This window comes from Streptomyces sp. NPDC126497, from assembly GCF_040302425.1.
Lineage (GTDB): Bacteria > Actinomycetota > Actinomycetes > Streptomycetales > Streptomycetaceae > Streptomyces.
In genome coordinates this window covers 1-94,467 of the sequence record NZ_JBEORT010000015.1, presented here as the reverse complement: position 1 = coordinate 94,467, position 94,467 = coordinate 1, and the positions used below count along the sequence as shown (strand labels likewise).

Sequence of the window (94,467 nt, the reverse complement as noted above, 5' to 3'; positions counted from 1 at the left end):
CCGGCACCGGCGCCGCCCCGGTGGGCGCGGCCCTCGTGGAGGTACCCGGGCGGCCGGCCGTCCGGCGCGTGGTCCGCCACCGGTACGCGCGCCGGCACCGGGCGTGGGAGAAGACGGGCCCGGACCGGGACCGGCGGCCGACCGGGGTCACGGCTCCGGTCAACCCGGCGCCCGCGCGCACGCTACGGTGGTCCGGCCGAACCGATCGGCGACGACACGCGCGAACGAGTCACGTACGACAAGGTGGGGGCACAGCTACGCCATGGCACAGGGCACGGTCCAGGTGACGCACACCGGCACGTCGAGGTGGCGGCGCCGCACGGGTGAGTACGCATCGCTCGCCGCCGCCCTGGAGGCCGCGGCCGAGGGCGACGTCCTCACCGTCGCCCCCGGGACCTACCGGGAGAACCTCGTCGTCCAGCGGGCGGTGACCCTGCGCGGCCCCGAGGGCTCGCCCGGCTCGGTGCGCATCGCGCCCCCGGACGGCGTTCCGCTGACCGTGCGCGCCTCGGCGGTGGTGCAGGACCTGCACGTGGAGGGGCAGGACGCCACCGCCCCGGCCGTGCTGGTCGAGGAGGGCACCCCGGAACTGCGCGACATACGCGTGGTCGCCCGGTCCGCGGCCGGCATCGAGGTGCGCGGCGGCGCCCGGCCCACGGTGCGCCGCTGCACGGTCGACAACCCGGCGGGCGCCGGCATCGCCGTGGTGGACGGCGGGGGCGGGGTGTTCGAGGAGTGCGAGGTGGTGGCCGCGGGACAGGCGGGGGTCATGGTGCAGGGCGGCGCCCACCCCCGTCTGGAGCGCTGCCGGGTGCACCACGCCTCGGGCTCGGGACTGACCGCGACCGGGGAGAACTCGGCGCTCGAGGCGGTGGGCTGCGTGGTCCACGAGGTGCGGGGCAGCGGCGTCCAGGTGACCGCCCGCGCCACCGCGCACCTCACCGACTGCGAGGTGCGCCGTACGACCGGGGACGGGGTCACGCTGGACACCGACGCGGTGCTGACGCTCGCCGACTGCCGGATCCACGACATCCCGGAGAACGCGGTCGACCTGCGGTCCCGCTCGGTGCTCACCCTCACCCGCACCAGCGTGCGGCAGTTCGGCCGCAACGGCCTGTCGGTGTGGGACCCGGGCACGCGCGTGGACGCCAACCAGTGCGAGATCTCCGACAGCACCGGCGACTACCCGGCGGTGTGGGTGAGCGACGGCGCCACCGCCGTACTGGACTCCTGCCGGGTGCACGACGTGCCGGACGCCCTGTTCGTGCTCGACCGCGGATCCCGCGCGGACGTCGTCGACAGCGATCTGACGCAGGTGCGCAACACGGCCGTGTCGGTGAGCGACGGCGCCACCGCCCAGCTCGACGACTGCCGGATCCGGGAGGCGGCGACGGGCGCCTGGTTCCGCGACCACGGCAGCGGCGGCACCCTCGGCAACTGCTCCCTGGAGGACGTGCAGACCGGTGTGATCGTCACCAAGGGCGCCGACCCCACCGTCGAGCGCTGCACCGTCGACTCCCCCGCCGAGGCCGGCGTCTACGTCTCCGCCGGCGGCCGCGGCACCTTCGCGCACTGCCGGGTCACGGGCAGCGGCGGCTACGGCTTCCATGTGATAGACGGCAGCCGCACGACCCTGCGCAAGTGCCGCACGGAGCGCTGCGCGCGCGGGGGTTACGAGTTCGCCGAGGGTGACGCGGCGTCCGGCTCGGGCGGTCCCGTCGTGGAGGACTGCACCAGCGACGAGAGCGGGAGCCCCGGGCCGCCGGCGTCGCCGGAGCCGGCGGTGCGGACGGTGGGCCGCACCGCCGGACTGCTGGGCACGGTCCCCGCCGCCCGGACGCCCGAGCCGGCACCGCCCGCGCCCGCTCCCGCCCCCGGTCCGGAGCGGGGGGCCCGCACGCCCCAGGCGGTGCTGGGGGAACTCGACGCGCTGGTGGGCCTGGAGAGCGTCAAGCGCGAGGTGCGCGCCCTCACCGACATGATCGAGGTGGGCCGGCGCCGGCAGCGGGCGGGCCTGAAGGCGGCGTCGGTCAAGCGGCACCTGGTGTTCACGGGCTCCCCCGGCACCGGCAAGACCACCGTGGCCCGTCTGTACGGCGAGATCCTCGCCTCGCTCGGGGTGCTGGAGCAGGGACACCTGGTCGAGGTGTCCCGGGTCGACCTGGTCGGCGAGCACATCGGCTCGACGGCGATCCGCACCCAGGAGGCGTTCGAGAGGGCGCGCGGCGGCGTGCTGTTCATCGACGAGGCGTACGCGCTCTCCCCGGAGGACGCCGGACGCGACTTCGGCAAGGAGGCCATCGACACGCTGGTGAAGCTGATGGAGGACCAGCGGGACGCCGTGGTGGTGATCGTGGCCGGCTACACGGCCGAGATGGAGCGGTTCCTGTCGGTCAACCCGGGCGTGGCGTCCCGTTTCTCACGGACGATCACCTTCGGCGACTACGGACCCGGGGAACTGCTGCGGATCGTGCGGCAGCAGGCCGAGGAGCACGAGTACCGGCTGGCGCCGGGCACCGACGAGGCGGTGCTTGCGTACTTCACCGACATCCCCAAGGGGCCCGCGTTCGGCAACGGGCGCACCGCGCGGCGGACCTTCGAGGCGATGGTGGAGCGGCACGCGGGCCGGGTGGCCCAGCTCGACGAGCCGACCACCGACGACCTGACCCTCCTCTACCCCGAGGACCTGCCCGCACTGCCCTGAGCACCGCCGGGCTCCCCGGTGTGCCGGGGTGCCGGCACACCGGGGAGCAGGCGGGTGAGCAGCCGGCGGCGTTCCTCGGCGAACGCCGGGTCGGCCCGGTAGTCGGAGTGGCCGAGGATCGGCGCGGGCAGCGGATGGGTCCCGGTGCGGCCGTAGGCGAGGGGGTCCTGGAGCGCGGGACGGTCCACGTCGGGGCCGCGGTCGCCGGGCAGCCGCATCGGGCCGCCGATGGGGTCGGTGCGCCGGTGGAGGTTGCGCCAGCAGTCGACCTCCCGGTGCAGGGAGCCGAGCGCCTCCGGTCCGAAGTGGGCCGGGAACCAGCGGCCGTACAGCCGCTCCAGCGGGGAGCCGTAGGTCAGCAGCGCGACGCGTCTGCGGGTGGACGGCGGGAGCTGCCAGGCCGCGGCGGCGGCGAGGACGCTGCCCTGGGAGTGGCCGGAGATCACCAGCCGGCCTCCGGTGGCCCTGGTCCAGGTGGCGATGCGCCAGGTGAGGTCGGGCACCGCGCGCTCGGCGTAGCAGGGCGGCGCGAAGGGGTGGGCGGCGCGCGGCCAGAAGGTGCCGACGTCCCACAGGATGCCGATGGTGCGCCGCGCGGAGGCGTCCTTGTAGGCGCGGCGGCCCCAGGTGACGAAGAGGACGAAGCCGAGCCCGATCAGCCAGGAGCCCAGTGCCTGCGCGGTCTCGGCGGCGCCGTGGACGACGGCGTAGGAGCCTCGCGCCGCCTCGCCGGGGGTCCTGTCGGTGGTCAGGGCGCCGACGAGGGCTCCGGCGCCCAGCAGCAGGGTCGCGGCGGAGGTGACGGCGAGGACGCGCGGTCCGCGGTCGGTGAGCGCGGCCATGGCGCGCGCGGAGGCGACGCGGCGGGTGCGGCCGGGGTCGCCCGCCTCGCCGGGGTACTCGCGTTCCACGGCGGCGCGCTCCGCCCGGGCGATGTGCCAGGCGCGCCGGGCGAGCCAGCAGCCCAGCACCAGCAGCAGCAGGAGCAGCGGCGGGATCACGGACGCCTGCCAGGTGAGCAGCACCGGCGGGCCGGGGATCGAGGTCCCGGTGCCGTCCAGCCAGTCGGAGACCCGCTGGGAGACACCGCCGGACATCACGCCGCCCAGCGCGCAGGCGAGCATGGCGACCGCCGGTCCGGCCAGGCCCCGCATCGCGGCGCGCCGGTCGGGGGCGGTGCGGTGCAGGACGTGCGCGACCCCGGCGAGGGCGATCACCAGCAGCCCCTGGGCGAGGGTCAGGGCCCCGAAGGTGGCGTCGCCCGGCAGCCGGCCGGCCGACCGCCAGCCGGGGCGCTCCCACCCGGCGTACACCACGGTGAGCGCGAGCAGGGCGAGGGCGGCGAGCGGCAGCCCCCGCACCAGGCGCCGGTCGAGCGCGCCGTCCAGTCGGCGTTCGGTGCGGCCCCGGCGGCACGTCACCCCCACCACGACGCACGCCCCGGCGATCAGTGCCGCCTCCAGCAGCACGCCGAGGACGTGCAGCGCGGCCGGACCGCCCGGCTCGCGGTCGTGGCGGGCGGCGGCGGAGCCGATCGCGGCGGCGACCGTCAGCAGCCCGGCGGCGGTGTGCGCGGCGCGCAGCCGGGCGACCAGGCGCCGGCCGTACCAGAAGCCGGGCCGGCCCAGGGCGGTGCGCCCGCCGTCCTCCTCGGGCTCGGGGTCGTGGGTCATCGGCTGCTGGGACTCGTACGCGCTCCAGGTGCGCAGGGACAGGAACCACAGCAGGCCGGTGAGGGCGGCGGGCACCAGGGCGGCGAGCGCGAGCCTGCGGCCCGGCGCGCTCCACCAGCCTCCGTCGGACGCCCCGGGCGAGAGGAAGCCGAGCCAGGAGTGCCGTGCGGCGCACGCGCGCGTGCCCGCGCACTGCCATGCGGTCAGGTCGAGGGCCACCTCGCAGGCGGCCGCGACGAACAGCACCGTCAGGCTCAGCCCGGCCAGGCGCACCAGCAGCCCGTACAGCCGGACCGTGCGCCGGCGGCCGCGGGTGGTGGGGCGCATCCAGTGGGCGAGGTTGACGACCATGAAGGGGAGCAGCAGCAGCCACAGGGCGCGGGTGCCGTTCCCGGAGGTGAGGTTGCACCAGACGTAGGCCTCGGGGACGGGTCCCTCGCGCCGTCCGGCGGGCCGCCGTTCCGCGTCGACGTCGTCGGCGCGGCGGAACACGGCGGCGACGTGGTCGCCGGTGATCCGGACCGTGCGCGGGTCGTCGAGCATCTCCTGGGGCGTGGTGCCGCCCACTCCGTGGACCAGGAGTTCCAGTGCGGTCCCGGACTCCCCGGCCGGAACGGCGGGACCGTCGGTTCCCTCGGCCGGTCCGTGCTGCTGCTGCGTGTTCTCCACTGATGCGCACTTCCCCCGTGACGCCTCGTCGGCTCCGTCCGTGCGGGCAACAGGATCCACCGTGCCGGGACGGCGCACACCTCTCGTCGGGTAATCTCCCCGATCCGTGTGACGGGCAAGCGGCGTCCGGCACATTTATGACATGCGCGCGACGATTCACCGGTGGCGCCGCCCGGGACCCGGCGTGCGAGGATGGGACGCCGCGCACCGGTGACGGGCGGGAACCCGCCCGTCGCGGAGGGTGCGGGCGTGACGGGCGGTTTGCGGCGAAAGGACCGGAGCGTACGTGAGCGAGAATCAGAACCTGCTCGCGGAGCAGCGGCGCACCCTGATCCTCGACGAGGTCCGGCGCCGGGGCGGGGTCCGGGTCAACGAACTGACCCGCAAGCTCGGCGTGTCGGACATGACGGTCCGCCGCGACCTCGACGCGCTGGCCCGGCAGGGCGTGCTGGAGAAGGTGCACGGGGGCGCGGTCCCGGTGGTGGAGGCGAGCACGCACGAGCCCGGGTTCGAGGCCAAGTCGGGCCTGGAGCCGACCGCCAAGGAGGACATCGCGCGGGCGGCGGCCGAACTGGTCTCCCCCGGCGCGGCGATCGCGCTCTCGGGCGGTACGACGACCTTCGTACTGGCGCACCGGCTGCTCGACGTCCCCGACCTCACGGTGGTCACCAACTCGGTGCGGGTGGCCGACGTGTTCCACGCGGCGCAGCGCACCTCGCCGGCCCGGCAGGGCGCGGCCACGGTCGTCCTGACCGGCGGGGTGCGCACGCCGTCCGACTCGCTGGTGGGACCGGTCGCCGACCAGGCGATCGCGGCGCTCCACTTCGACCTGCTGTTCCTCGGGGTGCACGGCATATCGGTGGAGGCGGGGCTGTCGACGCCGAACCTCGCGGAGGCGGAGACCAACCGGCGTCTGGTGCAGTCGGCCCGGCGGGTGGTCGTGGTCGCCGACCACACCAAGTGGGGCACGGTGGGCCTGAGTTCGTTCGCTTCCCTGGAGCAGGTCGACACACTGGTGACGGACTCAGGACTGCCCCGGGAGGCACGTGCGGAGGTGTCCGAGCACCTGCGGCGGCTGGTGGTGGCGGGCGAACCCGGGGCGTCCTCGGAGGCCGCGGACGCCTGACGGGCCTTCGGCCCACCCGTTCGACGCCGGCGCGGGGCGTGGGATCCGGCTCCGGGGCGGCGCCCGCCTCGGCGAGACGGTCCTCCCTCGTGGGCGAGGGGGCCCGGGGCGCACGCGTACCGCGTCGGCGTGACGGACGCGCCGGGCGTCCGTGCCCCGGCCGAGGAGCGGCGGCTCGACCCGGCCGGGGCGGGCCCGCGGGCGCGGTGGACGTTCGCAGCCGACGGCACGGCGCCCTTCCGTCTCCCGCCGGGGCCGTCCGGCCGGGGCCGGGGCGGACGTCACGCTCCGCGGCGGCCCGACTGCACCGCCGGCTCGCGGGGCAGCTCCCGCTCGGGCCAGACACCGGTCCGCAGCAGCGACTCGATCGCCTCCGTGTACGGCGCGACGTCCAGGCCCTGGCCGGCCAGCCAGGCGTCCGAGTAGTACTTGTCCGGGTACCGGTCGCCCGGGTCGCACAGCAGCGTCACCAGGCTTCCCCGCCGGCCCTCCGCGACCATCTCCGCGACGAGTTTCAGCGCGCTCCACAGCCCGGTGCCGGTGGAGCCGCCCGCCTTGCGGCCGATGACCCGCTCCAGGGCCCGTACCGCGGCGACACTGGCCGCGTCGGGCACCTTCATCATCCGGTCGATCGCGCCGGGCACGAAGCTCGGCTCCATGCGGGGCCGGCCGATGCCCTCGATGCGGGAGCCCCGGTCGCAGGTGACGTCCGGATCGCCGCTGGTCCAGCCCTCGAAGAAGCACGAGTTCTCCGGATCGGCGACGCAGATGCGGGTGTCGTACTGCATGTAGTGGACGTAGCGCGCGAGGGTCGCCGAGGTGCCTCCGGTGCCGGCCGTGGCGACGATCCAGGCGGGTTCCGGGAACCGCTCCAACTCCAGCTGGCGGAAGATCGATTCGGCGATGTTGTTGTTGCCCCGCCAGTCCGTGGCCCGCTCGGCGTAGGTGAACTGGTCCATGTAGTGGCCTCCGGTCTCCACCGCGAGGGCGGCGGACGCCTCGTACATCGTGCGGGGGTCGTCCACGAAGTGGCACCGTCCGCCGTGGAACTCGATCAGTCGGCACTTCTCGGCGCTCGTCGTGCGCGGCATGACGGCGATGAAGGGCACGCCGATCAGCTTCGCGAAGTACGCCTCCGACACGGCCGTGGAACCGCTGGACGCCTCGATCACCGGGCGGCCCGGACGGATCCAGCCATTGCACAGTCCGTAGAGGAAGAGCGAACGCGCCAGCCGGTGCTTGAGGCTGCCGGTCGGATGGGTCGACTCGTCCTTCAGGTACAGGTCGATGCCCCACCGCTCGGGCAGCGGAAAGCGCAGCAGATGGGTGTCGGCCGAGCGGTTGGCGTCGGCCTGCACCCTGCGCACGGCCTCTTTCAGCCAGGCGCGGTAGGCGGCGTCACTGTGGTCGACGTCGAGGGTGGCACCGGTCGGGGTCTGTCGGGGAGTGCTCACGGCGGGGCTCCTTACGCTGAGCGCCGACGGCGTCTCACGCGGCCGGTACTCCGATCATAAGCATCATGCGCACCACCTCTCACCTGCATAAACACTCCTTTGAGCCACTCAAAGGCGCCCCTGGGGCGCGCGGTGTCGCGACAGGGGGGCGCACGGGCGCGCGTGCACCTCACACCCCGGGCGACGGCGGTGTGCGCACTGGTGCTCGGCGGCGGGTACGGGCAGACTGCACCGGCGTGAGCGGGGCCTCGTACCCGGGCACACTGGAGCTGGGCAGGAGCCGGCCCGTGGACGCGGTCCGGCACACCGACGCGCACGAGGGGGCGGGCGGAATGGCGGAGCCGGAGTTCACGGCCAGGGGCGTGCGGATCGGCAAGCGGCTGCGTTCGCTCACCCGGGCCGGGCAGGTCCGGATCAGCGACGGCCGGCTGGAGCTGCTCACCAGCTACGGCAGCGAGATCGACAGCGCGCCGGTGCAGGCGGTGCGGGCGTCCAGGCCCTGGTTCGCGCCCGAGGACCGGGCGCTCGCGGACCTCAACGGCAAGCGGTACCTGCTGACGCTGGGCGATCACGACCCCGCGCCGGGGGAACCGGGTCCGCCCGCCGCCCGCCGCTTCATCGAGGCCGTGCGCCGGGCGTCGGAACGCGGAACCTGAGATGTCCGTGACTTGCGTCACTTCACCTCGTACGCCACGCTGGTCTCACGTCACTCTGGGTTTACCGGCGATAACGCTGCGAACCAGCCCGCCGGCCACGACAGCAGGCGGCAGCGTCACGCAGACGCCCTGCTGGATCCGTCCTCCGTGTTCTTCCGGACCTCACGTCGGGGAGTCGCAGCCGTGATCACTCACCCAAGCAGGCACTGCGCGGTGGAGCTCCAAGCCCTGCCGTCGCGGATCGGCCAGGTCCGCAGAATCGTATCTGCGCAGTTGCGCTACTGGCACATGGACCCGTTGATAGACCGGGCCTCGCTCGGCGTCACGGAACTGCTGTCCAACGTCCACCGGCACGCCCGGCCCGACAAGACGTGCACCGTCGAGATCGAGCTGCTGCTCGACCGGCTCAAGGTGTCGGTGCGCGACCACGACCCGCGCCTGCCGGTCGTGGCGGACGCGGGCCCGCTCGCCACGTGCGGGCGCGGGCTGGCGATGGTCGCCGCGATGAGCGAGAGCTGGGGCGCGGTGCCGGACGGCGAGTCCGGCAAGGTCGTGTGGTTCACCCTGCCGACGCCGTCCGCGACCCCCGCGCCCGTCTGGGACCGGCAACCGCGGATCACCGCCGGCGAGTCCGCCGACCGGCGCTTCGCGGAGGTCGCCCTCGTGGAACGCACCGCCGGGGACCACCGCTCCGAACGGGCCCCGGCCCGCTCCACCGTCCCCGGCTGACCCGGGCGGCCGAGGGGGGACCGGACCCTGCCCGACGGGCCGGGCGCGGCCGGGGCGTGAGCCGGGGGCGGGGCGCCCCGGAACGTCGTCGCACGACTCCCCCGCCGGGCCGGCCGAACCACTCGTCCAGGACGGACGGCCGCCGGTACTCGTCCTCGTCGATCCGGCCGGAGGCGAAGCGGTGGCCGGGCACCGCGAGGGGCGAGGTGTCCTCCACCGTGGACCGCCCGGGTCCGGGCCCGCGGCGTCCGCGCCCCGCCGTGCGGCGCAGCAGGGCGCGGCCGCCACCGACGGCCAGGCCCCGGATCACGGGGGGAACGGGATCCACGGGCCGGGCCCGCCGTCGCCGGAGGCGCCGGGGTCCGCGTGATCGCCCCTCTCCTCGAACGCGTCGTCCCGCGAGGGGGCCGGGGCGTGGTACGGCCGGCGGCACCGTGCGCAGCCCGCGGGGAGTACGCGGACGGCCGCACCCCGCCGAGGAGCACTCGATTTCTGTACCTACTGGTATGTACAGTATGGCCATGAGCACCTCGGAGCGGTTGATCGAGTCCACCCGCGAGCTGCTGTGGGAGCGCGGCTACGTGGGCACCAGCCCGAAGGCGATCCTGGAGCGGTCGGGCGCGGGCCAGGGCAGCATGTACCACCACTTCACGGGCAAGCCCGACCTCGCGCTGGCCGCGATCCGGCGGACCGCCGAGGAGACGCGGGCCGGCGCCGAAGCGGTCCTCGCCGGGCCGGGGACACCGTACGAGCGCATCGAGGCGTATCTGCTGCGCGAGCGCGACGTCCTGCGCGGCTGTCCGGTCGGGCGGCTCACCATGGACCCGGACGTCATCGCCGACGACGCGCTGCGCGCCCCGGTGGACGAGACCCTGGACTGGCTGCGCACCCGGCTCGCCGGGATCGTCGACGAGGGCAGGGAGCGGGGCGAGTTCGCGCCCGCGCTCGACAGCGCGGAGATCGCCGCGGCCGTCGTCGCGACCGTCCAGGGCGGCTATGTGCTGGCCCGCGCCTCCGGCTCCCCCGCCGCCTTCGACGCGGGGGTGCGCGGTCTGCTCGCACTGCTCGCGCCGCGGGAGCGGTGACCCCGTCGACTTCCCCCGAGGAGACCTCCGTTGCACGCCCTGCAGTACGAACTCACCCTGCCCGCCGACTACGACATGGGGATCGTCCGGGACCGGGTGGCCCGGCGCGGGCACCTGCTCGACGCGTGGCCGGGCCTCGGCGTCAAGGCGTACCTGGTGCGCGAACGCGGGGTGCACGGCTCGCCGGTCAACCAGTACGCGCCGTTCTACCTGTGGAACACCGTGGAGGGCATGAACGCCTTCCTCTGGGGCGGCGGCTTCCAGGGCATCGCCGACGACTTCGGTCGTCCCCCGGTACGGCAGTGGACCGGCCTGGCGTACGAGGAGGGGGCGGCCGCGGACGCTCCTGCCGCCGTCGCCGTACGGCACCGGCGTCCCGTGCCGGACGGGGTACGGGTGGGCGGGACGGCCGAGGAGGCGGTGGAGGAGTGCGGGCGGCTGGCCGGCCGGGACGGCGCTGTCCTCGCGGCGGTCGCCGTGGACACCGCCCGCTGGGAACTGGTGCACTTCTCGCTCTGGGCGCGGGAGGCGCCCGGGGCGGACGGCGAGGTCTTCCAGGTGCTGCACCTGTCGACGCCGGGACGGGACGCGCTGCCCCGGGGACGACGGTGGTGAACGCGGTCTGCACCGCCCTCACCGGTCGTCCGGGCCGGTCCTGCGCCGTCGGCCGGCGCCGGTGTCCGGCCGGGCACCGGTGGGTCAGCCGCCCGCCTGGTCGCTGTCCTTCATCGCGCCCCAGCCGTGCCAGCGCTCGACCTCGATCCGGCCGCTGACCCTCGCCCGCTCCCGGTCCGGGTAGGGGTTGCCGGTGTAGTGCCGGGAGAGGCGGTCGATGTCGGCCAGGTCCTCGTCGTCGTGGATCTCGGCCACCCGGCCGATCAGGGTGACGTGGGTGTACCAGTCGTCGCCGGCCAGGACGGTGAGAGTGACGCGGGGGTCGCGGCGGACGTGCTTCAGGCGCACCCGGCCCTCGTCGAAGTTGACCAGCGCGTGACCGTCCTCCCACAGGTACCAGGTGGGGGTGGACACGGGCGCGCCGTCGGAGCGCAGCGTGGCCATGACGCAGGGGTTGGGCCTGCGCAGCAGTTCCTGTGCCTCGGGGGGAAGCGGGGGCTTGGACACTACGGGCTCCTTCGTGCTCGCGGCTGGGCCGGTCAGGTGGTGGGATCGTCGTCGAAACTGGCGTAGTAGGCGGCGGCCATGTCCTCGTCGCCATGGCCCCGGGCGTCGGCCCGCTCGAACCGTTCGGCGCTCGCGGCGGCCACGTCCAGGCGGACCCCGTGCTGTTCACCGGCCCGCACGATCAGTCTGGCGTCCTTCGCCGCGGTCGTCACGGCGAACTGGGCCGGGGACAGCCGCCCGTCGAGGATCATCCCGGCCTTGGCGCGCAGATAGCCCATGTCGAGGGGGCCGCCGGCGATGAGGTCGAAGAAGCCGTCCGGCGCCACGTCGAGGGCCTCGGCCAGGGCCAGGGCCTCACCGGCGGCGGTGGTCGCGGCGAGCACCCAGCTGTTGGCGACCAGCTTCAGGCGGGTCGCCCCGGCCGCGGCGCCGTCCTCCCCGGCCCACACGGTGCGGGCGCCCACCGCGTCGAACACCGGGGTCACCCTGTCCCGGCCCTCGGCGGGTCCGGCCGCGAGCACGGTCAGCTCTCCGGCCTCGGCGGGCCCGCGGGTGCCCAGGACCGGGGCGTCGTAGAAGAGCAGGCCGTGCTCGCGGGCGAAACCGGCCAGTTCGGCGACGCCCTCGAGGCCCGCGGTGGTGGACTGCGCCCACACGGTCCCGCCGCGCAGGGCGGGGGCGGCCTGCCGCATCGTCTCCAGGGTGGCCGGGCCGTCGTACAGCATGGTCAGCACGGCGTCGGCGGACTCGACCGCCTCGGCGGGGGTGCCGGCGATGTGCGCGCCGTCGGCGGCGAGCGGTTCGGCCTTGGCGCGGGTGCGGTTCCAGGCCCGTACGGTGTGCCCCGCGCGCAGGAGGTTGCGGGCCATCGCCGCGCCCATGATGCCGGTGCCCAGGACGCTGACGGTGAGCTTGTCGGTCATGAAGTCGGCTTTCTGTGCGTCTGCCGGTCGGAATGTCTCGTGCTCTACACCAGTGCCCCGAGAGGATCGTCCAGTACCGGCTGCCACGCCAGTTCCGCCGCGCCGACCAGGCTGTTGTGGTCCAGGGTGCAGGGGAGGATGGGGACGCCGCCGCTGCGGCCCCACAGGCTGCGGTCGGCGACGACGGCGCGGAGCCGGTCCGGGTCGGCCTCCAGCAGGGTGCGGTGCAGTCCGCCGAGGATGATCCGGTCCGGGTTGAGGATGTTCACCAGTCCGGCCAGGCCCAGTCCGAGGCGGTCGATGAGGGACTCGGCGGCGGTGCGCACGTCCGGGTCGTCGTACTGGCCGCGGACCAGGTCGTCGGCCTGCTTCAGCAGGGACATCTCGGGGCCCGGCGCGCGGCCCGCCGCGGTGAGCAGGGCCAGCGGGTCCGCCTCGACGTCGAGACAGCCGCGACCGCCGCAGTGACAGGGACGGCCCCCGGGGTTGACGGCGAGGTGGCCGACCTCCAGGGCGAGACCCGAACTGCCCGAGTGCAGGCGGCCGTCGAGCACCAGCGCGCCGCCCACACCGCGGTGGCCGGTGGCCACGCACAACAGGTCGCGGGAGCCGCGCCCGGCGCCGTGCCGGTGTTCGGCGAGGGCCGCGAGGTTGACGTCGTTGGCCGCGAAGGCGGGCCCGTCCAGGCCGGCCGCGCGCACCTGCTCGGCGAAGATCTCCCGCACCGGCGCTCCCGCGGGCCAGGCCAGGTGCAGGGGGTTGAGGGCCAGGCCTTCCGGCTCGGCCACCGCGGACGGCACGGCGAGCCCGGCGCCCACGCACCGGCGTCCGGTCTCCCGCAGCAGCTCGGCGCCGGCCGCGACGACGGAGCCGAGCACCTTCGCCGGGTCGGCGTCGACGACCTCGCAGCCGGGCGCCGTGGCGACGATGCGGCCGCCGAGTCCCACCAGGGCGGCCCGGAAACCGTCGGAGTGCACCTGCGCGGCGAGCGCCACGGGCCCGTCCTCGGCGACCGAGAGCCGGTGCGAGGGGCGGCCCTGGGAACCGGCCGCCGCGCCGGGCCGGGCGTCCACCCGGATCAGCCCGAGGGCCTCCAGTTCGGCGGCGACCGCACCGGCCGTCGCGCGGGTCACGCCCAGCTCGGCGGTGAGCACCGCGCGGGTCGGCGCGCGCCCGGTGTGCACCAGCTCCAGCGCGGGTCCGAGCGCGCCGCGCCCCCGGTCCAGCCGCGTCCTCGAGGTGGTCCCTTCCCCCGCCGGCCGGGGGTCCGCCTTCCCGCTCATGCACGCGAGTCTGTCATGATCCGCAATCGGGGACGGGCCGCAGGCCGCCGACCCGCAGCGTGATGTTCAGCCGGCCGGTCAGCCCCAGCTCGGGCGGCGCCGTGCCCGCGCGCACCCGGGGAACGCCGTGGTACGCGAGCCGGGAGGGCCCGCCGAAGACGAACAGGTCGCCGCTGCGCAGCTCCACGTCCCTCCACGGACGGGTCCGCGTCGCGGTGTTGCCGAAGCGGAAGACGCAGGTGTCGCCGATGCTCAGCGACACCACGGGCGCGTCCGCCTCCTCGTCGCCGTCACGGTGCATGCCCATGCGGGCGTCGGCGTCGTAGAAGTTGACGAGCGCGATGTCGTACGCGGCACCGCGCGCGGCCTGCGCGCCCAGCGCGTCGGTCACCGCTCGGCGGCCCAGCTCGCCGAGCCAGGAGGGGAACGGCTTCACCGGCGCGCCGTCACCGTCGACCACGGTGCGGGCGTAGCCGTACGGATACCAGTGCCAGCCGAGGCACACCTGCCGGGCGGTCATGGTGCCGCCGCCGGGCGTGCGGACGGTGCGCAGTCCGGCGGGGGGCCTGGCCCACTGCCTGCAGGCGTCGAGCAGCTCGCGCTGTGCCCGCGCGTCCAGCCAGTCCGGCACGTGCACCGCGCCGGGCGCGATCTCGCCGCGGGTCCTGGGAAACAGCCCGGATTCCATGCCTCCCATCCTGCCGGACGCGCCCTGAGCTGCGGCTGGGCTAGCCTGGTCGGACGATGAACGACCGTATGACGACTGCGTGGGGCGAGCCGGCGCTGGCCCGCTTCCCCGAGGACCCGCGGGACAGGCTGCGCGCCTGGGACGCGTCCGACGAGTACCTCCTGCGGCATCTCGCCGAACGGCGGGTCCCGCTGACCGGCGCGGTCGTGGTCGTCGGCGACCGCTGGGGCGCGCTGGTCACGGCGCTCGCCGCGCACCGGCCGACGCAGATCACCGACTCCTGGCTCGGGCAGGAGGCGACCCGCGCGAACCTGGCCCGCAACGGCGTCGAGCCGGGTACGGTCCGGCTGCTCACCACGCAGGACCCTCCGCCGGGCCGGATCGATGTCCTGCTCGTCCGGGTGCCGAAGAGCCTGGCGCTGCTGGAGGACCAGTTGCTGCGGCTGGCTCCGGCGGTGCACGAGGGCACGGTCGTCGTCGGCGCCGGCATGGTGAAGGAGATCCACACCTCGACGCTGGACCTCTTCGAGCGGATCCTCGGCCCGACCAGGACCTCGCTCGCCGAGAGGAAGGCGCGGCTGGTCCTCTGTACGCCCGACCCCGCGCGGGAGCGTCCCGCGAACCCCTGGCCGTACCGCTACACGCTGCCCGACGACGTCGGCCCGGCGTCGGGCGCGACGGTCGTCAACCACGCCGGCGTCTTCTGCGCCGACCGCCTCGACATCGGCACCCGGTTCTTCCTGAAGCACCTGCCCGCCGGCAGGGACGGCGGACGGGTGGTGGACCTGGGCTGCGGCAACGGCGTCGTCGGCACGGCGGTGGCGCTGGCGGATCCGCGCGCCGAGGTGCTGTTCGTGGACGAGTCGTTCCAGGCGGTGGCGTCCGCGCAGGCCACGTACCGGGAGAACGAGGTGTCCGGGCAGGCCGAGTTCCGGGTCGGCGACGGACTGTCGGGCGTACCGGCCGGCAGCGTCGACCTGGTGCTGAACAACCCGCCCTTCCACTCCCACCAGGCGACCACCGACGCCACGGCCTGGCGCATGTTCACCGGCGCCCGGCGCACCCTGCGCCGGGGCGGCGAGCTGTGGGTGGTCGGCAACCGTCACCTGGGGTACCACGTGAAGCTGCGACGGCTGTTCGGCAACAGCGAGGTGGTGGCGTCGGACCCGAAGTTCGTGGTTCTCAGGGCCGTGAAGCGGTGACCCGGGACGGCGCCGGGGCCGGGGCCAGCGCCCGGATGGTCCCCGCGACGGTTCGCGCCATCGCCTCCCGGCCCACCGTGAGGTAGCCGCGGGAGTCGACCGCCTCGGGGTGGGCGGTGAGGAACTCCCTGATCGCGCCGGTCATGGCGATGTTCAGCGCCGTTCCCACGTTGACCTTGGCGATGCCGCCCGCGACCGCCGCGGCGAGTTCGTGGTCGGGGAGGCCGGAGGAACCGTGCAGGACGAGGGGGACGTCCAGGACGGCGGCCAGCCGTCCGAGGAGGGCGTGGTCGAGGGCGGCGGTGCGGGTGGTCATGGCGTGGGTGGTGCCGACGGCGACGGCCAGCGCGTCCGCTCCGGAGCCGGCGACGAAGGCGCGGGCCCGGCCGGGGTCGGTGCGGGCGCCGGGCGCGTGGGCGTCCGGCGCGGGCCGGCCGGCCTTGCCCCCGATCTCCCCCAGCTCCGCTTCGATCCAGAGCCCTCGGTCGTGCGCCCAGTCGACGGCGGCCCGGGTCGCGGCGAGGTTGTCGGCGTAGGACAGCCGGGCCGCGTCGTACATCACGGAGCTGAATCCGGCGTCCGGGGCCTGGCGCAGCAGGGCGTCGCTGCGGACGTGGTCGAGGTGCAGGGCGACGGGGACGGCGGCGCGTTCGGCGGCGGCGACGGCGGCGCGGGCGAGCGGGAGCAGCCGGCCGTGGCGGAACTTCACGGCGTTCTCGCTGACCTGGAGGACGACGGGGGCGTTCACCGACTCGGCGCCGGTGACGACGGCCTCGACGTGTTCGAGGGTGATGACGTTGAAGGAGGCGACCGCCGAGTGGTTCGCGGCGGCGCGGGTGACGAGTTCGCCGGTGGTGGTGAGGGGCACGGTCCGTCCTTTCCGACGGGGTCAGGGCGTGAGCACGACCGAGCGGGTGAGGTGGCGGGGCCGGTCGGGGTCCAGGCCGCGGGCCGCGGCGACGGCGACCGCGAGCCGCTGGACGCGGACGAGTTCGGCGAGCGGGTCGAGGACGCCCTCGATCCACCGGCCGCCGGTGTCCCGCACCTGCCGGGCCAGCCCTTCCGGGGCGTCGCCGAGCATCCAGCTGGCGGTGCCGGAGGTGGTGACGCTGATGGGTCCGTGCCGGTACTCCGTCGCCGGGTAGGACTCCGTCCAGGCGAGGGCCGCCTCGCGCATCTTCAGCGCGGCCTCGTTGGCCAGGCCGACGGTCCAGCCGCGGCCGAGGAAGGTGAACTGGGCGCTGTCCGCCAGTCCCTCGGGCAGCGGACCGCGCAGGGCCGTGCGCCCGTCCTCGACGACCGTTCCGGTGTGCAGGCCCAGGTGGGCACGGAGCAGGGTGAGGGCCGTGGTGGCGAACCGGGTCTGGACGACGGAGCGTTCGTCCGCGTAGTCGAGGACGACCGTCTCGTCGGCGAGTGACGTCACCGGGGTGGCCGGGTCGGCGGTGACCGCGGTGGTGCGCGGGCCGCCCTTCAGCCGGCCGAGCAGGTCGAGGACCTCGGTGGTGGTGCCGGAGCGGGTGAGGGCGACGACGTGGTCGTAGCGGCGGTGCCGCGGGAACTCCGAGGCGGCGAAGGCGTCGGTCTCGCCCTGTCCCGCGCCCTCGCGCAGGGCCGCGGCCGCCTGCGCCATGAAGTACGACGTCCCGCAGCCGACCAGCGCGACCCGCTCCCCCGGTGCCGGGAGGGCGGGGGCGTGGGACGGGGCCTGCGCGGCGGCGCGGCTCCAGCACCCGGGTTGGCTGTCCAGTTCGCGCCCGACATGGGTCATGCCGCACCCCCGAGGACTCGGTGATTGTTCTTGCAAGATTGAGCGCCCTTTCGAGCAAAATCAAGCATTCGACCGAAGGCGGGGTGGGTTAGGGTCGCCGCAGACCGAGGGAAACGGGAGGGCGGATGTCGCGGGACGCCCGCTGGAAGACGCTGCTGGAGCTGCTCGTCGAGCGCGGCCGGCTGGACGTCGAGGAGGCGGCCGGTGAGCTGGGGGTGTCGGCCGCGACGATCCGGCGCGACTTCGACCGGCTCGCCGACCAGCAGATGCTGGTGCGCACCCGGGGCGGCGCGGTGGTGCACGGGGTGTCGTACGAGCTGCCGCTGCGCTACAAGACCGCGCGGCGCGCCTCCGAGAAGCAGCGCGTCGCGAAGGCGGTGGCGGACCTCGTCGCGCCGGGCGAGGCGGTCGGGCTGACCGGCGGCACGACCACCACGGAGGTGGCGCGGGCGCTGGCCGCACGCGGGGACCTCGCCCCGGGGTCGCCCGCGCTGACCGTGGTGACGAACGCGCTCAACATCGCCAACGAGCTGGCCGTGCGCCCCCAGTTCAAGATCGTGCTGACCGGCGGGGTGGCCCGGGCCCAGTCGTACGAGCTGGTCGGTCCGCTCGTGGACGGGGTTCTGGGGCAGATCACCCTCGATGTGGCGGTGCTCGGTGTGGTCGCCTTCGACGCCGTGCACGGGGCGGCGGCCCACGACGAGGCGGAGGCGGCGGTCAACCGGCTGCTGTGCGAGCGGGCCGAGCGGGTGGTCGTGGCCGCCGACTCCGGCAAACTGGGCCGGCGGGCGTTCGCCCGGATCTGCGCGGCCGAGCAGGTGGACGTCCTGGTCACGGACACGGGCGCGGCCCCGGAGACGGTGCGCCGCTTCGAGGAGGCGGGGCTGCGGGTCGTGGTGGCCTGAGCCGGTCCGGCCGGAGCTGCCTAAGCTGGCAGAGGAGCATGGCGTGCCGGCCCGGGGAGGCTGCGATGGACGCGACGACCGAGGAACGGGGCGGTTCCGGGGCGCGCCGGTACGTACCGATCGCCGACCACGGGCTGATCGGCGACCTGCGCAGCGTGGCGCTGGTGGGCACCGACGGCACCATCGACTGGTACTGCTGCCCGTCCTTCGACGCGCCGAGCGTGTTCGGCGCGATCCTGGACGCCGAGCGGGGCGGGTGCTTCGAGCTGGCGGCGGCCGTGCCGGCCCGCACCAAGCAGTTCTACTTCCCCGACACCAACGTCCTGATCACCCGGTTCTTCACCGAGGACGGGGTCGGTGAGGTGCAGGACTTCATGCCGGTCGGCGGTACGCCGGCCGAGGAGGCCCGGCACCGGCTGATCCGGCGGGTGCTGTGCGTACGCGGCTCCGTGCCGTTCCGGACGCTGGTGGCGCCGCGGTTCGCGTACGGTTCCCGCCCGCACACCGTACGGCTGACCGGCGGCATCGCGGTCTTCGACTCGCAGGAGCTGTCCCTGGCGCTCACCGCGACCGTCCCGGTGGAGGCCGAAGGGGGCGACGTACGGGCCGACTTCAAGCTGGCCGAGGGCGGGACGGCGGTCTTCGCCCTGGACCGGGTCGGCCCTGAGGCGACGCCGAGCCGCTGCGAGTGCGGGGAGGCGGAGCGGCAGTTCGCTGCGACGGTGGCGTACTGGAGGCGGTGGCTGTCCTCCTCGCGGTACCGGGGCCGCTGGCGGGAGATGGTGCACCGCAGCGCCCTCACCCTGAAGCTGCTCACCTACGCGCCGACCGGGGCGATCGTGGCGGCGCCGACGACCAGCCTGCCCGAGGAGATCGGCGGGGAACGCAACTGGGACTACCGGTACGTGTGGGTGCGCGACGCGGCGTTCTGCGTGTACGCGCTGCTGCGCCTGGGCTTCACCGAGGAGGCCGAGGCGTTCATGGGGTTCGTCTCCCGGCACATCAGCCCCGGCGACCGCAAGGCCTCCGGCCCGCTGCAGATCATGTACGGCATCGACGGCCGCACCGACCTCCCCGAGCGTGAGCTGACCCATCTGGAGGGCCACCGCGGCTCCGCCCCGGTCCGGGTCGGCAACGCGGCGGCCGACCAGCTGCAACTGGACGTCTACGGGGCGCTGATCGACTCCATCTACCTCTACGACAAGTGGGCCGAGCCCGTCTCCAGCGAGCAGTGGGACCATGTGACGGCGCTGGTGGACTGGGTGTGCGCGCACTGGGACCAGCCCGACGAGGGGATCTGGGAGACCCGTGGCGGGCGGAAGGACTTCCTGTACTCGCGCCTGATGTGCTGGGTGGCGATCGAGCGGGCCATCCGGATGGCCAACCGGCGCGGCCTGCCCGCCGACCTCCCCCACTGGCGGTCGAGCCGCGACACCATCTACCGACGGATCATGGACCGCGGCTGGTGCGCGGCGCGCCGGGCCTTCGTGCAGCACGAGGGCGGGGAGGTGCTGGACGCGGCGCTCCTGATGATGCCGCTGTCGAAGTTCATCGCGCCGACCGACCCGAAGTGGCTGTCGACGCTCGACTCCCTCACCGAGGACCTGGTCTCCGACTCGCTGGTCTACCGCTACGACCCGCTGACGAGCCCCGACGGACTGCACGGCGCCGAGGGCACGTTCTCCATCTGCTCGTTCTGGTACGTCGAGGCGCTGACCCGCGCCGGTCGGCTCGACGAGGCGGCCCTCGCCTTCGAGAAGATGCTGACCTACGGCAACCACCTCGGCCTGTACGCCGAGGAGATCGGCCACACCGGTGAGCAACAGGGCAACTTCCCGCAGGCGTTCACCCACTTCGCCCTGATCAGCGCCGCGTTCAACCTGGACCGCGCCCTGGGCTGAGTGCGTTCAGTGCCCGTGGCCCTCGGAGTGCTCCGGCGCCGGCGGGTCCGTCTCCTCCGCCACCCCGGCGTGGACGGTGAACGCGGCGGTGCGCACGACGCCGTCGTGCTTGAAGTCCAGGAACAGCCGGTAGCCGCCGCTGCTGGGTGCCGTGGCCGTGAAGGAGACCGCCGGGCCCGACGCGGTCTTCCCGTCGCCGGGCCCGCCGTGGGGGTGCACGTGCAGGTGGGCGAGGTCCCCCGCGCGCAGGGCGACCAGGTGGCCGTAGGCGCCGAGATGGGGCTGGAGGTCGGTGACCGGCTTTCCGTCGCGTGAGACGGACAGGCGCAGTTCGCTCGCCCTGCCCGGGCGCAGGGTCCCGGTCAGCTCGACCTCGTAGCCGTCGACACGGACCACGCCGCCGGTGCGCGGCAGCTCCTGCGGCCGGTAGGAGCCGGAAGCGGCGAGGTCCGCTCCGAGCGTCAGGTTCCCCGCGCCCCTGCGCGCCGGGGTGAAGTCGGCGAAGACCCGGTAGCCGCCGGCGCGGGGCAGGTCGACGGGGGTGGCCCAGGTGCCGTCGGCGGTGCGGGTGGGATGCAGGTGCCGGTAGGTGAGCAGGTCACGCGAGGCGACGACGAGGTGGAGTTCCTTGCCGTGCTCGCGGCGGTACTCGGTGACCGCCCTGCCGTGGTCGTCCAGGACGGCGAAGCGCAGCTCGGCGCGGTGCCCTGCGGTGACCCGCGGGGTCCGCAGATCGAGCCGGTAGCCGTTCTCGGAGATCTGGAGCCCGCCGGCCGGAGGCGTGTCGTGCGCCGTGCGGCCGTCCGCCTCCGTCGGGGGCGGGGCGTGCCGCTCGCCGTGCGCCGGCGCCCGGTCCGCGACGACCGGATCGAGGCTCTCCCCGACGCCGTAGGCCGTGCCGAAGGTGGCGGCCAGGGCGGCGGCGAACGCGGTGATCCTCAGTCCGGTGTTCATGACCGTCTCTCCTCGGAAAAAGGGGGCCGACGGCTCGCCGTGAGCCGTTCGATGCAGCTCACAATACCCCCATGGGGTATGAAGTCAACTCATGACGTCCTTGCCATGCATACCCACCCGGGGTATACATGGATCACTCGTCCGGATACCCCTGCCCCGTATCCGTCACTCATCTGTCCCAGGAGTACCCATGACCGTCCGTACAGCGGGTGCCGACGCCGCCGAGGTGGAGCTCGTCATCGGCGGGATGACCTGCGCCTCGTGCGCCGCGCGGATCGAGAAGAAGCTCAACCGGATGGAGGGGGTCACCGCCACCGTCAACTACGCCACCGAGAAGGCCAGGGTCGGCTACGGCGGCGGGACCACCGTCGACGACCTGATCGCCACCGTCGAGGCCACCGGATACACGGCCCGGCGGCCCGCACCGCCCGACGAGCCGCCCCGGGAGGAGGACGGCCCCGACGAACTCCGGCCGCTCGGACAGCGGCTGGTCACGGCGACCGCACTGGCGGTGCCCGTCGTGGCGATGGCCATGGTCCCCGCCCTGCAGTTCACGCACTGGCAGTGGCTGTCGCTGACCCTGACCGCTCCGGTCGTGACGTACGCGGCGTGGCCCTTCCACAAGGCCGCCCTCACCAACGCCCGGCACGGTGCGGCCACCATGGACACCCTGGTCTCGGTCGGCACGTCGGCGGCGTTCCTGTGGTCGCTGTGGGCGCTGTTCCTCGGCACCGCGGGCACGCCGGGCATGACGCACCCGTTCGAGCTGACCATCGCCCGCGGCGACGGCGCCGGGAACGTCTACCTGGAGGCCGCCGCCGGCGTGACCGCCTTCATCCTGGCCGGACGGTACTTCGAGGCGCGCGCCAAGCGGAAGGCCGGCGCGGCGCTGCGGGCACTCCTCGAACTGGGCGCGAAGGACGTCACCGTACTGACCCCCGGCGGAGGGGAGAAGACGGTCCCCGTGGCCGAGCTGCGCACGGGCGACCGCTTCCTGGTGCGCCCGGGCGAGAAGATCGCGACCGACGGGACCGTCGTCGAGGGCTCCTCCGCGGTGGACGCGTCGATGCTCACCGGTGAGTCGGTGCCGGTGGAGGCGGCCGTCGGCGACCCGGTCACCGGAGCCACGGTCAACGTGGGCGGACGACTGGTGGTGGAGGCCACACGGGTCGGGGCCGACACCCAACTGGCCCGCATGGCACAGCTGGTGGAGGACGCGCAGAACGGCAAGGCCGCCGCGCAGCGGCTCGCCGACCGCGTCTCCGCCGTCTTCGTCCCCGTCGTCATCGCCCTCGCCCTGGGCACCCTGGGCTTCTGGCTCGGCAACGGCGCCGGACCGGCGGCCGCGTTCACCGCCGCCGTGGCGGTCCTGATCATCGCCTGCCCCTGCGCCCTCGGACTCGCCACCCCCACCGCCCTGATGGTCGGCACCGGACGCGGCGCCCAGCTCGGCATCCTCATCAGGGGACCGGAAGTCCTGGAGTCCACCCGCCGCGTCGACACGGTGGTCCTGGACAAGACCGGCACGGTGACCACGGGCCGGATGACCCTGCTGGCCGTGCACCCGGCCGACGGCGTCGACGAGGCCGAGGTGCTGCGCCTCGCGGGCGCGCTGGAGCACTCCTCGGAGCACCCGATCGCACGGGCCGTCGCCGACGCCGCACGGGAGAAGCTGGGTGAGCTGCCCGTGCCGGAGGACTTCGCGGGCGTCCCCGGCCTCGGCGTCCAGGGCGTCGTCGACGGACACGCGGTCCTCGTCGGCCGGGACCGGCTGCTGCGGGAGTGGTCCCTGGAACCGCCCGAGGAGCTGATCCGGGCCGGGGAGCGGGCGGAGGCGGCCGGACGCACCGCGGTCCTGGTCGCGTGGGACGGTGCGGCGCGCGCCGTGCTGGAGATCGCCGACGCGGTGAAGGAGACGAGCCCCGAGGCGATCCGCCGGCTCCGCGCGCTCGGTCTGCGCCCCATCCTCCTGACCGGGGACAACGAGGCGGTCGCCCGGACCGTCGCCCGCGAGGTCGGCATCGAGGACGTCATCGCCGGGGTGCTGCCGCAGGGCAAGGTGGAGGTCGTCAAGCGGCTCCAGGCGGAGGGCCGTTCGGTCGCCATGGTCGGCGACGGGGTCAACGACGCGGCGGCGCTCGCCCAGGCCGATCTGGGCCTGGCCCTGGGCACCGGCACGGACGCCGCGATCGAGGCCGGCGACCTCACCCTCGTCCGCGGGGACCTGCGCGCCGCGGCGGACGCCGTCCGGCTCGCCCGCCGCACCCTCGGCACCATCCGGTCCAACCTGTTCTGGGCCTTCGCCTACAACGTCGCCGCCCTGCCGCTCGCCGCGGCCGGACTGCTCAACCCGATGCTCGCCGGAGCGGCCATGGCCTTCTCCTCGGTCTTCGTGGTCGGCAACTCACTGCGGCTGCGCACCTTCCGGGCCGGCTGACCGGGGTGGGCGGGTCCGAGCGGATGGATCGTGCGTACCGTGGGCACCTGGTGATCCGACCACGATGCCGTCGCGGGAGAGACAGATGAGCGAGCCGCCCACCACCGACCAGGACGTCACCCGTCCGCTCACCGAGCCCGTACCGCCCGCCGACGGACTGCGCAGGGTCGCCGCCGCGGTCCTCGGCGACCTCAGAGCGGTGGACGGCGCCCTGTACGCGGCGGTCGCCGCCACGCCGACGCCGACGCTCGACCGGGCGCTGCGCAGGCTGTCCCACACGGCCGACCACTCCAAGATCTCGTTCGCCGTCGCCGGGGTCCTCGCGCTGTGCGGGGCACGACCGCGGCGGGCGGCGCTGGCCGGGGTGGGGGCGGTCGCCGTGGCGTCGGCGTCGGCGAACCTGCTGGGGAAGCGGCTGGTGCGCAGGGCGCGGCCGGACCGGGAGGCCGCGCGGGTGACCGTGGACCGGCACGTGCCCATGCCGACGTCGGCCTCGTTCCCTTCGGGGCACACGGCGTCGGCGGTCGCGTTCGCCACGGCGGTCGGGACGGTGCTGCCCGCGGCGTCCGTGCCGCTGGGGGCGCTCGCGTGTGCGGTGGGGTACTCGCGGGTGCACACGGGTGTGCACTATCCGGGTGACGTGGCTGCCGGGGCCGTTCTCGGCATCGCCAGTGCGGCCACCGCGCTGGCCGTGGGCGCGGCCCGGCTTCCGGCGTCGTACGCCCCGCGCCGGATGCGGCCCCTGCGCCGGCCGTGACCCGTGGACGCCGGTGACGGGGGCGGTGCGCCGTCCGGCCGGCCGCGCTCCCGCGCCCGCGGGCTCGGTCCGAACGAGCGACGACCCGTCCGACGACGGAGCAGCGCCTCCCGCACCGGGGACGGGTCGCCTCGCCGAAGGCACGGACCGGGGCACGCGCCACGCCCTCGTGGCCGCCCGCCGGGGCCGGCCCGTGGGGGCGGCGGCCGAGAGCGCCTCACGCAGCACGAGGTCCCCCTCGACCGCGGGGTCCCGCCGCCGCCTCCACCCGCGCGCCCGTGCCGGCCGGGAGCGTCGCGGCGTCCGCGTACCGTCCGGGGTCGGCCAGCACCTCCGCCGGGAAGGTGAACACGGCGTCCCCGGCCTCCGGCAGCCCGCTGTTCTGCCTCAGCCCGTGGCCCGCAGGTCCCCGCCCTGCACCGTCCGGTGCACGGTCCCCGGCGTGAACCAGGCCACCGTCCCCGGCCGCAGCGGGATGTCCCGGTACCCGTCAGGGCTCAGCGTCTGCACGGCGCCCCGGCCGCCGGTCACGACGTACGCCTCGGTGCACACCAGACGCAGATGCGGACTGCCGCCGCAGACCCCGTCGGCGGCCTCCCGGTCGTAGGCGCTCGGACGCGACGGACCGACCGCGCCGGGGAGCGGATCGGGCCCGCTCACCACGGCAGGCCGTCCAGGTGCGCCTCCACCCGCTCCCGGTCCCACACCCCGTCCGCGACCACGATCCGGTAGCGGTACGAGAAGGACTCCCCCGGCGGCAGCGCGAACTCCTCGAAGAACGCCCAGGAGAACGCGACCGACGGTATGGGCTGCGAGCGCACGAACCAGTGCGACGGGTGGACGGCGCTCCCGTCGAGGTTCTCCGGCGCGTGCGCGAAGACGAGTGTGGAGTGACCGTCGTGCTCGTCGTGTTCGGCACTGAACGAGAGCCACGGCCCCTGTACGCCCATGAGTTCGCCCGCCTCGGCGCCGGCGCCCGCGCCGACGTCCGGCACGAGGACCGTACCGCCCGTGAAGTCGCGCGGGCCGCGCCACTGCAGCCCGGTGTAACCGGCCATCTCACGGCCGGCGGTGGTGGGTGAGCCGAACTCCAGTGGCACCTCGCGCAGACCGGTGAGCCGGATCGACCAGTCCAGCACCCAGGCCCCGGCCTCCTCGTCGACCGAGTGGACACGCAGTCCGCGCTCCTCCCGGGCCCACTCGGCACCGCCGTTCTCCACCCACGTCAGGTCCTCGGTGCAGTCGAACCGGTCGGCCCCAACCTCGAAGGCGGAGAACCCGTCGTGCCGCATCGACCCGATGCGCTCGGGCAGCGGCAGATAACCCCGCCCGTGCACGTACGAGTTGCCGCCCCAGAAGTTCTGTCCCGACAGGTGGCTGGCCGTCATCTGCAGCCCCTTGTGCCAGCGGTGGTCGTTCGGCCGGTATCCGGTGACCGTGCGTCCGCCCAGCGTCCGCACCGGATGGGCGTACGGCTTCCGGGACTCGAACGGATCGGGGTCGGGCCGGTAGACGTACCGCAGGATCTCCGTACCCCCCGCGGCCGTCACCACCACGGCCTCGCCCACCTCATGAGTGACGCGGATGCCCATCAGTGCTCCTCGGGTGCCCAGTCGGGGTGGCCGCCGTGCATGGCCGCGTGGAACGGGTCGCCGGGGCCGATCTCCCCGGCCCGCACCGGCAGCCCGGTGAACGCGGCCTTGTACAGGGCGGCGGCGAACTCGAGCGTGCTCCGCGCCTCCGGTCCGCTCCCCGGCGGCCGGGTGCCGGCGTCGTAGGCGTCGAGCAGGGTCCCCAGCTGCGCCGTGTGCGAACTGGGCACGTCCCGCGGGGGCGTGCGCCAGGCGGCGGCGCGCTCGGCGGGGACGTGCCGGGCCGGGGTGTAGCTCCAGTCGTCGTTGACGTGGCCGTACAGATGGGTGAGTTCGACCGTGGCGTCCGCGCAGTCGACGCGGACGCGGCTCACCTCGTCGGGCGAGAGCACGCTGTTGACGACGGTCGCGAGGGCACCGCCGCGGAAGCGGACCAGGGCGGTGGAGACGTCCTCGCTCTCGGTGTCGTGGACGAGGCGCGCCGCCATGGCCCGTATCTCCTCCCACTCCCCCAGCAGGTGCAGCAGCAGGTCGAACTGGTGGATGCCGTGCCCCATCGTCGGCCCGCCGCCCTCGGTGGCCCAGCGTCCGCGCCAGGGCACGGAGTAGTACGCGGCGTCCCGGTGCCAGGTGGTCTGGCAGTGCGCGACCAGCGGGGCGCCCAGCTCACCGCCGCGGATCAGTTCTCGGGCGTGGGCGGCGCCGGAACCGTAGCGGTGCTGGAAGACCACGGACGCGTACGCCCCCGAGGCCTCCTCGGCGGCCGCGATGTCGTCGTACTCGGCGAGCGACAGGCACAGCGGCTTCTCGCACAGCACCCAGGCGCCGGCCTTGAGCGCGGCCACCGTCTGCTCCCGGTGGAGCGACGGCGGGGTCCCGATCAGCACCAGGTCCGGCCGTACGGCGTCCAGCATCGCGCTCATCGAGGTGAACCCGGCGACCCGCTCACCCGCGGACGCGCGGAAGGCGTCGAGCCGGTCCCGGTCCACGTCGACGGCGGCGACCAGTTCGGTGCGGTCGGCGTGGGCGCGCAGCGCGGGCAGGTGGCCTCCGCTGACGATGGCGCCGGTGCCCACGACGGCGACACGGCGGCGGACGGGGGGCAAGGACATGCGGCGCTCCTCGGAACGACGACGAAGACGGGCAGGAAAACTCTAGAAAGCGCTTTCCCCAGCCGCCGACCCTAGGCCCGCCCGCCGGTGGGGACAACCCCGGACCCCGTCATCGGGGACCGGCCGGAACCGGGACCCGGCGCCGGACCGCCCCTACGCCCGCGCTCCGTCTCCCGGCCGCGCTCCCCCGCCCCGCCCCAGGAACCGGTACCGCCGCTCGGGCCGTCCCGCCGCCCCGTACCGCAGCGACACCTCCACGGCGCCCACGGCGTGGAAGTGCTCCAGGTACCGGCGGGCACTGACCCTCGACACCCCGGTCAGGGCGGCGCACTCGGTGGCCGACAGGGTGCCGTCGGTCTCGCGCAGGGTGCGCTCGACCAGCCCGGCGGTCTCCGCGCTCATCCCCTTGGGCAGCCCCGGGGGCACCGGCCCGGCCGCCCCCGCCAGCACCCGGTCGACGTCCGCCTGACCGCGGACCACCGTGTCGAGCAGCCGGCCGCGCCGGCCGGCGTAACGCTCCAGCCGTCCCCGCAGGTCCTCGAAGTCGAACGGCTTGAGCAGGTAGTCGACGACCCCGTGCCGGACCGCGCCGCGCACCGCGTCCGCCTCCCGGGCGGCGCTGATGACCATCACGTCGCAGTCGTGCCCGGCGGTCCGCAGCCGGGGGATGACGTCGAGACCGAACAGATCGGGCAGGTACAGGTCGAGCAGCACCAGATCGGGGCGGAGTTCGTCCACGGCGGCGATCGCCTGCTCACCGGTCCCCGCGACACCCACGACCCGGAACACGTCGAGGCGCTCGACGTAGGCGCGGTGCACCCGGGCCACCCGGAAGTCGTCGTCGACCACGAGCACGCCGATCGCGTCGACGGCCGCGGACCGCCCGTCCCACGTGCTGCTCATCGCTTCCGCTCCTTCCGCCACCGCGCCGGTGAGGTGACCGCGACCGCCCGGGCGGCGGCCGTCCCCTCCGGCGGCCGCGACGCAGCGCCGCGCGGGCGCCGGAACCGCCCATCATGGTCCCCACCTGCGGCCGGGGAAAGAGACGTGCGCCACTGACGCACCCGCGCTGACGCAATGACCACAACCTCCATTGGTTCCGCAAGCGCGACAGCCCGGCGCCGCGCGGGCACCATGTGGCCCGCGTCACCCTCCCCCACGGGACCCGGCGCGACCCCAGACGACCGACCGACAGGTGGTGGCACTCGTGCGCCTGCGCACACCCCTCGCCCTGCTCGGGGCCGCCGTGCTCGTACTCGTGGGCCCGCCGCTGCTCACGACCGGCGGCGGCACCGAGACCGGCACGCAGATCCCGGGCCTGCGCCTCATGGTTCCCAACTCGCCCGGCGGCGGTTACGACATCACGGCCCGCACGGCCGCGAGGAACGCCGAGGACGCCGGGCTCACCCACGGCATCGAGGTGTTCAACCTGCCCGGCGCCGGCGGCACCGTGGGCCTGAGCCGACTGGTGAGCGAGCACGGCAACGGCAGGCTCGCCATGTCGATGGGCCTGGGCGTGGTCGGCGCCGTCCGCTCCAACGACGCGCCGAAGACCCTCGCGGACACCACCCCGATCGCCCGGCTCACCGAGGAGCAGGACGTCGTCGTGGTCGGGAAGGACTCCCCGTACGAGACGATCGACGATCTGATCGGCGCCTGGCAGGAGGACCCCGGCAAGCTCCCGGTGGGCGGCGGCTCCTCCCCCGGCGGGCCCGACCACCTCGCGCCGATGCTGATGGCGCGGGCCGCCGGGATCCCCCCGAAGCAGGTCAACTACATCCCCTTCGACGGCGGCGGCGAACTGCTCGCCTCGATCCTCGGCGGCAAGGTCGCCTTCGGCGTCTCCGGTGTCGGCGAGTACCTCGACCAGATCAACTCCGGTGAGCTGCGCCTGCTCGCGGTCACCGGCCCGGAGCGGGTCGCCGGCCTCGACGCGCCCACGCTCGAGGAGGCGGGCTACGACGTGAGCTTCACCAACTGGCGCGGCATCGTCGCCCCGCCCGGCCTCACCGGCGCCGAGCGCGACAAGCTCCTGCGCCTGGTGCGGGAGCTGCACGACTCAAACGAGTGGCGGGAGTCGATGAAGCGCAACGGCTGGGACGACGCCTTCCTGGCCGGCGAGGAGTTCGGCGCGTTCCTGGACGCGGAGGACAAGCGCGTGGTCTCGGTGCTGAAGGAGCTCGGACTGTGACGACACCGGCCACCGACGACGCCCCCACCCCCGCCGAAGGACGGCGCTCCTGGCTCCGCGACCACTCCGAACTCGGCGTCTGCGTCCTGCTGCTGGCGCTCGGCGTGCTCGTCCTGACCGACGCCCTCACCATGGACGTCGACATCGCCCAGCGCGGACCCGTCGGCCCGAGGACCGTGCCGGTCGTGGTCGGCGGCGGCCTGCTCGTCGTCGCCGCCCTGCTCGCGGTGGACGTCCTGCGCGGCGGCCGGGGCCAGGCCGAGACCGGCGAGGACGTCGACCTGTCCGAACCCGCCGACTGGCGCACGGTGCTGCTGACCGGGGTGTTCCTCGGCGCCGCCGTCCTCGTCGAGCCGCTCGGCTTCCCGGTCGCGGGCGCGCTGCTCTTCTGGGGCGCGGCCTTCGCGCTCGGCAGCCGCAGGCCCGACCGCGATCCGCTGATCGCGGCGGTGCTCTCCTTCGTCACCTACGCCGTGTTCGACCACCTGCTCGGAGTGCCGCTGCCCGGCGGTCCGCTGATGGGAGTGCTGTGACATGAACGCCCTCAACTCCCTCATGGACGGCTTCGGTACGGCCCTCACCCCGCTCAACCTGCTCTGGGCCGCCGTGGGCGTGCTGCTCGGCACGGCGATCGGGGTGCTGCCCGGCATCGGCCCGGCGATGGCGGTGGCGCTGCTGCTGCCGGTGACGTACGGGCTCGAGCCGACCGGCGCGTTCATCATGTTCGCCGGGATCTACTACGGCGCGATGTTCGGCGGTTCGACGACCTCGATCCTGCTGAACACGCCCGGGGAGAGCGCGGCGGTGGTCGCGGCCATGGAGGGCAACCCCATGGCCAAGGCGGGGCGCGGCGCCCAGGCCCTCGCGGCCGCCGCCATCGGGCACTTCGCGGGCGGCATGGTCGGCACGGTCCTGCTGGTCGCGCTGGCCCCGACCGTCGCCGACCTGGCGGTGGACATCGGCGCCCCGGACTACTTCGCCATCATGGTGCTGGCGTTCATCGCCGTGACGTCGGTGCTGGGCTCGTCCCGGATCCGGGGCATGGCCTCGCTGCTGATCGGTCTGACGATCGGTCTGGTGGGCCTGGACCAGATGACCGGCCAGCAGCGGCTGACCTTCGGTTCGCTGCAACTCGCCGACGGCGTCGACGTGGTGATCGTCGCGGTGGGCCTGTTCGCCATCGGCGAGGCGCTCTGGGTCGCCGCGCACCTGCGGCGCCGGCCGCCGGACCCGATCCCGGTGGGCCGGCCGTGGCTGGGCCGTGCCGATGTGAGGCGCACCTGGAAGTCCTGGGTGCGCGGTCCGTTCATCGGCTTCCCGTTCGGCGCGATCCCGGCGGGCGGCGCGGAGATCCCGACCTTCCTGTCGTACGTCACGGAGAAGCGGCTGTCGAAGCACAAGGACGAGTGGGGCAGGGGCGCCATCGAGGGCGTCGCGGGCCCGGAGTCGGCGGCGTCGGCCTCGGCGGCGGGCACGCTGGTGTCGATGCTGACCCTGGGCCTGCCGACCACGGCGGTCGCGGCGGTGATGCTGGCCGCGTTCCAGCAGTACGGCATCCAGCCGGGCCCGCTGCTCTTCGAGCGCGAACCGGACCTGGTGTGGGGCCTGATCGCCTCGCTGTTCGTCGGCATGGTGCTGCTGCTCGCCCTCAACCTGCCGCTGGCCCCGGTGTGGGCGAAGCTGCTGCGCATCCCGCGGCCGTACCTCTACGCCGGGATCATGTTCTTCGCCGCGGTGGGCGCGTACGCGGTCGGCGGCGAGGTGATCGACCTGGTGATCCTGCTGGTGATCGGCCTGATCGGGTTCGGGATGCGGCGGTACGGACTGCCGGTGCTGCCCGCCGTCATCGGCGTCATCCTCGGCCCGGCCGCCGAGCAGCAGCTGCGCCGCGCCCTGCAGATCAGCGACGGCAGCGTCTCGGGCCTGGTGGACACGCCGTTCTCGGTGACCGTCTACGCGGTCGTCGTCCTGCTGCTGGCCTGGCCGCTGGTGCGCAGGGCGCTGCCCCGGAAGAGCTCCGGGAACTGACCGCGCGGGTTCCGTCCGCCGGGGCGCCCGCGGTCCGCCGGCTTCGCCCTCGGCACGGGGTGCGCGGCCGGGACCCCGGGGGGCGTCCGGACCGCGGGGAGGGTGCCGGGGGCCCGGTGGCTCCCGGACGGCGGCGCGGGAGCGGGCGGATGCACCGGGGGCAGGCGGCCGGTGCCGTGGAGGTTCTCCTGCCGGAGCCCGGCCCTCGGTCCGGGGGGGCGTCGGCGGGCCGGGCGGGACGGGCGGCCGGTCCCGGCCGGTGCGCCGGCCGGTGCGCCGGCCGCCGTACCCGGCGCCGACGGTGACGGTCCGCCAGGGAAGGGACGCACGGCATCCGGCCGTGGAAGGCTCTCCGGCGCGCCGGCGCCCGGGCGTCGCGGTGTGCTCCCCGCTCCACCGTCCCTTCCGCCGTCCTCGGGGCAGTTGGCGCGGGAGGCCCCGGTGGCGGACATCGTGCCGGCGGCCGGGGCGGCGGGACCGGCTCGCGGTCGGAACCGGGACGCGGGCCGAACGGGACCGGGAGGGGGAGCCCCCGAAGTGCCCCGCGGTCCATGCTAGGAGCGTCCTCGCCCCCCTGCATGTCGAGGACAGCGGCGGCGTGACCGGCCGACGCGCGCCACTCACCCGGTCGGCCTAGTGTGAACGGAAGGGGGCCTCGCCTTGGAGCCGACATGAGGAGAAGCGCGATGGGCAGCGTCGCCACTCACACCTTCCAGACGTACCGAGCGGTCGCCAGTTTCGAGCGGGCCAAGGAAGTCGCCCGCACGACATCGCCGTTCACCATCGAGGTCCGTTTCCTCGGCGGACTGACGAAGAACCAGCAGGAGGCCTTCACCGTGGCGGCCGACCGTTGGGCCAGGGTCGTCGTCGGGGACCTGGACACCGCGCTCGTCGGCGGTGACGTCATCGACGACCTGCTGATCGAGGCGGAAGGGGTGGACATCGACGGCCCCGGGAAGGTCCTGGGGATGGCCGGGCCCACCGACTTCCGCGACGAGTCCGCCCGGTTCGGCCGGTTCCTGCCGGCGAAGGGCGTGATGAGGTTCGACTCCGCCGACCTCGACGTGATGGAGGCGAACGGCACCCTGGTCGACGTCATCACGCACGAGATGGGACACGTCCTGGGTGTCGGCACCCTGTGGAGCACCTTCGGTCTCCTCAAGGGCGTCGGCGGCCAGAACCCCACCTTCGTGGGTACGGGCGCGATGGCGGAGTTCGCCGCACTCCTCGGCGAGCAGGACCCGGTCCCGGTGCCGGTCGCCAACTTCGGCGGGCCCGGGACCCGGGACAGCCACTGGCGTGAGGCCGTCTTCGTCAACGAGCTGATGTCGCCGTTCATCTCCGGCAGGGACAACCCGCTGAGCCGGATGACCGCGGCGAGCCTGGGCGACATGGGCTACCAGATCGACCTCGAGGGCGCGGAGCCCTACGGGCTCCCGGACCTGCTCCAGATCGCCAGGGAGGGCGCCCTCGTCCCGCACACGGCGCCCGTGGGCGACGGCATGATGCTCCCGGCGGTACCCACCCGGCTCCCCGCGGCGACCCCGTAGGACCGCCTCCCGGGCCGCGGCGGTCCCCGCCGTGGGGCCCGTCGTGCCCCCTCCCGCCCCCCTCGTCGCGGTGTCCGGCCACGGGGCGGGCGGTGAGGCGGGGTCCGGCCCCCCGTACGCACCGGTCTTGGTCCGACCTCTTGACGCGTCAATGACAACAGTGGCTTGATGTCCCGCATGGGAGCGCTCCCACCTCATCCAGGGAAGGGGAAACCATGCGCGACACCCGCCTCCAGCGCTTACGCACGCTTCCGCTCCTCGGCCTGCTGGCCGCCCTGCTCCTCCCTCTCGGACTGACCCTCGCGCCGGGCGCGGCCGCCGCACCGGCGGCCGCCGACCCGGTGCGCGTCATGCCGCTGGGCGACTCCATCACGGGGTCGCCGGGCTGCTGGCGGGCCCTGCTGTGGAACCGGCTGCTGGACGCCGGGCACACGGACATCGACTTCGTCGGCACCCTGCCCGCACAGGGCTGCGGCGTGGAGCACGACGGGGACAACGAGGGGCACGGCGGCGAACTGGTCACCCGCGTGGCGGACCAGAACCTGCTTCCCGCACGGCTGGCGGCGACGCGGCCCGACATCGTTGTCATGCACTTCGGCACGAACGACGTCTGGAGCAACGTCTCCCCCGACCGCATCCTCACCGCCTACACCAGGCTCGTGGGGCAGATGCGGGAGTCCGACCCGGACATCCGCGTCCTCGTCGCCCAGATCATCCCGATGAACCCCGGCACGTGCGCCGCGTGCGGCCGGCGCGTGATGGACCTCAACGCCCGGATCCCCGCGTGGGCGGCGGCGACGAGCACCGACCGCTCCCCGGTGACCGTGGTCGACCAGTGGACGGGATTCGACACGGCCACCGACACCTACGACGGCGTGCACCCGAACGGCGCCGGCAACGAGAAGATCGCCGCGCGCTGGTTCCCGGCCCTGGCCGCGCTCCTGGAGGCGGGCGTCCCCGACGACCCGGAGGAGCCCGGCGACGCCGGCTGCACCGCGTCCTTCCGCGCCGTCTCCACCTGGCAGGGCGGTTACCAGGCCGAGGTGACGGTGCGCAACACCTCCGCCGCCCCCGTCACGGGCTGGAGGGTGACGGTCGTGCCCGCCGACGGCGCCCGGGTGAGCCAGGTCTGGAACGGCGTCCTCGGCACGGCCGCCGACGGCACGGCCACCGTCACCCACGCGCAGTGGAACGGGACCCTGGCACCCGGAGCCAGTGCCGCCTTCGGCCTCATCGCCACCACCCCGGCGACCTCCCCCGCCCCGGCGGCGACCGTCGGCTGCACGGCCACCTCCTGACGCACGGCACGGACCGTCGCACAGCGCAATCGCACGGCACGGACAGCCAACCGCACCCCCACTGGAGCCGCCATGAGACCCCGTACGCCCGCCTCCCCACGAACCGTCGGCGTTCTCGCCGCCCTCCTGGGACTCCTCCTCCCGCTCCTCGCCCTCACCACACCGGCGCACGCGGCGCCCACCGGGTTCCGGGTGGAGAACGGCCGGCTCCTGGAGGCGTCCGGGAACGACTTCGTGATGCGCGGTGTCAACCACGCGCACACCTGGTACGCCGACCGGCTCGGCTCACTGGCGCACATCAAGGCGAAGGGCGCCAACACCGTGCGCGTCGTCCTCTCCAGCGGCGACCGCTGGACCCGCAACGACACCGCCGACGTGGCGAACGTCGTCGCGCAGTGCAAGCAGAACCGGCTGATCTGCGTCCTGGAGGTGCACGACACCACCGGCTACGGCGAGCAGAGCGGAGCGGCCACCCTCTCCCGGGCCGCCGACTACTGGATCAGCGTCCGGAGCGCCCTGGCCGGCCAGGAGGACCACGTCATCGTCAACATCGGCAACGAGCCGTACGGCAACACCGGCTACACGGCCTGGACGGCCGACACCAAGGCCGCCGTCCAGAAGCTGCGCGGCGCCGGGTTCGACCACACGCTGATGGTCGACGCCCCCAACTGGGGCCAGGACTGGGCGTTCACCATGCGGGACAACGCCGCCTCCGTCTTCGCCGCCGACCCGGACGCCAACACCGTGTTCTCCATCCACATGTACGGCGTCTTCGACACCGCCGCCGAGGTCAGCGACTACCTGGGGCGCTTCGTCTCGGCGAAACTCCCGATCGTGGTCGGCGAGTTCGGGCACAACCACTCCGACGGCGACCCCGACGAGGACACCATCCTGGCCGTCACCCGGCAGCTCGGCCTCGGCTACCTCGGCTGGTCCTGGAGCGGCAACGGCGGCGGCGTCGAGTACCTCGACATGGTCACGAACTTCGACCCGGACCAGCTGACCGGCTGGGGCGAGCGGATCTTCAACGGCGCCGACGGCATCGCCGCCACGTCCGAGGAGGCCGCGGTCTACGGGTCCGGGTCCGGCGGCGACACCACGGCCCCGACCGCTCCCGGCACCCCGAGCGCCTCGGCGGTGACCTCCTCGTCCGCGACCCTCGCCTGGGGCGCCGCCACCGACGCGAACGGGGTCACGGGCTACGACGTGGTGCGGATCAGCGGCGGTGCGGAGAGCGTCGTCACCACGACGGCCGGCACCTCCGCCACCGTCACCGGACTCACCCCGGCCACGTCCTACACCTTCGCCGTCTACGCCCGGGACGCCGCCGGCAACCGCTCGCAGCGCTCCGCCACGGTGACCGTCACCACGTCCTCCGGCGGTACGACGGGCGCCTGTGAGATCCGCTACCGGGTGACGAGCGAGTGGCCCGGCGGGTTCCAGGGTGAGGTCACCGTCCGCAACACGGGCGGCTCGGCGGTGAACGGCTGGACGCTGACCTGGACCTTCCCCGCCGACCAGCGCATCACCCACATGTGGGGCGGTACGCCCACGCAGAAGGGCGCCGAGGTCAGCGTGACCGCCGCCCCGTACACCGCGTCGATCCCCGCGTCCGGCTCGGTCGGCCTCGGCTTCACGGCCTCGCGGACCGGCGCGAACCCCGGCCCCACGGCGTTCGGCCTCAACGGCGCGAACTGCTCGGTGGCCTGACGGAGGTGCTGCCCGGAAGGCGTCCTCCCCCTTCCGGGCAGCCGTCCGGCCCGTCTCAGACGAGATGGGCGAAGACCACCAGGTTCTCGGTGTAGTCCTTGGCGGCGTGGTCGTAGTCCCCGGCGCAGGTGATGAGCCGCACCTGGGCGTCGGGGGTGTCGGCGTACACCCGCTCGTCGGGGAAGTCGTCCTTCTCGAAGGACTCCGTCTCGTCCACCACGAACGTCGCCCTGCTGCCGTCGGCGCGCAGCACCCGGAAGCGGTCGCCCTTCTCGAGTTCGCCGAGCCGCGCGAACACGGCAGGGGACGTCGTCGTGTCCACGTGCCCGGCGATGATCGCCGTACCGCGTTCCCCCGGGGAGACGCCCTTGGCGTACCAGCCGACCAGATTGGTGTCGTCGGGCGGGGGCGGTTCCAGCCGCCCCTTGCCGTCGATGGCGAGATCGGTGAAGGGGGCGTCGACGTCGATGGCGGGGATGAGCAGCCGGGTCGGCTCGGAGCGCGGCAGGCGCTTGCCGGACGGCTCACGGGCGGACCCGCCGGCGGCCGGGTCGCTCGGCGCGGCGGAGACCGCGGACGCGGCGCGCGGCCCGTGGGCGTCGTCGGGAGGATCCTCCCCGCCGCCCATCAGCGTCGCGGCCAGCAGCAGGCCGGCTCCGCTCCAGAAGACCGCCGTCATGGCGGCGCGCAGCCTCCGCCTCATCGGCGACGCCTGATCGGTTTCCAGGGGGGAAGGGGGACTGGCCGTCATCGGGGGAACCACCTCGTTCGGGCACGGCAGCGGACACGGCACACGGACGGGCGGGCGGGGCCGTCATGACGCGCGAGGCACGTACGACGACCCCGGCCGCTATGCCGCCGGGCATGGCTCAGGCCACGCTCCCGGTGGCCTTCTTGCGGCGCAGCGCGTAGGCACCGGTACCGAGGACCGCGAGCGCGGCCAGGCCGCCCGCGGTGACACCGGGCGCGGCGAGCGCACCGCCACCGGTGTGCATCCCGCCACGCGGCTTCTCGTGGTTCCACTCCTTGCCCTGCTTGCCGCTGTCCTGCTTGCCGCTCCAGGACTCCTCGCTCTGCGAGTCGTCCTTCTCCTTGTACGTCTCGGAGTCGTACTTCGAGTCCTTGGCGCCGCCCCAGTCCCCGTCGTTCACGGCGGCCAGGGCCCCACCGCCCGCGTGCACTCCGCCGTGCGGCTTGTCGTGCTTGCCTTCCTCGTCGTGCTTGCTCTCCTCGTCGTGCTTGCTCTCCTCGTCGTACTTGCCCTCCTCCTCGTACGTGTTCTCCTCGTCGTGCTTGCTCTCCTCGTCGTACTTGTCCCCCTCGTCCTGCTTGCCCTCGTCCTGCTTGCCCTCTTCCTGCTTGCTCTCCTCGCCGTACGTGCTCTCCTCGTCCTGCTTGCTCTCCTCCTGCTTGCTCTCCTCGTCCTGCTTGCTCTCCTCCTGCTTGCTCTCCTTGTCGTACTCCTTGCTGTAAGAGGACTTGTCCTGGTCCCCTTCGCCCGAGTGGTCGGCGTAGGCTGCGGGCGCGGCGATGGCGAGGGCCGCCGTGGCCGTCGCGGTGGCGAGCACCATGCGGGCAGAGCGCATCTGAGAGTCCTTCCACAGGAGTCCGGGCAGCTGACTCCTCGTCAGCACGGATGTCCCGTTCTCCGGCATGATCCACGCTCATCCATGACGCCCCGCCCCACCATCCGGGAGGATCACACGGGTTAACGCCGCCATCCCTCCGGCGGCACACCACCCGCGCCCGCCCCTTTCCGGTTCCCCTTGTCCGGGGTCGTGCCGCCGCCTAGCCTGAGTTTGTGCCGCCAATAAACAAAACCCGTTCGCACAGTGTGGTGCCGGGTACCGACCTCGTCCGACTCCGTCGCGCCCTGACCGCCTTCTTCGCCCTCGACGGCTTCCTCTTCGCCGGCTGGGTGGTGCGCATCCCGGCCGTCAAGGAACAGACCGGCGCCTCCGCGAGCGCCCTCGGTCTCGCCCTGCTCGGCGTCTCCGCCGGGGCCGTGATCACCATGATGCTCACCGGCCGCCTGTGCCGCCGGTACGGCAGCCACCTCGTCACCCTCGTCTGCGCGGTCCTGCTCTGCCTCGGCGTCGGGCTGCCCCCGCTGACCCGTTCCGTCCCCGCACTCGGGGGCGTACTGCTGCTGTTCGGCGCGGCGTACGGCGGGATCAACGTCGCCTTCAACAGCGCCGCCGTCGATCTGGTGGCCGCGCTGGGGCGGCCGATCATGCCCAGCTTCCACGCCGCGTTCAGCCTGGGCGGCATGATCGGCGCGGGGCTGGGCGCGCTGGTGGCCGGTTCGCTGTCGCCGACCCGGCACCTGTGGGGACTCGCCGTCGTGGGACTGCTCGTGACGGCCGTGGCGGGACGGGCGCTGATGCGGTGCGAGCCGCTGACCCCGGCGGACGCGGGACGGGCCGGGGAGGGCACCTCGCGCCGGCCGGACCGGCGCACCCGTACGCTGGTGGCCGTCTTCGGGCTCGTCGCCCTGTGCACCGCGTACGGCGAAGGGGCGCTGGCCGACTGGGGCGCGCTCCATCTGGAGGAGGACCTCGGCGTCTCGCCGGGCATGGCGGCGGTCGGGTACTCCCTCTTCGCGCTCTCCATGACCCTCGGGCGGCTCTCCGGGACGACGCTGCTGGAACGGCTGGGCCGGACCCGTACCGTCCTCGGGGGCGGTTCCACCGCGGCGGCCGGCATGCTGCTGGGCGCGCTCGCGCCGTCCCTGTGGGCGGCTCTGCTCGGCTACGCGGTCACCGGCCTCGGGCTGGCGAACCTGTTCCCCGTGGCCGTCGAGCGGGCGGGCGCGCTCGCGGGCCCCCGCGGGGTCGCCACCGCCTCCACCCTGGGCTACGGCGGCATGCTCCTCGGCCCGCCCGCGATCGGCTTCATGGCGGACCGGTTCAGCCTCCCGGCCGCGCTGACCAGCGTGGCGGTGCTGGCGGCGGTGGCCACCGTCATCGGCTTCGCGACCCGCCGGGTGGACGCGGGCTGACTCCGCGCGGTGCCCGGCCGTCCGGGTGGTGGTGGGACGGACCGGATCAGATGCGCGGTGCCGGGGTACCCGGGTGATCGGCTTCCACCGGTCCTCCGTCGGCGGAAGCCGATCACCCGACCGCCCCTCCACGGACATCGGAGAGACCGTGACCGAGCAGCAGAATCCCGTCGAGCAGCACCCGACCCCCGACTTCCCCTCCCAGGACCAGCCGCACCCCGGCTGGACCGGTCCCATGGACCCGCCGCCGGACCACGGGGAGGACTCCTACCGCGGCAGCGGCCGGCTGACGGACCGCGTGGCCGTCATCACGGGCGGGGACTCCGGGATCGGCCGGGCGGTCGCCCTGGCGTTCGCCCGTGAGGGCGCCGACGTCGTCTTCACGTACCTGGACAGCGAGAAGGACGACGCCGCCGAGACCGCGCGCTGGGTGGAGGAGGCCGGGCGGCGGGCCGTGCCCGTCGCCTGCGACGTGCGCGAGGAGGAGAACTGCCGGGCGCTGATCGACCGCGCGGTGTCGGAGTTCGGCCGGATCGACGTCCTGGTGAACAACGCGGCGTACCAGATGTCGCAGCCCGACGGCATCGAGGCGATCTCCACCGAGCAGTTCGACCGCGTGCTGCGGACCAATCTGTACGGCATGTTCTGGCTGTGCAAGCTGGCCCTGCCGCACATGCGGGAGGGCGGCAGCATCATCAACTCGGCCTCCGTGCAGGCCTACAAGCCGAGCCCGCACCTGCTGGACTACGCGACCACCAAGGGCGCCATCGTCACGTTCACCCAAGGACTGGCACAGATGGTGATCGAGCGGGGCATCAGGGTCAACGCCGTGGCACCCGGCCCGGTGTGGACGCCGCTGATCCCGGCGACCCTGCCGGACACCTCGGAGTTCGGCAAGCAGGCGCCCATCGGACGTCCGGCCCAGCCGGCCGAGATGGCCCCGGCCTATGTCTTCCTCGCCTCGCAGGAGGCGTCGTACATCACCGCGGAGATCGTCAACGCGACGGGCGGGACCCCGCTTCCGTAGGGCCCGGGCAGGCGTCCGTGCGGCAGACTCCTGCCCATGGACACTGCCTGGTTCCTGGAGATCCTGGAGGAAGAGGGCCGGTCGCTGGCCGACGCCGCGGAGCGGGCGGGCGCGGACGCCGCCGTCCCGGCCTGCCCGGGGTGGCGTACGCGGGACCTGGTCCGGCACATCGGTGTGGTGCACCGGTGGGCCGCGGCCTTCGTCGCGGACGGACACACCGCGCCGCGCCCGTTCGGTGAGCAACCCGGGCTGGACGGCCCCGCGCTCCTGGCCTGGTACCGCGACGGCCACCGCCGCCTGGTGGGCACCCTGGCCGGCGCGGCACCCGACGTGGAGTGCTTCACCTTCCTGCCCGGACCGCACCGCGCCCTCACGTTCTGGGCCCGTCGGCAGGCGCACGAGACGACCGTCCACCGGTTCGACGCGGAGTCGGCGTGCGGCGGCACGCCGGCCCCGGTCTCCACGGATCTCGCGGTGGACGGCATCGACGAGCTGCTGTGCGGGTTCCACGCCCGGCCCAAGAGCCGGGTGCGCACCCGGACGCCCCGGGTCCTGCGGGTGCGCGCGACCGACGCGGACGCGGTGTGGACCGTGCGGCTGTCCCGGGAGCCGCCGGTGACCACCCGGGACGCGACCGGGGACGCGGAGTGCGAAATCACCGGATCCGCCGAGCAGTTGTATCTCGCGCTGTGGAACCGGGCGCCGGTGCCGGCGGTATCGGGTGATCAGGGGCTCGCCGCGCTGTGGCGGGAGACGTCCGCCGTGCTTTGAGGGCTCCCCGCCGGCCCGGTCAGTCGGTGTCCGGGAGCATCCGGGCCAGCACCGCGCGCTGGAGGGGCAGTACCTCGCCGTGCAGCGCGCGGCCCTTCGGCGTGAGCGACACCCGCACTCCCCGCCGGTCCTCCGGGCACGTCCCGCGCTCGGCGAGGCCCTCCTTCTCCAGTCGGGCGACCAGCCGGGACAGCGCGCTCTGGCTCAGATGGACGTGCTCGGAGATCTCCTGGACGCGGTAGGAGCCGCCGCCCGGTCCGGAACCCCGCGCGAGGAGGTCGAGGACCTCGAAGTCGCTGGCGCACAGGCCGTGTTCGTGCAGGGCGCGGTCGATCTCGCACTGGGTTCGCGCGTGCAGCGCGAGCACGCTCCGCCACCGTTCCGCGAGCGCCTGTTCGGCTCGGTTCGCCGCCATGGGCGCACCGTAGCAGGCATGCGCGTGCACGTCTCCCGGGCGTGGCCCTCCGCCCCCGTGCGTGTGCTCCGGCCGGGTTCCTTGCCCGCCGGGCGCACGCCCGTCCGACTCCCCGCATGACCGGATGCGGGGGACGGGCGCGGCGGGGTACGGGGGACGGCGGGGTCAGGCCGAGCGGGACGCGCTCACCGTCGGGATCGGATACGCCCTGTGCAGCGCGGCGTTCGCGGCGGCGGTCGTCCTCGGGGCCGCGGCGGGACCGGTGCTGCTCTTCGACCTGCCGGACGCCTTCGAGACGGTGCCGCGCCACACCGGATCGCTGCTCGCGACGGTGCCGTTCGTCGTCCGCACGGTGTCCGTGCCGGTCCCGGCGGGCGGCTCGGCCCGGCCGGCCGGGCCGCACCAGCCCCGACTCGCAGGCCGGCACGACCAGTCGGGCCCGGTCACGGGCGCCCGGCGGCGGTCCCGCCCCGCGCGGCCGCGGGGCCCTGCTGCGGATACACCAGGCCCACGGTGCGCGCGAGCTGCCCCACCGCGTGGCGGAAGAACGTGTCGCGGTCCTCCACCACCCGGTTGAACTGGCCGAACAGCTCGAACCCGATCAGCCCGAACAGCTGGGCCCAGGCGGCCACCATCGTCGCCACCACCTCGGGCGGCAGGTCGGGGGCGAGGTCGGCGGCCATGCGCACGGCCTCGGGCCTCAGCTCGGCCGGCAGCGGGGGCTCGGCGAGGCCGAGGCCCCGGTGCGCGTCGCGGAGGACGCCGATGACGACGAGGACGGAGCGGGCGGCGGCGGGAACGGTGGTGTCGGGCGCGGTGTAACCGGGCACCGGCGTGCCGTAGATCAGCGCGTACTCGTGCGGGTGCCGGAGCGCCCAGCCGCGCACGCCCTCGCACACGGCGGTCCAGCACCGCACCGGCCCGGCGTCGGCGGCCGCGTCCCGGGCCGCCTCGGCCGCCGCGCCGAGGGAGTCGTAGGCGTCGATGATGAGGGCGGTCAGCAGGTCGTCGCGGCTGGGGAAGTAGCGGTAGAGCGCGGAGGAGGCCATACCGAGCTCGCGGGCGACGGCCCGCAGCGAGAGCTTGGCGGCGCCCTCCCGGGCGAGCTGCCTGCGGGCCTCTTCCTTGATGGCCGCGGTGACTTCGATCCTGGCCCGGGCGCGGACGCCGTGTGCGGAGCTGCTCATGCCGTCCAGTGTTCCACGGGCCCAGAGCAGTGCACACGCACGAGAGCGGTGCACACAAACGAGAGCGCCGCACATAAACGAGAGCAGCGCTCTTGCTTTACCGCCCGGCCGCCCGCAGACTGGGGGCACACCGCGAGAGCAGTGCTCTCGAAAGAGAGCGCCGTTCTCATCACTGCTCCGACCTGGGGGTCACCGATGCCGTCGTCAGCGCCGTACTACCTCAAGGGCAGCCCCATGACCATCCGGTTCAACCGGGTCGTCGGCTGGCTGGCCCGGCACGGTGTCAGTCTCGCCGGGACCGCGGAGATGTCCGTCCGCGGCCGCACGAGCGGACGGATGCAGCGCGTCCCGGTCAACCCGCACACCCACGACGGCGGGCGGTACCTGGTCTCGGCACGCGGCCACTCCCAGTGGGTGCGCAACATGCGCGCCGCCGGCGGCGGGGAACTGCGGGTGGGACGCACGGTCCGCGCCTTCACCGCGGTGGAGCTCCCCGACGAGGAGAAGCTCCCGATCCTGCGGACCTACCTGGAGAAGTGGGGCTGGGAGGTGAACCAGTACTTCCAGGGGGTCACCGCCCGGTCCTCCGACGAGGAGATCGCCGCGGCCGCCCACGACCACCCGGTCTTCCGGATCACCGTCAGGAGCTGACCTCGTCGCCCGCGGGACGCCGGTCCAGCGCCAGCAGCGCACGGTGGACCAGCGGGTGGGTGCGGACCAGTTCGCCGAGCGTCGTCGAGCCCCGCGTGATGTCCTTGAACGCCTTCCAGGCCGGGCGGAAGCCGGTGAGGACCGCGTGGAACACCCCCGGGCGCCGTTCGAACGCGGCCAGCATCCGCTTGCCGACACTCATCTCCACGCCCAGCCCCGCCTTGACGGCGAAGGCGTAGTTGAGCGCCTGCCGGCGCGCGTCCACGGCGTCGTGGGCCTCGGCGATCCGCACCGCCCACTCCCCCGCCAGCCGGCCCGAGCGCAGCGCGAAGGAGATGCCCTCGCGGGTCCACGGCTCCAGCAGCCCGGCGGCGTCCCCGCACACCAGCACCCGTCCCCGCGACAGCGGGGAGTCCTCGGCGCGGCAACGCGTCAGGTGGCCGGAGGAGATGTCCGGCTCGAAGCCGGCGAGGCCGAGCCGCCCGATGAAGTCCTCCAAGTACCGCTTGGTCGCGGCACCTTCACCACGCCGTGAGATCACACCGACGGTGAGCGTGTCGCCCTTGGGGAAGACCCAGCCGTAACTGCCGGGCATCGGGCCCCAGTCGATGAGCACCCGCCCCTTCCAGTCCTCGGCGACCGTCTCCGGCACCGGGATCTCCGCCTCCAGGCCCAGGTCCACCTGGTCGACCTTGACGCCGACGTGCGCTCCTATGCGCCCGGCGCTGCCGTCCGCGCCGACCACGGCCCGCGCGAGCACCGTCTCGCCGCCCTGCAGGACGACGGCGACCGTGCGCCGGTCCGGCACGGCCGAGCCGTGCTGCTCCACCCGCTGCACGGCGGCGCCGGTGCGCAGCTCGGCGCCCGCCTTCTGCGCGTGCTCCACGAGCTGCTGGTCGAACTCGGGCCGGTTGATCAGCCCGAACAGCATCTGCCGGGAGCGGCGGGTGCGGCCGAAGCGGCCGTTGTGGGAGAACGTCACCGCGTGCACCCGGTCCTTCAGCGGAAGCTCGAAGCCGGGCGGGAGCGAGTCGCGGGAGGGACCGATGATGCCGCCACCGCACGTTTTGTAGCGCGGCAGCTCCGCCTTCTCCAGCAACAGCACGCGCCGTCCCGCGACCGCCGCCGCGTAGGCGGCCGAGGCCCCCGCGGGTCCCGCGCCCACCACGACGACGTCCCACACCTGCCGTACGTCGTCCGCCGAAGAGTTCTCGCTGCTCACGATGGTCTACTGCTCCCGATCCAGCCGCCTGCCGCTGTTGTCCTCCCGCATCCTACGGCGGCGTTCGCCCCGGGCCACTGTGGGAGGATCGGCGGCGTAAGTGCCCCGTACACGGGTCCTCACGCGCACCACACGATCATCTCGTACGAAGAAGTTCGCAGAAGTCACCCCGTCGCACCCACAAGGAGCGTGCCCATGTCGTCGAATCCGGTCGCCGCGACCGTCGCCTCACTGATGCCCAGGGCGAAGGAGGAACTCGCCGAGCTGGTGGCCTTCACGTCGGTGGCGGACTTCGGCCAGTTCCCGCGCGAGGAGAGCGAGGGCGCCGCGCGCTGGATCGCGGACGCGCTCACCGCCGAGGGATTCGAGGACGTGGCGCTGCTGGACACCCCGGACGGCACGCAGTCGGTGTACGGCTTCCTGCCCGGCCCCGAGGGCGCGAAGACCGTGCTGCTGTACGCGCACTACGACGTGCAGCCGCCGCTGGACGAGGCCGGCTGGGCCACCCCGCCCTTCGAGCTGACCGAGCGCGACGGCCGCTGGTACGGGCGCGGGGCCGCCGACTGCAAGGGCGGTGTGATCATGCACCTGCTGGCGCTGCGCGCGCTGAAGGCGAGCGGCGGCGTCCCCGTGCACGTCAAGGTGATCGTCGAGGGCTCGGAGGAACAGGGCACCGGAGGCCTGGAGAAGTACGCCGAGGAGCACCCCGATCTGCTGACGGCCGACACCATCGTGATCGGCGACGCGGGCAACTTCCGCGCCGGTCTGCCGACGGTCACCTCCACGCTGCGCGGCATGACGCTCGTCCGGGTGCGGATCGACACCCTCGAGGGCAATCTGCACTCGGGTCAGTTCGGCGGAGCCGCGCCGGACGCGCTGGCCGCGCTGGTGCGGGTGCTGGACTCGCTGCGCGCCGAGGACGGCAGCACCACCGTCGACGGCCTGACCGGCGACGGGGCGTGGGACGGACTGCAGTACGACGACGAGCAGTTCCGCAAGGACGCCAAGGTGCTGGACGGGGTGGAGCTGATCGGGTCCGGCACGGTCGCCGACCGCATCTGGGCGCGTCCGGCGGTCACCGTGCTCGGCATCGACTGCCCGCCGGTGGTCGGCGCCACGCCGTCGGTGCAGGCGAGCGCCCGCGCGCTGGTCAGCCTGCGGGTGCCGCCGGGCGTCGACGCGGCGGAGGCGACGAAGCTGCTCCGGGCCCACCTGGAGTCGCACACGCCGTGGGGCGCGCGGGTGGACGTCGAGCAGATCGGCCAGGGTCAGGCGTTCCGCGCGGACACCACCAGCCCGGCCTACCGGGCCATGGCCGAGGCGATGGCGGTGGCGTACCCGGGCCAGGAGATGCAGTACGCCGGCCAGGGCGGCTCCATCCCGCTGTGCAACACCCTCGCCTCCCTCTACCCGGAGGCCGAGATCCTGCTCATCGGCCTGAGCGAGCCGGAGGCGCAGATCCACGCGGTGAACGAGAGCGTGTCCCCCGACGAACTCGAGCGGCTGTCGGTCGCCGAGGCGCTGTTCCTGCGCGGCTACGCGGCGGGCGCCCACTGACCGCGGGCGGTTCGCCGCTCTGCTCAGGGCAGAGTCCCCGTCGGCGGGCGGGGGCTCCGCCCTACGGTCGTCCCATGGACGTCGTCGAACTCCTCCCCCGCCTCCATCTCCTGCGCTTCCCGGTCGGCCAGGCCTATCTCTGGCGCGACGGCCGGGAGGGGCACGAGGAGGCGCTGACCCTCATCGACGCCGGCCCGGCGGGTTCCGGGGCGGCGATCGCCGCGGCCGTGACCACGCTCGGCCTGCGCCCACGGGACGTGCGCCGCATCGTGCTCACCCACTTCCACGAGGACCACGCGGGCGGGGCCGCCGAGGTGGCGGCCCTCACCGGTGCCGAGGTGCTCGCCCACCGCCTGGACGCCCCCCACGTACGCGGTGAGGCGCCGGGCCCGTCACCGGTGTTCGAGGACTGGGAACGGCCCCTGCACCAGCGGGCGGCGCGGCTCCTCCCCCCGGGGGACTTCGAACGCCCGGCCGAGGTCGTCGAGTTGTCGGACGGCGACGTCCTCGACGTGGGCGGCGGGGCGCAGGTCGTCCACGTACCGGGGCACACGCACGGCAGTGTCGCGCTGCACCTGCCCCGGTACGGCGTGCTGTTCACCGGCGACACGGTGGCCGCCTCCCCCGTGGACGGCGCCGTGATGCCGGGCGTGTTCAACCTCGACCGGCGCCAGGTCCTCGCCGCCTGCCGCCGGCTGGCCGCTCTGGACGCGGAGGTGGCCTGCTTCGGCCACGGCGAACCGGTGCTCGCGGGGGCGGCGCGGGCACTGCGCTCGGCGGCGGACGCGGCGGACACCGGCGGGGCGCCGCCCGCGGGTGCGGGGGCGGACCGCTGACCGACGGCCGCGGGCCCGGCGCCGCGCCGTGCCCCCGCCGTCAGCCGACCGGCACCCCCGCCTCCAGGTACATCGCCCTCCCGCGCTCGCGTGCCCGCAGCGCCCGCCGCAGCCGTTCGTAGCGGACCGGGGGCAGCAGGTCGGCGGCCTCGGCCTCGGAGGCGAAGCGCCAGCCGCGCAGTTCCGGTCCGGGCAGCAGCAGGCGCCCGGCGGCCGCGGAGTCGAGACGGCCACCGTCGAAGAGCAGCCGCAGACCGCCGAACGCGGGCGGCGCGGGCGGTTCCCAGTCGACGACGAGGAGCGCCGGCACCTCGTCGAGGCGGATCCCGGTCTCCTCGGCGACCTCGCGCATGCCCGCGCGCGCGGGTGCCTCACCGCGCTCCACGACCCCGCCCGGGAACTCCCAGCCCGGCTTGTAGGTCGGGTCGACGAGCAGCACCCGGTCCTGCTCGTCGAAGAGCAGCACACCGGCGGCGACCGTCTCCGCGGTGGGCTCGGGCGTCTGCACGATGTCGCAGGCCGGCACCTCCCCGCTGCCGACCGCCTCGGCGATCCGCAGGGCGGTCTGGTACGGGCTGAGGGTCCCGCTGTCGACCGGGTAGGCGTCGGCGGTGAGCCAGGAGGCGAGGGCCGCCTTGTACGGTTCGATGTGGTCGTACGACCACTGCCGGACGCGCATCTCCCCGTCGGGGAGGTCCGCCGGGACCTCGCGGCCGGCTATGCGTTCCCGCAGGATCGTTTCGGCCGGCGCCAGGAGAATGTGCCGGACCGGTATCCGGCGGGCGGCGAGCCCGCCGAAGATCTCGTCGCGGTACTCCTGGCGCAGCAGGGTCATGGGGACCACGAGGGTCCCGCCGAGCTCGGCGAGCATCGCGGCCGCCGTGTCGATCACGAGCCGTCGCCAGATCGGGAGGTCCTGGAAGTCGCCGACCTGGGCGAGGTGTTTGGGCGGAAGCAGCTGGTCCAGTGCGCCGCCGATGACCTCGGGGTCGAAGAGCGCGCTGTTCGGGATCAGCTCGACCAGTTCACGCGCGGTGGTGGTCTTTCCCGCACCGAACGCGCCGTTGACCCAGACGATCACGTTTCCCCCTCTTCTGCTGGCCCCCTGTGGCTTGCCCGCTCCACCCTGCCACGGAAACCAGCTCCCGTAGAGAACGCGTGGGACATGGGAACGGCGCCGGTGCCCCCGTCCTCCGGGGGAACCGGCGCCGTGCGGTCGCGCCGTGGGAGGTCAGGGCCTGCTGCCCCGGTCCACGTCCAGGTCCACGGTGTTGTCCTCGGCGGCGGTCCGGTCGAGGGCGCCGAGGGCGGCGCCGGCGTCGAGCGGGGCGGCGCCGTCGGCGACCGCGTGCGACGGGGTGACGGCCGCGACGACGAAGCCGGTGGCGAGGGAGGCGAGGGCCAGCATGCTGCGTTTCTTCATACCGGGCTCAACGGGCAAAGCGGCCCCGGGGTCACGCACGGCTTCCGGGACCGCCCGCCCGGCGGCCCTCAGACCCCCGCCACCGCCGCGTCCGTCCTGCCCGTCAGCGCCGCCGCCGCCGCGCCCACCAGGCCCGCGTCCGTACCCATCCGGGCCGGGACCACCGCGAGACGCCGGACGAAGGACAGGGTGGCGTACTCGGTGAGGGCCTTGCGCAGGGGGGTGAAGAGGACCTCGCCGGCCTTGCCCACCCCTCCGCCGATCACGGCGATGTCGATCTCGACGAGCGTCGCGGTGGCGGCGATCCCGGCGGCCAGTGCCCTGGCCGCCCGCTCGAAGGACGCCACGGCCGCCGGGTCCCCGGCCCGTGCGGCGGCGGCCACCGCGACGGCGGAGGTGTCGCCGTCCGGGCCGGGACGCCAGCCGTCGTCCAGGGCCCGGCGGGCGATGTGGGGGCCGCTCGCGATGCGCTCCACGCAGCCGCGCGAACCGCACGGGCACGGGTCGCCGTCGAGGTCCACGCTGATGTGACCGATGTGACCGGCGTTGCCGGTGGGCCCGGGGTGCAGCCGGCCGCCGAGCACCAGGCCGCCGCCGACCCCGGTCGAGACGACCATGCACAGCGCGTTGTCGTGGCCGCGGGCGGCGCCCTGCCAGTGTTCGGCGGCCGTGATCGCCACCCCGTCGCCGATCAGCTCCACGGGCAGGCCACCGGCCGCGTCCCGGACCCGGGCGACGAGCGGGTAGTCCCGCCAGCCGGGCACGTTGACCGGGCTCACCGTGCCGGCGGAGGCGTCCACGGGGCCGGCGCTGCCGATGCCCACCGCCCCGGCGCGCCGCCACAACGGGGACGCGACGAGCTCACCGAGCACCGCCTCGACCGCCCGCATCACGGTCTCCCCGTTCTCCTGCGCGGGCGTCGGCCGCTGGACGCGGACCAGGATCCGGCCCTGGCGGTCCACCAGCGCGCCGGCGATCTTGGTGCCGCCTATGTCGAGCGCGGCCACGAGGTCGGTGTGCATCTGTGTCGGATCTCCCCGTTGAGAACATCGGAAAATCGCCGAGAGCGCCCATGTGCCGCCACAAGGCGACACACGGGGCACGGGCAGCGGCCCGGTCGTGCGGTGAGGTGCGGGCCGGAGCGTGCGTGGGACAGTGTCCCCTGAGCCTGACAACGTTGTCCAGGCTCTATGCTCGACGCCACATCCTCGTACGACCCCATGGACCCACGCATCCCGTGGCCGACAGAACAGGACACCGCACCGTGCCGGAGACGACCCGCCGCACCGACCGCGCCCCAGGGACCCGTTACGGCAACCGCCCGACGATGAAGGACGTGGCCGCGCGTGCCGGGGTCGGCCTCAAGACGGTCTCCCGGGTGGTCAACGGCGAACCCGGGGTCACACCGGAGACGGAGCGCCGGGTGCAGGAGGCGATCGAGGCGCTCGGCTTCCGCCGCAACGACAGCGCGCGCGTGCTGCGCAAGGGCCGCACCGCCAGCATCGGTCTGGTCCTGGAGGATCTCGCGGACCCGTTCTACGGGCCGCTGAGCCGGGCGGTCGAGGAGGTGGCCCGCGCGCACGGGGCCCTGCTGATCAACGGCTCCAGCGCGGAGGACGCCGACCGCGAGCAGGAGCTGGCGCTGGCGCTGTGCGCCCGCCGGGTGGACGGGCTGGTGGTGATCCCGGCCGGCGACGACCACCGCTACCTGGAGCCGGAGATCAAGGCGGGCGTCGCCACCGTCTTCGTGGACCGTCCGGCCGGGCACATCGACGTGGACGTCGTCGTGTCGGACAACTTCGGGGGCGCTCGTGACGGCGTGGGCCACCTCATCGCACACGGACACCGCAGGATCGGTTTCATCGGCGACATGCCCCGCATCCACACCGCGGCCGAGCGGCTGCGCGGCTACCGGACCGCCATGGAGGACGCGGGGATAGCGGTGGCGGACTCCTGGATGTCGCTGGGTGTCACCGACCCGGAGCGGGTGCGCCGGGCGGCCGAGGAGATGCTCTCGGGACCGGACCCGGTCACCGCGATCTTCACCGGCAACAACCGGGTGACGGTCACCGTGATCCGGGTGCTGGCCCGGCACGCCCGCCGGGTCGCCCTCGTCGGCTTCGACGACATCGAGCTCGCCGACCTGCTCCAGCCCGGTGTCACGGTCGTCGCCCAGGACGCGGCGGCCCTCGGCCGGACCGCGGCCGAGCGGCTGTTCCGCCAGCTGGACGGCACCCTGCTCGCTCCGGAGCGCATCGAGTTGCCCACCCGGCTGATCACCCGCGGCTCCGGCGAGCTGCCCCCGGCGGACTGAGCGGGCGGCGGTCGTGCGCGCGGGGCACCCGGCCGTCCGCCGGGCGGGAGCGGGTGACGGCCCGCGGCCCGGAGCGGTGTGCGGGGTCCGAGCGGTACGGACGTCCTGATGCCGGCGCGTCGCCTGCGCCGCCGCCGAGGCGGGGCGCGGGCGACGGGCGGACGGGTCAGGGCCGGGTGCCGTCGGGTTCCCAGCGCAGCAGGTCGCCCGGCTGGCACTCGAGCACGTCGCAGAGCGCGGCGAGGGTCGTGAAGCGCACCGCCTTGGCGCGGCCGTTCTTGAGCACCGCCAGATTGGCCGGTGTGATGCCGACGCGTTCGGCGAGCTCGCCCACGGACATCTTCCGCTTGGCCAGCATCACGTCGATGTCGACGGCGATCGGCATCAGATCACCTCGGCCAGTTCGGCCCGCATCCGCGACGCCTCGACGTCGCGCGCGACGGCCTGCGCCAGCAGCATCCGCAGGACGAGTACGACCAGGGCGATGCCCAGGATCGCCAGACCGGCCCCGCCCAGCAGTGCCACGATGCCCGGGGCCACGGCCTCGCCGGGCGCGAGGAGCGCCCCGAGCGCGAACACCAGCAGCGCCGCGGCGACGAACGCGCCGATGACGGTGTGCACGTAGCGGAAGGCGGCGTGGGAGAAGACGGTCCCGCGCCGCACCATCGTCACCAGCCGCCAGACGCAGACCAGGACGACCTGGGCCGTCACGACGCCGAGGACCACGATGAGGAGGAACGGGACGCGCAGGTGGGAGTGGTCCGCGTCCAGCCCTTCGAGGTCGCTCGCCATCAGCGGCACCATCACCGCCTGGATCCCCAGGGAACCCGCCAGCAGCGCCACCATCACGGTGCGCAGCGCGAGCACGGTCAGCCGTCCCATCACCCCTCCTTGAATCGAATCACGATGGAAAGCTATCGAAATTCGATAGGCAAGGCAAGGGGGTGCGACCCGGATCACCGCGCGAGGCCCTCCAGGCCGGCGCGGGACAGCGAGGTCGGGCGCGCCGCCTCGGCGGCGTCCAGGGCACCGCGGTCCAGGCCGCGCGGCAGATGTCCGGCGGCGGCCCTGGCGGTGGCGGGCTCGTCCGGGACGTCGCCGACGGCCCGGACGACGTACCGGGCGCGTCGGGCGTCGGCCGGATCCCGGTCACACCCGGCGCCACGGTGCACCGGGCTCCGGCCGGCCCGCTCGCGTCGGCCGGCCGGTTCCCGGGCGCCACCCGCCGGTGCGGTCCGTCCCGCCCCCGTGACGCGCCGAGGCCCCCGCGACCGGAGCGGTCGCGGGGGCCTCGTACGGCTTCGGGGTGATCAGCCCTTGCGGGCCTTGATCTCCTCGGTGAGCTGGGGCACGACGTCGAACAGGTCGCCGACGACGCCGTAGTCGACCAGGTCGAAGATCGGGGCCTCGGCGTCCTTGTTGACGGCCACGATGGTCTTCGAGGTCTGCATGCCGGCCCGGTGCTGGATCGCGCCGGAGATGCCGGAGGCGATGTACAGCTGCGGCGAGACCGACTTGCCGGTCTGGCCGACCTGGTTGGTGTGCGGGTACCAGCCGGCGTCGACGGCGGCGCGCGAGGCGCCGACGGCCGCGCCGAGCGAGTCGGCGAGCGCCTCGATGATCGAGAAGTTCTCCGCGCCGTTGACACCGCGGCCGCCGGAGACCACGATCGCGGCCTCGGTCAGCTCCGGACGGCCGGTCGACTCGCGCGGCGTGCGGCCGGTGACCCTGGTGCCGGTCGCCTGGGCGGAGAACGTCACCGACAGGGCCTCGACGCCGCCTGCGGCCGGGGCGGCCTCCACGGCGGCCGAGTTCGGCTTGACCGTGATGACCGGGGTGCCCTTGGAGACACGGGACTTGGTGGTGTAGGAGGCGGCGAACACCGACTGGGTGGCCACCGGGCCCTCGTCGCCGGCCTCCAGGTCGACGGCGTCGGTGATGACGCCGGAGCCGAGGCGCAGCGCCAGGCGGGCGGCGATCTCCTTGCCCTCGGTGGAGGAGGGGACCAGGACGGCGACCGGGGAGACGGCCTCGTGGGCGGCCTGCAGGGCGTCCACCTTCGGCACGACCAGGTAGTCGGCGTACTCGGCGGCCTCGTGGGTGAGGACCTTCACCGCGCCGTGCTCGGCGAGCGCGGCGGCGGTGTCGCCGGCGCCGTTGCCCAGCGCGACGGCGACCGGCTCGCCGATGCGGCGGGCCAGGGTCAGCAGCTCCAGGGTGGGCTTGCGGACGGCACCGTCCACGTGGTCGACGTAGACGAGAACTTCAGCCATGGGACTTCTTCTCTCCTGCTTGCGAAGGGTGAGGGGCGGGAAGCGAGTGGAGCCTCGGACTCGGACGAGCTCCTGGCTCGAGAGGCCGTGTCAGACGAACTTTCGCTCCGCGAGGAAGGCGGCGAGCTGCTTGCCGCCCTCGCCCTCGTCCTTGACGATCGTGCCGGCGGTGCGGGCCGGACGCTCGGTCGCCGACTCGACGACCGTGTAGGCGCCCTCGAGGCCGACCTCGTCCTCGTCGATGTCGAGGTCGGACAGGTCCCAGGACTGGACCGGCTTCTTCTTGGCCGCCATGATGCCCTTGAAGGACGGGTAACGGGCCTCACCCGACTGGTCGGTGACCGACACGACGGCCGGGAGGGAGGCCTCGAGCTGCTCGGAGGCGGTGTCGCCGTCACGGCGGCCCTTGACCGTGCCGCCCTCGACGGACACCTCGGACAGCAGGGTCACCTGCGGCACGCCCAGACGCTCGGCGAGCAGCGCCGGTACGACGCCCATGGTGCCGTCGGTGGAGGCCATGCCGGAGATGACCAGGTCGTAGCCGGCCTTCTCGACGGCCTTGGCCAGGACCAGGGAGGTGCCGATGGCGTCGGTGCCGTGCAGGTCGTCGTCCTCGACGTGGATGGCCTTGTCGGCGCCCATGGACAGCGCCTTGCGCAGGGCGTCCTTGGCGTCCTCCGGGCCCACCGTCAGCACGGTGATCTCCACGTCGTCGTCGGAGTTCTCCGAGATCTGCAGCGCCTGCTCGACCGCGTACTCGTCCAGTTCGGAGAGCAGACCGTCCACGTCGTCCCGGTCGACGGTCAGGTCATCGGCGAAGTGCCGGTCGCCAGTGGCGTCGGGCACGTACTTCACGGTGACAACGATCCTCAAGCTCACGCCGGCTCTCCTACTGCATCGTCATTTCTGGCTGCCTGCCTGCAGGCAGCATAGGCGCCTGAAGCGGGCGTTCCCGGTCGGGGCGGCCCGCGCTCCGAACGAAATATTACTCGTCAGTACACCCAGTTCCTTCCCGCTAAGCAAGCGCTTTGAACTGTGACCTTCGCAACGCAGCGTAACCGGAACTCGACGGGTCCGCGACCAGGCGGAACGGTCTCAGTCGCGCAGGCCGTTGAAGCGTCCCTGGTGGTAGAGGAGCGGGCGGCCGTGACCGGTGGGATCACCGAGCAGGACCTCGGCGATCACGATCCGGTGGTCACCCGCGGGCACCCGGGCCACCACCTTGCACACCATCCAGGCCGGCACGTCGTCCAGCACCGGAACCCCCTCCGGTCCCTCCCGCCAGGCGGTGGCCGGGCCGAAGCGGTCCGCGCCGCTGCGCGCGAAGGTCGCCGCCAGTTCCTGCTGGTGCTCCCCGAGGACGTGCACCCCGACGTGGTCGCTCGTCGCGATCGCGGGCCAGCTGGAGCCGCCGGCGCCGACGCCGAAGGACAGCATCGGGGGCTCGGCGGAGACGGAGGCGAGGGAGGTGGCGGTGAAGCCGACCGGACCGCGACGGCCGCGCGCGGTGATCACGGCGACGCCCGCCGCGTGCCTGCGGAAGACGGAGCGCAACAGCTCGGGCGAGGCCGGCCGGGCGGTGCCGAGGCCGGACGCGGCCGTCATGGAACCGTCCTTCCGCGAGAGGTGACGAGCGGGTTCGCGACTGCTCACCGGCCCGGTCGGCGCGCACGCGCGGCGCGGGCGGCGGCCGGCGCACGGCCGGGGACCCGCCGGGGGCGAAGGAGTTCCGAAGACATGGGGCCAGGCTGACGACGGGTGGCATGCCCAGTCAAGTCGGTCCCGTGATGTGGGAGAAGCCTCACCAGGGGCCGCCCGGCCCTCACAGCGCCTCCCCGAGCGCGGCGATCACATCGGCCTTGCGCGGCTGCCCGGTCGCGCGCCGCACGGTCCGGCCGGCGGCGTCGAGCACCAGCACGGTCGGCGTCCTCACGACCTCCAGGCGGCGCACGAGGTCCAGGTGGGCCTCGGCGTCGATCTCCGCGTGGGTCACGCCCGGCACCAGTGCGGCCACCTCGGCGAGCACCCTCCGGGTCGCCCGGCAGGGCGCGCAGAAGGCGCTGGAGAACTGCACCAGGGTGGCGCGCTCCCCCAGCCGGACCCCCAGCCCGGCCCACGGCTCCCCCGCTCCGGGTCGTCGCCCCTCGTCCTGATCCCGCACTCGTCCGCTCCCACCGTGTTCCCGCGCCGTGTTCTCGCCGTCAACGGCTTCCAGCGCCGCCGGGAGCGCGGGCATTCCCGGCCGCACGCACAAAGCCCGAGGTGGATCAAGGGGTGGACGTGACGAGAATCTCGCCTCCGACGGGCGTCAGGACTGGTTCACCGGCCGTTCTTGGGGCACCATCTGCGACAAGCCGTAAACCTACGGCTGCGTAACTTCGACTGGGAGCCTCCTCCCCAGGCACAGAAGGAAGGGTTCCGACCCGCCCATGGCAGAACTCGTCTACCGGCCCGTCGTCGGTTTCGCCCGCACCCTGTTCAAGGTGTGGGACCTCAAGATCGACTGCCAGGGGTCGGAGAACATACCGCGCTCGGGCGGCGCCGTACTGGTGAGCAATCACATCAGCTATCTGGACTTCGTCTTCAACGGTCTGGCGGCGCTCCCCCAGAAACGGCTCGTCCGCTTCATGGCGAAGGAGTCGGTCTTCCGGCACCGGATCTCCGGTCCGCTGATGCGCGGCATGAAGCACATCCCGGTGGACCGCACACAGGGCGAGGCGGCGTACGAGCACGCCCTGCGGTCGCTGCGGTCGGGGGAGGTCGTGGGCGTCTTCCCGGAGGCGACGATCTCGCAGTCGTTCACGCTGAAGAGCTTCAAGTCGGGTGCCGCGCGTCTGGCGCAGGAGGCCGGCGTGCCGCTGGTCCCGATGGCGGTGTGGGGCACGCAGCGGCTGTGGACCAAGGGCCACCCGCGCAACTTCGGGCGCAGCCACACCCCGATCACCCTCCGCGTGGGCGAGGCGGTCGAGGCGTCCAGGGACAAGTACGCGGGCGCGATCACCCGGCAGCTGCGCGAGCGGGTGCAGGAGCTGCTGGAGGCCGCGCAGCGCGCCTATCCGGTGCGCCCCAAGGGTCCGGACGACACCTGGTGGATGCCGGCCCACCTCGGCGGCACCGCCCCGACGCCGGAACAGGTCCGCGCGGCCGAGGCCCACTGACGGCGGCCGCCGCAGCCGCGCCGCAGGGCGGCTGCGGCGGCTATTGCGGCATGCCCTCGTCCCCGAGCGCGGTGGGCAGCGTCCGCCACAGGTGCGGGCGGTCGGCGGCGGACCTCAGGGCGTTCAGTACGACCGGGTGCGGCGCGGCGTACAGGACCGGATGGTCGGTCTCGCCGGACGCCGGATCGGGAGCGAAGGCCAGCCGCTCGCCGTCCAGCGAGAACCGCGCGTCCACCCCGGGCTTGTTGCCCCGCGGGTCCTGCCGGTGCCAGGCGCCGTTGAAGCGGACGGCGACCAGGCCGTGCACCACGCCGAGGTTCTGGTAGCAGAGGGCGGTCGGGATGTCCTCGGCCCGCAGCAGCGCGGCCAGCGCGTGGGCCTTGGCGTAGCAGACGCCGGTGCCCTGCTCCAGGACGTCGGAGGCGCGCCAGGTGACCCGGAGGTCTCCGGAGTCCTGGGAGTGCGGGATGGCGTCGCGCACGAAATCGAAGGCCGCCCGCGCATAATCATACGAGTCGGTCGCCCCGGCGGCGAGGCGCGCCGCCGTCCGGCGGACCAGCGGATGGTGATGGTCGATCGCCTCGTCGGCGGCCAGATAGGCGGAGAGGTCCGGGGTTTCCTGGATCAGCTGCATACCGCCGGAGCATAGGTGTGCGATCGACCGGAGGTCAATGAATTTCCGGTCGATCGCATACCTATGCATGCACTGCTAGCGGGCCATCTCCTCCTTGAGCGCCGCCACGAACATGTCCACGTCGTCCTCGGTGGTGTCGAAGGCGCACATCCAGCGGACGTCGCCGGCCGCCTCGTCCCAGAAGTAGAAGCGGAACCGCTTCTGCAGCCGCTCGCCCACGTCGTGCGGCAGCCGCGCGAAGACCGCGTTGGCCTGCACCGGGTAGAGGATCTCCACGCCGTGCACGGCGCGCACGCCCTCGGCCAGGCGCTGGGCCATCTCGTTGGCGTGCCGGGCGTTGCGCAGCCACAGGTCGCGGGCGAGCAGGGCCTCCAGCTGCACCGAGACGAAGCGCATCTTGGACGCGAGCTGCATGGACAGCTTGCGCAGGTGCTTCAGGTGCCGGATGCCGTCCGGGTTCAGCACCACGACCGCCTCGCCGAACAGGGCGCCGTTCTTGGTGCCGCCCAGCGAGAGCAGGTCGACGCCGGCCGCGTTGGTGAAGGCGCGCATCGGCACGTCCAGCGCGGCGGCGGCGTTGGCCAGCCGGGAGCCGTCCACGTGCACCTTCATGCCGTGCGCGTGGGCGTGCTCGCAGATGGCGCGGATCTCGTCCGGGGTGTACACCGTGCCCAGCTCGGTGGCCTGCGCCAGGGAGACCACCTGGGGCATCGCCCGGTGCTCGTCGTCCCAGCCGTACGCCTGCCGGTCGATCAGCTCCGGGGTGAGCTTGCCGTCCGGGGTGGGCACGGTGAGCAGCTTGATGCCGCCGACCCGCTCCGGGGCCCCGCCCTCGTCCACGTTGATGTGGGCGCTCTCGGCGCAGATCACCGCGCCCCAGCGGTCGGTGACCGCCTGGAGCGCGACGACGTTGGCGCCGGTGCCGTTGAAGACCGGGAACGCCTCGGCGGTGGGCCCGAAGTGGCTGCGGACCACCTGCTGGAGGTTCTCGGTGTACGCGTCCTCGCCGTACGCGACCTGGTGCCCGCCGTTGGCCACGGCCAGGGCGGCGAGCACCTCCGGGTGGACCCCGGCGTAGTTGTCGCTGGCGAAACCGCGGACGTCCGGGTCGTGATGACGACGCGCGTCGGTCCTCGGCGGGTTCACGGCTTCTCGGTCAGCCACAGACGGTTTCCGTTCACTTCCGCGGCGGGCTCGTCCCAGACGCCGACGATGGCCTCGGCCAGGTCCTTGACGTCCGTGAAGCCCGCGAACTTCGCGTTGGGGCGGTCGGCGCGCATCGCGTCGTGCACCAACGCCTTCACCACCAGGATGGCAGCCGCCGACGTCGGCCCCTGTTCGCCCCCGGCCTTGCGGAAGTAGTCGGCCATGGCGAGCGTCCACGCCTCGGCGGCGGCCTTGCCGGCCGCGTACGCGGCGTTGCCCGCGGTCGGTTTGGTGGCGCCGGCGGCGCTGATCAGGACGTACCGGCCGCGGTCGCTGCGCTGGAGCGCCTCGTGGAAGGCGAGACTGGTGTGCTGCACGGTGCGCACCAGCAGCAGCTCCAGGAAGTCCCAGTCGTCCAGGCTGGTCTTGGTGAAGGTCTCGCTGCCGCGCCAGCCGCCGACGAGGTGGACCAGGCCGTCGACCCGGCCGAACTCCTTCTCGGTGCGGGCGGCCCACTCGCGGGTGGAGTCCAGGTCCAGCAGGTCGACCGTGTCACCGGTGACGGTGGCGCCGCCGTGCGCGTAGCGCGCCGCGTCCACGGCCTCCGCCAGCCGCTCCGGATCGTTGTCCGAGCCGACGACGGTCGCTCCCGCCTCGGCCAGCCTGAGCAGTGCCGCCCGGCCCGCGGGTCCCCCCGCTCCGGCCACCGCGATCACCGCACCGTCGAGCGCCCCGTTCCCCATGGTTCCCGCCTCCTGAGCAGTTGTGGTCTCGCGATCGCTCACGCGGCGACCCGCTCGGCACCGTCCCTGCGGATCCCCTTGGTGGAGGCGATCACGTTCTTCAGCTTCTTGGACAGTGCCTCATAGAACATGCTCAGCGGAAACTCGTCCGGAAGCACGTCATCGACGAGTTTGCGTGGCGGCTGCGTCAGGTCGAGGGCGTCGGGGCCCTTGGCCCACGTGGAGCCGGGGTGCGGGGAGAGGTAGGTGGAGACCAGCTCGTACCCGGCGAACCAGTGGACGAGCTTGGGGCGGTCGATGCCGTCGCGGTAGAGCGCCTCGATCTCCGCGCAGAGCCGGTTGGTGACCTGCGGGGCGCGCTCCCAGTCGATGGAGAGCTTGTTGTCGGTCCAGCGGACGACGTCGTGCTTGTGCAGGTAGGCGAAGAGCAGCTGGCCGCCGAGGCCGTCGTAGTTGCGCACGCGCTCACCGGTGACCGGGAAGCGGAACATCCGGTCGAAGAGCACCGCGACCTGCACGTCACGGGCCTGCGGGACGCCGTCGCCGGCCAGCCCCACCGCCTCCTTGAAGGCGGTGAGGTCGCAGCGCAGCTCCTCCAGGCCGTACATCCAGAACGGCTGGCGCTGCTTGATCATGAACGGGTCGAAGGGCAGGTCGCCGTGGCTGTGGGTGCGGTCGTGGACCATGTCCCAGAGCACGAACGCCTCTTCGCAGCGCTTCTGGTCGTGCACCATCGCGGCGACGTCCTCGGGCAGTTCCAGGCCCAGGACGTCGACGGCGGCCTCGGTGACGCGGCGGAAGCGGGCGGCCTCGCGGTCGCAGAAGATGCCGCCCCAGGTGAAGCGCTCGGGGGCCTCGCGCACCGCGATCGTCTCGGGGAAGAGGACGGCGGAGTTGGTGTCGTAGCCCGGGGTGAAGTCCTCGAAGGTGATGCCGCAGAACAGCGGGTTGTCGTAGCGGGTGCGCTCCAGCTCGGCCAGCCAGTCGGGCCAGACCATGCGGAACACGACCGCCTCGAGGTTGCGGTCCGGGTTGCCGTTCTGGGTGTACATCGGGAAGACGACCAGGTGCTGCAGGCCGTCCTCGCGGTGCGCGGCCGGCTGGAAGGCCAGCAGCGAGTCGAGGAAGTCGGGCACCTCGAAGCCGCCCTCGGCCCAGCGGCTCAGGTCCTTCGCCAGGGCCTCGTGGTAGGCGCGGTCGTGCGGGAGCAGCGGGGAGAGCTCCTCGACGGCGCCGATCACGGTGCGCACCGCGCGCTCGGCGTCCTCGCGGGCCGGGGCGTCCTCGGCGTCGAAGTCGACCGACCCGTCCTTGGCCTGCCAGGGCCGGATCCGCTCCACGGCATCCTTGAGCACGGGCCACGCCGGGTGCTCCACCACCCTGGTCGCCGAAGGAACCTGCCCCTCGGCACCCACCTGCACAAGAATTTCCGTCATGTCCCATCCTCCACAGGAGAACCTCGCGTCAGCAGACCGTATACATATGAGGTTTCTCCCAGCAAGGGGAGCCTCGGGAAAATATCCTGCCTCACCCCTACACTGACCGCATTTTTTCCTGCGAAACACCGGTGCGGGCGGCGGTGCCCACGATCCGGGTTCATCCTCTGGACGCGGCGGGCACAGGCGATACGGTCCAGGAGGGCCGTGGGCACGCGGTCCCCCCGCCGCCGTCGACGGAAGCGAGTCGGATCTTGAACTTCCTCACCATCGGTCACCGCGGAGTCATGGGCGTCGAACCCGAGAACACCCTCCGGTCCTTCGTCGCCGCCCAGGAAGCGGGCCTCGACGTCATCGAACTCGACCTGCACCTGAGCAAGGACGGCGCACTCGTCGTCATGCACGACACGGAGGTGGACCGCACCACGGACGGCACGGGCGCGATCGCCGACAAGACCCTCGCCGAGCTGCGCGCCCTGGACGCCGGGCGGGGCGAGCGGATTCCCGTCCTCGAGGAGGTGCTCGACGCCGTCCGGGCGCCTCTGCAGGCCGAGATCAAGGACGTCCGGGCGGCACGGGCGCTGGCCGGGGTGATGAACGGACGGGACCTGGCCGGCCGGGTCGAGGTGTCCTCGTTCCACGACGAGGCGATCGCGGAGATCGCCCGCCTGGTGCCCGGCGTGCGTACGGCGCTCATCGCCAGCCGCTACGGCCCCGACATCGTGGACCGGGCGGTCGGGGCGGGCGCCGCCACCGTCTGCCTCAACATCCGCCGGCTCACCCTGGAGACCGTGGAGCAGGCGCGGAAGGCCGGGCTGCGGATCATCGGCTGGGTGGTGAACACCCAGGACCACCTCAGACTGGCCCGGGCCCTGGGACTCGACGGCGCCACCACCGACTACCCGGAGATCAAGCGCACCGGCCGCTTCACGGCGTGAGCCGTCAGACCAGCTCCTTCACCAGCAGCTCGAACTCCAGGTCGTCCCGCTGCGGAACGCCGAAGCGCTCGTCGCCGTACGGGAAAGGCGTCATCCGTCCCGTACGGCGGTAGCCGCGCCGCTCGTACCAGGCGATCAGGTCCTCCCGCACGGAGATCACCGTCATGTGCATCTCGCTCGCGCCCCAGGTCCCGCGGGCCTGACGCTCCGCCTCCGCGATGACCGCACTGCCCAGTCCGGCGCCCTGCAGGGCGGGGCTGACCGCGAACATCCCGAAGTAGGCGTGCGCGCCACGGTGCTCCAGCTGGCAGCAGGCGACCACGCGGCCGGCGCGCTCCACCGCGAGCAGCCGGCTGTCCGGCGCCCTGATGACCTCCAGCACCCCCTCCGGGTCGGTCCGCTGCCCCTGGAGGATGTCCGCCTCGGTGGTCCACCCGGCCCGGCTGGACTCGCCCCGGTACGCCGACTCGATCAGCGCGACGAGGACGTCCACATCGGCGTCGGTCGCGTCGCGGAAGGTCAGTGCGGTGTCGGTGGCGGATCCCATGGGCACGTCTCCGGTTCGTCTGGCGCCTTCCGGCGCGGCTCGGGCGGGAAAGAGACTAACCCGGCCACTACGCTCGGCCGCATGGTGCACGTACTCAGCAGCCGCGTCCTGCTCCGCCCCACCGACCCCGACCGCTCCCGCGCCTTCTACGGGGAGCGGCTGGGCCTCGCCGTCCACCGCGAGTTCGGCACCGGCCCGGAACGCGGCACCGTCTACTTCCTCGGCGGCGGGTTCCTGGAGCTCTCGGGCCGCGCGGACCCCTCCCCGGCGGCGTCCTCGTCCCCTGACGTGCGGCTGTGGCTCCAGGTCGAGGACGTCGCGGCGGCGCACGGGGAGCTGGCGGCCCGGGGCGTCGACATCGTCCGTCCCCCGGTGCGGGAGCCGTGGGGCCTGATCGAGATGTGGATCGCGGACCCGGACGGCACACCGATCGTGCTGGTCGAGGTCCCGGCCGAACACCCGCTCCGGTACCGGCCGGGCGTCTAGGGAGCCCGCTCCCTCCCCTGCCGGTTCCGCGCCGGATGGCCGGCGCCCGGGGCCGGGCTTAGCGTGCTGGGGAAGGAAGGGAGCGCCATGGGACAGTCCGCGCCGGTGACCGGCGGGCCCTGCTGGGTCGAGCTGGGGACCACCGATCCGGAGTCCGCCCGGCGGTTCTACACGCGGTTGTTCGGCTGGCGCCCCGAGACGGACCCGCGGCGGGAGCCGGGCGGCTACACGGTCGCGTACCTCGGTGACGCGGCGGCCGCCGCGCTGACGCCGCTGTACCAGCCGTCGCAGCCGGTGGCCTGGAGCGTGTCGTTCGCGGTGGCCGACGCCGACGCCGCCCTCCGTGCGGTGGCGGCGGCGGGCGGGCAGCCGCTGCTCGGCCCGACGGACGTGTTCGACGCCGGTCGCTTCGCGGTGGCCGCCGATCCCACCGGCGCCGTCTTCCAGCTGTGGCAGGCGGGCGCCTTCCCGGGCGCGGGGGTGTCCGGCGTGCCCGGGTCCCTGGGCTGGGTGGAGCTGATGACGCGGGCGCCGCGGCAGGCCGTGTCGTTCTACACCGCCGTGTTCGGCTGGAGCGTGGGCGCCTCCCCGCGGTACCCGCGGTGGGGCGTCGGCGGCGCGGACTTCGGCGGCATGGTGACGATGGACGACAAGTTCCCGCACGAGGTGCCCGCGCACTGGCTGCCGTACTTCGCCGTCGACGACGTGGACGACGCCGCGGTGACGACCACGACGGCGGGGGGCACGGTGCTGATGGAGCCCGTCTCGCCCCCGGAGGGCCCGCGCATCGCGGTGCTCCGCGACCCGCAGGGGGCGATGTTCGGCGTGCGCCGGGCGGCGGACGGGAGGTGAGCCGGGGACCGGCCCGCGGCCGTCACGCCCGCAGCGCGCCCAGGCGTCCCTCCAGGCGGCCGAGCAGCTCGCCGAGCAGCGCGGCGAGCTCGCCGCGCTCCGTGCCGTCCAGGCCGGACAGGACGGCGGTCTCGTAGGCGAGCTGCGCGGGCAGGATGCCGTCGACCAGGTCGCGTCCGGCGTCGGTGAGACGGACGTGGGCGACCCGGCGGTCGCGGGTGTCGCCGCGCCGTTCCACCAGCCCGCGTTCGCCGAGCTGCTTGAGGCGTTTGGTGACGGCGGCGCCCGAGGAGAACGTCTCGCGGGCCAGCTCGCCGGGCGTCAGCTCGTGGCCGGTGCGGCGCAGCGCGCCCAGCAGGTCGAACTCCGGGCGGGTCAGCCCCTCCCGGCGCAGCGGGGCGTCCTCCGCCTGCTGGAGGAGGGCGGCGCAGCGGTTGATGCGGCCGATGACCTCCATGGGGCCGGTGTCGAGGTCCGGGTGGACGGCCCGCCACTGCCGGACGACGGCGGCGACGGTGTCCTCCCGCGAGCGTGCGGGCGTGCCCCCGCCGGCCACCGCCGGCGCCCCGCCGTCGGCCGCCGCCGGTCCTTCGGTCGCCGTCATGGCCGTACGTCCTCCGTGTGCGCGTTCGTGTCCGTGCCGGGGTCCGGGAGCAGCCCCAGGCGTCGTACCGTCGCCGCGAGCGTACGGTGTCCCGCCTGTTCGACGAGCACGACCCGCTCCTGGGCCGGCGCGCGCTGCCACCACTCGCCGGAGGCGGCGTCGGCGGTGGCCCGCAGCTCGACGAGGGCGGCGGCGAGGTCGCGGCGGGCGGCGTCCAGGGCGGCGGGGACGGGCCGGGGTCCGGCCAGGAGGCGCGCGGCGTGTTCGCGCGCGCGGTCGGCCGTGGTGAGCGCCCGTTCCACGCGGTCGCCCGCCCGCCGGTTGGTGACGGCCAGCGCGGCGGCGAAGCCGACCAGGGCGCCGACGACGGTGTCCGCCACGCGTTCGGTGATCAGATCACCGGGCCGCTGGTGGCCGGCGAACTCGGTGACCAGCAGCGCCAGCGGGGTCACGCAGACGGTGCCGAGCCAGTAGTTGCGGCCGATGAGCGCCTCGGCGCCGAAGTTGCACAGCAGGCAGCAGAGCACCAGGGCGAGCGGGCCGAGGTGGGCGACGGGGACGAGGACGGCGAAGAGCAGCACACCGGCGAGGTTGCCCACGACGCGCTGGACGGCCCGGCTCCAGGTGAGGGCGATGTTGACCTGATAGAGCGAGGCGGCGGTGACCAGGGCCCAGTAGGGGCGGCCGATTCCGAGGGCGAGCGAGGCGTAGCCGGCGAGGGCGCAGCCGAGGGCGGTGCGCACGGCGACGGGGGTGAGCGGGCCGAGCCCGGCCCACGGGGAGCGCGGCGGGGCGGCGCGCTCGGCGGCCACGCCGAGGAGTTCACCGGCGTCCGCGCGGAAGTCGCCGGCGCGCGGGACGGCGCCGTTGCCGCGCAGCGCGCGGGCCCAGGCACGCAGGCGTACGGGATCGGCCTCGGCGGGCGCGGCGAGGGCGACCTCGGCGCGGACCACGAGCCGTTCGAGGGCGCGGCGGGTGGCGGAGGGCCGGTCGCCGGCGGAGAGCAGGGTCTGCCAGGCGGCGCGCACGGCGGCATGGGCGGCGGCGCGGGCTCCGGTGTGACCGTCGCCTGCGCCGGCGGTCTCGGCGTACGCGGCGACGGCGTTCAGCGCCTGGCCGGTGGCGCGGCGTTCGGGGCCGTGCGGCCGGAACGGCGCGGGTGCCATGCCCACCAGGCAGGCCCAGACACCGGCCGCGGCGGCGAGCCCGAGGTGGCCGGGGACCTGGCCGGGGGTCTGGGGCATGAACAGCGCGGCGGAGCTGACGAAGACGAGGATCACATGGCCGGGCGGGCCGATGCGGGTGGCGTCGCACAGCGTCTTCTGCGCGGCGGCCAGGACGGCGCCGACGGTGACCAGGACGACGGCGTTCGCGGTGAGCGAGGCGGCGACCAGGGCCGCGGCGAGGCCGGCGATCATGCCGAGCACCACCCACGCCAGCGTCCTGGCCCGGGCGGCGTACGGGCGGTTGTGGGCGTAGAGGGCGCACAGGGATCCCGCCATGGTGTACATCGCGAGGTCGAGCCGGCCGAGGGCCACCAGGAGCAGATTGGGCGGTGCGACCGCGGCGACCACGCTGAGGGCGGGCTTGAACCAGATGTCGGACGGCCGCCCGAGGCGCAGCGGGGCGGCGAGCGGGAGACGCCGGGCGGCCTTCGGGACGGTGGGGGTGGGGACGGCACTGCGCATGGAGAACAACGTTAGCAGGTGTTTTACCTGTAAAAAATGCGGGCCGTCCCGTCGTGCTCCCCCGGACGCCCCCCCCCGCACTCCCGTGCGCTCGGGTGCCCGCCACCGGGGCCGGGCATGCCATGACCGACCGTCGAGCGGGTCGAGGGGGAGGTTCGGGTGCACGGACCGGCGTCGTCCGGCTGGCTGCTGGTCGCGCTCTGCGCAGTGACCGGCGCCTACTGTCTGCTGCGCATGCGCAGCCGTGTGGCGGAGCAGCGCCGCGCCGCGGGCGGCGAGGCGCTCATGGGTTTCGGCATGGCCGTGATGGCCGTGCCCGCGGCGGCGTTCACCCCGCCGGCGTGGGCCTGGCCGGCCTTCGCGGTGGTGTTCGGCGCGGCCGGGCTGCAGGCGTTGTGGGCGGCCCGCGCCGGCCTCCGCCACCTGCACCATCTGGTGGGTGCCGTGGCGATGGTGCACATGGCGGTGACCATGGCCTCCTCCACCGGGCAGGGGCACGGGCACGGCGGCTCGGGCACCCCCCTGCTGACCGGGGTCCTGCTGCTCTACTTCGTCGCGTACGTGCTCGCCACCGGCGTACGGCTGGTGCCCGTGGCCGCCGTGGCGGGCAGCGGCCGGGACGCCGGCTGGGGCGACCGGCCGGAGCTGGCGCGGGCCTGCCGGCTGTCCATGGGGATCGCGATGGTGGCGATGCTGCCGGCGATGTGAGGGCGGGACGCGTGGTGCGGCGGTGACCGCGCGGGGCCGTCGACCGCGTCACCCGGGTCCGGGGGCATGGACGGGCCCGTGGAGGGCAGACGCTGGACCGCAGGGGCCGGCACGGGCCCGGAAAGACACGGCAGGAACGGGACAGGGGTCCCGGACGTCGGCGTTCGGAGAGGATCGCGCCATGCACACCCCTCACGCCGCATCCCCGCCCAGGCCACCGGAGCACCGCCCGGTCACCCTCTTCACCGGAGTGCTCGCGCTGTGCTCGGCGCTGTTGCTGACGCTGGTCGGCGCCGAGTGGCGTCCGCTGCTCGAGCTGGACGCCGACGTCGCCCGGACCACCCACCGCTGGGCGGTCGAGGAGCGGGGGCTGACGCAGGCGTCCCGCGTCCTGACGGACTGGGTCTGGGATCCGTGGACGATGCGGGCGCTGTGCGGCGCGGCGGCGGTGCTGCTGGTCCGGCGGTGCGCGGATTCGTGGTCGGCGCTCTGGCTGGTGCTGACGGTCGCCGTCGGAACGGCGGTGCAGCAGGGGCTGAAGGCCGCGCTGGACCGCGCCCGCCCGGTCTGGCCCGACCCGGTGGACTCCGCGCACTACGCGGCGTTCCCGTCGGGGCACGCCATGACCGCGACGGTCGTCTGCGGTCTGCTGCTGTGGTTGCTGCGCCGTCACGGGGCGGGCCGCGTCCTGTGGCGCACGGCGCTGGTCGTGGCGGTCCTCTCGGTGACCGGTGTCGGCCTCACCCGGGTCTGGCTCGGCGTCCACTGGCCGACGGACGTCCTCGGCGGCTGGCTGATCGGCGCCCTGGTGGTCGTCGCGGCCGTGGGGATCCACCGGCGGCGCCGCCCGGCGCACCGGTGAGGCCGGCGCACCGGAGCCGGCCGGCCGGAGCCGGTGGGCCGAGGCCGCTTCCCCGTGTCCAAGACCGTTCACCTCGGGCGATCCCCCGCGTCGCCCGAGGTGAACGGCATCCCGGAAAGGCCCCCGAGGGGGCCGGACCGGATGCGCTGAGTATAGTTGGCTGGCAGCCAGTCAACGCAGGAGTCCAGCATGTCCCCGCGCAGCGCCCTGGTCAATGAAGAGTTGCGGAGGCGTTCGAAGGAGCGGCTTCTGCACGCCGCCGTGGAGCTGGTCGACGAGCACGGGTACGAGGCGACGACGCTGGGCGACATCGCCGACCGGGCGGGCTCCGCGCGGGGCCTGGTGTCGTACTACTTCCCGGGGAAGCGCCAGCTCGTGCAGTCCGCCGTGCACCGGCTGATGCACCGCACCCTGGAGGAGGCCCTGGAGCGGGAGCCGCGCACCGAGGACGGCCGGGAGCGGATGGCGCGGGCCATCGACGCGATCCTGGGCCTGGCGCGGGACCGGCCGGTGCTGATGCGCCAGCACATGGCAGGACTGCTGCAGGCCGAGGGTTTCCTGCCCTGCCCCGAGCAGCGGCGGCTGGCCGAACTGCTGGGCGACACCGTCGCCCGGCACGGCTCCCACGACGTCGACGCGGACTATCCGATGCTGCGCGCCCTGCTGATGGGCGCCGTGTACGCGGCCGTGATGCCGGGCGCGCCCATGCCGGTGCCGGTGCTGCGCGCGGAGCTGTTCAAGCGCTACCGGCTCGACTGGGGGATGGGTGTCCCGCCGGACGCCGAGGCGGTCGGCGGGACGCGCGGGAAGGGCCGGACGGACATGGCCCGGTTCTTCGCCACGGAGCCGGACGCTCAGTCGAAGTAGTCCGGCTGGGTCTGGACGTTGAGCTCGCTCTGGTGGACCCGGCGGGCCGGGTCCGTGCGCCGGTCGTCGATCCTCAGGACGTCGAAGCCCTTGGCGATGTCGTTGGAGTAGATGTAGCCGTTGTAGTAGTACGCCGACCAGGAACCGCCGGTGACGAGCTGGTCCGTGGAGAGCGGGCCGCGCTCGAAGTAGGCGATCTCCTTCGGCTTCGAGGAGTCGGTGAAGTCCCAGACGGAGACGCCGCCCTGGTACCAGGCCTGGACCATCAGGTCCTTGCCCTTGACCGGGATCAGCGAGCCGTTGTGGGCCACGCAGTTCTCGGTGTCCGCCTGGTGGCGGGGAATCTTGAAGTAGCTGCGGAGGACCAGCTTCTGCCGGTCGCCCTTGCCGACGATGTCGTAGATGCCGTCCGCGCCGCGGTTCGGGCCGGTCTCCGCGTTGCAGGTGGCACCGCCACCGCCGCCCAGCTCGTCGGTGAAGACGACCTTGTTCGCCTTCTGGTTGAAGGTCGCCGAGTGCCAGAACGCGAAGTTGACGTTGTCCTGCACCCGGTCGATCACCCGCGGACGCTCCGGGTCCTTGATGGAGAACAGGATGCCGTCGCCCATGCAGGCGCCGGCGGCCAGGTCCTTCGACGGCAGCACGGTGATGTCGTGGCAGCCGGTGGTCTTGGAGACACCCGGGTTGGTGGGCCCACCGGGGTTGCCACCGCCGTCCGGGCCCTCACCCGGGAACAGCACCGGGAAGCCGACCAGCGCCGCCTTGTGCGGGGCCTTGCGCGGCACCTTGATCACCGAGATGCCGTCGTGCGGCGGCTGGCAGTCGGGGTAGGCCGCGTTCGGCGCGTACGAGGAGACGTAGATGTACACGTTCCTGCGCTCGGGCACCAGCGTGTGGGTGTGCGAGCCGCAGGCGGTCTCGACGGCGGCGACGTAGCGCGGGTTCCGCTTGTCGCTGATGTCGAAGACCTTCATGCCCTCCCACGAGGACTTCTCGGTCGCCGGCTGCGTGGTGCTGTTGCAACTGCTGTCGCTGCGCGAGGAGTCGGTGGACAGGAACAGCAGGTCGCCGGAGACGGAGATGTCGTTCTGCGAGCCGGGGCACAGCACCTGGGCCACCGTCTTCGGCGCCTTCGGGTTGCCGATGTCGAAGATGCGGAAGCCGTCGTAGTTGCCGGCGAAGGCGTACCGGCCCTGGAAGGCCAGGTCCGAGTTGGTGCCGGACAGCGCGTCCTTGGGGATGTTGGCCACGTGCCGGATGTTGCCGGAGTGGACGACCTCGTCCTGGCCGGGTATCTCGCCGCTCCGGATGGCCTCGCGCGCCTCGGCCTGGTCGCTGCGCGACACCTTCTTCTCGGCGGCCGGCGGATCCCCGGGGTCGGGGATCGCCGCGGCCGGCGCGGCGGTGAGCAGCGCCGCCAGCAGACCGCCTGCCGCCGCGGCAACTCCCAGACGTCTGCGCCGGGTTCGGGGAACACTCAACAGGATCACTGTTTTCCTCCCTGATTCCGTTCACTTCGGAACGGTTTTCGCACCGGCAGTATCGTCTTGGACATGCACATATCAGAAGGGGGCAACACGGTCGCAATGAAGTTTTCCGATCAGTGTCACGCGGAAGCGTGCTAGGACGGTCGTCAGCACTCACGAGGTGTACTGCCGTCCTCCCGGAGGGAGGGCCCCACCCGCAGGAGGTCCTTGTGCACTACCGCCGTGCGTCACGCGTGTCCGCCGTCGCAGCCGGGCTGACCGCCCTGGCCGTGCTCGGGCTCGTGGGCTGCGACTCCGGCACCGAGGGGGCCGGGCCGTCCGCCGGGAACGGGCCTTCGGTCATCGCACCCGGTGAGCCCGGGGAGGCCAACCGGACCCTGTCGGCCGAGGAGGCCGAGGAGCGGCGTGCGGAGGACGACTCCCCCAACTCCGCGGACGTCTCGTACGCGCGGATGATGATCCGGCACCACGCCCAGGCCCTCGAGATGACCGGACTGGCGCCGGACCGCGCCGAGTCGCCGAAGATCATCCGGCTGGCCGAGCGCATCGCCGACGCGCAGCGGCCGGAGATCGAGGCGATGAGGGGATGGCTGAAGGGCCACGGCGAGGCGGAGCGGGACGACGGACGCGGGCACGACCACGCGACGATGCCCGGGATGGCCACACGGGCCCAGTTGAAGCAGCTGCGCACGGCCGACGGCAAGGCCTTCGACCAGCTCTTCCTCACCCTGATGATCACCCATCACCAGGGGGCGGTCACCATGTCCACCGAGGTGAAGGGAGAGGGCAACAACATCTGGATCGAGGAGACGGCGGACGACGCGGTCGCCCAGCAGACCAGCGAGATCGGCCGGATGCGCGACCTGTTGTGACGGTGCGGCGGCATCCGGCCGGGCGGCTCAGCGCCGGGCGTGCCGCGCGGGCAGCAGTCCCGCGTCACGCGTCCGGCCGATGAGCCGGAGCGCCCCGCGCCGGCTGTACCCGGTCTCGTCCATCACTGCGAGGACCGGATCGGCTCCCCGCTCCTGCGCCGCGCGGTACACGCGCGCCACCAGGTCCCGCTCCTCCCCCTCCCCCGGCCGGGCGGGCCGCTCCCGGTGCGCGCCCGGGGCGGCGTCGCCCCCGGGGTCCGGTCCCGGCTCGGCACCGCAGGCCCGGGCCAGCGGCCCCTCGATCCAGTCGGCGAACAGGGCCAGGTCCTCCAGGGCGAGCGCCGGCCGGGCCTGTACGTCCTCGACGCAGACCCACCCCTCGCACACCATGGCCAGCGCGTCGATCCGGGCCCCGTCGCCGAAGACCAGCCGCACATGGAGCCACCGCGTCGCCCGCTCCCCCTCCCGCACTTCCCAGGCGGGCCACACGGACACCGCGCCCTCCGCCAAGGAGCGATCGGAAAGATGAAGAAAAGATGCCTCAAGCACACACGCAACGTAACCGCGTGATCAGTTTCCCTCCGCGGAACACGCACCACGGACGGCGGACGGCACCCTGTCAGCGGAGCGCGGACGGTGCCATGCTGGAGGGACCAGCGATCTCCTGACGATCCCCGGGTGAGGAGTTCCGCCGTGCTGCGTGTCGCCGTCGTCGGTTCCGGGCCGAGCGGGTGCTACACCGCCCAGAGCCTCGTCCAGCAGGACGCCCGGGTGCGCGTGGACGTCCTGGACCGGCTGCCGTGCCCGTACGGCCTGGTCCGCTACGGCGTGGCGCCGGACCACGAGAAGATCAAGTCCCTGCAGCACACCCTCCGCGCGGTCCTGGAGCACGAGCGCGTGCGCTTCCTCGGCGGGGTGCCGGTCGGGCCGGGCGGGGTGCCGGCCGCGCGGCTGCGGGAGCTGTACCACGCGGTGGTGTACTGCGTGGGCGCCGCCACGGACCGGCGGCTGGGCATCCCCGGCGAGGAGCTGCCGGGCAGCTGGTCGGCGACGGAGTTCGTGTCCTGGTACAGCGCGCATCCGGACTCCGTCGGGGGCGGTTTCCTGCGCGGGGTGCGGTCCGCGGTGGTCATCGGGGTGGGGAACGTCGCCGTGGACGTCACCCGCGTGCTGGCCCGGGGCGTGACGGAGCTGAGCCCGACCGACATGCCGCACGCGGCCCTGACCGCGCTCGCGGCGAGCGAGGTGACGGACCTCCACATGGTGGGCCGGCGGGGCCCGTCCCAGGCCCGCTTCACCACCAAGGAACTGCGTGAACTGGGGACCCTGCCGGACACCGGCGTCACCGTGGACCCGGCCGAGGCGGCACGGGACCCGGCGTTCACGGACCCGTCCGCGCTGTCCGCCCCGCAGCGCCGCAACGTCGAGGTGCTGCGCGGCTGGTCCGGGGCACCGGCACCGGGCGTCCGGCGGCTGATCCGGCTGCGCTTCTTCCTCCGCCCGGCCGAACTGATCGCCCGGGAGGGCAGGGTGGGCGCGGTGCGCTTCGAGCGGACGGCGCCGGACGGACGCGGCGGCGTCACGGGCACGGGGCTGTTCGAGGACATCGAGGCGCAGTTGGTGCTGCGCTCGGTGGGGTATCGCGGGGTGCCGCTGGAGGGACTGCCGTTCGACGCGGCCGCCGGCACGGTGCCGCACCGCGCCGGACGGGTGCTGCGCGAGGGCGCCGTCGCTCCGGGCGAGTACGTGGCGGGCTGGATCAAGCGGGGCCCGACGGGCGTCATCGGCACGAACCGGCCGTGCGCGAAGGAGACGGTGGCCTCCCTGCTGCGGGACGCGCCCTCCCTCACGGACCGCGCCCTGCCCGGGGACCCGCTGGCGGCACTGCGGGCCGAGGGCGTCGAACCGGTCGAATGGGAGGGCTGGCAGGCGATCGAGCGGGCGGAGGCCCGGCTGGGCGCCTCCCTCGGCCGGAACACCGTCAAGCTCTCCGACTGGGAGTCCCTCCTGTCGGCGGCCCGCGGGACGGACGGGTAGGACCCGGCCCGGAGGTCCCCTCCGCCGGGCGGCACCACGCACGCCCCCCGCCCGCCGGCGCCGGCCCTCCCGGCCGGATGCGATGTGCGCGAACCGTTGACTAGAAAGCGCTTGCCCCATACCTTCCGTTCAACAGCGTGACCGGTTCACCCCATCCGGCCGGGCACTCTGTGCACTACCAGGAACGTCGTTCACACACATGGCTCGCACCCCCACACCACACGACAGAAGGAACGACATGACGTCCCCGAAACGACCGTGCGCCCGCGCGCTGACGGGCGCACTCGCCACCCTGGGCCTCTCGGTTGGCATGCTCATGACTGTAGGAGCGTCCCCGGCGAGCGCCGCCACCTGGCCGACCGCGAACGGCAGCCAGGCCGTCTCCTCCACCATCGCCGTGTCCGGCACCAAGGACTACGGGATGAAGCGCCTGTACGGCAGCGGCGACCTGGGCTCCGGCAGCCAGGACGAGGACCAGGGCCCGCTCCTGGAGCTGGCGGACGGCGCGGTCCTGAAGAACGTGATCCTGGGCGCCCCCGCCGCCGACGGCGTCCACTGCAAGGGCTCCTGCACGCTGCAGAACGTCTGGTGGGAGGACGTCGGCGAGGACGCCGCCACGTTCAAGGGCAAGTCCTCGGGATCGGTCTACACCGTCAGCGGCGGCGGCGCCAAGGAAGCCAGCGACAAGGTGTTCCAGTTCAACGGGGCCGGAACGCTGAACGTGTCGAACTTCGCGGTCAAGAACTTCGGCACCTTCGTCCGCTCCTGCGGCAACTGCTCCACGCAGTACAAGCGGACGATCAACCTCAACACCATCGAGGTGACCTGGAAGGGCAGCAAGCTCGCCGGCATCAACACCAACTACGGCGACAGCGCGACCCTGCGCAACATCACGATCATCGGGGACAGCAGCAGGAAGATCGTCCCCTGCCAGAAGTACATCGGCAACAACACCGGCAAGGAGCCGAGCACCAACGGCTCGGGCCCCGACGGCACGTACTGCAAGTACGCGTCGTCCGACATCACCTACCGGTAGCCCCCGCGGGTGACGGCCGTACGAGGCGTCCCGCGCGGCGCCCCGTACGGCCGACCGGCCCCCGTCCGCCTTCACGCGTCGCGCACCCGCGCACGCACCTCCCCCGTCAGTTCCCGCCGGTACTCCGCGTAGGCGGACCGCAGCGCGCCGCCCGGCCAGTCGGCGGGAAGCAGCGAGGGCGGCAGGACGGGATCGGTGAGCAGATGGCGCACGACGGCGGCGAACGCGGCGAGCCGCTCGGCGGGGCGAGCGGCACGGTCGACGCGGCCGAGGAGCGCGCGGGCCGTGCCGGACCAGGCGTCCAGCGGCCACAGGGCCGCGGCGAGTTCGCGGGCGGGCCGGCCGGGGCGGGCCGTGCCGCGCTCGGCGACCTCGTCGAGGTGCGCGGGCAGGCGCCGCTCCAGATTGGCGGGACGCAGCCACACCCCCTCGCGCAGTTCGGCGAGCCGGAGGTCCGCCAGCCGGGAACGCAGGTCCGCGCGTTCGGCGGGGCCCCTGCCGGTCGCGGTGATCACCACCAGTTCCCAGTCGCCGTCCCAGGCGCGCGTGCGCGGTCCCACGGACTCGTCCTGGCGGCGCTGGCGTTCCAGCAGCCGGTCGCTGAGGCGGTAGCCGGCGTCCGTGCGCCGCAGGTCGCCGGCGGCGACCATCCGGCTGAGTGCCGCACGGAGCGTGGACCCCCCGACGTCGAAACCCTCCAGGAGCCGTCCGAGTTCCCTCGCCGGCAGCTCCGGCGGGTGGGTCCCGAGCAGCAGGCTCAGCACGACCGACCGCGCGGACAGCGGGCGCGGTCGCGGGTCGTCCGGCGCCGCCGGGTCGTTCCTCCCCATGGGGCCGTACTCTACGACGCCGACCGTGTTGCACGATTGCTGCGGCTGTACGACCAGTGCAACACTCGATCCATGGCCACCACACTCGCGGACGAGCCGCGGCAGGAGTCCGGCGCACCCGGCGGCGCCACGCACCACGTCACCAACCAGCCCCCTCCCCTGACCCCGTACGACGCCTCCGACGACACCGCCCTGCTGGAGGGCCTGCGGCGGGAGGGCGCCGACTGGGCCGAGGAGGACCTGCGCCGGCTCGGCCGGCTGGCCGGCAGCGCACAGGTGCAGGAGTGGAGCGACCTGGCCAACCGCCACGAGCCCGAACTGCGCACCCACGACCGGTACGGGCACCGGATCGACGAGGTGGAGTTCCATCCGAGCTGGCACCACCTGATGCGCGCGGCCGTCGCCGAAGGGCTGGCCGCCGCGCCCTGGGCGGACGGGCGTCCCGGCGCCCACGTCGTCCGTACCGCCAAGGGGCTGGTGTGGGGACACACCGAGGCGGGGCACGGCTGCCCGACGTCCATGACGTACGCGGCGGTGCCGGCGCTGCGGCGGCAGCCGGAGCTGGCCGAGGCGTACGAACCGGGGCTGACCAGCCGGGAGTACGAGCCGGGCCTCGCCGTGCCGGCCGGGAAGCGCGGGCTGCTGGCCGGCATGGGGATGACCGAGAAGCAGGGCGGCTCCGACGTCCGGACCAACACCACGTCGGCCGCTCCGACCGCCGAGCCGGGCGTGTACACCCTGCGCGGCCACAAGTGGTTCACGTCGGCGCCGATGTGCGACGTGTTCCTGGTGCTGGCGCAGGCCCCGGGCGGGCTGTCGTGCTTCCTGGTGCCGCGGGTGCTGCCCGACGGCACCCGCAACACGTTCCGCGTCCAGCGGCTGAAGGACAAGCTGGGCAACCGCTCCAACGCCTCCTCCGAGCCCGAGTTCGACGGCACCGTCGCCTGGCTGGTCGGTCCCGAGGGGCAGGGCGTGAAGACCATCATCGAGATGGTCAACTGCACCCGGCTGGACTGCGTGACGATGTCGGCGGCGCTGATGCGCAGGACGCTCGTCGAGGCGGGCCACCACGTGCGGCACCGCAGCGCCTTCGGGGCGCGGCTGGTGGACCAGCCGCTGATGCGCAACGTACTGGCCGATCTGGCCCTGGAGTCCGAGGCCGCCACGGCCCTCACCCTGCGCCTGGCCGGGGCGACCGACCGCGCGGTGCGCGGGGACGCCGGGGAGGCCGCGTTCCGCCGGATCGCGACGGCGGCCGGCAAGTACTGGGTCACCAAGCGGGGGCCCGCCTTCACCGCCGAGGCCCTGGAGTGCCTGGGCGGCAACGGTTACGTCGAGGAGTCGGGCATGCCCCGGCACTACCGCGAGGCCCCGCTGCTGTCGATCTGGGAGGGCTCGGGCAACGTCAACGCCCTCGACGTGCTGCGGGCGCTCGGCCGGGAGCCGGCGACCGCGCAGGCGCTGTTCGACGAGCTCGCCCTGGCGCGCGGGGCGGACGCCCGGCTGGACGCGGCCGTGGCCGGGCTGAAGGACCGGCCGGCCGGGGAGTCGCCGGCCGGCGCCCGCCGGCTGGTCGAGCGGATGGCCCTGGTCCTCCAGGGCTCCCTCCTCGTCCGGTACGCCCCGGCCGCGGTCGCCGACGCCTTCTGCGCGACGCGGCTGGGCGGCGACTGGGGGCACGCCTTCGGCACGCTGCCCGCGGCGGCCGGGCTGGACGCGATCCTCGGCCGCGCCCTGCCGGACGGCGGCTGACCCCTCCGCCGGCTCCCGTGCGCGGGTGTCCCCGTGCGCGGGGACACCCGGCCCGGCCTGCGGCGACACCGGTCCGGAGGTGACTGTCAGTGGCGGGGTGCAGACTGGCCGGTGTCCTGGAACGAGGACGTCGACGAGGACGTCGCGGAGGTGATCGGCATGGCCGAGGTACTGCTCGCCGTGGGCACCCGCAAGGGCCTGTTCATCGGGCGCCGGCGGGGTGGCACCTGGGAGTTCGACGAGAGTCCCTACTTCAACGCACAGGCCGTGTACTCGGTCGCCATCGACACCCGAGGCGGACGTCCGCGGCTGCTGGCCGGCGGGGACAGCGCGCACTGGGGTCCGTCGGTGTTCCACTCCGACGACCTGGGACGCGGCTGGACCGAACCGGCCCGGCCCGCCGTCAGGTTCCCCAAGGACACGGGGGCTTCGCTGGAGCGGGTCTGGCAGCTGCACCCGTCCGAGGCCGAACCGGACGTGGTGTACGCGGGGACGGAACCGGCCGCGCTCTACCGCTCGGAGGACCGCGGGGAGACCTTCGAGCTGGTCCGGCCGCTGTGGGAGCACCCCACCCGCGCGAAGTGGGTGCCCGGCGGCGGCGGTGAGGGACTGCACACCGTGCTGACCGACGCCCGGGATCCGCGGGCCGTGACGGTGGCCGTCTCCACGGCGGGGGTGTTCCGCACCCTGGACGGAGGGGCGAGCTGGACCCCGTCCAACTCCGGGGTGTCCGCGGTGTTCCTGCCGGACCCGGACCCGGAGTTCGGGCAGTGCGTGCACAAGGTCGCCCGGGACGCGGTCGACCCGGACCGGCTGTACCTGCAGAACCACTGGGGCGTGTACCGCAGTGACGACGCGGGCGGGAGCTGGACGGACATCGGCGAGGGCCTGCCGTCGACGTTCGGTTTCGCGGTGGTGGCCCACCCCCGTCGCGGCGACACGGCGTACGTGTTCCCGATCAACGCCGACTCCGACCGGGTGCCGGCCGGCCGGCGCTGCCGGGTCTACCGGACCACGGACGCGGGCCGGAGCTGGGAGCCGCTCACGGCGGGGCTGCCGCGGGAGGACCACTACGGCACGGTGCTGCGCGACGCGATGTGTCACGACGGGGCGGACCCGGCGGGCGTCTACTTCGGCAACCGCAACGGCGAGGTGTACGCGTCGGCCGACGACGGCGACAGCTGGCGGCAGCTGGCGTCGCACCTGCCGGACGTGCTGTGCGTACGGGCCGCGGTCGTCGCATGAGCCGCACGAGCCGCACGAGGGTCCCGTCCGGTCCTGGCCACTGGTTGATCTCCGCCGCCGTCGCGGCAGTAGGGTGACGCCCGTGGCACCACGACCCTTGAATGAGATCGTCGAAGCGGGCTGGGCGAAGGCCCTGGAGCCGGTGGCCGGACGCGTCGCCGCGATGGGGGACTTCCTGCGCGCGGAGATCGCCGCGGGACGCACCTACCTCCCGGCCGGAGCGAACGTCCTGCGCGCCTTCCAGCAGCCCTTCGACGAGGTACGCGTCCTGATCGTCGGGCAGGACCCGTACCCCACCCCGGGGCACGCGGTGGGACTGTCGTTCTCGGTCGCGCCCGAGGTGCGGCCGCTGCCGGGGAGCCTCGTCAACATCTTCCGGGAGCTCGGCACCGACCTGGGCCTGCCCCAGCCGTCCAACGGCGACCTCACCCCCTGGACCGAGCAGGGCGTGCTGCTGCTCAACAGGGCGCTGACGACGGCCCCCCGCAAGCCGGGCGCCCACCGCGGCAAGGGCTGGGAGGAGGTCACCGAGCAGGCGATACGGGCGCTGGCCGGGCGGGGCAAGCCCCTGGTCTCCATCCTGTGGGGGCGCGACGCCCGCAACTGCCGTCCGCTGCTGGGCGATCTGCCCGCGGTGGAGTCGGCCCACCCGTCGCCGATGTCCGCCGACCGCGGCTTCTTCGGCTCCCGTCCGTTCAGCCGGGCCAACGACCTGCTGATCCGTCAGGGCGGCCAACCGGTGGACTGGCGCCTGCCGTGACCGGGTCCGGGCCCGGCTTCCTCGCCGTGGACTCCGGGGGCTCCGGACTGCGGGTCGTCGCCGGTACCGGTGGACGCGGCCCGCTGGCCCGGGCGGCCTCGGACGAACCGGTGCGGACGGGGGCCCGGGGCATCGACCCGGCGCATCTCATGGAGCGGCTGGTGCCGATGGCGCGGGCCCTGTGCGCCGAGGCCGGGACCGGGCGGCCCGAGGTGGCCGTCGTCGGCGCGGCCGGGATGGCGAGCCTGGGGGACGCGCTGCGCGCGGAGCTGCCGGACGCGCTCCGCCGTGAACTGGGCGTGCGCCGGGTGGCGCTGGCCGCGGACGCCGTCACCGCGTACGTCGGCGCCCTCGGGCCGCGGCCCGGCGCCGTGGTCGCCGCGGGGACGGGGCTGATCGCGATCGGCACCGATCTGACCGGCTGGCGCCGGGCGGACGGCTGGGGGCACCTGCTGGGCGACTGCGGCGGCGGCGCCTGGATCGGGCGGGCGGGACTGGAGGCGGCGCTGCGCGCGCACGACGGGCGGCGGGGCGGCTCCGCGCGGCTGCTGGCGAGCGCCGAGGAGCTGTTCGGTCCGGCGGCCGGGCTGCCCGGCCGGCTGTATCCGCGCACCGACCGGCCGGCCGTGCTCGCCTCCTTCGCGCCCCGGGTGGGCGCGTGCGCGGCCGACGGCGATCCCGTCGCCGTGGAGGTGCTGCGGGCGGCGGCCCGGCACATGGCCGACTCCGCCGCGGCCGTGTGCCCCGCGGTGGAGGAACCGGTGGTCGCCCTCACCGGTGGTCTGTTCCGGATGGGCGCGGCGCTGCTGGACCCCCTGGACGAGGAGCTGGCCGGCCGGCTGCCCGGGGCGCGGCGGATCACGGCCGAAGGGGATCCCCTGCACGGGGCGGTACGCATCGCGCAGGACCTCGCCGCCGGCTCGTTCACCCTGCCGGGCGACGAGAGGATGCTGTGCGTGACGGATCCGGCAGGTGAGCGCGTCACCCGCGCGACCGGTGTCCGTACGTAACTCATCAGACAAAACCGGACGGATACCGCTCACCCGCACCCTCCCCGAACAGAGGAGCCCGGAAAGCCACTAACATGCCGCAACATGAGCACCCCCACTGGGCCCGCGTCCGGCCTGCCCGTACGAATGCCGCGCCCCCGCCAGCCCGGACGGCACCGCCGTCCCGAACCCCTGGTGGCTCCCGAGGGCGCGCCCGCGCTCGTCCTCGCCGTGCCGGGTACGCCCAGTAGTGCCACCCGCTCGCTCGCCGAAGAGGTCGTGAGCATCGCCCGTTCCGAGCTGCCCGGCCTGGACGCCCGGATCGGTTACCTCGACGGCGACGACGAGGAGTTCCCGGCGCTGCGGTCCGTCCTCGCGTACGCGGCCGAGGAGCGCACCGCCCGCTTCGAGCAGGCCCGCGCCGCCGGCATGGACGTCAAGGAGCCCGACGGCCCCGTCGCCGTCGTCGTGCCGCTGCTCGCCGGCCCGGACAGCGCGCTGCTGCGCCAGGTCCGCCAGGCCGTGATGGACAGCCGGGTCGCCGCCGAGCTGACCGACGTGCTGGGCCCGCACCCGCTGCTCGCCGAGGCGCTGCACGTGCGGCTGTCCGAGGCCGGTCTGGCCCGCGCCGACCGCGCCCGTCTGTTCACCGTGGCGACCGCGGCGGACGGCATCGTCCTGGCCTCCGTGGGCGGTGACGAGGCCGTGCAGGCGGCCGGGATCACCGGCATGCTGCTCGCCGCGCGCCTCGCCGTTCCGGTGATGGCGGCGGCCCTGGACCAGGACGGTTCCATCGCCTCCGTGGCCGAGCAGCTGCGGGGTTCCGGTTCGCAGCAGCTGGCGCTCGCGCCGTACCTGATCGGTCCGGAGATCGACGCCAGCCTGGTCGAGGAGGCCGCGAAGGAGGCGGGCTGCTCCGCCTCCGAGGCGCTCGGCGCGTACCCGGCGATCGGCAAGCTGGCACTGGCCAAGTACACGACCGCGCTGGGCATCGCCCCGCAGCAGGCGCAGAGCACCCCGGCCCGCTGACCCGGCCGGTTCGCGCGCGACGCCGAAAGGGCCCGCCCCCGGTTCCCCGGAGCGGGCCCTTCGTCGTGTCCTCGCGGGACCCCGGTCAGCCGGTGACCACCCAGGACGCTGCGGTCACCGGCACGGAGCCGGCGCGCCGCGGCACTCCCGTGTCCGGGTCGAGGGCGAACCAGGTCACGTCCCCGGAACGTTCGTTGGCGACGTACAGGACGCCGCCGGACTCGGTGACCGCGCGGGGCCAGTGACCGCCGCAGGGGACGGTGGTGAGCAGCGTCAGCGCCTCGCCCTCCCCCGCGACGGCGAACACCGACAGGACGTCCTCGCCGCGGGTCGCGGTCCACACGGAGCGCCCGTCGGGCGAGACGGCCACCCCGGACGGGTAGGCGTCGCCGGCCGGGGCGCCGGGCAGGACCGGGATCTCGGCCAGCGGTCTCAGCACGCCGTCGGCGGCGTCCCAGCGGCAGACCACGAGGGTGGGGCTGAGCTCGTTGAGGACGTACGCGTACGCCCCGCCGGGGTGGAAGGCCAGGTGCCGCGGGCCCGAGCCCGGGCGCAGGGCGGTCTCGCGGTGCGGTGCGAGCACGCCGTCGGCCAGGGTGCAGACCCGTACCGAGTCCGTGCCCAGGTCGACCCCGACCGCCCAGCGTCCGCTCGGGTCGGGCTGCACCTGGTGGGCGTGCGGTCCCCGCTGGCGCTGCGGGTGGGGGCCGGAGCCGGTGTGCCGGAGCACGCCGGACACCGGCGCCAGGCTGCCGTCCGGGCGGACGGGGACGGCGCTGACGCTGCCGGAGCCGTAGTTCGCGGTGAGGACGTGTCCGGCGAAGAGGCTGAGGTGGGTCGGTCCGCTGCCGTCCACCCGTACCCGGCGTCCGGCCGGCCGCGGCTCGTCACCGGTCACGCGGAACGCGGCCACCGCGCCCTCCGCCGTCTCGCTGACCGCGTACAGCGTGCGGCCGTCGGGCGACAGGGCCAGGCAGGACGGGTCGGGGAGGGCGTGCACGGCGCTCAGGACGGTCAGCGCGCCGCTGCCGGGGGCGACGGAGGCGGTGACGATGCCCGGACCTCCCGCCGCCGTGAACGACCCGATGAACGCCCGTCGCCCGCCGTCCGTCACGACTGTCCCCTCTCGTCCGGTGCCGCCGGAGTGACGGTAGCAGCCGGGCGCGTCAGGTCTAGACCAGAGGGCCGGGCCGTGGCGGGCGTCCGCGCGCGTCAGGACCCGGTCAGCGGGGATCCGGACGGCGTCCGCAGCGGCGCGGCCAGCTCGGCCAGGGCGCGTTCCAGTCCGTGCAGGTGGGCCAGGGCGGGTCCCGTCCCGGCCGGGGAGGTCCGTACGGCGATGTCCCGGCCGTCGGTGAGCGCCTCGACGGCGGTCTCCACGCGCCAGCAGGCGGCGGCCAGCCGGGCGTCGTGCGAGGCCTCCGGGTCGGCGGCGACGGCGACGAGGCCGCGGATCTCCCGGGCGCAGTCGTCGAGCAGGGCGAGCACCCGCCGGGCGCGCCGCTTGCGGCCGAGCACGGGGTTCAGCGGGTGCACCAGCGGGGCGACCGAGAGGCGCACCCGGGCGAGGAGCTGTTCCAGCTCCGCCACCCTCGGCGCCGGGTCGGCGTCCGCCGCCCCGGCCAGCCGCGCGGCCGCCTCCGCGGTGCAGGCGTGGACGCAGCGCAGGGCCCGCCGGATCCAGTCGTCGGTGACGCTGTGCGTGGTCACGGGCAGGACGAACGCCACCGCCAGCACGGCGCCGAGCGCGCCGACGCCGGTCTCCACGAGCCGCAGCGCCAGCAGCCCGGGGGTGAGCACGCCCAGCAGCCCGTAGAGCATGGCGGCGAGCACCGTCACCCAGAGCATCATCCAGGTGTAGGAGACGGCGGCCGTGTAGAAGATCCCGAAGACGGAGACGGCGACGACCAGGGCCGTGAGGGGCCCGTCGCCGTGCGCGGGGACGGCCACGACCAGCGCGAGCCCGACGCCGATGACGGTGCCGAGCACCCGGCGGAAGCCGCGCACCAGGGTCTCGCCGCGCGAGGTGGTGTTGACGAAGACCCACCAGGTGGCACCGACGGCCCAGTACCAGCGCTGCCCGGACACCAGCTGGCCCACGACCAGGGCGAAGCCCGCGCCGGCGGTCGCCTGGACCGCCTGGCGGGTGGTCACCCGGGCCAGCCCGGTGCCGCCGGGCGGCGCCGGCGCGACGGCCGGGGGCAGCCGGCGCTCGTAGCACCACAGCCCGAAGCGCACCGCGGCCGCGGTGAGCACGGACAGCAGCACGGAGGCGCACAGCTCGGGGAGCTGGGCGGTCCCGGCGTGCAGGAACTGCGCCACGAAGTAGGTCATGAACGCGAAGACGCCGAGGCTGTGGCCGCGCGGGCCCCAGCGCCGCGCGTACACGCCGAGTCCGACCACGGCGAGGAAGGCGAGGTCGCGGGCGACCGGGTGGTCGTGCAGCAGGGTCGCGGCGGCGAGCACCGGCAGGCCGGCGGCGGGCAGCAGCGCCGTGGTGACGGCCTGTCCGCGCACGGTGGCGTCGGTGACGGTGAACAGGGCGAGCAGCGCGGCCAGCCCGCCGGTGACGGCACCGGTGAGCGAGTGTCCGGCCAGGCCGCAGACGACGACGGCCAGCCCGATGCCGAGCACGGCCCGCGCCGCGAAGCGCAGCCGGAGACGGCCCGGGTCCGGAGCCGTGAACACCCTCTTCAGCACGTATCGCCCCCTGGGACTCGATGGTGTGTGCCGTGGCACGAAAAAGGCGCCGCGGGGTCCGCAGCGCCATCGACCCGTCCATATCAGCATCTCCACCGCCAGTGGCTCAACAGCCTCTCGCACAGGTGAGCCATTGGTACAGTATTCGCGGCATTCCTACGGCCACCCACATGCCAATGGCCGACGCGGAGGGCGTGGCGCCCCATGGCGGTGGACGAGCTCGACACCCGCATCCTGCGGCTGCTGCTGGAACAGCCGCGCACCAGCGTGCGGGAGTACGCCCGGATCCTCGGGATCGCCCGCGGCACCCTGCAGGCCCGCCTCGACCGGATGGAGCGCGAGGGCGTGATCACCGGCACCGGCCCCGCCCTCTCCCCCGCCGCGCTGGGCCATCCCGTCCTCGCGTTCGTGCACATCGAGGTCACCCAGGGCCACCTGGACGAGGTGGGCGACGCGCTGGCCGCCGTGCCGGAGATCGTCGAGGCGTTCTCCATCACGGGCGGCGGCGACCTGCTGACCCGGGTCGTGGCGCGCGACAACGCGCACCTGGAGGACGTGATCCAGAAGCTGATCGGTCTGCCCGGGGTGGTCCGCACCCGCAGCGAGGTGGCGCTGCGCGAACGGGTCCCGCACCGGCTGCTGCCCCTGGTGGAGTCGATCGGCCGGACGGCACGGAGGTGAGCCCCGCCGTCCCGGCTCCCGTGAGCACCCCGGCGCCCGCCCGGTCGTCCCCGGTCCCGGCGGAACTGCCGTGGACGGCGGCCGGCCGCGTGCGGCCGGTCCGTCCCGGCGGCGGAAGGCTCAGCGGGCCAGCAGGTCCCGGATCGCCGCCGTGACCTCGTCGGGTGCCTCCTCGGCCATGAAGTGTCCCGCCCGGGTCAGCCGGTGGTCCAGGTCCGGCGCCCACGCCTTCCACACCCCGGCGGCGTCGTAGCCCAGCTGCGCGCCCCAGTCCTGCTGGACGACCGTCACCGGCATGGCCAGCTGCGATCCCGCGTCCAGGTCCGCCCGGTCGTGCACGACGTCGATGCCCGCCGAGGCCCGGTAGTCCGCGACGATCGACGTCACCGCCGCGGCGCTCGCCCGCAGGTACTCGGCGCGCACCTCCTCCGGCATGACGGACGGGTCGTCGGCCCAGGTGTCGAGGAACGAGCCGAAGAACACGTCCGCACTGCCCGCGATCATCGCCTCCGGCAGGCCCGGCGGCTGCGCCATCAGGAAGAGGTGGTAGCCGACCGCCGCCGGGACGCCGTGCAGGACGTTCCACATGTCGAGCGTCGGCACGATGTCCAGGACGCCCAGGTGCGTGAGGGTCTCCGGGTGGTCCAGCCCCGCCCGGAAGGCGACCAGGGCGCCCCGGTCGTGGCCGACGAGGGCGAAGCGCTCGTGGCCGAGCGCCTCCGCCAGGGCCACGACGTCGGCGGCCATGGTGCGCTTGGCGTACACCTCGGGTCCGGTGGCCGCCGGCTTGTCGCTGGCCCCGTAGCCCCGCAGGTCGGGGCAGATCACCGTGTGCTCGCCGGCGAGCCGCTCGGCGACGTGCCGCCACATCAGGTGGGTCTGGGGAAAGCCGTGCAGCAGCACGACCGGGCTGCCGCTGCCGCCGACGGCGGCAGCCAGTTCCACCCCGTCCGCACCGGGCAGGCGGAGGAGGTCGAAGCCGGGGAGGGTGAGCGTCATGGAGGGCCGTCCTTTCGGGCCGGGAGCCGACCGGACCAGCCTGGAGGACGGCGATCAGCAATCGATCAGTGCGGTGGGACGCGGCCGGCCCCCGGCACGGAGGATGGGGGCATGCGAATCGACGTGCTCGGTGCCGTGCGGGCCCTCCGCGACGACGGCGGCCCGGTCGACCTGGGCGGCCCCCGCCACCGTGAGGTGCTCTCCCGGCTCGTCGCCGCCGAGGGACGGATGGTCACCACCGACGCCCTCGTCGGCGACCTGTGGACCGATCCACCGCCCCGTGCCGTGGGCGCGCTGCGTACGTTCGTCGCCGCACTGCGCCGCGCCCTCGAACCCGACCGGCCGCCCCGCGATCCGCCCCGCGTCATCGTCACCGAAGGCCCCGGCTACGCGCTGCGCCTGCCGCGCGGGGACGTGGACGTCCACCGGTTCCAGGACACCCTGGCCCGAGCCCGGCGCGACCCCGCCGCGGTGACCGACCTCGGCGCGGCGCTCGCGGCCTGGCGCGGACCCGCCTACGCGGACGTGTCCGGCTCCGCATGGGCGCAGCGCGAGCGCACCCGGCTGGAGGAGCTGAGGTGGGAGGGGGTGGAACTGCGCGCCCGCGTCCTGCTCGGCTCCGGGGAGGAGGCCGGTCTCGTCGCCGAGCTGGGCGCCCACGTCGCCGAGCACCCGTGGCGCGAGCCGGCCTGGGAGCTGCTCGCCCGCGCACTCCACCGCGCGGGCCGCCGGGCCGACGCGCTGGCCACCCTCCGCCGCGCCCGCACGATGCTCGTCGACCGGCTCGGACTCGACCCCGGTGCCGAACTCCGGCGGCTGGAGACGGACATCCTCAACGGCTCCGCGTCCCCCGAAGGCGCACGTACCGCGTGGACCGCCCCCGGCGTCCGGCTCGGCCCGCGCACCACCGTGGAGCTGGCCCGCACCCTCGCACGGGCGGGCGGCGACGCCCTCGTCCGCTCGCGACGCGACCGCCTCGCCGCCGTCCAGGCGGCGGAACGCACGGGGGACCTCTCCCTGACCGCCCGGATCATCGGCGCCTACGACGTGCCCGCCCTCTGGAGCCGGGCCGACGATCCCGAGCAGTCCCGCGCCGTCGTCGAGGCCGCCGAGCGTACGCTCACCGCGCTCGGCCCCGACGGCCCCGCCGACCTGTCCGCCCGTCTGCTGGCCACGATCGCCGTCGAGAGCCGCAGCGCCGGTCTGTCCGGGACCGGGCTGAGGCGCGCGCGGCAGGCGGCACGGCAGGCCGAGGCGCTGGCACGGGACCTGGCCGATCCCGCCCTGCTCGCCTTCGCCCTCAACGGGGTGTTCCTGCAGTCCTTCACCCGCCCCGGGCTCGCGGCGGTACGGGACGGGACCGGCGCCGAGATCCTCGGCCTGGCCACCCGGCACGAGCTGCCGGACTTCGCCGTGCTCGGCCGGCTCGTCCGCCTGCAGTCCGCCTCCGCCCTCGGCGACCTCGACGCCGCGGACTCCCACGCCGAGGCAGCCGAACGGCTCGCCGCCACCACCGAGGCGCCCCTCGTCCCCGTCCTCACCCGGTGGTTCCGGGCCCGGGTCACGGCCGCCCGCAGCGCCGAGCCCGGCGGCCCGACCGCCGCCACGGCCGCAGCGCACTACCGCGCCGCCGAGGACGTCCTCCGGACGGCCGGAATGCCGGGGCTGCACCGCGGCCTGTTCCCGCTCGCCCTGCTGGGGCTGCGCCTGCTGCACGACCGGCCCGCGCCCACCGACCCGCACCTCGACTGGGGCCCGTACCGGCCCTGGGCGCGTCCCCTCGTGCTGCTCGCCCAGGACCGGACCGGGGCGGCCCGTGCGGCCCTTGCGGCAGTGCCCGAGCCACCGCGCGACCACATGCAGGAGGCCATGTGGTGCCTGACCGCCCGCGCCGCCGTACGCCTCGGCGAGCGCGGAATCGCCGCCCGCGCCGGGGCCGCCCTGCGCGACGCCCGCACGGAGCACGCCGGCGCCGCCTGCGGAATGCTGACCCTGGGCCCGGTGGCGCGGTACCTGGCCGAGGCGGAGGCATGCGCCGGAGCGGGGTGAGCGACGGCGGTCCGCGGCCCCGGGCCCGTCCGCGCCCGCCCCGCGGCCCGGCGGAACGGTCCGTCCGCCGTGCATCCGCCCCGTCGGGCTCCTCTTCGGCCGCGGCGTACGGCGTCGTGCCGGCGCCCTTCGCCGAGGGGGAGCGAGGACCCGACCCACGTCCACGTGCGGCGCTCGGAACCGCGTGTGATCTTCGGCACGTCGGACTCCGGGGTCGTCAACCCCGTCCGGGGCGACGGCACGACGCTGCTCGACGAGATCCGGGCCGGTGCGCCCTTCCGTGACGAGGGAGCGCTGGTGGCACGGGTGCGGTCCGCCGTGGACGCCTGGGTCTCCGAGGGCCTGCCGGACCGTGCCGACGGCGACCGGGTGGTGAGCACGGCGCGGAAGGCCGCGTACGCCCGCTGACGGCGGCCGGAAATTCTTTCCGGGACGGTGATTGCCTCGCGTCCGGCGTCCGTACTTCCTGCTGTTGGGCCGTTCACATCCCAGGAGGCACGATGCGCATCTCGCGCAGCACGGCAGGAACCGCGTTCGTGGGCGGAGCCATGATCCTCACCCTCACCGCGCTCGCCTATCCCACCATGCTGGGCGTACAGAACACCTCGACCAAGCAGGACCGGGTGGTGGCCAACACGAACTACGGCCCGCTGACCGAGGCGGACCGCGACTTCGTGGTGAAGGTGCGCGCGGCGGGACTGTGGGAGCACCCGCTGGGGCTGCTGGCGATGGAGCGGGGCACGACCGCGGAGATGAAGGAGGCGGGCGAGCACCTGGTCGTCGGTCACGGCCGGCTCGACGCCAGCTGCCGCAAGATCTCCCTGGAGCTCGGCATCACGCTGCCGAACCAGGCGTCGCCGCAGCAGCAGGGGTTCGTGGAGACCGTGAAGTCCACCAGCGGCAAGGAGTTCGACTCCACGGCGGTGAACATCATGCGCGTGACGCACGGGCAGATCTTCCCCGCCATCGCCAACATCCGGGCCAACACCCGCAACACGCTGGTCCGGCAGCTGGCCGACCAGGCCAACGACACGGTGCTGGACCACATCACGGTGCTGGAGAGGACGGGGCTGGTCAATCACGAGCAGGTCAACTTCCAGCAGACCAGCCCGCCCAAGATGCCGCGGGAGCAGCTGACCCCGCCGGCTCCGCAGGCGGGGTCGCCGGTCCTCGTGCTGGAGATCCCCGAGGGGCTGGAGGACCTCGACACGGCGTCCCCGGCCCCCTCGCCGTCGGCGACGGTCCGGTAGCCGGGTCAGGACCTGCGGCGGGGCTTGCCCCGCCGCGGGCCCTTCGCCGTGCCGCCGGCGCCTCCCCGGCGGCCGCGGCCGGCGGCGCCACCGGCCGGCTGCTGCCGCCGGGCGGCGCGTTCGGGCTTCTTCCCCTGCGCGGGCTTCCTCTCCTGCGCGGGCTGCTGCCCGCGGCCGCGGGTGCTGTTGACGGTCCGGCCGCGGACGATCCCGATGAAGTCCTCGACCCGGTCCGTCGTCGCCGCCTCGGGCCAGGCCAGCGCCACGCCCGACTCGGGTGCGTCCTCGAGCGGCCGGTGGGTGAGGTCCCTGCGGTGGTGCAGCCGGGCGAGCGACAGCGGGACGACGAGCACGCCGATCCCGGCCGCGACGAGCTCGACCGCGTCGGCGGTGGTGGCGGGGCGTTCCAGCGCGGGCCGCCCGGGCGGGCTCTCCCAGCCGAGGACGTCGTCCAGGGGGTGCAGCACGATGTCGTCGGCCAGGTCCTCCGGGGACACCGTGTCGACCGCCGTGACGAGGTGGTCCTTGGGCGCCACGACGACCGTCCGCTCGGTGTAGAGGGGGATCGCGCTGAGGACCGTACGGTCCACGGGCAGCCGGACGAGGCCCGCGTCGGCCTCCCCCGCCAGCAGCAGCCCCTGCGCCGCTTCGGCGGGGACCTGGGTGAGGGTCAGCGGGACGTCGGGCAGCCGCTCGTTCCAGATGCGCACCCATTTGCCGGGCATCACGCCGGGTACGTACACGAGCCGGAACGAGGGGGACACTTCCGAGCCTGTCACCTGGCCAGGTTACCGGCCGTGGTCGGCGGCCGTGCACATGCTCGATACCCTGGACGCCATGACGCAGCACCAGAGCACCCAGACGATGAAGCCCGCGACCGCGGCGAAGAAGCTGGGTGTGTACCTCGACGCCACCCCCGCCGACTTCCGGGAGGGTGTCGTCTCACGCGCCGAGCTGAACGCTCTCCAGGCGGACCCGCCGCAGTGGCTGCGGGACCTGCGGCGCGACGGCCCCCACCCCCGCCCGGTGGTCGCGGCGAAGCTGGGCGTGTCCATCGCCGGCCTCGCGCGCGGCGGGGTCACCGAGGCCCTCACCACCGAGCAGATCGAGGCGCTGAAGGAGGAGCGCCCCGAGTGGCTGGAGCGGGAGCGCGCCACCCAGGCCGAGGTCCGCAAGGAGAAGGCCCGGATCAGGAAGCGGGACGCGGAGCGCGACACCCCCTGAAACGCCAGCCCGCGCCACCCTTCCGGTGGATAGAAATATCCACCAGCATGTCCGTACCGCACGCGCCCGCAGCGGCGCAGCCGACCGTGCCCGGGGTGGGACATGCACAGCGCCATGTGGAAGCAAGCCGTCGAGTGGCTGGCCGCAGCGGCCACGGACCCGCAGGAGTGCAAGCGCGAGTGGGACCACGGCAGGGGCACGGCGTTGCTCGCGGCGGGCCGGTACTGGGACGTGCTGAGCGTGCCCGACCGGCTCGGACTGTTCGCCCTGGACATCCTGTGGCGCGACCCCCTGGAGGCGCCCGGCCCCACGCTGGTGGACGTCACGGCCCGCAGGGTGGGGTTCTTCCTGCCGCCCGATCCGGTCAGCGAGTGGGTCGGCTTCGGGGTGCGGCACGTCGGCCGGGGGTCCTGGGTCGCGGTACCGCCGCCGTACCGGCCGGCCGGCCGTCTGGAGTGGCTGGTCCCGCCGGACGGCAGCGGCGCCCTGCACGCCCCGGGGCCGCTCGAACTGGCCCTGCGCGAGGCGACCGGCACGCTCGCCGTGCTGGCGCCGGTCAGCGCGGAGCCGGCGGGGCCGGATCGCTGAGGCGTTTCCCGCGGATGTCCCCCGCGGCCGGCCGCAGCAGCGGGACCGGGACGCGGAAGGGCACGGGCAGCACCGTCACGCGCTCGCCGGCCGCGGTGGCCGCGAAGCAGGCCCACAGGCGGTCGTGGTGCTCCGGGACCGTCCGGCCCTCGGCCCGCCACTCCGCGACGAGGGCCGCGTAGATCGGCGTACGGCCCCCGTGCCCGCTGGTGAGTTCGGCGTACGACCGGCTCGCGGCGTCGTGCCCGAGAAGGCGCCGCGCCGTCCCAGTACTGTCCATGCCGGTTCAACGCGCCCCCGTGCGCCGGTGGTACGCCGGTGGCCGCAGGTCCGCCGGGTCGGGTGAAGTCCTCACCCGTACGGCCCTCGTCGGACGGCCCCCGCCGGGCCGGGACGGGCCGGAGTTGACCCTCGACCTTGTCGAGGGATCAGGGTCGTGGGTGTGGAGAGCGAGATGCGCAGCATTGGTGAGACGGCCCGGGACAGCGGGCTGAGCGTGAGCGCCCTGCGGTTCTACGACCGTGCCGGCGTCCTGGTCCCCGACCGGGTGGATCCGGTCAGCGGCTACCGCTGGTACGCGCCCGGGCAGCTGGACGAGGCCCGGCTGCTGGCCCGGCTGCGCCGGGCCGGGATGCCGCTGGCGGACATCCGGCTGGTGCTGGCCGGCTGGACGAGCACCGACACCGATCTCGTACGGCAGCTGCTCGAGGCGCATCTGCGCCGGCTGGAGCAGGGGCTGTCCGACGCGCGCACCGAGTTCTCCGCGCTCCGAGCCCTACTCGACCGCAGGGAGAACCCCATGACCTCGCTCCGCACCGACACCGCCGTCCGGCTGTCCCTCTCCGGCCCCGGGCTGGCCGCCGCACTGGACGCGGTCCGGTTCGCGGCCGGCGCCGGCCCGCGGCTGCCCGCGCTCGACGGGATCCTCTTCGACGTCGAGGACGACGCGCTGTGCCTCGTGGCCACCGACCGGTACCGGATGGCCGTGGCGCGCACCGCCGCCGACGGGCACGACGGGGACCGTGTCCAGGTCACCGTGCCCCTTCCGCTCGCCGACGCGATGCGGGCGCTGCTGGGGGGCTGTCAGGACGCACGGCTCACCGTGGACGGTGACCGCGTGACGCTGGAGGCCGGGGACCGGCAGACGGCCGGCCGGTGCCTCGGCCGGGACTTCCCGGACCACCGGCGCCTGGTCCGCCTCCCGGCCGGGCGGCGCGCCGTGGTGGACGTACCGGCCTTCCGGGAGGCGGTGCGCACCGGACCCGCCCGCACGCACGCGTCGTGCGAGCAGGGCGGTGAGCCCTACGACCTCAGCGTGCTGGAGGTGGCGGAGGACGGCTCGGTCACCCTGGCCGGGGAGGGGGCCGACGGCCCGGACCTCGTCGCCGTGAACCGCGCGTTCCTGCTGGAGGCGCTCGCCGCGGGCGCCGGCGACCGGCTGGTCCTCGAGTTCGGCGCCCCCACGGCGCCCCTCGTGATCCGCCGGCCGGACGACGCCCGCGCGTTCTCGCTCCTGATGCCGGTGCGGCTGGAGGACTAGAGCGTTCCCCGCGGGCCGGGCGCCGGCCCGTTCAGCGTTCGGACCGGCTCTCGTCCACCGGTTCCAGCGTCTCCGCGGCCGGCGCCGTGCCCGCCACGGGCACGGTGTCGGCGGACGCGGTGCGCCGGGCGACCAGGCGCAGCGCGACGGGCTCGGTGTAGCGGGCCGTGAGCGGGCCCAGGACGACCAGGACCAGGACGTACGCCGTGGCCAGCGGCCCGAGGTCCGGTTCGATGCCGGCGGTGACCGCGAGGCCGGCGATGACGATGGAGAACTCCCCGCGGGCGACCAGGGTGCCGCCCGCGCGCCAGCGGCCCTTGGGGGAGATCCCGGCCCGGCGGGCCGCCCAGTAGCCGGTGGCGATCTTCGTCAGCGCGGTGACGACGGCGAGCGCGAGGGCGGGCAGGATCACCGGCGGGATGGACTGGGGGTCGGTGTGCAGTCCGAAGAAGACGAAGAACACGGCGGCGAACAGGTCCCGCAGCGGCGCCAGCAGGTTGTGCGCGCCCTCGGCCACCTCACCGGACAGGGCGATGCCGACCAGGAACGCGCCCACGGCCGCCGAGACCTGCAGCTGCTGGGCGAGGCCCGCGACGAGCAGGGTCAGCCCCAGCACCACCAGCAGCAGCTTCTCCGGGTCGTCGCTGGAGACGAAGCGGGAGATCACCCGCCCGTAGCGGACGGCGACGAACAGCACGAGCCCGGCGACGCCCAGGGCGATGGCCAGCGTGACGCTGCCCGCGGCGAGGCTGACGCCGGCCAGCAGGGCGGTGATGATCGGCAGGTAGACCGCCATGGCCAGGTCCTCGAGCACCAGGATGCTGAGGATGACCGGGGTCTCGCGGTTGCCGAGCCGTCCGAGGTCGCCGAGGACCTTCGCGATGACGCCGGAGGAGGAGATCCAGGTGACGCCGGCCAGCACCACCGCGGCGACCGGGCCCCAGCCGAGCAGCAGGGCCAGGGCGGCGCCGGGCAGGGCGTTCAGCGCCATGTCGACGAGGCCGGCCGGGTACTGGGTCTTGAGGTTGGAGACGAGGTCGCTGGCGGTGTACTCCAGGCCGAGCATGAGCAGCAGCAGGATGACGCCGATCTCGGCGCCGATCGCGACGAACTCCTCGCTCGCGCCGAGCGGCAGCAGCCCGCCCTCGCCGAAGGCGAGGCCGGCCAGCAGGTAGAGGGGGATCGGGGAGAACTGGAGGCGTCCGGCGAGGCGTCCCAGCAGGCCGAGCCCGAGGATGATCGCGCCGAACTCGATCAGGAAGACCGCGGAAGAGTGCACTCGCTCACTCCCGCCCGAGAATCGCGGCGGCGGCGTCGACGCCCTCGCGGGTGCCGATCAGGATCAGCGTGTCCCCGCCGGCCAGCCGGAAGTCCGGCGCGGGGGACGGGATCGCCTCGGCCCGCCGCAGCACGGCGACGATCGAGACCCCCGTGTCGGTGCGCATCCGGGTGTCGCCCAGCAGCCGGCCGTTCCAGTGGGAGACGGCGGACAGCTCGATGCGCTCGGCGACCAGCCCCAGGTCGGTGGTGTGCAGCAGGTTGGGGCTGTGGTGGGCGGGCATGAGCGCGTCGATCAGCGCGGCCGACTCGGTGACGGTCAGCCGTATGGAGCGGGCGCAGGCGTCCGGATCGTCGGAGCGGTAGACGTTGACCGTGCGGGCACCGTCGCGGTGCGCGATCACGGACAGGTGCTCGTGCTCACGCGTGGTGAGGTCGTATTTCACGCCGATGCCCGGCAGCGGCGTGGCGCTCATCCGTGGAGCAGGCACAGCCCGTCCCCTTCCCGGTTTTCTTCCGTGGTCGTCCGATGCGCGGGGCCGGCCGGGCCGCCGAACGGCACGGGTGATCCACCCCCACGGGGGGTAATGGTGCCATCCCGCCATTCGGCCGGAACATGGGTGTTGCCACGGATGGACATGGGGCGCGACGGGGCCGAGGATTTCCGGGGGGCCGTGTCGCCGCAGGTCGGAGGGGCGCATACGCGTCGTCTCCCGCGGGTACCCGGCCGCACGTCCGGAGACGGGAGCACGTGGTGAACGACACGGTGGTCGTGGGAGTGGACGGCTCGCCGTCCGGTCTCGCCGCGGTCGACGTCGCGGCCCGCGAGGCACGGCTGCGCGGTGCGCGGCTGCGGATCGTGCACGCGTTCAGCCGCCCGGCCGACCTCGACCCGATGGTCCACGGGGTGCTGGCGCAGGCCGAGCAGCGCGCCCACGACCGTGCGCCCGGGCTGGAGATCGCCAGGACCGTCGCGTCCGGCGAGACGCTGACGGTGTTGCGGAGCGAGTCGCGGCACGCGGCGCTGACGGTGGTCGGCGGGCGGGGCCGCGGCGGGTTCGGGGACCTGCTGCTGGGCTCGACGGCCGTGCAGCTGGCCGCGCACGGGCACGGTCCGCTGCTGGTGGTCCGCGGCCGTCCGGACCCCGAGGGGCCCGTCCTCCTCGCCGTGGACGGCTCGCCGGCCGGGGCCGCGGCGGCGGGCTTCGCCTTCGCCGAGGCCGCGCTGCACGGCGCTCCGCTGGTGGCGATGCACGTGTGGAACACCTGGAGCGAGCCGACGCCGTACGAGGGTTTCGCCGACCCGCTGAACGTGGTGGTGGATCTCGACCGGCTCCGGGAACGGCACCAGGGACTGCTGGAGGAGGCGGTGGCTCCGTGGCGGGACGCGCACCCCGGTGTCGCCGTGGAGCTGCGCGCGGAGCGGGCGCGGGTGCGGCACGCGCTGCTCGACGCGAGCCGGGAGGCCCGACTGGTGGTGGCCGGGGCCCGCGGCCACGGCGGCTTCGCCGGGATGCTGCTCGGTTCGGTCAGCCAGGCGCTGCTGTACCACGCCGACTGTCCCGTCGCCGTCGTGCGCGGCGCGGTGTGACGGGGCGTGCCGGTCGCCGCGGGGACGTCCTCACCGCCTCACAGGGCGATCACGGCGCGCACCAGGGTGCCGTCGGCGGAGCGCAGCACCGAGGTGTCCACGGAGTAGGCGTCGACGAGGGCGAGACCGCGGCCGAACGGGACGTCCATGTCGGCCGGCTCGCAGCGGGGCGCGGGGCGCTGCCGCCAGCGCCCGCCGTCGCGCACCCCCACCGTCAGGGAGCCGGCGCCGATCTCGAACACCACCTCCAGGTCGGGACTGCCGCTGTGCAGGACGACGTTGGTGGCGAGTTCGCTGACGATCACGGTGAGCGCCTCCTCCGCCGCCTCGGACAGCCGGTGGCCGCGCACCACCGCGCGCGCCAGCCGCCGCAGCCCCGGCACGGCCCGCGGGGAGGCCGGAAGGACGGCCACGGCCAGCAGGCCACTCCCGCACGGCGCCGTCCCCTCCCGGGGCCGCTCGCGTCCCGCCGGCCGGGGCGCCCCGGGGCCCGCCCCGGCCGGGCTCGGATCAGTCACGTTCTTCACGTCCGACTCCTGCCTGCGCAGCCGACCTCGTCGTCGGCGGGGCCCCACCGGTCCGCCGGGACCACGGGGCCTTACGGGGTCCACGCTGCCCGCCGTTCTCCGCCCCCGGCAATCAGGGCAGACTGAGTACGGATACGCAAACAACCGGGGACGCGTGTGACACGGGGGGGCGAACCCATGCCGGACGGCACTGGGACGGCGGACGGGACCGAGGCGGTGCTGTGCGGCCGGCTCACCGCGGCCCTCGACCCCAGGGGGGCCGGACGACCGGTGCTGCTGCTGGTCGAAGGCGCCGCCGGCACCGGAAAGAGCCGCCTGGTGGAGCGGCTCGGCGAGGCGGTGGCGCGCTCCGTCCGCCGTACGGCGGACGGTGGGGCGCCGGCCGGCGCCGGGCCGGGGCTCCTCGTCGTCGAGGACGTGCACCGGGCCCCGGCGGACGAGACGGCCCGGCTGCGCGCCCTGCTCGCCGACCCGCCCTCCCGGCTGGCGTGCGTCCTGAGCTACCGGCCCGAGGAACTCCCCGCACCGGGGCTGGTCCTCGGGCCCGACACCGACTTCCCGGCCTCCCTCCTGGTCGTACGGCACGTCCTGGGACCGCTCGGCGTCGCCGAGGTGCACCGGATGGCCGTCGCCGCCCTGGGCGCCGGCCGGTGCGCGCCGGGGCTGGCCGCGGCCCTGCACCACGCCTCCGGCGGGGTCGCCCAGACCGTCGCGGACCTGCTCGACCTGCTGGCCGCGGAACAGCCGCCCTTCGACCTGGACCGGCTCGGCCCTCCTGCCCGGCTCGGCACGCTGACGCTGCGGCGCACGGCCGCCGTCGCGGAGGAGCACCGGCGGATCGTCCTCGCCGCCGCCGTCCTCGACGAACCCGCCACCTCCCACGACCTCGGCGTGGTGGCCGGTCTGCCCGGCCGGGCCGGCGCCGACGCGCTGTCCGCCGCCCTGCGGGCCGCGGCGCTCGAGGAGCGCGGCGACGGGCGGTACGGCTTCGGCTCCCCGCTCGCCGCGGCCGCCGTCCGCCGCGCGGCGGACGGTCCCACGCGTGAGGCGCTGCACCGGCGGGCCGCGAACCTGCTCGCCAGACGCCAGCCCGTGCCGTGGGAACGCGTGGCCGTCCACCGCCGCGCCTGCGGTGAC

At 74.3% G+C, this 94,467-nt stretch carries 91 protein-coding genes and 5 pseudogenes; 49 read left to right on the top strand and 47 right to left on the bottom strand.

The window, feature by feature from the left end; all coding sequences use genetic code 11:
- The first annotated feature begins 262 nt into the window (after positions 1 to 262).
- Positions 263 to 2,704 carry a right-handed parallel beta-helix repeat-containing protein gene (locus tag ABTY20_RS10715; protein ID WP_351996615.1) on the top strand — a complete coding sequence of 814 codons (2,442 nt, stop codon included), beginning with the start codon at positions 263 to 265 and terminating at the stop codon, positions 2,702 to 2,704.
- Here the strand turns inward: ABTY20_RS10715 and ABTY20_RS10710 are convergent.
- The gene (locus tag ABTY20_RS10710; RefSeq protein ID WP_502991788.1) at positions 2,674 to 5,046 is read right to left on the bottom strand and encodes a hypothetical protein; all 2,373 of its coding nucleotides are present in this window, start codon (positions 5,044 to 5,046) and stop codon (positions 2,674 to 2,676) included. The genes ABTY20_RS10715 and ABTY20_RS10710 overlap by 31 nt on opposite strands.
- Positions 5,047 to 5,332: 286 nt before the next feature.
- Between ABTY20_RS10710 and ABTY20_RS10705 the strand changes: the two genes are divergently transcribed.
- Positions 5,333 to 6,172, top strand: a complete 840-nt coding sequence (locus ABTY20_RS10705) for a DeoR/GlpR family DNA-binding transcription regulator (protein WP_351996614.1) — start codon at positions 5,333 to 5,335, stop codon at positions 6,170 to 6,172.
- Positions 6,173 to 6,453: 281 nt separating this feature from the next.
- Here the strand turns inward: ABTY20_RS10705 and cds1 are convergent, their stop codons facing one another.
- On the bottom strand, positions 6,454 to 7,626 hold the full coding sequence (cds1, locus tag ABTY20_RS10700) for an L-cysteine desulfhydrase Cds1 (RefSeq protein WP_351996613.1): 1,173 nt from the start codon (positions 7,624 to 7,626) through the stop codon (positions 6,454 to 6,456).
- Between the two features lie 332 nt (positions 7,627 to 7,958).
- Between cds1 and ABTY20_RS10695 the strand changes: the two genes are divergently transcribed.
- Positions 7,959 to 8,282, top strand: coding sequence for a hypothetical protein (locus ABTY20_RS10695; RefSeq protein WP_351996620.1), 324 nt, complete (start codon positions 7,959 to 7,961; stop codon positions 8,280 to 8,282).
- Between the two features lie 183 nt (positions 8,283 to 8,465).
- Positions 8,466 to 9,011, top strand: coding sequence for an ATP-binding protein (locus tag ABTY20_RS10690; protein ID WP_351996612.1), 546 nt, complete (start codon positions 8,466 to 8,468; stop codon positions 9,009 to 9,011).
- Positions 9,012 to 9,108: 97 nt separating this feature from the next.
- Here the strand turns inward: ABTY20_RS10690 and ABTY20_RS10685 are convergent.
- Positions 9,109 to 9,335, bottom strand: a pseudogene (locus ABTY20_RS10685) (SHOCT domain-containing protein); the annotation flags it as partial.
- Between the two features lie 197 nt (positions 9,336 to 9,532).
- On the opposite strand from ABTY20_RS10685, the gene ABTY20_RS10680 reads away from it, so the two are divergent.
- The gene (locus ABTY20_RS10680; RefSeq protein ID WP_351996611.1) at positions 9,533 to 10,096 is read left to right on the top strand and encodes a TetR/AcrR family transcriptional regulator; all 564 of its coding nucleotides are present in this window, start codon (positions 9,533 to 9,535) and stop codon (positions 10,094 to 10,096) included.
- Between the two features lie 30 nt (positions 10,097 to 10,126).
- Positions 10,127 to 10,711, top strand: coding sequence for a DUF4865 family protein (locus ABTY20_RS10675; RefSeq protein ID WP_351996610.1), 585 nt, complete (start codon positions 10,127 to 10,129; stop codon positions 10,709 to 10,711).
- 84 nt (positions 10,712 to 10,795) lie between these two features.
- Here ABTY20_RS10675 and ABTY20_RS10670 read toward each other — a convergent pair whose 3' ends face one another.
- The 4 genes from ABTY20_RS10670 to ABTY20_RS10655 are packed head-to-tail and all read right to left on the bottom strand — an operon-like array spanning position 10,796 to position 14,112.
- The gene (locus ABTY20_RS10670; RefSeq protein WP_351996609.1) at positions 10,796 to 11,218 is read right to left on the bottom strand and encodes a PPOX class F420-dependent oxidoreductase; all 423 of its coding nucleotides are present in this window, start codon (positions 11,216 to 11,218) and stop codon (positions 10,796 to 10,798) included.
- A 32-nt stretch (positions 11,219 to 11,250) separates the two neighbouring features.
- A complete protein-coding gene (locus ABTY20_RS10665; RefSeq protein WP_351996608.1) occupies positions 11,251 to 12,141 on the bottom strand; it encodes an NAD(P)-dependent oxidoreductase in 891 nt (296 codons plus the stop codon).
- A gap of 44 nt (positions 12,142 to 12,185) precedes the next feature.
- Positions 12,186 to 13,424: an ROK family protein gene (locus ABTY20_RS10660; protein ID WP_351996607.1), complete on the bottom strand. Its 1,239-nt coding sequence runs from the start codon at positions 13,422 to 13,424 to the stop codon at positions 12,186 to 12,188.
- Between the two features lie 13 nt (positions 13,425 to 13,437).
- Entirely contained in the window at positions 13,438 to 14,112 is a 675-nt protein-coding gene (locus tag ABTY20_RS10655; protein ID WP_351996606.1) for an alpha-ketoglutarate-dependent dioxygenase AlkB family protein, read from the bottom strand.
- Between the two features lie 68 nt (positions 14,113 to 14,180).
- Between ABTY20_RS10655 and ABTY20_RS10650 the strand changes: the two genes are divergently transcribed.
- Positions 14,181 to 15,314, top strand: a complete 1,134-nt coding sequence (locus ABTY20_RS10650) for a methyltransferase (protein ID WP_351996605.1) — start codon at positions 14,181 to 14,183, stop codon at positions 15,312 to 15,314.
- Here ABTY20_RS10650 and ABTY20_RS10645 read toward each other — a convergent pair.
- Positions 15,295 to 16,182 (bottom strand): class II fructose-bisphosphate aldolase, encoded by an 888-nt coding sequence (locus ABTY20_RS10645; protein WP_351996604.1) that lies wholly within the window; start codon positions 16,180 to 16,182, stop codon positions 15,295 to 15,297. The two genes, ABTY20_RS10650 and ABTY20_RS10645, sit on opposite strands and share 20 nt — an antisense overlap.
- A gap of 21 nt (positions 16,183 to 16,203) precedes the next feature.
- Positions 16,204 to 17,085 carry an SIS domain-containing protein gene (locus ABTY20_RS10640; RefSeq protein WP_351996603.1) on the bottom strand — a complete coding sequence of 294 codons (882 nt, stop codon included), beginning with the start codon at positions 17,083 to 17,085 and terminating at the stop codon, positions 16,204 to 16,206.
- Positions 17,086 to 17,210: 125 nt separating this feature from the next.
- On the opposite strand from ABTY20_RS10640, the gene ABTY20_RS10635 reads away from it, so the two are divergent.
- Together ABTY20_RS10635 and ABTY20_RS10630 are read left to right on the top strand one after the other, a co-directional pair.
- Positions 17,211 to 17,990 (top strand): DeoR/GlpR family DNA-binding transcription regulator, encoded by a 780-nt coding sequence (locus tag ABTY20_RS10635; protein ID WP_351996602.1) that lies wholly within the window; start codon positions 17,211 to 17,213, stop codon positions 17,988 to 17,990.
- Between the two features lie 65 nt (positions 17,991 to 18,055).
- On the top strand, positions 18,056 to 19,891 hold the full coding sequence (locus ABTY20_RS10630; RefSeq protein ID WP_351996601.1) for a glycoside hydrolase family 15 protein: 1,836 nt from the start codon (positions 18,056 to 18,058) through the stop codon (positions 19,889 to 19,891).
- A 6-nt stretch (positions 19,892 to 19,897) separates the two neighbouring features.
- Here the strand turns inward: ABTY20_RS10630 and ABTY20_RS10625 are convergent, their stop codons facing one another.
- A complete protein-coding gene (locus ABTY20_RS10625; RefSeq protein ID WP_351996600.1) occupies positions 19,898 to 20,845 on the bottom strand; it encodes a DUF8832 domain-containing protein in 948 nt (315 codons plus the stop codon).
- A gap of 190 nt (positions 20,846 to 21,035) precedes the next feature.
- On the opposite strand from ABTY20_RS10625, the gene ABTY20_RS10620 reads away from it, so the two are divergent.
- On the top strand, positions 21,036 to 23,282 hold the full coding sequence (locus ABTY20_RS10620) for a heavy metal translocating P-type ATPase (RefSeq protein WP_351996599.1): 2,247 nt from the start codon (positions 21,036 to 21,038) through the stop codon (positions 23,280 to 23,282).
- An 85-nt stretch (positions 23,283 to 23,367) separates the two neighbouring features.
- Positions 23,368 to 24,039: a phosphatase PAP2 family protein gene (locus ABTY20_RS10615; RefSeq protein ID WP_351996598.1), complete on the top strand. Its 672-nt coding sequence runs from the start codon at positions 23,368 to 23,370 to the stop codon at positions 24,037 to 24,039.
- Between the two features lie 156 nt (positions 24,040 to 24,195).
- Here ABTY20_RS10615 and ABTY20_RS10610 read toward each other — a convergent pair.
- The 4 genes and pseudogenes from ABTY20_RS10610 to ABTY20_RS10595 all read right to left on the bottom strand — a co-directional run.
- Positions 24,196 to 24,702: pseudogene (locus ABTY20_RS10610) on the bottom strand (cupin domain-containing protein); the annotation flags it as partial.
- Positions 24,696 to 25,631: a DUF6807 domain-containing protein gene (locus tag ABTY20_RS10605; protein WP_351996597.1), complete on the bottom strand. Its 936-nt coding sequence runs from the start codon at positions 25,629 to 25,631 to the stop codon at positions 24,696 to 24,698. The pseudogene ABTY20_RS10610 and the gene ABTY20_RS10605, both read right to left, overlap by 7 nt.
- Positions 25,631 to 26,743: a Gfo/Idh/MocA family protein gene (locus ABTY20_RS10600; protein ID WP_351996596.1), complete on the bottom strand. Its 1,113-nt coding sequence runs from the start codon at positions 26,741 to 26,743 to the stop codon at positions 25,631 to 25,633. Before ABTY20_RS10600 ends, ABTY20_RS10605 begins: the two co-directional genes overlap by 1 nt.
- 153 nt (positions 26,744 to 26,896) lie before the next feature.
- On the bottom strand, positions 26,897 to 27,646 hold the full coding sequence (locus tag ABTY20_RS10595) for a response regulator (protein ID WP_351996595.1): 750 nt from the start codon (positions 27,644 to 27,646) through the stop codon (positions 26,897 to 26,899).
- A gap of 304 nt (positions 27,647 to 27,950) precedes the next feature.
- On the opposite strand from ABTY20_RS10595, the gene ABTY20_RS10590 reads away from it, so the two are divergent.
- From ABTY20_RS10590 to ABTY20_RS10565, 6 genes are all read left to right on the top strand, one after another.
- Positions 27,951 to 28,934, top strand: a complete 984-nt coding sequence (locus tag ABTY20_RS10590) for a Bug family tripartite tricarboxylate transporter substrate binding protein (protein WP_351996619.1) — start codon at positions 27,951 to 27,953, stop codon at positions 28,932 to 28,934.
- Positions 28,931 to 29,467 (top strand): tripartite tricarboxylate transporter TctB family protein, encoded by a 537-nt coding sequence (locus ABTY20_RS10585; RefSeq protein WP_351996594.1) that lies wholly within the window; start codon positions 28,931 to 28,933, stop codon positions 29,465 to 29,467. Before ABTY20_RS10590 ends, ABTY20_RS10585 begins: the two co-directional genes overlap by 4 nt.
- Position 29,468: 1 nt before the next feature.
- Positions 29,469 to 30,962: a tripartite tricarboxylate transporter permease gene (locus ABTY20_RS10580; protein ID WP_351996593.1), complete on the top strand. Its 1,494-nt coding sequence runs from the start codon at positions 29,469 to 29,471 to the stop codon at positions 30,960 to 30,962.
- 671 nt (positions 30,963 to 31,633) lie between these two features.
- A complete protein-coding gene (locus ABTY20_RS10575) occupies positions 31,634 to 32,512 on the top strand; it encodes a leishmanolysin-related zinc metalloendopeptidase (RefSeq protein ID WP_351996592.1) in 879 nt (292 codons plus the stop codon).
- 215 nt (positions 32,513 to 32,727) lie between these two features.
- Entirely contained in the window at positions 32,728 to 33,810 is a 1,083-nt protein-coding gene (locus tag ABTY20_RS10570; RefSeq protein ID WP_351996591.1) for a GDSL-type esterase/lipase family protein, read from the top strand.
- 72 nt (positions 33,811 to 33,882) lie between these two features.
- On the top strand, positions 33,883 to 35,520 hold the full coding sequence (locus ABTY20_RS10565; RefSeq protein ID WP_351996590.1) for a cellulase family glycosylhydrolase: 1,638 nt from the start codon (positions 33,883 to 33,885) through the stop codon (positions 35,518 to 35,520).
- Between the two features lie 55 nt (positions 35,521 to 35,575).
- Here the strand turns inward: ABTY20_RS10565 and ABTY20_RS10560 are convergent, their stop codons facing one another.
- Together ABTY20_RS10560 and ABTY20_RS10555 are read right to left on the bottom strand one after the other, a co-directional pair.
- Complete coding sequence (locus ABTY20_RS10560; protein WP_502991786.1) at positions 35,576 to 36,271, bottom strand: class F sortase; 696 nt, start codon at positions 36,269 to 36,271, stop codon at positions 35,576 to 35,578.
- Positions 36,272 to 36,389: 118 nt separating this feature from the next.
- Positions 36,390 to 37,106, bottom strand: a complete 717-nt coding sequence (locus tag ABTY20_RS10555) for a hypothetical protein (protein ID WP_351996588.1) — start codon at positions 37,104 to 37,106, stop codon at positions 36,390 to 36,392.
- 251 nt (positions 37,107 to 37,357) lie between these two features.
- Between ABTY20_RS10555 and ABTY20_RS10550 the strand changes: the two genes are divergently transcribed.
- From ABTY20_RS10550 to ABTY20_RS10540, 3 genes are all read left to right on the top strand, one after another.
- Positions 37,358 to 38,521, top strand: coding sequence for an MFS transporter (locus tag ABTY20_RS10550; protein WP_351996587.1), 1,164 nt, complete (start codon positions 37,358 to 37,360; stop codon positions 38,519 to 38,521).
- A 148-nt stretch (positions 38,522 to 38,669) separates the two neighbouring features.
- Entirely contained in the window at positions 38,670 to 39,548 is an 879-nt protein-coding gene (locus ABTY20_RS10545) for an SDR family oxidoreductase (RefSeq protein ID WP_351996586.1), read from the top strand.
- A 36-nt stretch (positions 39,549 to 39,584) separates the two neighbouring features.
- A complete protein-coding gene (locus tag ABTY20_RS10540; protein ID WP_351996585.1) occupies positions 39,585 to 40,319 on the top strand; it encodes a maleylpyruvate isomerase family mycothiol-dependent enzyme in 735 nt (244 codons plus the stop codon).
- A gap of 19 nt (positions 40,320 to 40,338) precedes the next feature.
- On the opposite strand, the gene ABTY20_RS10535 is transcribed toward ABTY20_RS10540, so the two are convergent.
- Complete coding sequence (locus ABTY20_RS10535; RefSeq protein ID WP_351996584.1) at positions 40,339 to 40,734, bottom strand: MarR family winged helix-turn-helix transcriptional regulator; 396 nt, start codon at positions 40,732 to 40,734, stop codon at positions 40,339 to 40,341.
- Between the two features lie 124 nt (positions 40,735 to 40,858).
- Here ABTY20_RS10535 and ABTY20_RS10530 point away from each other — a divergent pair.
- Positions 40,859 to 41,053, top strand: a pseudogene (locus ABTY20_RS10530) (DUF6332 family protein); the annotation flags it as partial.
- Positions 41,054 to 41,177: 124 nt separating this feature from the next.
- On the opposite strand, the gene ABTY20_RS10525 reads toward ABTY20_RS10530, so the two are convergent.
- Entirely contained in the window at positions 41,178 to 41,921 is a 744-nt protein-coding gene (locus ABTY20_RS10525) for a TetR/AcrR family transcriptional regulator (protein WP_351996583.1), read from the bottom strand.
- Between the two features lie 195 nt (positions 41,922 to 42,116).
- Between ABTY20_RS10525 and ABTY20_RS10520 the strand changes: the two genes are divergently transcribed.
- Positions 42,117 to 42,572, top strand: a complete 456-nt coding sequence (locus ABTY20_RS10520; protein ID WP_351996618.1) for a nitroreductase family deazaflavin-dependent oxidoreductase — start codon at positions 42,117 to 42,119, stop codon at positions 42,570 to 42,572.
- On the opposite strand, the gene ABTY20_RS10515 is transcribed toward ABTY20_RS10520, so the two are convergent.
- Positions 42,562 to 43,794, bottom strand: a complete 1,233-nt coding sequence (locus ABTY20_RS10515; protein WP_351996582.1) for a geranylgeranyl reductase family protein — start codon at positions 43,792 to 43,794, stop codon at positions 42,562 to 42,564. The genes ABTY20_RS10520 and ABTY20_RS10515 overlap by 11 nt on opposite strands.
- Before the next feature lie 195 nt (positions 43,795 to 43,989).
- Here ABTY20_RS10515 and ABTY20_RS10510 point away from each other — a divergent pair, with 195 nt between their 5' ends.
- Both ABTY20_RS10510 and ABTY20_RS10505 read left to right on the top strand, forming a co-directional pair.
- Positions 43,990 to 45,351, top strand: coding sequence for a dipeptidase (locus ABTY20_RS10510; RefSeq protein ID WP_351996581.1), 1,362 nt, complete (start codon positions 43,990 to 43,992; stop codon positions 45,349 to 45,351).
- Between the two features lie 74 nt (positions 45,352 to 45,425).
- On the top strand, positions 45,426 to 46,187 hold the full coding sequence (locus ABTY20_RS10505; RefSeq protein ID WP_351996580.1) for an MBL fold metallo-hydrolase: 762 nt from the start codon (positions 45,426 to 45,428) through the stop codon (positions 46,185 to 46,187).
- Positions 46,188 to 46,227: 40 nt separating this feature from the next.
- On the opposite strand, the gene ABTY20_RS10500 is transcribed toward ABTY20_RS10505, so the two are convergent.
- From ABTY20_RS10500 to ABTY20_RS10490, 3 genes are all read right to left on the bottom strand, one after another.
- The gene (locus ABTY20_RS10500) at positions 46,228 to 47,268 is read right to left on the bottom strand and encodes an NUDIX hydrolase (protein ID WP_351996579.1); all 1,041 of its coding nucleotides are present in this window, start codon (positions 47,266 to 47,268) and stop codon (positions 46,228 to 46,230) included.
- A gap of 150 nt (positions 47,269 to 47,418) precedes the next feature.
- On the bottom strand, positions 47,419 to 47,610 hold the full coding sequence (locus ABTY20_RS10495) for a hypothetical protein (protein WP_351996578.1): 192 nt from the start codon (positions 47,608 to 47,610) through the stop codon (positions 47,419 to 47,421).
- Positions 47,611 to 47,678: 68 nt separating this feature from the next.
- Complete coding sequence (locus ABTY20_RS10490) at positions 47,679 to 48,632, bottom strand: ROK family protein (RefSeq protein ID WP_351996577.1); 954 nt, start codon at positions 48,630 to 48,632, stop codon at positions 47,679 to 47,681.
- A 215-nt stretch (positions 48,633 to 48,847) separates the two neighbouring features.
- Between ABTY20_RS10490 and ABTY20_RS10485 the strand changes: the two genes are divergently transcribed.
- Complete coding sequence (locus tag ABTY20_RS10485) at positions 48,848 to 49,924, top strand: LacI family DNA-binding transcriptional regulator (RefSeq protein WP_351996576.1); 1,077 nt, start codon at positions 48,848 to 48,850, stop codon at positions 49,922 to 49,924.
- A gap of 166 nt (positions 49,925 to 50,090) precedes the next feature.
- Here the strand turns inward: ABTY20_RS10485 and ABTY20_RS10480 are convergent, their stop codons facing one another.
- The 7 genes from ABTY20_RS10480 to ABTY20_RS10450 form a co-directional block, all read right to left on the bottom strand.
- Positions 50,091 to 50,309 carry a helix-turn-helix domain-containing protein gene (locus ABTY20_RS10480; protein ID WP_351996575.1) on the bottom strand — a complete coding sequence of 73 codons (219 nt, stop codon included), beginning with the start codon at positions 50,307 to 50,309 and terminating at the stop codon, positions 50,091 to 50,093.
- Positions 50,309 to 50,806, bottom strand: coding sequence for a DUF2975 domain-containing protein (locus tag ABTY20_RS10475; RefSeq protein WP_351996574.1), 498 nt, complete (start codon positions 50,804 to 50,806; stop codon positions 50,309 to 50,311). The genes ABTY20_RS10480 and ABTY20_RS10475 overlap by 1 nt, the downstream gene beginning before the upstream one ends.
- A gap of 74 nt (positions 50,807 to 50,880) precedes the next feature.
- Positions 50,881 to 51,096: a DUF6986 family protein gene (locus tag ABTY20_RS10470; protein ID WP_502991783.1), complete on the bottom strand. Its 216-nt coding sequence runs from the start codon at positions 51,094 to 51,096 to the stop codon at positions 50,881 to 50,883.
- A 138-nt stretch (positions 51,097 to 51,234) separates the two neighbouring features.
- A complete protein-coding gene (locus ABTY20_RS10465) occupies positions 51,235 to 52,197 on the bottom strand; it encodes an electron transfer flavoprotein subunit alpha/FixB family protein (RefSeq protein ID WP_351996573.1) in 963 nt (320 codons plus the stop codon).
- Between the two features lie 90 nt (positions 52,198 to 52,287).
- Positions 52,288 to 53,076, bottom strand: a complete 789-nt coding sequence (locus tag ABTY20_RS10460) for an electron transfer flavoprotein subunit beta/FixA family protein (protein WP_351996572.1) — start codon at positions 53,074 to 53,076, stop codon at positions 52,288 to 52,290.
- Positions 53,077 to 53,292: 216 nt separating this feature from the next.
- On the bottom strand, positions 53,293 to 53,802 hold the full coding sequence (locus ABTY20_RS10455; protein ID WP_351996571.1) for a flavin reductase family protein: 510 nt from the start codon (positions 53,800 to 53,802) through the stop codon (positions 53,293 to 53,295).
- A 217-nt stretch (positions 53,803 to 54,019) separates the two neighbouring features.
- On the bottom strand, positions 54,020 to 54,433 hold the full coding sequence (locus ABTY20_RS10450; RefSeq protein ID WP_351996570.1) for a thioredoxin family protein: 414 nt from the start codon (positions 54,431 to 54,433) through the stop codon (positions 54,020 to 54,022).
- Between the two features lie 193 nt (positions 54,434 to 54,626).
- Here ABTY20_RS10450 and ABTY20_RS10445 point away from each other — a divergent pair, with 193 nt between their 5' ends.
- Positions 54,627 to 55,355 (top strand): lysophospholipid acyltransferase family protein, encoded by a 729-nt coding sequence (locus ABTY20_RS10445; RefSeq protein WP_351996569.1) that lies wholly within the window; start codon positions 54,627 to 54,629, stop codon positions 55,353 to 55,355.
- A gap of 40 nt (positions 55,356 to 55,395) precedes the next feature.
- Here the strand turns inward: ABTY20_RS10445 and ABTY20_RS10440 are convergent, their stop codons facing one another.
- The 4 genes from ABTY20_RS10440 to ABTY20_RS10425 all read right to left on the bottom strand — a co-directional run bounded on the left by ABTY20_RS10440 (position 55,396) and on the right by ABTY20_RS10425 (position 59,314).
- Positions 55,396 to 55,989 (bottom strand): transglutaminase domain-containing protein, encoded by a 594-nt coding sequence (locus ABTY20_RS10440; RefSeq protein WP_351996568.1) that lies wholly within the window; start codon positions 55,987 to 55,989, stop codon positions 55,396 to 55,398.
- A gap of 75 nt (positions 55,990 to 56,064) precedes the next feature.
- Entirely contained in the window at positions 56,065 to 57,135 is a 1,071-nt protein-coding gene (locus tag ABTY20_RS10435) for a threonine aldolase family protein (protein WP_351996617.1), read from the bottom strand.
- Positions 57,132 to 57,878, bottom strand: a complete 747-nt coding sequence (locus ABTY20_RS10430) for an SDR family NAD(P)-dependent oxidoreductase (RefSeq protein WP_351996567.1) — start codon at positions 57,876 to 57,878, stop codon at positions 57,132 to 57,134. The genes ABTY20_RS10435 and ABTY20_RS10430 overlap by 4 nt, the downstream gene beginning before the upstream one ends.
- Before the next feature lie 38 nt (positions 57,879 to 57,916).
- Positions 57,917 to 59,314, bottom strand: coding sequence for a DUF6421 family protein (locus tag ABTY20_RS10425; protein ID WP_351996566.1), 1,398 nt, complete (start codon positions 59,312 to 59,314; stop codon positions 57,917 to 57,919).
- A gap of 254 nt (positions 59,315 to 59,568) precedes the next feature.
- Between ABTY20_RS10425 and ABTY20_RS10420 the strand changes: the two genes are divergently transcribed.
- A complete protein-coding gene (locus ABTY20_RS10420) occupies positions 59,569 to 60,252 on the top strand; it encodes a glycerophosphodiester phosphodiesterase (RefSeq protein WP_351996565.1) in 684 nt (227 codons plus the stop codon).
- A 4-nt stretch (positions 60,253 to 60,256) separates the two neighbouring features.
- Here ABTY20_RS10420 and ABTY20_RS10415 read toward each other — a convergent pair whose 3' ends face one another.
- Positions 60,257 to 60,799, bottom strand: a complete 543-nt coding sequence (locus ABTY20_RS10415; RefSeq protein ID WP_351996564.1) for a GNAT family N-acetyltransferase — start codon at positions 60,797 to 60,799, stop codon at positions 60,257 to 60,259.
- Positions 60,800 to 60,880: 81 nt separating this feature from the next.
- On the opposite strand from ABTY20_RS10415, the gene ABTY20_RS10410 reads away from it, so the two are divergent.
- Both ABTY20_RS10410 and ABTY20_RS10405 read left to right on the top strand, forming a co-directional pair.
- A complete protein-coding gene (locus tag ABTY20_RS10410; protein ID WP_351996563.1) occupies positions 60,881 to 61,285 on the top strand; it encodes a VOC family protein in 405 nt (134 codons plus the stop codon).
- Positions 61,286 to 61,372: 87 nt separating this feature from the next.
- Positions 61,373 to 62,137 carry a VOC family protein gene (locus ABTY20_RS10405; protein WP_351996562.1) on the top strand — a complete coding sequence of 255 codons (765 nt, stop codon included), beginning with the start codon at positions 61,373 to 61,375 and terminating at the stop codon, positions 62,135 to 62,137.
- Positions 62,138 to 62,159: 22 nt separating this feature from the next.
- On the opposite strand, the gene ABTY20_RS10400 is transcribed toward ABTY20_RS10405, so the two are convergent.
- Together ABTY20_RS10400 and ABTY20_RS10395 are read right to left on the bottom strand one after the other, a co-directional pair.
- Positions 62,160 to 62,741: a MarR family winged helix-turn-helix transcriptional regulator gene (locus ABTY20_RS10400; protein WP_351996561.1), complete on the bottom strand. Its 582-nt coding sequence runs from the start codon at positions 62,739 to 62,741 to the stop codon at positions 62,160 to 62,162.
- Positions 62,738 to 64,429: an FUSC family protein gene (locus ABTY20_RS10395; RefSeq protein ID WP_351996560.1), complete on the bottom strand. Its 1,692-nt coding sequence runs from the start codon at positions 64,427 to 64,429 to the stop codon at positions 62,738 to 62,740. Before ABTY20_RS10395 ends, ABTY20_RS10400 begins: the two co-directional genes overlap by 4 nt.
- 159 nt (positions 64,430 to 64,588) lie before the next feature.
- Here ABTY20_RS10395 and ABTY20_RS10390 point away from each other — a divergent pair, with 159 nt between their 5' ends.
- The 3 genes from ABTY20_RS10390 (at position 64,589) to ABTY20_RS10380 (ending at position 66,866) form a co-directional block, all read left to right on the top strand.
- The gene (locus ABTY20_RS10390; RefSeq protein ID WP_351996559.1) at positions 64,589 to 65,137 is read left to right on the top strand and encodes a DUF5134 domain-containing protein; all 549 of its coding nucleotides are present in this window, start codon (positions 64,589 to 64,591) and stop codon (positions 65,135 to 65,137) included.
- 181 nt (positions 65,138 to 65,318) lie between these two features.
- Positions 65,319 to 65,999, top strand: coding sequence for a phosphatase PAP2 family protein (locus ABTY20_RS10385; protein ID WP_351996558.1), 681 nt, complete (start codon positions 65,319 to 65,321; stop codon positions 65,997 to 65,999).
- Between the two features lie 189 nt (positions 66,000 to 66,188).
- Positions 66,189 to 66,866 carry a TetR/AcrR family transcriptional regulator gene (locus ABTY20_RS10380; RefSeq protein ID WP_351996557.1) on the top strand — a complete coding sequence of 226 codons (678 nt, stop codon included), beginning with the start codon at positions 66,189 to 66,191 and terminating at the stop codon, positions 66,864 to 66,866.
- On the opposite strand, the gene ABTY20_RS10375 is transcribed toward ABTY20_RS10380, so the two are convergent.
- On the bottom strand, positions 66,854 to 68,356 hold the full coding sequence (locus ABTY20_RS10375; RefSeq protein WP_351996556.1) for an LVIVD repeat-containing protein: 1,503 nt from the start codon (positions 68,354 to 68,356) through the stop codon (positions 66,854 to 66,856). The genes ABTY20_RS10380 and ABTY20_RS10375 overlap by 13 nt on opposite strands.
- A 206-nt stretch (positions 68,357 to 68,562) precedes the next feature.
- Between ABTY20_RS10375 and ABTY20_RS10370 the strand changes: the two genes are divergently transcribed.
- Positions 68,563 to 69,225 carry a DUF305 domain-containing protein gene (locus tag ABTY20_RS10370; protein ID WP_351996555.1) on the top strand — a complete coding sequence of 221 codons (663 nt, stop codon included), beginning with the start codon at positions 68,563 to 68,565 and terminating at the stop codon, positions 69,223 to 69,225.
- A gap of 27 nt (positions 69,226 to 69,252) precedes the next feature.
- Here ABTY20_RS10370 and ABTY20_RS10365 read toward each other — a convergent pair whose 3' ends face one another.
- A complete protein-coding gene (locus ABTY20_RS10365) occupies positions 69,253 to 69,720 on the bottom strand; it encodes a DUF6214 family protein (RefSeq protein WP_351996554.1) in 468 nt (155 codons plus the stop codon).
- A gap of 198 nt (positions 69,721 to 69,918) precedes the next feature.
- Between ABTY20_RS10365 and ABTY20_RS10360 the strand changes: the two genes are divergently transcribed.
- Together ABTY20_RS10360 and ABTY20_RS10355 are read left to right on the top strand one after the other, a co-directional pair.
- Positions 69,919 to 71,262, top strand: a complete 1,344-nt coding sequence (locus ABTY20_RS10360; protein WP_351996553.1) for an FAD-dependent oxidoreductase — start codon at positions 69,919 to 69,921, stop codon at positions 71,260 to 71,262.
- Between the two features lie 238 nt (positions 71,263 to 71,500).
- Positions 71,501 to 72,298 (top strand): pectate lyase, encoded by a 798-nt coding sequence (locus ABTY20_RS10355; RefSeq protein ID WP_351996552.1) that lies wholly within the window; start codon positions 71,501 to 71,503, stop codon positions 72,296 to 72,298.
- A gap of 71 nt (positions 72,299 to 72,369) precedes the next feature.
- Here ABTY20_RS10355 and ABTY20_RS10350 read toward each other — a convergent pair whose 3' ends face one another.
- The gene (locus tag ABTY20_RS10350; RefSeq protein WP_351996551.1) at positions 72,370 to 73,128 is read right to left on the bottom strand and encodes a PaaX family transcriptional regulator C-terminal domain-containing protein; all 759 of its coding nucleotides are present in this window, start codon (positions 73,126 to 73,128) and stop codon (positions 72,370 to 72,372) included.
- Between the two features lie 72 nt (positions 73,129 to 73,200).
- On the opposite strand from ABTY20_RS10350, the gene ABTY20_RS10345 reads away from it, so the two are divergent.
- The 5 genes and pseudogenes from ABTY20_RS10345 to ABTY20_RS10325 all read left to right on the top strand — a co-directional run bounded on the left by ABTY20_RS10345 (position 73,201) and on the right by ABTY20_RS10325 (position 78,903).
- Positions 73,201 to 74,880: an acyl-CoA dehydrogenase family protein gene (locus tag ABTY20_RS10345; protein ID WP_351996550.1), complete on the top strand. Its 1,680-nt coding sequence runs from the start codon at positions 73,201 to 73,203 to the stop codon at positions 74,878 to 74,880.
- A gap of 89 nt (positions 74,881 to 74,969) precedes the next feature.
- A pseudogene (locus ABTY20_RS10340) lies at positions 74,970 to 76,125 on the top strand (WD40/YVTN/BNR-like repeat-containing protein).
- 82 nt (positions 76,126 to 76,207) lie between these two features.
- Positions 76,208 to 76,885, top strand: a complete 678-nt coding sequence (locus ABTY20_RS10335) for a uracil-DNA glycosylase (RefSeq protein WP_351996549.1) — start codon at positions 76,208 to 76,210, stop codon at positions 76,883 to 76,885.
- Positions 76,882 to 77,895, top strand: coding sequence for an N-acetylglucosamine kinase (locus tag ABTY20_RS10330; protein WP_351996548.1), 1,014 nt, complete (start codon positions 76,882 to 76,884; stop codon positions 77,893 to 77,895). The genes ABTY20_RS10335 and ABTY20_RS10330 overlap by 4 nt, the downstream gene beginning before the upstream one ends.
- 84 nt (positions 77,896 to 77,979) lie before the next feature.
- Complete coding sequence (locus ABTY20_RS10325; protein WP_351996547.1) at positions 77,980 to 78,903, top strand: sirohydrochlorin chelatase; 924 nt, start codon at positions 77,980 to 77,982, stop codon at positions 78,901 to 78,903.
- Positions 78,904 to 78,988: 85 nt separating this feature from the next.
- Here the strand turns inward: ABTY20_RS10325 and ABTY20_RS10320 are convergent, their stop codons facing one another.
- Together ABTY20_RS10320 and ABTY20_RS10315 are read right to left on the bottom strand one after the other, a co-directional pair.
- Positions 78,989 to 80,017: a lactonase family protein gene (locus ABTY20_RS10320; RefSeq protein WP_351996546.1), complete on the bottom strand. Its 1,029-nt coding sequence runs from the start codon at positions 80,015 to 80,017 to the stop codon at positions 78,989 to 78,991.
- Positions 80,018 to 80,115: 98 nt separating this feature from the next.
- Positions 80,116 to 81,603 (bottom strand): FUSC family protein, encoded by a 1,488-nt coding sequence (locus ABTY20_RS10315; RefSeq protein WP_351996545.1) that lies wholly within the window; start codon positions 81,601 to 81,603, stop codon positions 80,116 to 80,118.
- Positions 81,604 to 81,807: 204 nt separating this feature from the next.
- On the opposite strand from ABTY20_RS10315, the gene ABTY20_RS10310 reads away from it, so the two are divergent.
- Positions 81,808 to 82,284, top strand: a complete 477-nt coding sequence (locus ABTY20_RS10310) for an Lrp/AsnC family transcriptional regulator (protein ID WP_351996544.1) — start codon at positions 81,808 to 81,810, stop codon at positions 82,282 to 82,284.
- Between the two features lie 120 nt (positions 82,285 to 82,404).
- On the opposite strand, the gene ABTY20_RS10305 is transcribed toward ABTY20_RS10310, so the two are convergent.
- Positions 82,405 to 83,283 carry an alpha/beta fold hydrolase gene (locus ABTY20_RS10305; protein WP_351996543.1) on the bottom strand — a complete coding sequence of 293 codons (879 nt, stop codon included), beginning with the start codon at positions 83,281 to 83,283 and terminating at the stop codon, positions 82,405 to 82,407.
- Positions 83,284 to 83,394: 111 nt separating this feature from the next.
- Here ABTY20_RS10305 and ABTY20_RS10300 point away from each other — a divergent pair, with 111 nt between their 5' ends.
- The 3 genes from ABTY20_RS10300 (at position 83,395) to ABTY20_RS10290 (ending at position 86,582) form a co-directional block, all read left to right on the top strand.
- The gene (locus ABTY20_RS10300; RefSeq protein WP_351996542.1) at positions 83,395 to 85,332 is read left to right on the top strand and encodes an AfsR/SARP family transcriptional regulator; all 1,938 of its coding nucleotides are present in this window, start codon (positions 83,395 to 83,397) and stop codon (positions 85,330 to 85,332) included.
- Between the two features lie 186 nt (positions 85,333 to 85,518).
- A complete protein-coding gene (locus ABTY20_RS10295) occupies positions 85,519 to 85,740 on the top strand; it encodes a hypothetical protein (protein ID WP_502991782.1) in 222 nt (73 codons plus the stop codon).
- Positions 85,741 to 85,832: 92 nt separating this feature from the next.
- Positions 85,833 to 86,582: a DUF4142 domain-containing protein gene (locus tag ABTY20_RS10290; RefSeq protein WP_351996541.1), complete on the top strand. Its 750-nt coding sequence runs from the start codon at positions 85,833 to 85,835 to the stop codon at positions 86,580 to 86,582.
- 5 nt (positions 86,583 to 86,587) lie between these two features.
- On the opposite strand, the gene ABTY20_RS10285 is transcribed toward ABTY20_RS10290, so the two are convergent.
- Entirely contained in the window at positions 86,588 to 87,361 is a 774-nt protein-coding gene (locus tag ABTY20_RS10285; RefSeq protein WP_351996540.1) for a LysR family substrate-binding domain-containing protein, read from the bottom strand.
- Positions 87,362 to 87,398: 37 nt separating this feature from the next.
- Between ABTY20_RS10285 and ABTY20_RS10280 the strand changes: the two genes are divergently transcribed.
- Together ABTY20_RS10280 and ABTY20_RS10275 are read left to right on the top strand one after the other, a co-directional pair.
- Positions 87,399 to 87,806, top strand: a complete 408-nt coding sequence (locus tag ABTY20_RS10280) for a DUF5997 family protein (protein ID WP_351996616.1) — start codon at positions 87,399 to 87,401, stop codon at positions 87,804 to 87,806.
- A 102-nt stretch (positions 87,807 to 87,908) separates the two neighbouring features.
- Positions 87,909 to 88,394, top strand: coding sequence for a hypothetical protein (locus ABTY20_RS10275; RefSeq protein ID WP_351996539.1), 486 nt, complete (start codon positions 87,909 to 87,911; stop codon positions 88,392 to 88,394).
- On the opposite strand, the gene ABTY20_RS10270 is transcribed toward ABTY20_RS10275, so the two are convergent.
- Positions 88,363 to 88,674, bottom strand: coding sequence for a hypothetical protein (locus ABTY20_RS10270; protein ID WP_351996538.1), 312 nt, complete (start codon positions 88,672 to 88,674; stop codon positions 88,363 to 88,365). The two genes, ABTY20_RS10275 and ABTY20_RS10270, sit on opposite strands and share 32 nt — an antisense overlap.
- Positions 88,675 to 88,848: 174 nt before the next feature.
- Between ABTY20_RS10270 and ABTY20_RS10265 the strand changes: the two genes are divergently transcribed.
- Complete coding sequence (locus ABTY20_RS10265) at positions 88,849 to 89,934, top strand: DNA polymerase III subunit beta family protein (RefSeq protein ID WP_351996537.1); 1,086 nt, start codon at positions 88,849 to 88,851, stop codon at positions 89,932 to 89,934.
- 31 nt (positions 89,935 to 89,965) lie between these two features.
- Here the strand turns inward: ABTY20_RS10265 and ABTY20_RS10260 are convergent, their stop codons facing one another.
- Entirely contained in the window at positions 89,966 to 91,213 is a 1,248-nt protein-coding gene (locus ABTY20_RS10260; protein ID WP_351996536.1) for a cation:proton antiporter, read from the bottom strand.
- 4 nt (positions 91,214 to 91,217) lie between these two features.
- On the bottom strand, positions 91,218 to 91,703 hold the full coding sequence (locus ABTY20_RS10255; protein WP_502991781.1) for a cation:proton antiporter regulatory subunit: 486 nt from the start codon (positions 91,701 to 91,703) through the stop codon (positions 91,218 to 91,220).
- A gap of 263 nt (positions 91,704 to 91,966) precedes the next feature.
- On the opposite strand from ABTY20_RS10255, the gene ABTY20_RS10250 reads away from it, so the two are divergent.
- Complete coding sequence (locus tag ABTY20_RS10250) at positions 91,967 to 92,803, top strand: universal stress protein (RefSeq protein WP_351996534.1); 837 nt, start codon at positions 91,967 to 91,969, stop codon at positions 92,801 to 92,803.
- A gap of 38 nt (positions 92,804 to 92,841) precedes the next feature.
- Here ABTY20_RS10250 and ABTY20_RS10245 read toward each other — a convergent pair whose 3' ends face one another.
- On the bottom strand, positions 92,842 to 93,330 hold the full coding sequence (locus ABTY20_RS10245) for an ATP-binding protein (RefSeq protein ID WP_351996533.1): 489 nt from the start codon (positions 93,328 to 93,330) through the stop codon (positions 92,842 to 92,844).
- A 177-nt stretch (positions 93,331 to 93,507) separates the two neighbouring features.
- Here ABTY20_RS10245 and ABTY20_RS10240 point away from each other — a divergent pair.
- Positions 93,508 to 94,467: pseudogene (locus ABTY20_RS10240) on the top strand (helix-turn-helix transcriptional regulator); the annotation flags it as partial.

What these genes read in the sequence shown, in the direction of transcription:
- ABTY20_RS10355 (WP_351996552.1), top strand. Translation starts at nt 71,501, where the DNA reads ATGACGTCCCCGAAACGACCGTGCGCCCGCGCGCTGACGGGCGCACTC.
- ABTY20_RS10625 (WP_351996600.1), bottom strand. Translation starts at nt 20,845, where the DNA reads ATGAACACCGGACTGAGGATCACCGCGTTCGCCGCCGCCCTGGCCGCC.
- ABTY20_RS10430 (WP_351996567.1), bottom strand. Translation starts at nt 57,878, where the DNA reads ATGGGGAACGGGGCGCTCGACGGTGCGGTGATCGCGGTGGCCGGAGCG.
- ABTY20_RS10385 (WP_351996558.1), top strand. Translation starts at nt 65,319, where the DNA reads ATGCACACCCCTCACGCCGCATCCCCGCCCAGGCCACCGGAGCACCGC.
- ABTY20_RS10325 (WP_351996547.1), top strand. Translation starts at nt 77,980, where the DNA reads ATGAGCACCCCCACTGGGCCCGCGTCCGGCCTGCCCGTACGAATGCCG.
- ABTY20_RS10380 (WP_351996557.1), top strand. Translation starts at nt 66,189, where the DNA reads ATGTCCCCGCGCAGCGCCCTGGTCAATGAAGAGTTGCGGAGGCGTTCG.
- ABTY20_RS10600 (WP_351996596.1), bottom strand. Translation starts at nt 26,743, where the DNA reads ATGTCCTTGCCCCCCGTCCGCCGCCGTGTCGCCGTCGTGGGCACCGGC.
- ABTY20_RS10525 (WP_351996583.1), bottom strand. Translation starts at nt 41,921, where the DNA reads ATGAGCAGCTCCGCACACGGCGTCCGCGCCCGGGCCAGGATCGAAGTC.
- ABTY20_RS10635 (WP_351996602.1), top strand. Translation starts at nt 17,211, where the DNA reads ATGTCGCGGGACGCCCGCTGGAAGACGCTGCTGGAGCTGCTCGTCGAG.
- ABTY20_RS10560 (WP_502991786.1), bottom strand. Translation starts at nt 36,271, where the DNA reads ATGACGGCCAGTCCCCCTTCCCCCCTGGAAACCGATCAGGCGTCGCCG.
- ABTY20_RS10450 (WP_351996570.1), bottom strand. Translation starts at nt 54,433, where the DNA reads ATGCCCGCGCTCCCGGCGGCGCTGGAAGCCGTTGACGGCGAGAACACG.
- ABTY20_RS10650 (WP_351996605.1), top strand. Translation starts at nt 14,181, where the DNA reads ATGACGACTGCGTGGGGCGAGCCGGCGCTGGCCCGCTTCCCCGAGGAC.
- ABTY20_RS10535 (WP_351996584.1), bottom strand. Translation starts at nt 40,734, where the DNA reads ATGGCGGCGAACCGAGCCGAACAGGCGCTCGCGGAACGGTGGCGGAGC.
- ABTY20_RS10715 (WP_351996615.1), top strand. Translation starts at nt 263, where the DNA reads ATGGCACAGGGCACGGTCCAGGTGACGCACACCGGCACGTCGAGGTGG.
- ABTY20_RS10350 (WP_351996551.1), bottom strand. Translation starts at nt 73,128, where the DNA reads ATGGGGAGGAACGACCCGGCGGCGCCGGACGACCCGCGACCGCGCCCG.
- ABTY20_RS10495 (WP_351996578.1), bottom strand. Translation starts at nt 47,610, where the DNA reads ATGAAGAAACGCAGCATGCTGGCCCTCGCCTCCCTCGCCACCGGCTTC.
- ABTY20_RS10655 (WP_351996606.1), bottom strand. Translation starts at nt 14,112, where the DNA reads ATGGAATCCGGGCTGTTTCCCAGGACCCGCGGCGAGATCGCGCCCGGC.
- ABTY20_RS10425 (WP_351996566.1), bottom strand. Translation starts at nt 59,314, where the DNA reads ATGACGGAAATTCTTGTGCAGGTGGGTGCCGAGGGGCAGGTTCCTTCG.
- ABTY20_RS10465 (WP_351996573.1), bottom strand. Translation starts at nt 52,197, where the DNA reads ATGGCTGAAGTTCTCGTCTACGTCGACCACGTGGACGGTGCCGTCCGC.
- ABTY20_RS10300 (WP_351996542.1), top strand. Translation starts at nt 83,395, where the DNA reads ATGCGAATCGACGTGCTCGGTGCCGTGCGGGCCCTCCGCGACGACGGC.
- ABTY20_RS10290 (WP_351996541.1), top strand. Translation starts at nt 85,833, where the DNA reads ATGCGCATCTCGCGCAGCACGGCAGGAACCGCGTTCGTGGGCGGAGCC.
- ABTY20_RS10480 (WP_351996575.1), bottom strand. Translation starts at nt 50,309, where the DNA reads ATGCCGATCGCCGTCGACATCGACGTGATGCTGGCCAAGCGGAAGATG.
- ABTY20_RS10270 (WP_351996538.1), bottom strand. Translation starts at nt 88,674, where the DNA reads ATGGACAGTACTGGGACGGCGCGGCGCCTTCTCGGGCACGACGCCGCG.
- ABTY20_RS10615 (WP_351996598.1), top strand. Translation starts at nt 23,368, where the DNA reads ATGAGCGAGCCGCCCACCACCGACCAGGACGTCACCCGTCCGCTCACC.
- ABTY20_RS10455 (WP_351996571.1), bottom strand. Translation starts at nt 53,802, where the DNA reads ATGACGGCCGCGTCCGGCCTCGGCACCGCCCGGCCGGCCTCGCCCGAG.
- ABTY20_RS10630 (WP_351996601.1), top strand. Translation starts at nt 18,056, where the DNA reads ATGGACGCGACGACCGAGGAACGGGGCGGTTCCGGGGCGCGCCGGTAC.
- ABTY20_RS10405 (WP_351996562.1), top strand. Translation starts at nt 61,373, where the DNA reads ATGGGACAGTCCGCGCCGGTGACCGGCGGGCCCTGCTGGGTCGAGCTG.
- ABTY20_RS10680 (WP_351996611.1), top strand. Translation starts at nt 9,533, where the DNA reads ATGAGCACCTCGGAGCGGTTGATCGAGTCCACCCGCGAGCTGCTGTGG.
- ABTY20_RS10305 (WP_351996543.1), bottom strand. Translation starts at nt 83,283, where the DNA reads ATGACGCTCACCCTCCCCGGCTTCGACCTCCTCCGCCTGCCCGGTGCG.
- ABTY20_RS10570 (WP_351996591.1), top strand. Translation starts at nt 32,728, where the DNA reads ATGCGCGACACCCGCCTCCAGCGCTTACGCACGCTTCCGCTCCTCGGC.
- ABTY20_RS10280 (WP_351996616.1), top strand. Translation starts at nt 87,399, where the DNA reads ATGCTCGATACCCTGGACGCCATGACGCAGCACCAGAGCACCCAGACG.
- ABTY20_RS10265 (WP_351996537.1), top strand. Translation starts at nt 88,849, where the DNA reads ATGCGCAGCATTGGTGAGACGGCCCGGGACAGCGGGCTGAGCGTGAGC.
- ABTY20_RS10580 (WP_351996593.1), top strand. Translation starts at nt 29,469, where the DNA reads ATGAACGCCCTCAACTCCCTCATGGACGGCTTCGGTACGGCCCTCACC.
- ABTY20_RS10505 (WP_351996580.1), top strand. Translation starts at nt 45,426, where the DNA reads ATGGACGTCGTCGAACTCCTCCCCCGCCTCCATCTCCTGCGCTTCCCG.
- ABTY20_RS10620 (WP_351996599.1), top strand. Translation starts at nt 21,036, where the DNA reads ATGACCGTCCGTACAGCGGGTGCCGACGCCGCCGAGGTGGAGCTCGTC.
- ABTY20_RS10595 (WP_351996595.1), bottom strand. Translation starts at nt 27,646, where the DNA reads ATGAGCAGCACGTGGGACGGGCGGTCCGCGGCCGTCGACGCGATCGGC.
- ABTY20_RS10490 (WP_351996577.1), bottom strand. Translation starts at nt 48,632, where the DNA reads ATGCACACCGACCTCGTGGCCGCGCTCGACATAGGCGGCACCAAGATC.
- ABTY20_RS10475 (WP_351996574.1), bottom strand. Translation starts at nt 50,806, where the DNA reads ATGGGACGGCTGACCGTGCTCGCGCTGCGCACCGTGATGGTGGCGCTG.
- ABTY20_RS10660 (WP_351996607.1), bottom strand. Translation starts at nt 13,424, where the DNA reads ATGAGCGGGAAGGCGGACCCCCGGCCGGCGGGGGAAGGGACCACCTCG.
- ABTY20_RS10410 (WP_351996563.1), top strand. Translation starts at nt 60,881, where the DNA reads ATGGTGCACGTACTCAGCAGCCGCGTCCTGCTCCGCCCCACCGACCCC.
- ABTY20_RS10310 (WP_351996544.1), top strand. Translation starts at nt 81,808, where the DNA reads ATGGCGGTGGACGAGCTCGACACCCGCATCCTGCGGCTGCTGCTGGAA.
- ABTY20_RS10400 (WP_351996561.1), bottom strand. Translation starts at nt 62,741, where the DNA reads ATGACGGCGACCGAAGGACCGGCGGCGGCCGACGGCGGGGCGCCGGCG.
- ABTY20_RS10605 (WP_351996597.1), bottom strand. Translation starts at nt 25,631, where the DNA reads ATGGGCATCCGCGTCACTCATGAGGTGGGCGAGGCCGTGGTGGTGACG.
- ABTY20_RS10520 (WP_351996618.1), top strand. Translation starts at nt 42,117, where the DNA reads ATGCCGTCGTCAGCGCCGTACTACCTCAAGGGCAGCCCCATGACCATC.
- ABTY20_RS10575 (WP_351996592.1), top strand. Translation starts at nt 31,634, where the DNA reads ATGAGGAGAAGCGCGATGGGCAGCGTCGCCACTCACACCTTCCAGACG.
- ABTY20_RS10445 (WP_351996569.1), top strand. Translation starts at nt 54,627, where the DNA reads ATGGCAGAACTCGTCTACCGGCCCGTCGTCGGTTTCGCCCGCACCCTG.
- ABTY20_RS10565 (WP_351996590.1), top strand. Translation starts at nt 33,883, where the DNA reads ATGAGACCCCGTACGCCCGCCTCCCCACGAACCGTCGGCGTTCTCGCC.
- ABTY20_RS10510 (WP_351996581.1), top strand. Translation starts at nt 43,990, where the DNA reads ATGTCGTCGAATCCGGTCGCCGCGACCGTCGCCTCACTGATGCCCAGG.
- ABTY20_RS10695 (WP_351996620.1), top strand. Translation starts at nt 7,959, where the DNA reads ATGGCGGAGCCGGAGTTCACGGCCAGGGGCGTGCGGATCGGCAAGCGG.
- ABTY20_RS10415 (WP_351996564.1), bottom strand. Translation starts at nt 60,799, where the DNA reads ATGGGATCCGCCACCGACACCGCACTGACCTTCCGCGACGCGACCGAC.
- ABTY20_RS10665 (WP_351996608.1), bottom strand. Translation starts at nt 12,141, where the DNA reads ATGACCGACAAGCTCACCGTCAGCGTCCTGGGCACCGGCATCATGGGC.
- ABTY20_RS10640 (WP_351996603.1), bottom strand. Translation starts at nt 17,085, where the DNA reads ATGACCCATGTCGGGCGCGAACTGGACAGCCAACCCGGGTGCTGGAGC.
- ABTY20_RS10555 (WP_351996588.1), bottom strand. Translation starts at nt 37,106, where the DNA reads ATGCGCTCTGCCCGCATGGTGCTCGCCACCGCGACGGCCACGGCGGCC.
- ABTY20_RS10440 (WP_351996568.1), bottom strand. Translation starts at nt 55,989, where the DNA reads ATGCAGCTGATCCAGGAAACCCCGGACCTCTCCGCCTATCTGGCCGCC.
- ABTY20_RS10345 (WP_351996550.1), top strand. Translation starts at nt 73,201, where the DNA reads ATGGCCACCACACTCGCGGACGAGCCGCGGCAGGAGTCCGGCGCACCC.
- ABTY20_RS10395 (WP_351996560.1), bottom strand. Translation starts at nt 64,429, where the DNA reads ATGCGCAGTGCCGTCCCCACCCCCACCGTCCCGAAGGCCGCCCGGCGT.
- ABTY20_RS10540 (WP_351996585.1), top strand. Translation starts at nt 39,585, where the DNA reads ATGGACACTGCCTGGTTCCTGGAGATCCTGGAGGAAGAGGGCCGGTCG.
- ABTY20_RS10275 (WP_351996539.1), top strand. Translation starts at nt 87,909, where the DNA reads ATGCACAGCGCCATGTGGAAGCAAGCCGTCGAGTGGCTGGCCGCAGCG.